Source organism: Lentilactobacillus kisonensis DSM 19906 = JCM 15041, assembly GCF_001434135.1.
Lineage (GTDB): Bacteria > Bacillota > Bacilli > Lactobacillales > Lactobacillaceae > Lentilactobacillus > Lentilactobacillus kisonensis.
On record NZ_AZEB01000001.1, the window covers coordinates 57,672 to 173,014 of the forward strand.

Annotated in this window: 104 protein-coding genes, 1 other RNA gene and 2 riboswitches (2 of these 107 cut by a window edge); of the genes, 80 read left to right on the top strand and 25 right to left on the bottom strand. The window is 40.6% G+C overall.

The annotated features are described in order from the left end of the window. The 5 genes from FC98_RS00295 to FC98_RS00315 all read left to right on the top strand — a co-directional run. Positions 1-207, top strand: partial view of a YitT family protein gene (locus FC98_RS00295; RefSeq protein WP_008857881.1) — the 3' portion only. It extends 669 nt beyond the left edge of the window; 207 of the gene's 876 nt are visible here — the last part of the coding sequence; the start codon falls outside the window, past its left edge; it ends in the stop codon at positions 205-207. A 109-nt stretch (positions 208-316) separates the two neighbouring features. Further along, complete coding sequence (locus FC98_RS00300; protein ID WP_040471911.1) at positions 317-1,477, top strand: CDP-glycerol glycerophosphotransferase family protein; 1,161 nt, start codon at positions 317-319, stop codon at positions 1,475-1,477. 13 nt (positions 1,478-1,490) lie between these two features. Next, a complete protein-coding gene (locus FC98_RS00305) occupies positions 1,491-2,300 on the top strand; it encodes an ABC transporter permease (RefSeq protein WP_008857879.1) in 810 nt (269 codons plus the stop codon). Positions 2,301-2,316: 16 nt separating this feature from the next. Then, positions 2,317-3,531, top strand: a complete 1,215-nt coding sequence (locus FC98_RS00310) for a CDP-glycerol glycerophosphotransferase family protein (RefSeq protein ID WP_040471910.1) — start codon at positions 2,317-2,319, stop codon at positions 3,529-3,531. Further along, complete coding sequence (locus tag FC98_RS00315) at positions 3,532-4,452, top strand: deoxyribonuclease IV (RefSeq protein WP_082602687.1); 921 nt, start codon at positions 3,532-3,534, stop codon at positions 4,450-4,452. A gap of 315 nt (positions 4,453-4,767) precedes the next feature. Here the strand turns inward: FC98_RS00315 and FC98_RS00320 are convergent, their stop codons facing one another. Next, complete coding sequence (locus tag FC98_RS00320) at positions 4,768-5,589, bottom strand: pyruvate, water dikinase regulatory protein (RefSeq protein WP_008857875.1); 822 nt, start codon at positions 5,587-5,589, stop codon at positions 4,768-4,770. Positions 5,590-5,767: 178 nt separating this feature from the next. Between FC98_RS00320 and rpsU the strand changes: the two genes are divergently transcribed. The 16 genes from rpsU (at position 5,768) to FC98_RS00400 (ending at position 24,011) form a co-directional block, all read left to right on the top strand. Next, positions 5,768-5,959, top strand: coding sequence for a 30S ribosomal protein S21 (rpsU, locus tag FC98_RS00325; RefSeq protein WP_003553874.1), 192 nt, complete (start codon positions 5,768-5,770; stop codon positions 5,957-5,959). Positions 5,960-6,050: 91 nt separating this feature from the next. Then, the gene (locus tag FC98_RS00330; protein WP_008857874.1) at positions 6,051-6,500 is read left to right on the top strand and encodes a GatB/YqeY domain-containing protein; all 450 of its coding nucleotides are present in this window, start codon (positions 6,051-6,053) and stop codon (positions 6,498-6,500) included. Between the two features lie 83 nt (positions 6,501-6,583). Continuing rightward, positions 6,584-7,549: a PhoH family protein gene (locus tag FC98_RS00335; protein ID WP_056948984.1), complete on the top strand. Its 966-nt coding sequence runs from the start codon at positions 6,584-6,586 to the stop codon at positions 7,547-7,549. Between the two features lie 20 nt (positions 7,550-7,569). Continuing rightward, a complete protein-coding gene (gene ybeY / locus FC98_RS00340) occupies positions 7,570-8,052 on the top strand; it encodes an rRNA maturation RNase YbeY (RefSeq protein WP_008857872.1) in 483 nt (160 codons plus the stop codon). Further along, complete coding sequence (locus tag FC98_RS00345; protein WP_054654220.1) at positions 8,036-8,437, top strand: diacylglycerol kinase family protein; 402 nt, start codon at positions 8,036-8,038, stop codon at positions 8,435-8,437. The genes ybeY and FC98_RS00345 overlap by 17 nt, the downstream gene beginning before the upstream one ends. A gap of 12 nt (positions 8,438-8,449) precedes the next feature. Continuing rightward, on the top strand, positions 8,450-9,346 hold the full coding sequence (gene era, locus FC98_RS00350) for a GTPase Era (protein WP_008857869.1): 897 nt from the start codon (positions 8,450-8,452) through the stop codon (positions 9,344-9,346). A gap of 397 nt (positions 9,347-9,743) precedes the next feature. Continuing rightward, entirely contained in the window at positions 9,744-10,505 is a 762-nt protein-coding gene (recO, locus tag FC98_RS00355; protein ID WP_008857868.1) for a DNA repair protein RecO, read from the top strand. A gap of 456 nt (positions 10,506-10,961) precedes the next feature. After that, positions 10,962-11,888: a glycine--tRNA ligase subunit alpha gene (gene glyQ / locus FC98_RS00360; RefSeq protein ID WP_056948986.1), complete on the top strand. Its 927-nt coding sequence runs from the start codon at positions 10,962-10,964 to the stop codon at positions 11,886-11,888. After that, positions 11,888-13,969, top strand: coding sequence for a glycine--tRNA ligase subunit beta (glyS, locus tag FC98_RS00365; protein WP_056948988.1), 2,082 nt, complete (start codon positions 11,888-11,890; stop codon positions 13,967-13,969). Before glyQ ends, glyS begins: the two co-directional genes overlap by 1 nt. Before the next feature lie 135 nt (positions 13,970-14,104). After that, on the top strand, positions 14,105-15,937 hold the full coding sequence (gene dnaG / locus FC98_RS00370; RefSeq protein ID WP_056948990.1) for a DNA primase: 1,833 nt from the start codon (positions 14,105-14,107) through the stop codon (positions 15,935-15,937). A gap of 17 nt (positions 15,938-15,954) precedes the next feature. After that, positions 15,955-17,130: an RNA polymerase sigma factor RpoD gene (rpoD, locus tag FC98_RS00375; protein WP_008857864.1), complete on the top strand. Its 1,176-nt coding sequence runs from the start codon at positions 15,955-15,957 to the stop codon at positions 17,128-17,130. Between the two features lie 109 nt (positions 17,131-17,239). Next, positions 17,240-17,944, top strand: a complete 705-nt coding sequence (locus tag FC98_RS00380; protein ID WP_056948991.1) for a tRNA (adenine(22)-N(1))-methyltransferase — start codon at positions 17,240-17,242, stop codon at positions 17,942-17,944. Continuing rightward, positions 17,934-19,049 carry a Nif3-like dinuclear metal center hexameric protein gene (locus FC98_RS00385; RefSeq protein WP_008857861.1) on the top strand — a complete coding sequence of 372 codons (1,116 nt, stop codon included), beginning with the start codon at positions 17,934-17,936 and terminating at the stop codon, positions 19,047-19,049. The genes FC98_RS00380 and FC98_RS00385 overlap by 11 nt, the downstream gene beginning before the upstream one ends. Before the next feature lie 18 nt (positions 19,050-19,067). Continuing rightward, entirely contained in the window at positions 19,068-20,306 is a 1,239-nt protein-coding gene (pepT, locus tag FC98_RS00390; protein WP_056948993.1) for a peptidase T, read from the top strand. Between the two features lie 146 nt (positions 20,307-20,452). Continuing rightward, complete coding sequence (gene clpB, locus FC98_RS00395; protein WP_056948995.1) at positions 20,453-23,050, top strand: ATP-dependent chaperone ClpB; 2,598 nt, start codon at positions 20,453-20,455, stop codon at positions 23,048-23,050. A 76-nt stretch (positions 23,051-23,126) separates the two neighbouring features. Beyond that, entirely contained in the window at positions 23,127-24,011 is an 885-nt protein-coding gene (locus FC98_RS00400) for an alpha/beta hydrolase (RefSeq protein WP_008857858.1), read from the top strand. A 146-nt stretch (positions 24,012-24,157) separates the two neighbouring features. Here FC98_RS00400 and FC98_RS00405 read toward each other — a convergent pair whose 3' ends face one another. Next, positions 24,158-24,340, bottom strand: coding sequence for a DUF2929 family protein (locus FC98_RS00405; RefSeq protein WP_008857857.1), 183 nt, complete (start codon positions 24,338-24,340; stop codon positions 24,158-24,160). A gap of 232 nt (positions 24,341-24,572) precedes the next feature. Here FC98_RS00405 and dnaE point away from each other — a divergent pair, with 232 nt between their 5' ends. From dnaE to FC98_RS00495, 17 genes are all read left to right on the top strand, one after another. Next, positions 24,573-27,920 (top strand): DNA polymerase III subunit alpha, encoded by a 3,348-nt coding sequence (dnaE, locus tag FC98_RS00410; RefSeq protein ID WP_056948997.1) that lies wholly within the window; start codon positions 24,573-24,575, stop codon positions 27,918-27,920. Positions 27,921-28,153: 233 nt separating this feature from the next. Beyond that, entirely contained in the window at positions 28,154-29,911 is a 1,758-nt protein-coding gene (gene pyk / locus FC98_RS00415) for a pyruvate kinase (protein ID WP_040471906.1), read from the top strand. Between the two features lie 151 nt (positions 29,912-30,062). After that, a complete protein-coding gene (locus tag FC98_RS00420) occupies positions 30,063-30,923 on the top strand; it encodes a CvfB family protein (protein ID WP_040471904.1) in 861 nt (286 codons plus the stop codon). A gap of 7 nt (positions 30,924-30,930) precedes the next feature. Beyond that, positions 30,931-31,818, top strand: coding sequence for a site-specific tyrosine recombinase XerD (gene xerD, locus FC98_RS00425; RefSeq protein ID WP_008857853.1), 888 nt, complete (start codon positions 30,931-30,933; stop codon positions 31,816-31,818). A 17-nt stretch (positions 31,819-31,835) separates the two neighbouring features. Further along, on the top strand, positions 31,836-32,198 hold the full coding sequence (locus tag FC98_RS00430) for a hypothetical protein (protein ID WP_008857852.1): 363 nt from the start codon (positions 31,836-31,838) through the stop codon (positions 32,196-32,198). Next, positions 32,191-32,937, top strand: a complete 747-nt coding sequence (locus tag FC98_RS00435) for a segregation and condensation protein A (protein WP_008857851.1) — start codon at positions 32,191-32,193, stop codon at positions 32,935-32,937. Before FC98_RS00430 ends, FC98_RS00435 begins: the two co-directional genes overlap by 8 nt. Continuing rightward, positions 32,924-33,523: an SMC-Scp complex subunit ScpB gene (gene scpB, locus FC98_RS00440; protein WP_008857850.1), complete on the top strand. Its 600-nt coding sequence runs from the start codon at positions 32,924-32,926 to the stop codon at positions 33,521-33,523. Before FC98_RS00435 ends, scpB begins: the two co-directional genes overlap by 14 nt. Further along, positions 33,520-34,245, top strand: coding sequence for a pseudouridine synthase (locus tag FC98_RS00445; protein ID WP_008857849.1), 726 nt, complete (start codon positions 33,520-33,522; stop codon positions 34,243-34,245). Before scpB ends, FC98_RS00445 begins: the two co-directional genes overlap by 4 nt. Before the next feature lie 47 nt (positions 34,246-34,292). After that, positions 34,293-34,413, top strand: a riboswitch (FMN riboswitch). Between the two features lie 83 nt (positions 34,414-34,496). Continuing rightward, the gene (locus FC98_RS00450; RefSeq protein ID WP_008857848.1) at positions 34,497-35,081 is read left to right on the top strand and encodes an ECF transporter S component; all 585 of its coding nucleotides are present in this window, start codon (positions 34,497-34,499) and stop codon (positions 35,079-35,081) included. Between the two features lie 605 nt (positions 35,082-35,686). After that, a complete protein-coding gene (locus FC98_RS00460) occupies positions 35,687-36,742 on the top strand; it encodes a helix-turn-helix domain-containing protein (protein ID WP_008856739.1) in 1,056 nt (351 codons plus the stop codon). Beyond that, complete coding sequence (locus FC98_RS00465; protein ID WP_056948998.1) at positions 36,735-38,183, top strand: RecQ family ATP-dependent DNA helicase; 1,449 nt, start codon at positions 36,735-36,737, stop codon at positions 38,181-38,183. Before FC98_RS00460 ends, FC98_RS00465 begins: the two co-directional genes overlap by 8 nt. Positions 38,184-38,247: 64 nt before the next feature. Then, positions 38,248-38,910, top strand: a complete 663-nt coding sequence (locus tag FC98_RS00470; RefSeq protein WP_056949000.1) for a LysM peptidoglycan-binding domain-containing protein — start codon at positions 38,248-38,250, stop codon at positions 38,908-38,910. Positions 38,911-38,992: 82 nt separating this feature from the next. Beyond that, positions 38,993-39,676, top strand: coding sequence for a (d)CMP kinase (cmk, locus tag FC98_RS00475; protein WP_054654232.1), 684 nt, complete (start codon positions 38,993-38,995; stop codon positions 39,674-39,676). A gap of 76 nt (positions 39,677-39,752) precedes the next feature. Beyond that, on the top strand, positions 39,753-40,982 hold the full coding sequence (rpsA, locus tag FC98_RS00480; RefSeq protein WP_054654234.1) for a 30S ribosomal protein S1: 1,230 nt from the start codon (positions 39,753-39,755) through the stop codon (positions 40,980-40,982). Between the two features lie 119 nt (positions 40,983-41,101). After that, positions 41,102-42,409 (top strand): ribosome biogenesis GTPase Der, encoded by a 1,308-nt coding sequence (gene der, locus FC98_RS00485; RefSeq protein ID WP_008856744.1) that lies wholly within the window; start codon positions 41,102-41,104, stop codon positions 42,407-42,409. A gap of 203 nt (positions 42,410-42,612) precedes the next feature. Next, a complete protein-coding gene (locus FC98_RS00490; protein WP_008856745.1) occupies positions 42,613-42,888 on the top strand; it encodes an HU family DNA-binding protein in 276 nt (91 codons plus the stop codon). Between the two features lie 68 nt (positions 42,889-42,956). Continuing rightward, positions 42,957-44,219 (top strand): tetratricopeptide repeat protein, encoded by a 1,263-nt coding sequence (locus FC98_RS00495; protein ID WP_008856746.1) that lies wholly within the window; start codon positions 42,957-42,959, stop codon positions 44,217-44,219. A gap of 300 nt (positions 44,220-44,519) precedes the next feature. On the opposite strand, the gene FC98_RS00500 is transcribed toward FC98_RS00495, so the two are convergent. Continuing rightward, positions 44,520-45,404: a YitT family protein gene (locus FC98_RS00500; protein WP_008856747.1), complete on the bottom strand. Its 885-nt coding sequence runs from the start codon at positions 45,402-45,404 to the stop codon at positions 44,520-44,522. 130 nt (positions 45,405-45,534) lie between these two features. Here FC98_RS00500 and FC98_RS00505 point away from each other — a divergent pair, with 130 nt between their 5' ends. From FC98_RS00505 to FC98_RS00565, 13 genes are all read left to right on the top strand, one after another. After that, on the top strand, positions 45,535-46,755 hold the full coding sequence (locus FC98_RS00505) for a CCA tRNA nucleotidyltransferase (protein WP_054654236.1): 1,221 nt from the start codon (positions 45,535-45,537) through the stop codon (positions 46,753-46,755). 3 nt (positions 46,756-46,758) lie between these two features. Then, on the top strand, positions 46,759-48,666 hold the full coding sequence (locus tag FC98_RS00510; protein WP_008856749.1) for an ABC-F family ATP-binding cassette domain-containing protein: 1,908 nt from the start codon (positions 46,759-46,761) through the stop codon (positions 48,664-48,666). Positions 48,667-48,683: 17 nt separating this feature from the next. Beyond that, a complete protein-coding gene (locus tag FC98_RS00515) occupies positions 48,684-49,634 on the top strand; it encodes a thymidylate synthase (protein ID WP_008856750.1) in 951 nt (316 codons plus the stop codon). Positions 49,635-49,646: 12 nt separating this feature from the next. Then, positions 49,647-50,147, top strand: a complete 501-nt coding sequence (locus tag FC98_RS00520; RefSeq protein ID WP_008856751.1) for a dihydrofolate reductase — start codon at positions 49,647-49,649, stop codon at positions 50,145-50,147. Positions 50,148-50,232: 85 nt separating this feature from the next. Continuing rightward, positions 50,233-51,081: a DegV family protein gene (locus FC98_RS00525; RefSeq protein WP_040471490.1), complete on the top strand. Its 849-nt coding sequence runs from the start codon at positions 50,233-50,235 to the stop codon at positions 51,079-51,081. A gap of 92 nt (positions 51,082-51,173) precedes the next feature. Further along, positions 51,174-52,067: a GDSL-type esterase/lipase family protein gene (locus FC98_RS00530; protein WP_008856753.1), complete on the top strand. Its 894-nt coding sequence runs from the start codon at positions 51,174-51,176 to the stop codon at positions 52,065-52,067. A 9-nt stretch (positions 52,068-52,076) separates the two neighbouring features. Beyond that, a complete protein-coding gene (locus tag FC98_RS00535; RefSeq protein ID WP_008856754.1) occupies positions 52,077-52,685 on the top strand; it encodes a YpmS family protein in 609 nt (202 codons plus the stop codon). A gap of 16 nt (positions 52,686-52,701) precedes the next feature. Beyond that, positions 52,702-52,920, top strand: a complete 219-nt coding sequence (locus tag FC98_RS00540) for a YozE family protein (RefSeq protein WP_008856755.1) — start codon at positions 52,702-52,704, stop codon at positions 52,918-52,920. Between the two features lie 11 nt (positions 52,921-52,931). Then, positions 52,932-53,810: a ribosome biogenesis GTPase YlqF gene (gene ylqF / locus FC98_RS00545; protein ID WP_008856756.1), complete on the top strand. Its 879-nt coding sequence runs from the start codon at positions 52,932-52,934 to the stop codon at positions 53,808-53,810. After that, entirely contained in the window at positions 53,791-54,555 is a 765-nt protein-coding gene (locus FC98_RS00550; protein WP_056949003.1) for a ribonuclease HII, read from the top strand. Before ylqF ends, FC98_RS00550 begins: the two co-directional genes overlap by 20 nt. 40 nt (positions 54,556-54,595) lie before the next feature. Further along, positions 54,596-55,471 (top strand): DNA-processing protein DprA, encoded by an 876-nt coding sequence (gene dprA, locus FC98_RS00555; RefSeq protein ID WP_040471492.1) that lies wholly within the window; start codon positions 54,596-54,598, stop codon positions 55,469-55,471. 96 nt (positions 55,472-55,567) lie between these two features. Further along, positions 55,568-57,691 (top strand): type I DNA topoisomerase, encoded by a 2,124-nt coding sequence (topA, locus tag FC98_RS00560; RefSeq protein ID WP_056949005.1) that lies wholly within the window; start codon positions 55,568-55,570, stop codon positions 57,689-57,691. A gap of 176 nt (positions 57,692-57,867) precedes the next feature. Beyond that, positions 57,868-59,295, top strand: coding sequence for a C69 family dipeptidase (locus tag FC98_RS00565; protein WP_056949006.1), 1,428 nt, complete (start codon positions 57,868-57,870; stop codon positions 59,293-59,295). A gap of 223 nt (positions 59,296-59,518) precedes the next feature. On the opposite strand, the gene FC98_RS00570 is transcribed toward FC98_RS00565, so the two are convergent. Then, positions 59,519-60,952, bottom strand: a complete 1,434-nt coding sequence (locus tag FC98_RS00570) for a C69 family dipeptidase (RefSeq protein WP_040471496.1) — start codon at positions 60,950-60,952, stop codon at positions 59,519-59,521. Between the two features lie 196 nt (positions 60,953-61,148). Here FC98_RS00570 and FC98_RS00575 point away from each other — a divergent pair, with 196 nt between their 5' ends. Then, positions 61,149-61,337, top strand: coding sequence for a 2-hydroxymuconate tautomerase (locus FC98_RS00575; protein ID WP_040471498.1), 189 nt, complete (start codon positions 61,149-61,151; stop codon positions 61,335-61,337). Between the two features lie 256 nt (positions 61,338-61,593). After that, positions 61,594-63,102, top strand: a complete 1,509-nt coding sequence (gene glpK, locus FC98_RS00580; protein WP_054654238.1) for a glycerol kinase GlpK — start codon at positions 61,594-61,596, stop codon at positions 63,100-63,102. Between the two features lie 236 nt (positions 63,103-63,338). Here the strand turns inward: glpK and FC98_RS00585 are convergent, their stop codons facing one another. Both FC98_RS00585 and FC98_RS00590 read right to left on the bottom strand, forming a co-directional pair. Further along, positions 63,339-63,743, bottom strand: a complete 405-nt coding sequence (locus FC98_RS00585) for a flavodoxin family protein (protein ID WP_008856765.1) — start codon at positions 63,741-63,743, stop codon at positions 63,339-63,341. 388 nt (positions 63,744-64,131) lie between these two features. Continuing rightward, positions 64,132-64,959: a Cof-type HAD-IIB family hydrolase gene (locus tag FC98_RS00590; protein WP_156637171.1), complete on the bottom strand. Its 828-nt coding sequence runs from the start codon at positions 64,957-64,959 to the stop codon at positions 64,132-64,134. A 79-nt stretch (positions 64,960-65,038) separates the two neighbouring features. Here FC98_RS00590 and FC98_RS00595 point away from each other — a divergent pair, with 79 nt between their 5' ends. Then, positions 65,039-66,397 (top strand): RsmF rRNA methyltransferase first C-terminal domain-containing protein, encoded by a 1,359-nt coding sequence (locus tag FC98_RS00595; protein ID WP_008856769.1) that lies wholly within the window; start codon positions 65,039-65,041, stop codon positions 66,395-66,397. A 61-nt stretch (positions 66,398-66,458) separates the two neighbouring features. Here FC98_RS00595 and fni read toward each other — a convergent pair whose 3' ends face one another. From fni to mvk, 4 genes are read right to left on the bottom strand one after another with little or no spacing between them, the layout of a single operon-like run. Continuing rightward, positions 66,459-67,493, bottom strand: a complete 1,035-nt coding sequence (fni, locus tag FC98_RS00600) for a type 2 isopentenyl-diphosphate Delta-isomerase (RefSeq protein ID WP_008856770.1) — start codon at positions 67,491-67,493, stop codon at positions 66,459-66,461. 3 nt (positions 67,494-67,496) lie between these two features. Next, a complete protein-coding gene (locus tag FC98_RS00605; RefSeq protein ID WP_040471503.1) occupies positions 67,497-68,582 on the bottom strand; it encodes a phosphomevalonate kinase in 1,086 nt (361 codons plus the stop codon). 19 nt (positions 68,583-68,601) lie between these two features. Next, positions 68,602-69,588, bottom strand: coding sequence for a diphosphomevalonate decarboxylase (gene mvaD / locus FC98_RS00610; protein WP_008856772.1), 987 nt, complete (start codon positions 69,586-69,588; stop codon positions 68,602-68,604). Continuing rightward, positions 69,569-70,546, bottom strand: a complete 978-nt coding sequence (gene mvk / locus FC98_RS00615; RefSeq protein WP_008856773.1) for a mevalonate kinase — start codon at positions 70,544-70,546, stop codon at positions 69,569-69,571. The genes mvaD and mvk overlap by 20 nt, the downstream gene beginning before the upstream one ends. 195 nt (positions 70,547-70,741) lie before the next feature. Between mvk and FC98_RS00620 the strand changes: the two genes are divergently transcribed. The 5 genes from FC98_RS00620 (at position 70,742) to FC98_RS00640 (ending at position 77,539) form a co-directional block, all read left to right on the top strand. Beyond that, the gene (locus FC98_RS00620; protein WP_056949008.1) at positions 70,742-73,579 is read left to right on the top strand and encodes a helicase C-terminal domain-containing protein; all 2,838 of its coding nucleotides are present in this window, start codon (positions 70,742-70,744) and stop codon (positions 73,577-73,579) included. Between the two features lie 64 nt (positions 73,580-73,643). Beyond that, positions 73,644-74,150: a cell wall elongation regulator TseB-like domain-containing protein gene (locus FC98_RS00625; protein WP_008856775.1), complete on the top strand. Its 507-nt coding sequence runs from the start codon at positions 73,644-73,646 to the stop codon at positions 74,148-74,150. Positions 74,151-74,286: 136 nt separating this feature from the next. Beyond that, complete coding sequence (locus FC98_RS00630; RefSeq protein ID WP_054654241.1) at positions 74,287-75,507, top strand: pyridoxal phosphate-dependent aminotransferase; 1,221 nt, start codon at positions 74,287-74,289, stop codon at positions 75,505-75,507. Beyond that, a complete protein-coding gene (gene asnS / locus FC98_RS00635; protein WP_054654243.1) occupies positions 75,494-76,789 on the top strand; it encodes an asparagine--tRNA ligase in 1,296 nt (431 codons plus the stop codon). The genes FC98_RS00630 and asnS overlap by 14 nt, the downstream gene beginning before the upstream one ends. Before the next feature lie 39 nt (positions 76,790-76,828). Then, positions 76,829-77,539, top strand: a complete 711-nt coding sequence (locus FC98_RS00640; protein ID WP_040471537.1) for a DnaD domain-containing protein — start codon at positions 76,829-76,831, stop codon at positions 77,537-77,539. A 122-nt stretch (positions 77,540-77,661) separates the two neighbouring features. Here FC98_RS00640 and FC98_RS00645 read toward each other — a convergent pair whose 3' ends face one another. Continuing rightward, a complete protein-coding gene (locus FC98_RS00645; protein ID WP_008856779.1) occupies positions 77,662-79,995 on the bottom strand; it encodes a PBP1A family penicillin-binding protein in 2,334 nt (777 codons plus the stop codon). Positions 79,996-80,013: 18 nt separating this feature from the next. Continuing rightward, entirely contained in the window at positions 80,014-80,622 is a 609-nt protein-coding gene (gene recU, locus FC98_RS00650; protein ID WP_008856780.1) for a Holliday junction resolvase RecU, read from the bottom strand. 129 nt (positions 80,623-80,751) lie between these two features. On the opposite strand from recU, the gene FC98_RS00655 reads away from it, so the two are divergent. The 5 genes from FC98_RS00655 (at position 80,752) to FC98_RS00670 (ending at position 84,565) form a co-directional block, all read left to right on the top strand. After that, positions 80,752-81,324, top strand: coding sequence for an SLOG family protein (locus tag FC98_RS00655; protein ID WP_056949010.1), 573 nt, complete (start codon positions 80,752-80,754; stop codon positions 81,322-81,324). Positions 81,325-81,380: 56 nt separating this feature from the next. Beyond that, positions 81,381-81,761, top strand: a complete 381-nt coding sequence (gpsB, locus tag FC98_RS00660) for a cell division regulator GpsB (RefSeq protein WP_054654245.1) — start codon at positions 81,381-81,383, stop codon at positions 81,759-81,761. Positions 81,762-81,790: 29 nt separating this feature from the next. Next, an RNA gene (gene rnpB, locus FC98_RS13980) (RNase P RNA component class B) lies at positions 81,791-82,163 on the top strand. 75 nt (positions 82,164-82,238) lie between these two features. Continuing rightward, on the top strand, positions 82,239-83,399 hold the full coding sequence (locus FC98_RS00665; RefSeq protein ID WP_056949012.1) for a THUMP domain-containing class I SAM-dependent RNA methyltransferase: 1,161 nt from the start codon (positions 82,239-82,241) through the stop codon (positions 83,397-83,399). A gap of 53 nt (positions 83,400-83,452) precedes the next feature. Beyond that, positions 83,453-84,565: an NAD(P)/FAD-dependent oxidoreductase gene (locus FC98_RS00670; protein WP_040471510.1), complete on the top strand. Its 1,113-nt coding sequence runs from the start codon at positions 83,453-83,455 to the stop codon at positions 84,563-84,565. Here the strand turns inward: FC98_RS00670 and FC98_RS00675 are convergent. Beyond that, on the bottom strand, positions 84,562-84,957 hold the full coding sequence (locus tag FC98_RS00675) for a ribonuclease HI family protein (RefSeq protein ID WP_008856785.1): 396 nt from the start codon (positions 84,955-84,957) through the stop codon (positions 84,562-84,564). The two genes, FC98_RS00670 and FC98_RS00675, sit on opposite strands and share 4 nt — an antisense overlap. A gap of 31 nt (positions 84,958-84,988) precedes the next feature. Between FC98_RS00675 and FC98_RS00680 the strand changes: the two genes are divergently transcribed. The 7 genes from FC98_RS00680 (at position 84,989) to FC98_RS00710 (ending at position 92,697) form a co-directional block, all read left to right on the top strand. After that, positions 84,989-85,375 carry an EbsA family protein gene (locus FC98_RS00680; RefSeq protein ID WP_008856786.1) on the top strand — a complete coding sequence of 129 codons (387 nt, stop codon included), beginning with the start codon at positions 84,989-84,991 and terminating at the stop codon, positions 85,373-85,375. Positions 85,376-85,431: 56 nt separating this feature from the next. Further along, entirely contained in the window at positions 85,432-87,093 is a 1,662-nt protein-coding gene (locus FC98_RS00685) for a formate--tetrahydrofolate ligase (RefSeq protein WP_008856787.1), read from the top strand. A 14-nt stretch (positions 87,094-87,107) separates the two neighbouring features. Next, entirely contained in the window at positions 87,108-87,548 is a 441-nt protein-coding gene (gene lspA, locus FC98_RS00690; protein WP_056949014.1) for a signal peptidase II, read from the top strand. Between the two features lie 22 nt (positions 87,549-87,570). After that, positions 87,571-88,479 carry an RluA family pseudouridine synthase gene (locus FC98_RS00695; RefSeq protein ID WP_056949016.1) on the top strand — a complete coding sequence of 303 codons (909 nt, stop codon included), beginning with the start codon at positions 87,571-87,573 and terminating at the stop codon, positions 88,477-88,479. Between the two features lie 85 nt (positions 88,480-88,564). Then, positions 88,565-89,098 (top strand): bifunctional pyr operon transcriptional regulator/uracil phosphoribosyltransferase PyrR, encoded by a 534-nt coding sequence (pyrR, locus tag FC98_RS00700; protein ID WP_040471538.1) that lies wholly within the window; start codon positions 88,565-88,567, stop codon positions 89,096-89,098. A 22-nt stretch (positions 89,099-89,120) separates the two neighbouring features. Then, positions 89,121-90,212, top strand: coding sequence for a carbamoyl phosphate synthase small subunit (locus FC98_RS00705; RefSeq protein WP_040471511.1), 1,092 nt, complete (start codon positions 89,121-89,123; stop codon positions 90,210-90,212). Then, positions 90,196-92,697: a carbamoyl phosphate synthase preATP-grasp domain-containing protein gene (locus tag FC98_RS00710; RefSeq protein ID WP_056949018.1), complete on the top strand. Its 2,502-nt coding sequence runs from the start codon at positions 90,196-90,198 to the stop codon at positions 92,695-92,697. Before FC98_RS00705 ends, FC98_RS00710 begins: the two co-directional genes overlap by 17 nt. A gap of 95 nt (positions 92,698-92,792) precedes the next feature. On the opposite strand, the gene FC98_RS00715 is transcribed toward FC98_RS00710, so the two are convergent. Further along, on the bottom strand, positions 92,793-94,502 hold the full coding sequence (locus FC98_RS00715) for an NFACT RNA binding domain-containing protein (protein ID WP_056949089.1): 1,710 nt from the start codon (positions 94,500-94,502) through the stop codon (positions 92,793-92,795). Between the two features lie 129 nt (positions 94,503-94,631). Here FC98_RS00715 and FC98_RS00720 point away from each other — a divergent pair, with 129 nt between their 5' ends. The 7 genes from FC98_RS00720 to folP all read left to right on the top strand — a co-directional run bounded on the left by FC98_RS00720 (position 94,632) and on the right by folP (position 100,416). Beyond that, positions 94,632-95,045, top strand: a complete 414-nt coding sequence (locus tag FC98_RS00720) for a MarR family winged helix-turn-helix transcriptional regulator (RefSeq protein ID WP_008856794.1) — start codon at positions 94,632-94,634, stop codon at positions 95,043-95,045. A 19-nt stretch (positions 95,046-95,064) separates the two neighbouring features. After that, the gene (locus FC98_RS00725; protein WP_056949020.1) at positions 95,065-95,937 is read left to right on the top strand and encodes a DegV family protein; all 873 of its coding nucleotides are present in this window, start codon (positions 95,065-95,067) and stop codon (positions 95,935-95,937) included. Positions 95,938-96,042: 105 nt separating this feature from the next. Then, a riboswitch (THF riboswitch) is annotated at positions 96,043-96,157 on the top strand. Positions 96,158-96,210: 53 nt separating this feature from the next. Beyond that, the gene (locus FC98_RS00730; protein WP_008856796.1) at positions 96,211-96,741 is read left to right on the top strand and encodes a folate family ECF transporter S component; all 531 of its coding nucleotides are present in this window, start codon (positions 96,211-96,213) and stop codon (positions 96,739-96,741) included. Between the two features lie 108 nt (positions 96,742-96,849). Then, on the top strand, positions 96,850-97,197 hold the full coding sequence (folB, locus tag FC98_RS00735) for a dihydroneopterin aldolase (RefSeq protein WP_040471512.1): 348 nt from the start codon (positions 96,850-96,852) through the stop codon (positions 97,195-97,197). Positions 97,198-97,200: 3 nt separating this feature from the next. Further along, positions 97,201-98,265 (top strand): GTP cyclohydrolase I FolE, encoded by a 1,065-nt coding sequence (gene folE / locus FC98_RS00740; protein ID WP_008856798.1) that lies wholly within the window; start codon positions 97,201-97,203, stop codon positions 98,263-98,265. Beyond that, positions 98,262-99,584, top strand: a complete 1,323-nt coding sequence (locus FC98_RS00745; RefSeq protein ID WP_008856799.1) for a bifunctional folylpolyglutamate synthase/dihydrofolate synthase — start codon at positions 98,262-98,264, stop codon at positions 99,582-99,584. The genes folE and FC98_RS00745 overlap by 4 nt, the downstream gene beginning before the upstream one ends. Further along, positions 99,568-100,416 (top strand): dihydropteroate synthase, encoded by an 849-nt coding sequence (folP, locus tag FC98_RS00750; protein ID WP_008856800.1) that lies wholly within the window; start codon positions 99,568-99,570, stop codon positions 100,414-100,416. Before FC98_RS00745 ends, folP begins: the two co-directional genes overlap by 17 nt. Positions 100,417-100,703: 287 nt before the next feature. Here the strand turns inward: folP and FC98_RS00755 are convergent, their stop codons facing one another. After that, positions 100,704-101,564 carry a LicD family protein gene (locus FC98_RS00755; RefSeq protein WP_008856801.1) on the bottom strand — a complete coding sequence of 287 codons (861 nt, stop codon included), beginning with the start codon at positions 101,562-101,564 and terminating at the stop codon, positions 100,704-100,706. 263 nt (positions 101,565-101,827) lie between these two features. On the opposite strand from FC98_RS00755, the gene xerS reads away from it, so the two are divergent. After that, positions 101,828-102,919, top strand: coding sequence for a tyrosine recombinase XerS (xerS, locus tag FC98_RS00760; protein ID WP_054654247.1), 1,092 nt, complete (start codon positions 101,828-101,830; stop codon positions 102,917-102,919). A gap of 28 nt (positions 102,920-102,947) precedes the next feature. Here the strand turns inward: xerS and mutY are convergent, their stop codons facing one another. From mutY to parE, 7 genes are all read right to left on the bottom strand, one after another. After that, positions 102,948-104,066, bottom strand: coding sequence for an A/G-specific adenine glycosylase (gene mutY, locus FC98_RS00765; RefSeq protein ID WP_008856803.1), 1,119 nt, complete (start codon positions 104,064-104,066; stop codon positions 102,948-102,950). A gap of 106 nt (positions 104,067-104,172) precedes the next feature. After that, positions 104,173-104,691, bottom strand: a complete 519-nt coding sequence (gene msrA, locus FC98_RS00770; protein WP_008856804.1) for a peptide-methionine (S)-S-oxide reductase MsrA — start codon at positions 104,689-104,691, stop codon at positions 104,173-104,175. 10 nt (positions 104,692-104,701) lie between these two features. Continuing rightward, on the bottom strand, positions 104,702-105,130 hold the full coding sequence (gene msrB / locus FC98_RS00775) for a peptide-methionine (R)-S-oxide reductase MsrB (RefSeq protein WP_054654249.1): 429 nt from the start codon (positions 105,128-105,130) through the stop codon (positions 104,702-104,704). A 145-nt stretch (positions 105,131-105,275) separates the two neighbouring features. Beyond that, positions 105,276-106,205, bottom strand: coding sequence for a manganese-dependent inorganic pyrophosphatase (locus FC98_RS00780; RefSeq protein ID WP_008856806.1), 930 nt, complete (start codon positions 106,203-106,205; stop codon positions 105,276-105,278). Between the two features lie 29 nt (positions 106,206-106,234). Further along, positions 106,235-107,194: a LysR family transcriptional regulator gene (locus FC98_RS00785; protein WP_008856807.1), complete on the bottom strand. Its 960-nt coding sequence runs from the start codon at positions 107,192-107,194 to the stop codon at positions 106,235-106,237. Positions 107,195-107,316: 122 nt separating this feature from the next. Continuing rightward, complete coding sequence (gene parC, locus FC98_RS00790; protein WP_056949022.1) at positions 107,317-109,755, bottom strand: DNA topoisomerase IV subunit A; 2,439 nt, start codon at positions 109,753-109,755, stop codon at positions 107,317-107,319. A gap of 12 nt (positions 109,756-109,767) precedes the next feature. Continuing rightward, positions 109,768-111,723 carry a DNA topoisomerase IV subunit B gene (gene parE / locus FC98_RS00795; RefSeq protein WP_040471513.1) on the bottom strand — a complete coding sequence of 652 codons (1,956 nt, stop codon included), beginning with the start codon at positions 111,721-111,723 and terminating at the stop codon, positions 109,768-109,770. A 148-nt stretch (positions 111,724-111,871) separates the two neighbouring features. Between parE and plsY the strand changes: the two genes are divergently transcribed. Beyond that, positions 111,872-112,507, top strand: a complete 636-nt coding sequence (gene plsY / locus FC98_RS00800) for a glycerol-3-phosphate 1-O-acyltransferase PlsY (RefSeq protein WP_008856811.1) — start codon at positions 111,872-111,874, stop codon at positions 112,505-112,507. Between the two features lie 80 nt (positions 112,508-112,587). Here the strand turns inward: plsY and FC98_RS00805 are convergent, their stop codons facing one another. The 3 genes in view from FC98_RS00805 to hslV are tightly spaced (at most 18 nt apart) and all read right to left on the bottom strand, a layout consistent with a single transcriptional unit that may run on beyond the window. Next, positions 112,588-113,469: an aldose 1-epimerase family protein gene (locus FC98_RS00805; RefSeq protein WP_008856812.1), complete on the bottom strand. Its 882-nt coding sequence runs from the start codon at positions 113,467-113,469 to the stop codon at positions 112,588-112,590. A gap of 18 nt (positions 113,470-113,487) precedes the next feature. Next, entirely contained in the window at positions 113,488-114,900 is a 1,413-nt protein-coding gene (gene hslU, locus FC98_RS00810; RefSeq protein ID WP_275452773.1) for an ATP-dependent protease ATPase subunit HslU, read from the bottom strand. Positions 114,901-114,913: 13 nt separating this feature from the next. Beyond that, positions 114,914-115,343, bottom strand: partial view of an ATP-dependent protease subunit HslV gene (gene hslV, locus FC98_RS00815; protein ID WP_008856814.1) — the 3' portion only. The gene runs 113 nt beyond the window's last position; only the last 430 of its 543 coding nucleotides appear in the window; its start codon lies off the right edge, out of view — the gene reads right to left on this strand; its stop codon occupies positions 114,914-114,916.

Genomic DNA, 115,343 nt, shown 5'->3' on the forward strand with positions numbered 1-115,343 from the left:
CAAAACCATCTTCGCAGGGGAATTACGATTGTTCATAATGCGGAGGGCGCCTACCACCACGATGCCAAAACCATCTTGTTTACAGTGATTTCGCGTTATGAAATGAATGAGCTAGAAGAGGCCTTGCTTGAGTCAGATCCAGATGCCTTTGCTAGCATCGCTGATTCTGTTAAGATATTGGGACGCTTTTATGAACCGAAGCCATAATGGTGAGTGGTGAGTTTGGGTTGCAGTTTCTAAAGATTATTTAAGAAAATCGTTCTGAGAAATGTTTATGTTATAATATTTCAGTGTGATTATTAAATACTGAAAAACGGTGAAGATATTGAAAGTCTTATATTTATGGCTGATCAAGCTAGTTTCTGGGTTGAATCTTTTTCGATCAAGGAATAAAGTCATTTACTTGATGAGCTTTGATGATAACGTGGATTTTATCAAGGAGTTGGCCCAAAAAATTCCGAGTAAAATGACATTAATCGTTCTGTATCGACCAGATACTGAAGCGGCGGCAACTGATTTGGCAGCGTTTGGACTCATCACTCGGCCATTTCGAGATGGGGTAAAGTTTGTTTTTGACCTAGTGCCGCTTTTAATGAGCGCCAAGTTAATCATTTGTGATAACTATTATGCTTTTTTGGGTGGCCTCCATCGGCGACGGGATACTAAAATTGTTCAAATCTGGCATGCTGCCGGGGCAATCAAAAAGTTTGGTTGGGAAGATCGGACGACTGCTAACCGCAGCAAGTCCGATAAGCAGCGGTTTCAAGCGGTCTATGACCATTTTGACGAGTATATTGTTGCTTCAAAAGCGATGGGAAATGTTTTTGTAACCAGTTACCATGAAAACTTCGATAAAATGAAGCTTTTAGGGTATCCAAGATCTGATCAATATTTAGATAGGAATTGGCAGCGGGTTGCTCGCCAAAGAATTTATCGGGCCGCCCCAGAATTGAAGGATAAACGGGTTATTTTGTATGCACCTACATATCGACCTCATCAAAGCTTTAAGTTGCCGGTTGGGTTGAGTGACGCCCTTGCGGCTGATGCTAGCGCAATCGTTGTGGTTAAGCTACACCCGGTCCTTCGGGATCGTGAAAATGCAGTCAGAGAAATTGGTAATCCACGCATTAAATTTTATCATGAGCTGGCAACAAGCGACTTATTGGCAGTTGCGGATACACTCGTAACTGATTACTCTTCGGTTGCTTTTGACTTTAGTTTGTTACCCAATGCGAAGTCACTTATCTTTTTCATGTTTGATAATGAACAGTATCAAAAGGATCCGGGGATTCAAGATGATTACTTGGATTGGCTGCCAACCAAACCAATTACAACGGTTCACGAACTAAAACAAGCAATCGTTGCCGCAAAACCAACTAATTTTGATGATTTTAATAACTGGTGGAATACATTTAATGATGGTCACGCGACTCAGCGGGTTGTTAAACGTTATGTTCAGTTTTTAAAGTCACATTAAGGGGTGCCTGAAAGTGAAAGAAGTTTTTACACTATTAAAAGAGCAATTTGAAAGCATTGGCATTATTTTCAGAATTTCTAAGTATGAGGATAAGGCGGAGTATCAAAGTCATTATTTAGGGTTAGTTTGGGAATACTTGTATCCACTGATTCAGATTGGGATTTACTGGCTTGTCTTCGGGATTGGGTTAAAGCATGGGAGTACGACACATGGTGTTGATTACCTACCATGGATGGTTATTGGAATTACTCCGTGGTTCTTCATGAACCGGGCCAGCTTGGATGCTTCGAAGAGTATCTATCAGCGGGTTGGGATGGTTTCAAAAATGAAGTTCCCGGTAAGTATTTTACCGACTATCAAGATTGTTAGTAACCTAAGCGCTTTTTGGACAATGTTAGTATTTTCAATTGTTGTCGGCGGCTTGTATGGTGTTCGGCCATCTATTTACTGGATTCAATGGCTTTATTACTTTGTTTGTATGATTGCCTGGTTAATTGCCTTTGGGATTTTTAATTCCACAATTTCTGTGTTAGTCCGTGATTACCGAATTTTACTTCAATCACTGATGCGGATGTTATTTTATATGTCCGGGGTGCTGTTTAACTTTGAAACCAATTCATTTCCAGCACCATTTGTTCATATTCTTCAATTAAATCCATTTTTCTATGTCGTTTCAGGATTTCGGGACTCAATGTTATCAACTAACTGGTTCTGGCAAAAGCCGACCTTAACAATTGTATTTTGGGGAATGATCTTATTCTTCCTGTTGGTTGGTTCTCATCTCCATTATAAATTCCGGTCACGATTTGTTGATTTGATTTAGTTTGGAGGGTGAGCTATTGAAAAAAATAATTGTTAAGTTGATTAAATTAATAGCCCGCTACGTACTCATCGTGATAAACGGTGGGTTTCTTTGTATGCGGGTAAAATCGCGGTTGATTATTTTTGAAAGTTTTAATGGCAGAGATATCAGTGACAATCCACTTGCTATCTACAAACAATTGATTCAAGTCGATCCAACCATTCAGGGGAGTTGTTACTTTAGCGTTAAACCGTCTGAATATAGCCGGTTAAGCCAACAATTTCCGAATATTCAATTGATTAAACGATTTACTCCCGGCTGGGTTAAATATATGGCTCGGGCGGACTTTTGGATAATGAATTCCCGAATGCCAAAGTGGTGGCAAAAGAACCGGCAGACGACTTACATCCAAACTTGGCATGGAACGCCGTTGAAGAAGTTAGGCGTGGATATTCAACACGTTGAAATTCCTGGTAGTACAACCGCGAAGTATCATGAGGGATTTGTAGCTGAAGCAGCTCGTTGGGATTACTTAATTGCCCCTAATCAATATTCTGAAACAATTTTTAAATCGGCATTCAAATTTAATAACCACTTTCTTGAAATCGGCTATCCGCGCAATGATACTTTGTACAATGACAATAATCATCATTATATTGCCCAAGTTAAACAGGCACTGTTTGGTTATCAACCGAAAACCGTCATGATGTATGCACCCACGTGGCGGGATGATGATTTTCAGCAGCAGGGCCAGTACAAGTTTACGTTACCCTTTAACTTAGCTGAGTTTTTTCAAACCGTTTCGAAAGGTACGGTTTTAATTATTAGACCGCATTATCTGGTGAAGGATAAAATTGATATTACAGGGTTTGAAGACCGGGTTAAAATTTTTGCTGACGAAGACATTAATGAGCTGTATTTAATCACTGATCTTTTAATTACTGATTATTCATCGGTGATGTTTGACTATGCCAACCTTAAGCGGCCAATGCTGTTTTTCCCATATGATTTGGCACATTATCGTGATGAGCTTCGCGGGTTTTATTTTGACTATCGACAAGAAAACTTGCCAGGCCCAGTAGTGACTACTAGCAGTGAGTTCATGAGTGCCTTGAAGAATTATCGACAAGCAAATGGATTCCCTGACTATCAAAGTAATTTACATGACTTTAACCAAAAATTTTGTGCTTGGGAAAATGGTCAAGCTGCCCAAAAAATTTGTCAGCTGATTTTGCAAGGAGGAAAAAAATAGATGAGTGATGATACGTTTCTAATTGGTTCGCACGTTAGCATGAATGGCAAGGATATGTTTCTTGGTTCAGCTAAGGAAGCGGCTGGTTATGGTGAGAATGTTTTTATGGTCTATACTGGGGCACCTCAGAATACGGTGAGAAAACCGATTGAAAAGTTGAACGCCGATGCTGGCAAAGCCTACATGAAGGCTCATGATGAAAAAGCAGTGGTGGTTCATGCACCGTACATCATCAATTTAGGAAATACGCTAAAACCACAGAACTTTACCTTTGGTATCCAGTTTCTACAACAGGAAATTAAGCGAGCTGAAGCAATTGGCGCTGACCAAATTGTACTTCATCCGGGTGCCCATGTCGGTGCCGGTCCTAAAAAGGCAATTGATCAAATTGCAAAGGGACTAAATGAAGTCATCACTGATGATCAACATGTTCAAATTGCATTGGAAACAATGGCTGGCAAAGGAACTGAAGTGGGAACAACGTTCGAGCAATTAGCTGAGATTATTAGCCAGGTAACTCATAACGAACAACTTTCTGTCACTTTTGATACTTGTCATACAAGCGATGCTGGTTACAATATTAAAGACGATTTTGATGGTGTTTTAAATGAATTTGATCACATTATTGGAATTGACCGGCTAAAGGTGATTCATCTCAATGATTCTAAAAATGAACAGGGAAGCCATAAGGACAGGCATGAAATGATTGGACTTGGAACGATTGGTTTTGAAACGTTAAACTATATTGCGCATCATGATCAGTTAACAATGGTCCCTAAAATTATGGAAACGCCGATATTAAAAGATGAAAATGATAAAAAGGTTAAATATAATCCCCATGGCTACGAAGTCGCAATGTTGAAAAAGCAAAAGTTTAATTCCAACATTGTTGCCGATATGAAGGCGGGCAAACCGTTTTAATTAGTGGTTCTCTTTTGATGAGAGGCTGGCCTGTGACCGCTTAGTTAGGTTGAGGTAGCAGAATGTTTTTTCTGCTTATCCGAGATTGTGAATAGCCGGTTAGATCCCAAAATTTAACGGCAGCAGGCCATCATTCCTAATTATTAAGAATGATGGCCTGCCGTCGTTAAATGACACGAATCCGCTGTTTGCTGTCAATGTGATTAGTATAAGCGTAATGCTTAAAGTAGCTGCAAATGAAAAAGTCATTAATGAACTTACTACTGTGAGATTATCTTGCTAATACTTTGGTAATGAGCTGGTTTGGGATTCATATTAATCTTCAAACGTCGTTGTATCCAGATTTAAACTCTCTAAAATAATTGTTGCTGTTTCTTCAATTGATTTATTTGCGACGTTAATCGTTAAGCAACCGAGTTTTTTGTACAGTTGCTTGGCATACTGCAGTTCCTTCTTGATATTTTCAGTATCTGAGTAAGGAGTATCTGCGTCCAATCCGTAAGATAGCATTCGTTGTCGGCGAATTTTATGGAGCTTTTCTGGGGTATTTAATAAGCCAAATACCTTTGTCGGATCAACCTCATCTAATTCATCAGGAATCTTTAGACTTGGGCCAATTGGTAAGTTGGCCACTTTTTGGTTTTGGTTAGCTAGGTATAGGGATAAAGGGGTCTTTGAGGTTCTTGAAACACCTAAAAGCACAATGTCGGCTTCTAGCAAACCTTTCGCATTTTTACCATCGTCATTTTCAACGGCAAACTCAATGGCAGAGATTCGCTCAAAGTAATTTTGATTCAAATCGTGAATTAACCCAGGGACATGGGCGGGCTGCTCCCCAGTTAAATTGGCGAGCATTTCCATGGGTTGTTGAATACAATCAAAATTATAAATCTGATTTTTCCTGCAGAAGTCAGCTACCATTTGACTGAGTTGGGTACTAACTAAGGTGTGAAAGATGATTGCGTGATTGGTTCTGGCTAATTTCAAAATACCGTTCAAGATTGAATCGGTTTGGATAAATGGAAACCGGCGCATTTCTGCTTTTAAATTTGGAAATTGGGATACCGCTGTTTGGGCGATTGTTTGAGCGGTTGCACCACTTGAGTCAGATATGATAAATACGTTTTGAGTTTTCATAGTAAATTAGCTCCCCTAAAAAGATTTCTTAAATAAATAATAACATGTGACAGCGTTTTTATTTTAAATCATTGACGGCAATGAGAATGATATGTATAATTTATTTCGAACCGTTTTAGGATGCACTTGGAGTGCTTTTTAAACAGTTACATTCAAGCTCGGAGGGAGGGAATTTCACATGGCAAAGACAGTCGTTCGCAAAAACGAGTCTCTTGATGATGCTCTTCGACGCTTCAAACGTACAGTTTCAAAAAGCGGTACATTACAGGAATATCGTAAACGTGAGTTTTATGAAAAACCAAGTGTAAAGCGTAAATTAAAGTCAGAAGCAGCACGTAAGCGTAATAACAAGAAGAAGCGTCGTTTCTAAGACATGCTTGAGAGGTCGGAGCCTAATTTTATTAGTCTCTGATCTTTTTTAATGGTAAAATTTACTTATAAATTGAAAAGAGGATACTTTAATGAGTGTTTATGATCAATTAAATTCAGATTTAAAAACGGCAATGAAGGCCCATGACAAGCTGCGATTGGGTGTTATTCGGGGCATTAAGGCCCAAATAATGAATGCTGAAGTTGAAAGTGCCGATCATAAGTTAACCGATGATCAGGTTAATACAATCGTCATGAAAGAAATTAAGCAGCAAAAGGAATCCTTAGAAGAATTTCAAAAGGCTAATCGTGAAGACTTAGTGACCGATCAACAGGCTAAGTTGAAGATTGCTGAAGAATACGCCCCTAAGCAACTATCCGCTGATGAGGTTAAGGCGATTGTTGAGCAAACAATTGAACAAGTTGGGGCTGAGTCGATGGCTGATTTTGGTAAGGTGATGGGTGCCGTAATGCCTAAAGTTAAAGGTAAGGCGGATGGTAGCCTCATCAATCAACTAGTTAAAAAGCACTTGCAAGGCTAATTTATAATTGACAATGCTTTGGAAAGGGCTGTTTTTATGCTAGTATCACACTAATAATACTAAATAAAAAGGAGTTCGTGTATTTGGCTGATACTGAACAAATTACAAAGGAATTTATCGTATCTGATCCAAACGAATTATTACAAATCGTTGGCACCCAGGATGAGTTTGTGACCATCCTTGAAGAGGGAATGAGTGTCTCAATTAACGTCTTTGGTAACTCGATGCGAATCACAGGCCAAGAAGATACGGTCAAAACAACGACTCATATTCTTGAAAACATTCTTTCCCTGATTCAGAAGGGAATTAATATTAATAGCAGTGATTTCATTAGTGCGATGAATATGGCTAAGAATGGGACGTTGGAATATTTCCAAGATCTTTATAATCAAGTCTTGATTAAAGATGCTAAGGGAAAGGCCGTGAGAGTTAAAACGTTTGGTCAGCGGCAGTATGTACAAGCCATTCGACACCATGACGTGGCGTTTGGAATTGGCCCTGCTGGAACTGGGAAGACATACTTAGCGGTTGTCATGGCGCTTGCTGCGTTAAAGCAGGGAACGGTTGATAAGATTGTTCTCACTCGACCGGCTGTTGAGGCTGGAGAAAGTCTTGGCTTTCTTCCGGGAGATTTGAAGGAAAAGGTTGACCCCTATTTACGGCCAATCTATGATGCACTTCATTCAATATTAGGGGCTGAGCACACAGAACGGCTGATGGATCGCGGTGTGATTGAAATTGCACCGTTAGCTTATATGCGTGGTCGAACCTTGGATAATGCATTTGTTATTTTGGATGAAGCCCAGAATACAACTAACATGCAAATGAAGATGTTTCTAACGCGGTTAGGATTTGGTTCAAAGATGATCGTTAATGGCGATATTTCGCAAATCGATTTACCCAAGCGAACGGCTAGCGGGCTAGTTGCCGCTCAGAAGATCTTAAAAAATATTGATCAAATTGAATTTGTAACCTTTACTGCGGAAGATGTTGTTCGACATCCAGTGGTTGCAAAGATCATTACCGCTTATGAAGACAGCGGTCATTAAATTAATTGAGGAAGATTTGAATGGATTTAGAGATATACGATAAAACACAAGACGGTGTTAGTGAATCCGACCGCAAGCTGATTCACGATGTTTTGGATTTTGCCGGCAACTACATTCACTTGGCTGACAATACGGAAATGTCGGTGACCCTCGTCAATAACGATGAAATTCATCAAATTAATAAAAAATACCGGGGAGTTGACCGGGCAACGGATGTCATTAGTTTTGCGATTGAAGATTCTGCCGACGACGACTTTCCAATTATTATGGACGAATCACTTAAAGAAAGTATTCCTGAAAATATTGGTGATATTTTTGTATCCGTTGATAAGGTGGTTGAACAAGCTGACTATTTGGGCCATTCTTTCCAGAGAGAACTTGGCTTCCTAGTTGTTCATGGATTCTTACACCTTAATGGCTATGATCATATGAAAAAAGCTGACGCTGATGTGATGTTCCCACTGCAAAAAGAGATTTTAAATAAATATGGCCTTAAAAGATAAAGACAGTAGACAATTAGATAAAAATAAGACCTTTTTCCAGTCGCTTGGACATGCTCTTGATGGCATTAAACGGTTAGTTTTTGAGGAGCGTAATTTTCGGTTTGACTTAATTATTGCATTTCTAGCGGTATGTTTAGGAATTGCCTGTCAAATCAAGATTAATGAGTGGCTCTGGTTATTTGCTGCGTTCTTTTCAGTCATTGGTTCCGAAGTTTTAAATTCAATTATTGAGAACGTCGTTGATTTAATTGTTGGGCATCATTTTGATTTATTAGCGAAGCGGGCTAAGGATATTGCGGCTGGCGGCGTATTGATGTCAGCTCTTTTTGCGGTCATTATTGGTTCGCTGATATTTATTCCACGGTTTATTGAATTACTAAATTAAGTGAGGTATAAAATGGATAATCCAAATTACCATTCAGGGTTTGTCGCAATTGTTGGGCGGCCTAACGTTGGCAAGTCAACATTTTTGAACAGAGTCGTTGGTCAGAAGATTGCAATTATGAGTGACAAGGCTCAAACAACCAGAAATAAAATTCAGGGTGTTTACACAACAAAGGAAGCTCAAATTGTTTTTATTGACACTCCTGGAATTCATAAGCCTAAGGATAAATTAGGTGATTTTATGATGGAATCGGCTCTTTCAGCGCTTAAAGAAGTAGATGCAGTCCTTTTTATGGTCAACGCGACTGAGCGCCGCGGTGCTGGTGATAATTTCATCATTGATCAGCTAAAAAAGGTTGATCAGCCCATTTATCTATTGATTAATAAGATTGATGAAATCTCTCCAGATGACATCATGGCAATTATTGACCAATATAAGAGTGCGTTGAAATTTAAGGATGTCTACCCAATTTCTGCATTGCAAGGAAATAACGTCCCAGAACTCATTGAGGCACTGGTTAAGGAGTTGCCTGAGGGTCCTCAGTATTATCCAGAGGATCAGGTTACTGATCATCCAGAGCGATTTGTAATTTCTGAGTTAATTCGAGAAAAAGTAATGCAACTGACTCGTCAAGAAATTCCAACCTCAACGGCGGTTTATATTGAAAAAATTAAGAATGACGATGGGTTGCTGAGAATTCAAGCAACGATTATCGTTGAACGAGATGGTCAAAAGGGGATCGTCATTGGTAAAGGTGGTTTGATGCTCAAAAAGATCGGTACCCTCGCCAGAAAGGATATTGAAAATATGATGGGTAACAAAGTATTTTTGGAACTCTGGGTCAAGGTGCAACCCCGCTGGCGAGATAAGCAGAGTTTGTTGGATTCGTATGGGTATCGGAAAGACTAGATAGTGAGCGTAGCAAAGCGGTTAGAAGCTGGAGCCTAAGCCGTCTCGACCGGAAATCCCGGTTTTGGATTTTTGGTCGAGACGGCTTAGGTGCAAGCTTCTGCTTTGCGGAGCGTTCCTAATCTATGTGGCAATAAAGATTTAGTTAAGGTAACTTAGGTGTAGATTCCTGCTTGGTGTGTTCCATGCTCTAAGTTGCCAAAAATCATAGAAATCCTTGGTCCTTGGACTCCTCCACGACTTCTGTATGAAAGTCTCTGGTTTATGGGGCGGTCATAACAATGACCTTTATCAGATGAACAACGTGGTTTGAAATGACTCATCAAGTTTTTTTGATTTTCAATAATAGATTTTGGTTGGCCACTACCAATTTGACATTTTGACGAGGTGATAAATTTTGGCAAAGGGTCAAATCACAGAATTTAATGGAATTTTGCTTTATACCAAGCCGTACCGTGAACATGACCTTTTGGTAAAGTTTTTGACCAGGGAATTTGGTAAGAAAATGTTCTTAGTCCGCGGTGCCAAGCGGCCTCGGTTTAAAATGCGAGCCGCAATTCTGCCATTCACGTACGGTTTGTACGGTGGTGACATCAAAGCGGACGGCCTTTCGTATATTAACGATGGCAAACACGTTGATCATTTTAACGAAATTGCTGATGACATTACTAAGAATGCTTATGCAACCTATACCATGTCACTAATTGATTTGGCCTTCCATGATAGTGACCCTATTGTGGACTGGTATGACAAGCTGTTGATTGGCTTAAAGCTGATTAACGAAGGCTTTGATGCTGAAATTATTACCAACATTTTTGAGGTTCAATTACTTCAGGCGTTTGGTGTTGCCCCCAACTGGGTAGACTGTGTTGTTTGCCATCGGCGTGATTTGCCGTTTGATTATTCTGAAGCATATGGTGGGTTGTTATGCCGGAATCATTGGAATAAGGACCCCTACCGAATGCATTTGGACGCGCGAACGATCTACTACTTAAGATTGTTTTCCGTGGTTGATTTGTCGAAATTAACCCACATTTCGGTTAACGACCGTACTAAAAAGTCGCTCCGGCAAGTTTTAGATCAAATTTATCAACGAAGTGTGGGTGTCATTCCTAAGAGTAAGCGATTCATCGATCAACTTGGCAAATTTAAAATTTGATTACAAGCTGCGTTGACATTTATTTTAATGTCAACTATGATTATTTATTGAAATGAATAATTCAGTGATGAGAAAAGAAATTGATTAATGGCTTTATACAACGAAACCAGGTAAGTGAGAGCTGGTTTAGGGTAATTATTCAAATGGCGCTTTTTGAGCTGAACAATTGAGTGCTGGTATCAACATACCAGAAGTAGGGTGGAACCGCGATTTAGTCGTCCCTATGCTTAAGTGGCTAGTTATAGCCTTTTAAGCATAGGGGCTTTTTTGTGATTGTTGATCACTTTATTCATTTTGATTAGGACAGCTGCGTCAGGCAGAAACCTGCGGATAAGCAGAAGCTTCCACATAAGCACCCCTAACAAAAATCCCCAAAAACCAGGGATTTCTGTTAGGGGAGACTTATGTTCCAGTTTCTAACCGCTTTGCTCCACTCACTTTATTAGGAGGAATATAATGACTGAAAAATTATCAGTTCAAGAAATTATTTTGCGACTGCAGAAGTATTGGGCAGCTCAGGGTTGTATGCTGATGCAAGCGTATGACACTGAAAAGGGTGCGGGGACCATGAGTCCCTATACCTTTTTGAGGGCAATTGGTCCTGAGCCTTGGAATGCGGCATACGTTGAACCATCAAGGCGACCAGCTGATGGCCGTTACGGTGAGAACCCTAACCGGTTGTACCAACATCATCAGTTCCAGGTAATTATGAAACCATCTCCCGAAAATATTCAGGAATTGTATTTAAATAGTTTGAAGGAATTGGGAATCAATCCTTTAGAACATGATATTCGGTTCGTCGAGGATAACTGGGAAAACCCTTCGATGGGGTGTGCCGGTGTTGGTTGGGAAGTTTGGCTGGACGGAATGGAAATTACGCAGTTTACTTACTTCCAAATCGTCGGCGGTTTAGAAATGGATCCAGTTGCTTCCGAAATTACTTACGGATTGGAACGGTTGTCTTCTTATATCCAAAACGTGAATTCTGTATTTGATTTAGAGTGGTCAGATGACGTATTATACGGAGATATTTTCAAAGAACCTGAATATGAACATTCAAAGTATAGTTTTGAAGTCAGCGATCAGGAAATGTTATTAAAGCATTTTAACGAGTATGAACATGAAGCCCAGCGCTTACTTAAGCAAAACTTAGTTCATCCCGCTTATGATTATATTTTAAAGTGCAGTCATACTTTTAACCTCCTTGACGCTCGTGGTGCCGTTTCAGTTACTGAACGAGCCGGTTATCTATCTAGAATTCGGAACTTAGCCCGTTGGGTTGCTAAAGAGTTTGTGGCCGCTCGAAAACGCCGAGGCTTCCCACTAATCAAAGATGAAAAGAAACGGCAAGAATTGCTTAAAGATGAAACGGAGGAAAAATAATGGCTAACAATTTCTTACTTGAAATCGGATTGGAAGAAATCCCCGCTCACGTTGTTACGCCAAGTATTAATCAACTGAAGAAACGCGCCAGTGATTTCTTGTCTGAGCAGCGGATTACATTTGAAAATATCAAAACGTTTAGCACGCCAAGACGGCTTGCATTATTTATTACCGGGTTAGCTGATAAGCAACCTGATATTGATAAGTCCGTTAAGGGTCCCGCTAAAAAGATTGCTCAAGATGCCGATGGTAATTGGACGAAGGCAGCCATTGGCTTTTCTAAGGGCCAGGGTGCTTCTACTGATGACATTACGTTTAAAGACGTTAAGGGCACGCAATATGTATTTGTTGAAAAGCACATCGCTGGTAAACCCGTTGACGAAATCTTAGCCGGTATGAAGGGTGTTATTACTGCAATGACTTTCCCAACCATGATGAAATGGGGAACCTATTCTTTTGAATACGTTCGACCGATCAAGTGGCTAGTGGCTTTGCTTAACGCTAAAGTAATTCCAATTAAGATCTTGAACGTTACTGCTGATCGGATTACCTCAGGGCACCGTTTCCTTGGCAAAGACGTTGAGTTAGCAAATGCGGACGAATATGAAGAAAAACTAACTGAACAATTTGTGGTAGCTGATGCTAAGAAACGTAAAGAACTCATTTCCAAGCAAATTCATAAAATTGCCCAAGATAATAATTGGAAGATTAATCTTGACCCGGACTTACTGGAAGAAGTTAATAATTTGGTCGAATGGCCAACGGCGTTTGCTGGTAATTTTGCCGATAAATATTTAACAATTCCAGATGAAGTCTTAATCACGTCAATGAAAGATCATCAACGCTTCTTTTACGTAACGGATCAAGACGGTAAGTTGTTGCCACACTTTGTTTCTGTTCGAAATGGTAACGACTATGACTTGCAAAATGTGATCCAGGGAAATGAAAAGGTTTTGACGGCCCGTCTAGAAGATGCCATGTTCTTCTATCAAGAGGATCAGAAAAAATCAATTGCTGACTACGTTGAACGGTTGAAAAAGGTTAGTTTCCATGACAAAATTTCGACAATGTATGAGAAGATGCAACGGGTACAGGTGATTTCTCGTTACCTTGGGAAATTAGTTGGTCTTTCAGATGATGAATTAAAAGATCTCAGCCGAGCTGCTGAAATTTATAAGTTTGACTTGATTACTGGAATGGTTGGTGAATTCGCTGAACTCCAAGGAATCATGGGTGAAAAATATGCCCTGTTAAATGGCGAATCACCCGCCGTTGCGAAAGCAATTTCAGAACATTATATGCCAATTTCAGCCAATGGTGCGTTACCAAAATCCAATGTTGGGGCTGTTTTGGCGGTCGCCGATAAATTGGATAGTATTTTGACATTCTTTGCTGCTGGGATGATTCCAAGTGGCTCAAACGATCCATATGCACTTCGCCGACAAGCAAGCGGGATTGTCCGGATCGCTGCTGATAAGAAGTGGAACTTTGATTTAATCGCAACCCTTAAGAATGTTATTGATGACGAAGAGAAGCAAGCGGTTGCTCCTAAGCTTGATATGAAGGGCCAGATCAATGCCGTTAGTAATTTCATGAAGGACCGTATTAAACAATTCTTGGATGATTTAGGAATTCGTTATGATATTGCTGATGCCGTTACATCTGGATCACAAACAAATATTGTCTTTAACATTGCAAGTGGTAAGATGCTGCAGGACCATAAAGATGATAATGACTTTAAAGCCGTCATTGAATCCTTGACCCGGGTCCAACGTATTGCCAAGAAGGGTTCTTTTGCCAAGGATGATTTAACAGTTAACCCTGACCTCTTTGAAAATGAGTCTGAAAAGGTTCTCTTCGAAGCCGTCAAGAAGGCTGATGATGGCTTTACTGGTTTAGGTGCAGAAGAAGATTTTCAACGGTTAGCGCAGTTGAAGGATGACATTAATACTTATTTTGATGCAACCATGATTATGGCTAAAGATGATCAATTAAAGAATAATCGTCTTCGCCAGCTCACACTTATTGCAAACATGATTATGTTTGTGGGTGATTTAGACAAATTAGTTGTTAAGGGGTAATGAGTGCTTTTGATTGTACTAATTGACATTATATGATAGTATTTAAATACGTATCGCTAGGACAATAAGTCGCACTTTCTGGTGCGGCTTTTTGCCGGTATTTATACAGGCTTTTAAAGATGGGAGGCGAAAACTATCAAGATCCCAGAAGATGTGATTGAACAAGTCAGATCTCAGGTCAACATAGTCGATGTTGTTTCTCAATATGTTCAATTGAAACAATCAGGAAAGAATTTATTTGGCCTCTGTCCGTTTCACGAAGAACGGACCCCGTCTTTTTCTGTTTCGGAAGATAAGCAGATTTTTCATTGCTTTAGTTGTGGCCGTGGTGGCAATGTTTTTAAGTTTCTAATGGAGTTACAAAACATTTCATTTCCAGAAGCCGTCAAAAAAGTTGCCGAGCTTGAAAATGTTCCACTTGATAAGAAATATCTTGTGAACCATGAAGGCGCTGGTAACACAGCAGCTGATTCCAAGCAAAAGCAATTAATTGACCTTCATGAACAGACGGTGAAGCTGTATAACCATATTTTAACAAATACCAAAATGGGTCAACCAGCACTAGATTATTTACACAAGCGTGGTGTTACGGATGATACAATTGCCACTTATAAGCTTGGATATGCGCCTTCTCAAAGATTATTAAAACCATTCTTTGATGAACGAAAAGTTGATTACCAATTACTTCGTAAATCTGGCCTATTTTCTGAAGATCAAGATGGTAATTTACGTGACCGCTTTGTTGATCGAGTGATGTATCCAATTCGAAATGGTGGTGGTCAGACAGTTGGCTTTTCTGGTAGAATTTTGACGGCAAATCCGGATATGCCTAAGTATCTGAATAGTCCTGAGACCGAGACGTTTAATAAACGAAAGATCTTGTTTAACCTCGACTTAGCACGAATGAATATCCGTAACAAACAACCGGCAATTTTATTTGAAGGCTTTATGGATGTCATCACTGCTTATCAGGCTGGGATTAAGTCCGGAATTGCTTCGATGGGAACCAGCTTGACTGAGCAGCAAATTTACGATATTAAGCGGATTACGCATGATGTGGTTGTTTGTTACGATGGGGATACACCAGGCCAAAAGGCCATTAAACGCGCGATTGATGAATTTGGTGAGCACGATACAACGATTGATCTTAAAGTTGTTACGGTTCCAGATGGAATGGACCCAGACGAGTTTATTCGTAACAAAGGAGCAGACGACTTTAACAAGTTGATTGATCACGCCCAAGCTCCGATTGAGTTTGAACTCACTTATTTAAAAAAACAGTATAATTTACATTCTGAAGTTGATCAGGGAAATTATATCGCTGAAGCAATCAAATTAATCAGCCATATTGATTCAAGCATTTCGCGTGATCTTTATTTGAATCGATTGGCAGATGAATTTTCGGTTGAAAAGAAACTTCTACAGCAACAATTGATGCCACTATTAAAGCGGACACCAGCAATGCCAAAATCAACAGATCATTATCAACGGCCTAATCCACCCGTGCAACAACAGCGGGCCAAGCACCTTTCTAAGGTTCAAGTCGCTGAGATGCAGTTGCTTAACCGGATGCTTCATTATCACGATGTTTGGCTAAAGGTTAGCAATATTCCAGGGTTTGCATTTGTTGATGAACAGTTTCAGATGCTATATCTCTTAGCTGAAGGCTATTTCACTAAGTTTAGTGAGTATAGCGTTGCAGCATTTAGTAATTTAATTACCGAAAATTCGTTGCAAAGTCTGTTGATTAATATTGAAATGTTAGAACTGCCCGATGAACCAAGTGATCAAGAAATTGATAATTGTGTCAATGTATTGATGTACCAAGCGCCTGTTGATTCGAAATTAAAGAAAAAACGATCTGAATTGACACAGGCGACCAAGATTGGTGATGTTGAGAAACAAAAGGAATTGATGATTGAGATCATAAAGCTTGAGCAACAAAAGAGAACGAAGCAACAAGTCTAACTTCAGGAGGCATTTTGATGGCTAACAAAAAAGCAAGTAAGGTAAAGGTAACAAAGGCAACTCAAAGCAAGAAGACAACATCAAGTAAGACTGCTAAGAAAGCCGATAAGCCGTATAAGAAGGTATTTGATGCCATTGTTAAAGAAAATAAACAAATTGGCCACATTACCTATGATGAACTCCAGAAGAAGATCCAAGAACCATATTCTTTGAATGAGAAGGATATGGAGGGATTACTTGAAGAAATTGAAGATTCCGGAATCAGTGTCGTTGATGAAAACGGTGAACCAGATCCCCGGGCTATTGGTGCCGCTAAGAAGGTCACTAAAAAGGAACTTTCTGATGTGTCGGCTCCAACTGGCGTTAAGATCAATGATCCAGTTAGAATGTACCTTAAGGAAATTGGTCGGGTATCACTATTAAGTGCTGACGAGGAAATCTCACTTGCCAAGCGAATTGAGGATGGCGATGAAGAAGCTAAGCAGGAATTAGCTGAAGCCAATCTTCGTTTAGTTGTCTCGATTGCTAAACGTTATGTTGGTCGGGGAATGCAATTCCTTGATTTAATTCAAGAAGGAAACATGGGGTTGATGAAGGCCGTTGAGAAGTTTGATTACCGCAAAGGGTTCAAATTCTCAACCTACGCAACTTGGTGGATCAGACAAGCAATTACTCGGGCAATTGCGGACCAGGCACGAACGATTCGAATCCCGGTTCACATGGTTGAAACAATTAACAAGTTAATCCGAATTCAACGTCAATTACTCCAAGACCTTGGCCGAGAGCCATTGCCCGAAGAAATTGGGGCTGAAATGGATATGCCGACTGAAAAAGTTCGGGAAATCTTGAAGATTGCGCAAGAGCCAGTTTCACTGGAAACACCAATTGGTGAAGAGGATGACTCACACCTTGGTGATTTCATCGAAGATCAAGATGCAACGTCACCAGCTGATCATGCGGCTTATGAACTATTGAAGGAACAATTGGAAAGCGTTTTGGATACGCTGACCGACCGAGAAGAAAACGTTCTGCGATTAAGATTTGGTCTTGATGATGGGCGGACACGAACGCTGGAGGAAGTTGGTAAGGTGTTTGGCGTTACTCGTGAACGAATTCGTCAAATTGAGGCTAAAGCGCTTCGAAAACTTCGCCACCCTTCTCGTAGTAAACAACTAAAAGACTTTTTAGAGTAATTTAATTTAACAGGAACCCCAGGCAAGATGTAAATTTTGTTTGGGGGCTCCTGTTTTTTTGATTGGTTATAATTTATAATGAAATTATCAATTAACATGGGAGTTATTTATGAATAGCACGCATTTATCAAAACGATTACAAGCGGTTAGTGACCACGTGGAATCTGGGAGCCGTTTAGCAGATATTGGCTCTGATCACGCATACTTACCCATTTATTTAGCAAAGAACCACATTATTTCTTACGGGGTTGTCGGCGAGGTTGCCAAGGGACCACTTTCAAACGCAATTTCTGAAATTAAAAAGGCAGCTTTATTGGCTATCTTGCAGCCCAGGCTGGCTGATGGGCTCGCTGCCATTCAGCCTAATGATAATATCAACGTCATCACGATTGCTGGAATGGGTGGGAACCTGATTCGTCACATATTGGAAGCTGGCAGGGCTAAATTGACTGGTACTGAAAAGCTAATTTTACAGCCTAACGTTGGCGAGGATACGGTCCGACGCTGGTTGATGACCAACGCTTATCAAATTAAGGCTGAACAGATTCTGGCTGAAGATGGCCATATTTACGAGATTATTACGGCAGTTAAAGTACCCCAAAAGGTCTCGTATACCGAGAAGGAATTGAAATTTGGCCCATTTTTGATTCGGGAAAAATCTCCCGTCTTTATCGAAAAATGGCAGGAAGAAGTCCGATTACTTGAGAGGGTTATTAGTAATATGCAAAAGGCGTCACATAAAAATACTCAGAAAATTAACTTAATCAGCGATGAGATTCAAATAATTAAGGGAGTGATTAGTCGTGAAAGTTAAGGATTTAGTTGACCGGTTTGAGCAGTTTGCTCCCAAAAAGTTAGCAATGGATCATGATCCAGTTGGGCTTCAAATTGGCTCCTTAAATAATGAGCTTCATAAGGTGATGACGACTCTGGACGTACGCCCAGAAGTCGTTGATGAAGCAATTGCTAACAGTGTTGACTTTATTTTTGCGCATCATCCAGTGATGTTTCACCCGGCCAAGAACCTGAACCTGGATGTTCCTCAAAATGCGATGTATGCAAAGCTACTTACCCACGGGATAACGGTTTACGCTGCTCACACCAATCTTGATTCTGCCGACGGGGGGATGAATGATTGGTTAGCTCAACAGCTTGGATTATTGCATATTGGCGGGCTTGTTCCTGGATATGAAAGTTCAGTCTTTAGATTAACCGTTCAGGTTCCTAAGGTCTATGCTACGGCGGTTCGGATGTCTTTAGTAGATGCCGGCGGTGAGGTTAGCAGTGATCAGTTTGCGGGTTATACGTATGAGATCGATGGCACCGTTTATTATGTTCCCAAGGCGGGGGCTGACCCAACGATTGGCGTTGCGGGGGAGCCGAGGGAAGTTGAGGATTCGAGGCTTGAATTTGAGGTCCCTGAAAGAAAGCTTAGCACAGTTTTGAAGACGTTAAGGGATGTTCACCCCTTAAACAATCCACTCTATAATCTCATCAAGCTTGCCGATAAGCGTTATCGATTTACAATGGGGCGAATTGGTGAGTTGCCAACCCAAATGTCGTTAGAAGACTTCGCTAAAAAATGTAAGCAGGTTTTCAATATTTCGGGACTACGAGTGATTGCAAATGATCTGAGTCGGCCAGTAAAAAAAGTGGCTATTTTAGGTGGTGACGGTGGCAAATTCTTCAACCTCGCGCAACAAAAGGGGGCCGATGTCTATGTCACTGGTGATGTTTACTATCATACTGGGCATGATATGTTAGCCGCAGATTTGCCGGTTATCGACCCTGGCCACCATATTGAAAGCATTTGTATCCCTCGATTAGCCAGTCTGTTCCAAAAGTGGGCAACTGAAAACAATTGGCCATTGCAAGTGATTCAATCAAAGATTAATACAGATCCATTTACATTTTTATGATTTAAAGGAGTGTTTATGATGTCAAAATACCCAGAATTAATAACCAATTTTTTGAACTTTGTTAAAATTAATACCCGCTCTGATCCAAATTCGACAACGATCCCATCAGCCGCCCGGGAAGCGAAGTTCCTAAACACCCTAGCAGAAATGCTTGAGAAAATGGAATTGAGCGATGTGCATACCAATGAGCAAAGTGCCTATGTTTTTGCGACGTTACCAGGAAATGTGGATCAAAAAGTACCAACCATTGGCTTCATTTCTCATATTGATACAGCTGACTTTAATGCTGAAAATATCAAGCCACAAATTGTTAAAAACTATGATGGTCAATCAGTGATTCAACTGGACAAAGAAGGAAAGTATACACTGGATCCAGCAATCTTTTCCAGCTTGAAAAGGTATAAAGGCGATACCTTGATTACGACTGATGGGTCTACTTTACTGGGGGCGGATGATAAATCGGGGGTTGCGGAAATTATTGCAGCACTCACATATTTACGCGCTCATCCAGATATTAAACACGGTGATATTAAGGTTGGCTTTGGTCCTGATGAAGAAATCGGAACCGGCGCTGATCATTTTGACGTGACAGATTTTTGGGCTGATTTTGCTTACACGGTTGATGGTGGTCCATTAGGTGATTTAAATTATGAAACCTTTAATGCAGCTGACGCCAAGGTGACGATTCAGGGGACCGATGTCCATCCAGCCGAAGCTAAGGGCGTTATGGTAAATGCCATTCAGCTGGGAATGGACTTTCACCAAGCCTTACCAGATTTTGATCGGCCAGAGCGCACTGATGGACGCCAAGGCTTCTTTCACATCTATGATTTTGAAGGAACAGTTGATCACACAAGTCTGGCTTACATTATTCGTGACCATGATCGTGATCGTTTTGAAGCACGGAAACGATTATTCAAGGGAATTGCCGACCAAATGAACAACGAATTGGGATCTGAACGGATTAAGGTGACCCTCAAGGACCAATATTATAATATGGGTGAAATCATTCAAAAAGATCCAACTGTTGTCCAAATTGCTGAACAGGCGATGAAAAACGTTGGCGTAAAACCAAATGTTTTCCCAGTCCGGGGTGGTACCGATGGTTCAAAAATCTCATTTATGGGGTTGCCGACGCCAAATTTATTTGCTGGCGGCGAAAATATGCACGGCCGGTTTGAGTATGTATCCGAGCAGACAATGGAAAAAGCAGTCGATGTGATCGTTGAAATGATCAAATTATACACCGAAAAATAAATTGGTCAAAAAAGGTCAAATAATTGTTTTTAGTTCCTTAAATTTGATAACATAATAACAGACAGTTTGAAATGAAAATGATCTATTTTTGTTTCGAACTTTTTTATTAGAGATATTAAAATACAGACAGGTAAGGTGGTCATTTAATGAATCCTGATAATTTAACCGAAGCAGTCACCCAAGCAATTTCTCAGGCACAACAGATCGCAACGACTCGCAAGCAACAAAATATCACGGTCGCTCACTTGTTCAAATTCTTAGTTCAGCCAGGGGAATTAGCCCGGGAAATTTATTCTCAATTAGGGTTGAATCTGGCTAACGTTAATTCTGAATTAGACAATGAAATTGATGAAATTGCAACCGTCGAGGGTAGCAATATTAATTATGGACAATCACTGTCATCAAACCTTTACGAACTGCTACAGGATGCTGAGCAGATTAAGAATGAGTTTGGTGACTCATTCATTGCGGTTGATACACTGACAATTGCCGTCATGCAACTTCACGGTGATAAGTTTGCTGATTATTTAACTAGCCAGGGCGTTACTGAGCAGAAGGTTAGAAACGTCGTTGAAAAAATCCGTGGTGGCCAAAAAGTAACGACGAAGAACCAAGAAGATAGTTATCAATCATTGGAAAAGTACGGCACTGATTTAGTCCAGGCAGCTCGTGACAATAAATTAGGGCCAATCATTGGTCGTGATGAAGAAATTCTTGATGTTATCAGAATTTTGTCTCGGAAAACTAAAAATAATCCTGTCTTGATTGGGGCTCCTGGAGTTGGTAAAACAGCCGTTGTTGAAGGGCTGGCTTTGCGAATCGCTTCCGGGGATGTTCCCGAAAACTTGAAAAATAAAACAATTTTCCAACTCGATATGGGCTCATTAATCGCTGGCGCTAAATACCGGGGTGAGTTTGAAGAACGGCTGCAGGCGGTCTTAAAAGAGGTCAAAAAAGCTGAAGGCCAAATCATCATGTTTATTGATGAAATCCATAATATCGTTGGCGCGGGTAAAGCTGAGGGCAGCATGGATGCTGGCAATATTTTAAAGCCAATGTTGGCTCGTGGTGAACTTCATTTAATCGGTGCAACTACGATTGATGAGTATCGAAAGTACATGGAAAAGGATAAGGCCCTCGAACGGCGGTTCCAACGCGTCATGGTTCATGAACCATCTGTTGAAGATACGATCACAATTTTGCGCGGCCTATCGGAAGGCTTGGAAATTCATCACGGTGTTCGGATCCATGATAATGCGCTGGTAGCGGCTGCTAAATTATCTGATCGCTACATCACGGACCGAAACCTGCCTGACAAGGCAATTGATTTGGTTGACGAGGCTTCTGCCGAAATCCGGGTTGAAATGAATTCTAGTCCAACTCAATTAGACCAAGCCCGGCGGCAATTAATGCGCCAAGAGGTTGAACAGACCGCCTTAAAAGAGGAAACGGATGACGCCTCGAAGAAGCGATTAAAAGAGCTTCAAGCAGAATTGGCTAATACGCAAGAAAAGGTTAATGCGTTAAACGCCCGCTGGAAGCAGGAAAAAGACGCCATTCAAAAAATTAGTGACAAGAAAAAGCAGTTAGATCAGGCGAAAAATGACTTGAAACAGGCTGAAAACACCTATGATCTCAATAAAGCTGCTGTGTTGCAACACGGGACAATTCCTCAATTAGAGGCTGAATTATCAAAGTTGGAACAAAATGATCAACATGCTGATTGGCTAGTTTCTGAATCAGTAACTGCTAACGAAATTGCGAGCGTTGTAAGTCGCGAAACGGGGATTCCGGTTACTAAGTTAGTTGAAGGTGAACGAAAAAAATTGCTTCGTCTCGCTGATAACTTGCATCAACGGGTGATTGGGCAAGACGCTGCCGTAACGGCCGTTTCAGACGCCGTTATTAGGTCGCGTGCAGGGTTACAGGATCCAAGTCGGCCATTAGGGTCATTCTTGTTTCTAGGTCCTACTGGCGTTGGTAAGACCGAATTAGCCAAGGCATTAGCTGAAGATCTATTTGATTCAGAGAACCATATGGTTAGAATCGACATGTCAGAATATATGGAAAAGGAATCGGTTTCGAGGTTAGTGGGTGCTGCGCCTGGTTATGTTGGTTATGAAGAGGGTGGTCAACTAACGGAAGCCGTTCGACGTAATCCATATACAATTGTCTTGTTTGATGAAATTGAAAAGGCCCATCCGGATGTTTTCAATATTTTACTTCAAGTACTCGATGACGGCCGTTTAACTGATAGTCAGGGTCGAACGATTGACTTTAAAAATACCATTTTAATTATGACTTCTAATCTTGGATCGGACATTTTATTAGCCGGTACAGATGACAATGGTGACATTTCTGATCAAGCTAAGCAGCGGGTTAATCAGTTGTTGAAGACCTCGTTTAAGCCCGAATTTTTGAACCGAATTGATGACGTGATTATGTTCACGCCACTTTCGCGGGCGGATATTAAGATGATCGTCCAAAAACTGATTGATCAGTTATCAGAACGTACCAAGGCCCAAGATATCACATTGTCAATTGCAGACGATGCTAAGGAATGGATTGCCAAGAACGGGTATGAGCCACAATATGGCGCACGGCCGTTGCAACGGTATGTTACTAATGTTGTCGAAACACCATTGGCTAAGATGATTGTGGCCGATCAAGTTAAGCCCCACAGTGTTGTCCACATTAACTTAGACGGTGACCATTTAAAGTTTGTCGCTGAAAAGTTAGCCTAAGTACTGTTAACGATAAGTAATAGTCGGGGCATGATTCAGTTAATCAGGAAGTTATTTTAATGAAAGTGAGGCGGCTATGATACCACGACTTGTTGATTTGCCGACTAACAACCAAACGAAACTATCGCTGGCATTATTTGATGCGCCTAATCCACGGGGAATTGTTCAAATTATCCATGGCGCACTGGAACACAAAGAACGCTACTTTAGATTTGCTGAATTCTTGCGAGCAAATGGTTATCACGTGATTGTATCTGATAATCGGGGGCATGGTGCTTCTGTTTCATCGGCAGACCCTTTGGGCATCATGATGAGTTTACCGCAGTTGATTGCCGATCAAAGTCAAATCACACAATATGCCAAACACCGATGGGGTGGGCTTAAGGTAAGCCTGTTTGGCCATTCGTTTGGCTCTATCTTAGCCAGGATATATTTACAAAAGCATGATGATGAACTTAACGGCCTAGTTTTGACTGGAACGGTAAATTATATTCCGGTTGTCCCCATTGGGTTGATGCTGGCAAATTTATTTTTGAAATTTCGTTCTCGGAATAGTCGGTGTCGTCTGCTTTCAAACATGTCCGGCCTTAATCCCAATAATCATCAATGGCTAAGTTATAATCAACATAACATCTATCGGGTGGCTGGTGATCCATTGATGATTCATGAGTACCCGGTCAAAAGCCTCCAAACTTTATGGCGAGGTGACTATGAACTAAAACAGATTAAGCATTTTAAGTGTTTGACGCCAGCTTTGCCAATTTTAACGATTGTTGGTGACCACGATAAGTTTAGTGGTGGCAAACGCGGGATTGCTGATACGATTTCGACGCTCCATAAGATTGGGTATCAAAATGTTTCGAGCATAATCATGCCACATATGAAACATGAAGTATTGAATGAAAAGGACCATGAAAAGGTTGATAATTTGATTTTAAAGTTTCTGAACAGGCTGAGGTGACCGTTTGAAGTTAAGATTGAATCCAAAAGCAGGGTTATTCTAACGGTGCTGAATCTTTTGGTTAAAAACACCAAAAAAGAAGCTGTGACAAACATCATGTTTGTCACAGCTTCTTTTATTAGGTAATTAATAGTTATCTTAATGAATCAAGCATCTTTACTAATTAAGTAAATTCCGTTAACCGCAACGAATGCAACTACTGCGGCAGCAATTCCCACTTGCCACATGTTATAAGGCATTACTTCAAGCTTGGAGCCTATGTAACCGACAATTTCGCCAAAGATAAATGCCCAAAAAATTGCAACAAGGTTTGAACTGATGAGTTTCATGACAACGGCCACCTCTCTACATTAACAATCAAAAATATTCTAGCACAATCGCCGGCAAAAATCACGTGAACTTTTTGGGGCAGTTGTTATTTTGGTGGCGCTGGCGTATACGCGCACATTGATGTCTAGTAGAGCTGACTTAAAAATCATAATCGTTAAAACTTTACCTTGCATTGCTAGTCCTTAGTTAGATAATTTTGGTATAATTTCTCATAGAAAGTGGGGTAATAAAGTGAATTATGTTCCATTACAGGTAATTAGTTCATATAGTTTGCTTCAAAGCCCAATCCGAATTGCTGATTTGGTCACGGTAGCTAAGGAACGCGGCTATAATGCCTTGGCACTCACGGACATTAATGTGATGTACGGGGCAGTTGAATTTTACGATGCATGTTTACAAGCTAATGTGAAGCCAATTATTGGCCTTACGTTACAAATTCCCGGAATTATTATGGATGAGAAGGATTACCCAATCGTCTTGATCGCAAAGGATCAGGTTGGGTATGCAAATTTGATGCAGATTTCAACTATTCGATTGACGACTTCTGAACTAACGTTGGCCAATTTAAAGCAATATTTAACCCATCTATTCATTATTTTGCCGCCACTTGCTGAAGTGAACGACCTGTTATTGCAAGGAAGGCAGGCAGAAATTAATCAATTGCTGACCCATATTAGGCAGTTAGGGGTAGCCAGTGATTCACTTAAAATTGGGGTTGATTATCATTCATCTGCTCCTTTAATTGATATGTTGAGTAAATTGGCTGCCGATAATCAAATCGCGTTAATTGCTGATAGCCCAGTCGACTATATCGATGGATCCGACTATTTTCCAATGCAAGTTTTAAAGGCGATCGGTGCAGGGGATAAAATTAATAACGTTGGTACGCTTAGTAAGCAAGTCGGTCCATACTGGCTACGACCGGCGGCTCAAATGGATGAAGCCTATCAGAAGGCCCATTTACAAGCAACCGTTGAGCAGATCGACTCTTTGGTCAAAAAATGCAACGTAGAAATTAAGAAACATCAGCCTAAGTTACCTGCCTTTGATACGCCAAATGGGATTGAATCAGGGGTGTATTTGCGCCAGCTCTGTGAGAAGGGATTGCAGTTTCGACTTAAGCATAATCAGATTACGGATACCAAGCCTTATGAGGAGAGACTAGAACGAGAATTAGCCGTTATTCATTCGATGGGGTTTGATAATTATTTTTTAATTGTTTGGGATGTCATTAATTTTGCCCACCAAACGAATATCATTACTGGGCCGGGGCGAGGCTCTGCTGCTGGCTCATTGGTTGCATATGTGTTATTCATTACTGATGTGGACCCCATTAAATATGATTTACTGTTTGAACGTTTCTTAAATCCGGAGCGAGTTCAAATGCCGGATATTGACTTAGATATTCCTGATAACAAGCGCGATGAGGTTATTCAATACGTTCATCACAAGTATGGCCATGAACGGGTTGCCCAAATCATTACTTTTGGGACATTAGCTGCTAAACAATCAATTCGAGATGTTGGCCGGGTGTTTGGATTAACCACCAGCCAACAAGATCAATGGAGTAAAGCAATCCCGAGTGCGTTTCATGTTTCGTTAAAGGATGCGTTGGCGAATTCTCAAAAATTAAAAAATCTAATTGCTGATAGTCCACTGAATCAGGCTCTGTTTAATACGGCAGCCGCCCTTGAAGGATTGCCGCGGCACTATTCAACCCATGCGGCTGGTTTAGTGTTGAGTGACAATCCGTTGGTTAAACTAGTTCCCCTTCAAGATGGCAACGATGGTTTATTGATGACTCAATATTCTAAAGACTATGTTGAGTCCGTTGGTCTGCTAAAGATGGACTTCTTAGGACTTAGGAACCTCTCGATCTTGGCTGATGCGCTTAGTGAAATTAAACAGGTAACTGGAAAATCCCTGGATATTTCTGCGGTTCCTTTGGATGATGCCAAAACAATTCAGTTATTTGCTAGGGGTGATACAACGGGGATTTTCCAATTTGAGTCAACGGGTATTCGTAACGTGTTACGTAGATTACATCCTGAACACTTTGAAGATATTGCCCTAGTTAATGCACTCTATCGGCCTGGCCCAATGCAAAATATTGATGAGGTGGTTAAGCGAAAAACGAATCACGAGAAGCTGACTTACCCGGATGATTCACTGATAGAAATTTTGAAACCAACTTATGGTGTCATTGTTTATCAGGAACAAGTAATGCTTGTTGCTTCCAAGCTTGCAGGCTTTTCACTTGGACAGGCGGATATTTTACGACGGGCAATGAGTAAGAAGAAACTGAAAGTAATGGACCAAATGAAATCATTGTTTTTATCTGGCGCGAAAAACCGGGGCCATTCACAGACAGTGGCCACTAAGGTATTCAATTATATTGAGCGTTTTGCTAATTACGGGTTCAATAAATCTCATGCAGTTGCCTATAGCAAGATGGCGTATGAACTTGCTTATCTAAAAGTTTACTATCCTGGTGAATTCCACGTTGCCCTCTTAAATTCCGTACAGGGTAATCCGGTAAAGATCAAAGAATATCTACTTGATGCTAAATCAATGGATGTTGCAATTAATGGACCTGATATTAATCAAAGCCCGGCAACATTTTCATTTCAAAATGACCGAATTATGTTTGGCTTAGCATCCATCAAAGGGATTCGTCATGATATGGTAAGTGACTTATTAGCTGAACGTACCCAAACTGGTGAATTTAAAAGCTTTGCGGATTTTTTAAACAGACTGCAGCCAAAATATCGAAAGGTTGATTTGATCAATGCGCTAATTTATTCAGGTGCACTAGATACGTTTTCCTTTAATCGATCTGAACTAATTGCTGCGGCACCAGAGTTTATCAGCTCCGTGGAACTTAGCGGTAATTCAATGAGCTTGTTTAAAGCCCTTGAACCTAAGATGCCTCATAAACCCGAAATGCCACTGATGCAGCGGCTTGATAAAGAGAACGAATACCTGGGAGCTTACCTTTCAGGCCACCCGACGGAACGTTTTGCGACTTTGGCCAAACAACTTAATGCGAAATCGACAAATGAATTGGTGGTAGGAATGACTAATATTTTTGTCATTCTTTACGTGACGAAGGTCAAAATTATTCGAACCAAGACTGGGAAACAAATGGCGTTTGTGGATGGTAATGATCAAGCTGGTGAAATTTCGGTAACCGTTTTCCCCAACATCTTCATTAACAATCAATCTTGGCTTCACAAGGATATGGTCATTTTGGTTCAGGGGAAGGTTGAAAAAACAACCGATATTCAGATTGTTGCGAATAGAATTGAGCCTGCAGATAATGCAATGCGTAATAGTCAACCAGTCAATCCTGCTTCTAAATGGTATTTGAGAATTGATCAGGCCCATGATCGAAATGATGCTTTTCATAAGTTAACTCAACTGACTAGTAATTTTCACGGAAACGTTCCTGTAGTGATATATGAATCGGAGACCAAGCGTACCTGGCGGCTTGATACCCAGTTTAATTTACAAAGCGGTACGCTAATTTCTGAGAAATTGATGGCAATTTTTGGTACAAAGAACGTTGTGTATAAGTAATTTGGAAATTAAGTGAAATGTTCAGTAAAGGCTTACATTTCTGTTAGGTTAACTTTTAACTATGTAAAATACTTACAGAACGGTATTTGAACGGCAAAATATGGGCGACAAGCGGTTTGAAAAGTGATAAAATACGATTGAAATCTAAAAGGATACCGATAGTTTATTTGTAACGTTTTATGGCGTTATTAAAAAGTGTTTGGTGCCCAAAAACCGAAGGAGAGATTTTACTTATGAAGAAAACTAAGATCGTAAGTACATTAGGACCAGCAAGTACTGATGTTGAAACAATTACTAAGCTTATTGAAGCTGGTGCTAATGTTTTCCGATTTAACTTTTCACATGGTGACCACCCTGAACATCTTGATCGTATGAACAAGGTTCACGAAGCTGAAAAGAAAACTGGCAAGACCGTTGGAATTATGCTTGATACTAAAGGTGCTGAAATTCGGACGACCGTTCAAAAGGGCGGTAAGCTTGAATATCACACTGGTGATAAGTTTAGAATTTCAATGGATGACAGCCTTGAAGGTACAAAAGACAAGATTGCTGTTACTTACCCAGGCCTTTTCGATGATGTTCATGTTGGCGGCCACGTCCTTTTTGATGATGGTTTGTTGGACACCGTAATCGATGAAAAAGATGATGCTAACAAAGAACTTGTTGTAACGGTTCAAAATGATAGTGTTCTTGGATCACGTAAAGGAGTTAACGCTCCTGGTGTTTCAATCAACTTACCTGGTATCACTGAAAAAGATTCAGACGATATTCGCTTTGGATTGGATCATGAAATCGACTTTATTTCTGCTTCATTCGTTCGTAAGGCACAAGATGTTTTGGACATCCGTGAATTACTTGAAGAAAAGCACATGGAACATGTTCAAATCTTCCCAAAGATCGAATCTCAAGAAGGAATTAATAACTTCGAAGATATCATCAAGGTTTCTGATGGCTTAATGGTTGCTCGTGGTGACATGGGTGTTGAAATTCCAGCAGAAAACGTTCCGTTGGTACAAAAGACTTTGATCAAGCGTTGTAATCAATTAGGTAAGCCAGTTATTACGGCTACTCAAATGCTTGACTCAATGCAAGAAAACCCTCGTCCAACACGTGCCGAAGCTTCTGATGTTGCCAATGCCGTCTTTGATGGTACTGATGCAACGATGCTTTCTGGTGAAAGTGCTAACGGTGACTATCCTGTTCAATCAGTTCAAACAATGGCCCGGATTGATGTTAAGGCTGAAAATGCCTTTAACGATTTCGGTACACCTCGTCCTAAGTTTGACTCAAGTGATGTTACTGAATCAATTGGTGAATCAGTTGCTCGAGTTGCTAAAGAGTTAGGTGTTCATACCATTGTTGCTGCTACTCGTTCAGGTTACACTGCTAAGATGATTTCTAAGTATCATCCAGATGCTGACATTCTTGCCATTACATTTGACGAACGTACACGTCGTGGCCTAATGATCAATTGGGGTGTTCACCCAATCTTAGTTGACGAAGTTAAGAGTACTGATGAAATCTTTGAATTAGCTTCAAAGAAGGCACTTGAAACTGGCTTGGCTAAGGAAGGCGATTTAATTATCGTTACTGCCGGTGTTCCAGTTGGTGAAAGTGGCACAACTAACTTGATGAGAGTTCAATTAATTGGCTCAAAGCTAGTTCAAGGCCAAGGTGTTGGTGATAAGACGGTTATTGGTAAAGCTGTTATCGCAAAGAACGCAGCCGATGCTAAGAGCAAAGTGACTGAAGGTAGTATTTTAGTTACTAAGTCAACTGACAAAGAATATCTACCAGCTATTGAAAAGGCGAGTGCCGTTGTTGTAGAAAACGGTGGCTTGACTTCACATGCAGCTGTTGTGGGTATTTCAATGGGAATTCCTGTTGTTGTTGGTGCTCAAAATGCCACAACCAAGATTTCTGATGGTGAATTAATTACTGTTGATTCACATCGTGGTGTTATTTATCATGGTGCTTCATCATCAATCTAAACTGAGCGTTATGATGTTCAGTTATCGTTAATCATAAACAGGTCCGGGCGGTTAAATCCGTTCGGACCTGTTTGTGATTATTAGGGGATGGTCGAAATCCGGACCAAAAACGTGTAAAATAAGGATATGATGGATGAGATCGGAGATAAACATGAATAATATAGTTGCACAAGTTATAACTGGAAAAGTAATCGACGAGAATGATAAGGATTATTACGTTCAAATCGAAGGTGAAACTTTTCTGTTAGATAAAGCTGAGGTTAAAAAGCCGCTTAAAATTGGGGCAAACTTTACCGGCTTTACGTATGAAAATGAACAACACAAAATGCAAATCACGCGTAACATCCCTAAAATTCGCCGGGACCACTACGGATTTGCAACCGTTGTGAAGGAAAAGTTTGGCCTAGGTGTTTTTGTTGACATCGGCTTACCGAATAAGGATATGGTTGTTTCAATCGATGAATTACCGACGATTCGGTCACTTTGGCCACAAGCAGGCGATAAATTACTAATCTGTTTAACGGTTGATAATAAAAGCCGGATTTGGGGGCACTTAGCCGATGAGGAAATTTTTGCGGCAATTGCCCGACCAGTTACCAGTGATATCAAAAATAAGGATTTAAAGGCCCGGGTATATCGCTTGAAGATGGCTGGAACGCGCCTTCTAACTGAGGATTATCACCTAGCATTTTTGCATCCTGATGAACGCCAGCTTGAACCGCGATTGGGTGAGGAAGTTAGTGCTAGAGTAATCGGAACGCTTCGAGACGGCTCAATTAATATCTCAACCAAACCTCGGGCATACCAGGAAATTGGTGAGGATGCCCAAATGATTCTAGCCGCAATTGAACATACGGACGAAAAGGAACTCGCTTTTAGTGATAAAAGCACGCCAGAGTCAATAAAAGATTATTTTGGGATTAGTAAGGGTGCTTTTAAAAGGGCATTGGGGCATTTACTCAAAGATCGATTAATTGTTCAAGAGGATGGCCATATTAGATTGACGAAGTAGGGATGACATGATTGATCAGGTTGAAGATTATTTACATTATCTACGGGTTGAACGGGGATTATCTGAAAATACGATCGTGAGCTATCGCCAAGATTTACTGGAAGCCGTTGCTTATTTCAAAAAGTCAGTGTTAAACATCACACAAGTTGATCAGTTCCTTATCTTAGATTATTTAGAAACACTTCAAAATGAAGGTCGGGCGCGAAATACGGTCATTCGAATGGTTTCAAGTTTAAGGCGCTTCTTTCAGTATTTAGTTCAATTTGGTGAGATAAAGGAAGATCCGATGCTAAAAGTCGATTCACCCAAAAAGGCTCAGGGGCTACCCGATGTATTAACAGAAGCCCAGGTTAACCTGTTGCTTAGCATGCCCAATGTTAGTAAAAAGTTGGGGGTTCGGGACCGGGCAATTTTAGAAACGCTTTATGCAACCGGGCTGCGGGTAAGCGAATTAGTAAACCTCAAACTAGTTGATCTCCATTTATCGATGAATTTAATTCAAACGATTGGTAAAGGGGATCGAGAGCGGATTATTCCAATTAGTGATGTGGCAATCGATTGGTTGAATCAGTATTTAAAGACCACTCGCGTTGCGTTACTGCGGAAGCGGGCGAATACGGCCTTCGTTTTCCTAAATGCCCATGGCCGCCAGTTAACCCGGCAGGCAATTTGGCAAATGATCAAAAAATACGTCAACCAGGCGGGAATCAAAACGCACGTTACCCCCCATACCCTGCGACATTCTTTTGCAACCCATCTATTAGAGAATGGGGCTGATTTGCGGATTGTTCAGGAATTGTTGGGCCACGCTGATATTTCAACGACGCAAATTTATACGCATATTTCGCACAAGCATTTAAGAGAGGTCTACGATAAATTTCATCCCAGAGCTTAATTTAACGAGGTGATAACATGTTGTATCAGTATCGAAAAGACTACGAAAAAATTACAATGGGATTATTTTCTCTCATATCGGAATTACAGAATATGAACTTAGTTACTCAAGAGATGAATTGGTATGCTGGCAGTGATAATCGGGTTATTTATCTTTGGCGTGATGAAAACAATAATTGGTCTGGACTGGTCGGCATCGAGCTAAATGGTAAACAGCTCTTGATTCATCAACTCGTGTTGACGCCTCAAAGCGTGGATCAGCATCATTACAATCAGCTTCTTGATGAATTGCAGGCACTTTATCCAGATGATACGATCATTGGTGGCTTTGATAACAAGGATGTTTGTGCAAAATGGGAGCAGTCGAAGCGCCATGCCTAATAGTCAATTGGAATTACATTTAAATGATTTTGATGGGCCCTTGGAAGTATTACTCCATCTAATCCAGCAATCTAAAATGGATATTTACGATATCCAAATTTCAAAAATCACCGAGCAATATATGGCGTATATCTATGACGCCCAGCAGCTTAACCTGGAAATTGTCGGTGAATACTTTGTAATGGCCGCGAAACTGATGGTCATTAAATCTAAAATGTTGTTGCCAATTGAGACGGTGGCTGACGATGAGCAGGAACCTGAGGACCCCCGGGAACAACTGGTAACTCAATTATTGAATTATAAACGTTATAAATCAGTTGCGAGCCAGCTCAAGCAATTGGAAATAAAGCGACGAAAGAGCTTTACCCGTTCTGAATTGACGGTTTTGCCTTCTAAAGCAGAATTAGTCATACCCTCACCATTTAATGGGTTAGACTTAATGGCGAGTTACGTTGACGCATTAAAGCACTTTCAGTATAATCAGCCAATGTCTACGGTCATTCACGAATGGGAATTCACAATTGAAAGTCAAACTAAACAGGTTCGAAAATTACTAAACAGCACCCAGCAGCCCATTTCATTTGCTACCTTAGTCAATCATACAGATAAGGCTGAAGAGGTTGTGACTGACTTTTTAACAATTCTGGAAATGGCAAAATATAATGAAGTGATGCTAGATCAGAAAAATGCAGATAGCAATATTCAAATTGAGAGGGGGCCCGCTTATGGCAGTGAGTAATTTAGCAAAAATCAAAGCATTGTTGTATGCTGCTGGCGATCAGGGAATTACGCTCAGACAAATTGCCCAGCGAGCTTCTCTTTCGGTCGCTGCGTGCCGACAGTTAATTGAAAAGATTGCAGAATCGTTTGTTTCAGACAATGACTGTGGGTTACAGGTTCTTATCAGCAATGATGTTTATCGGTTAGGAACGAAGTCTGAACTGGCTGATTTAGTAGACGATTATATTAACGACGCTAAGCCAAGGGTACTGTCACAGGCAGCATTAGAAACGATTTCAATTATTATGTATAATCAGCCAATCACACGTATTGAGATTGATGAAATCCGGGGCGTTAATAGTGCTGCAATTATCCATCGATTAATCAATCAAGGGCTAGTTGAGATGGTGGGTGTTAAGCAGGAAGTTGGTAATCCTAAGCAGTATGGTGCGACAAATTTTTGCTTGGACTATTTTGGCTTAACGTCACTAGCTGACTTGCCAGAGTTGCCGAAGGATGAGCCATTGGATGATAATACGAGTGATAAATTGTTAACCCGATTTAATAAAGAAATTGATCGTCATGATCAGGAGATGAACAAATGAGTGAACGTTTACAGAAAGTAATTGCCCATGCCGGAGTTGCCTCAAGACGGAAGGCTGAAACACTAATTGCAACTGGTCACGTTAAAGTCAATGGCAAAGTTGTCACTGAGCTTGGTACTAAAGTTAATGTCAGTGACGAAGTTAAAGTTGATGAAGTGCCAATTTCAAAGGAGCCACCCGTTTACTATTTATTGTATAAACCACGAGGTGTCATCACTGCGGTTAGTGATGATAAGCACCGAAAAACGGTGGTTGATATTTTGAAGGAAGTTCCTGAACGAATATATCCAGTAGGCCGGTTGGATTACGATACGTCTGGCTTGTTGCTGTTAACAAACGACGGTGACTTGGATAATAAATTGACGCATCCTAAGTATGAAGTCGAAAAGACATATGTTGCCAAGGTTAAAGGGATTGTGACTAATGATGATTTAAAGCAGTTAAGGACAGGGGTGGTCATTGATCATCGAAAGACTGCTAAGGCGAAGACAAAGCTCATTCGCACCAATAAAGAATCGTCAATCGTCTCGTTAACCATTCACGAAGGCCGCAATCACCAGGTTAAGAATATGTTTGAACGAATCGGCCATCCAGTTGAAAAGCTGAGTCGGGAGACATATGGCTTCTTAGACTTACATGGTTTGCAAGCTGGTGAGTATAGACGACTACGGCCCCACGAAGTCGAAGAATTAAAGGAACTTTCTGAGAATGTAAAGCGTTGACAATTTGTAAGTTTCTGATATATTTGTAGTTGAAATTAAATAAATTGGTTTATCTTCAGGGCAGGGTGTAATTCCCGACCGGCGGTAAAAGTCCGCGACCGTGATTTATCACGTTGAACTGGTGTGATCCCAGTACCGACAGTAAAGTCTGGTATGTAGAAGATTAATTTTACTACGCTAATAATGTCCTGACATATCATTTGTCAGGACATTATTTTTGAAGATTGACCATTGAAGAGAGGGTTTTTTCAATGGAAAATAGTGGTAACAATCGTCAGTTTTTGACGACCCGTTTGGTAGAGATGTCGGTGTTGGCAGGATGCTCATTTGTTTTGATGTTTATCTCGTTTCCAATCATTCCGATTGTCCCGTATATGAAAATTGATTTTAGTGATATGCCAATCTTAATTGGGACCGTATTATTTGGCCCGGTTGGTGGAATGACCGTTGCTGGATTAAAGTCCATTTTGTACTGGTTGACGACGGGTGCGTCAATACCAGGGCTTATCGGGGTTGGTTCTTCATTCATCTCGTCGTTAGTACTGATTTGGGCATACTATCTTGCAAATAGGCTGTTCTCCTTTACAAACGGCATTAAGAAAGCCATGATGGTCACTCTTGTTATGGCAATTAGTCTGGCTATTGTGATGTCTTCTCTTAACTGGGTGGCTGTTATTCCGCTTTACATGAAGATAATTGGATTGAAATTAGGTCTGCCATTGGCAACCATTATCTTGGCTGGCGCGGTGCCGTTTAATTTGATTAAGGGAGTCGTGGTTGGTGGTTTGTTCTATGCGATTAAGGATAAGTTTTTACCACGGTTAAAACTTAAATAACTGACATAACTACGACGTTAGCTTTCGTATATAATAATTAGTGATGAATAAATAATAAGCTGTTTCAAAACCAATCGTTTTGTTTCAGCTTCTTTTTTAGGACAGCTCCTCCAGGCAGAAGTCTGCGCGTAAGCACCTCAGGAACAAATTCCAGAACCGGGAATTTGTTCCTGAGGAGACTTACACTCCGACTTCTAATCGCCTGGATCCGCTCACTTTTTAGGACAGCTGTGCAAAGCAGAGTCCTGCACATAAGCACCACCAGCAAAGATCCCAAGCCCAGGAATTTTCGCTGGTGGAGACTTATGCTCCGGACTCTAAACGCTTTGTTCCGCTCACTTTATTAGGACAGCTATGCAAAGCAGAAATCTGCGCGTAAGCACCTATCGAATAAATTCCAAAACCAGGAATTTCCTCGATAGGAGACTTACACTCTGATTTCTAAGCGCTTTGTACCGCTCACTTTTTAGGACAGCTACACAAAGCAGAAATTTCCACATAAGCACCTCTGCCAAAAATCCCAAAACCAGGGATTTCTGTCAGAGGAGACTTATGTTCCAGTTTCTAGGCGCTTTGTTTCGCTCACTTTACCTTAGGAGAAAGCAATGAAGTTATCAACATTATATTTATTATGTGGAGATCCGGATCAATTTCGGAGGGCGAAAGCAATCAAAAATGTCTTGATTGGTCGAAGAACCGTTTCGAATTTATACTGGGGGTTAGAATACGACTTATTATCTTATTTTGGCGTATTACGAAACTTTTCGCTTGGTGACGAACAAGCGACAATTGATGCTTTAGTTCGGGCTAAAATGGTCATTGTCGATGAGGGGCTCTTGTATAAATTAACCCCTGAAGGCCAGGATAAGAAGCAAGAACTTTCGAACTCACTTGGGGCTACCAAAGAACTGACAACGGTGGTTAAATACGATATTGTTAGATTCTCAAGACGATTTATTTTCGCGGCACAGGTAATTTCTGAATATAGTTATGCGAACAGTCAGTATTACCCACAAACAATTGGCTTCTTTGACGATCAGCTCATTAAACGTTGGTTTATCCAGAACAAAGAACGGCAATTGCCCCAGTATTTCCATGATTTGTTAGAAAATTTTCTAACAAGTTTAAACAGTGATTTACTTGCCAACATTTTCGTTCAGAGCTTGTCTGGCCATAAATTTTCTGGTGAGACGGAAGAGCAAATAGCTACTGAGACCGGCTTGGACCCAACAATTGTTCAACTTCAGTGGTTAAAATTGTATGCGAAATTATTTTTGCAACTACACGATGATAGACTAACCCCTTTGAAATTATTGCTTTCCGACCTTGAGCGACCAGTTATGTCTAAAAGTGCTCAGCAAACATTTGACCTATTTATTTCGCAAAATAAGTTTAATCCTGCAAAAATTGCTCAAGTTCGAGGAATAAAGTTGACCACTGTTTTGGAGCATTTACTCGAAGCAGCGATTATTCAACCACGTGGTCAATTTCCATTTGATCGGTTACTGACCTCTTCCTTGAAAACAAAACTACGCGACAATCAGTCAAAAGTTGACGGCGAATGGCAATTTCAAGATGCTAAAGCACATATTCCAGAATTACAATTTTTTCAGTTTCGCTTGTTTCAAATATTAGAACGAAAGCTGGGTCAAAATGATTGATCTTAATAAAGAATTGCATAAACACTCAGCTTTCAAATCGTTTCGGCCTGGTCAAGAAGAAGTTTTATTGAACCTTTTTGCAGGACAAAACACGTTAGCTGTTTTGCCAACTGGTGGCGGTAAAACGTTACTATACCAGCTATATGGGGCAATTACTCATCAGCGGGTCCTCATTGTCTCCCCGTTAATTTCATTGATGCAAGACCAAGTAGGCCGGCTGCAGTACTTAGGTTCTAAACGAGTTGTCGCAATTACTTCAGCAATGGATTTTAAAGAGCGAACTGCGATATTACGAAACCTCAGCCATTATCAATATATTTATGTATCACCAGAAATGCTTGTAAATCAGAGTGTTTTTCCCTTTGTAGCTCAGCAGAACATTGGGTTATTTGTTATCGATGAAGCTCACTGTATTACCGAATGGGGCCCAGATTTTCGTCCGGATTATTTGCGATTGGGGGCAGTCCGAAAACAGTTAGGTAATCCGCTAACGTTGATGATGACAGCAACGGCTACTCAACCAACCAGAACCGATATTTTACAACGGATGGGATTTTCCGTTGGTGAAGCTAGGCAAGTTGTGATGCCAACAAATCGTCGTAATATTTTTTTAAGCGCGAAGGTTTGTGCAAATCAAAAAGAAAAAAACGATCAGCTAGAAAGTTTGGTTAGTCATTTAGACGGATCAGGAATTATTTATTTTTCCAGTAAGAGTCAGGCGGAACAAATTGCGGCTATGTTAACGCAGAAAACACACAAGCGGGTAATGGCTTACCATGGTGGCATGGATAATCAGCAACGGTTTCGAATTCAGCAGCAGTTTATGAACGATGATATTGATATTGTTTGTGCAACCAGTGCGTTTGGAATGGGAATTGATAAAGAAAATGTTCGTTTTGTGATTCATTACCATCTTCCTAATAATATTCAAAGTTACGTTCAAGAAATTGGTCGGTGTGGCCGAGATCAACAGCCTAGCCTTGCCATCTTACTTTATGAACCCAATGATCAATATTTACAGTTAGGATTAATCGAAAATACAATTCCAGAAGAACAGCTATTAAGCTATCTTTATCAGCATCCCAATGAGCTTGAAAAAAATGATGCGTTTCGGGTTATCAAGTATTATTATGATACGGGCAAATCCTTTGAAGAGGCGGTTAGTATATTTGACCAAGCCAAAAAACATCGGATTCAGGAGTTAGAAGCGATAATCGCCTATATTTATACAACAGGATGCCGACGAAAACTACTATTACAACATTTTGATGAAGTCGTTAATAATGAAAATTCAGAATTCTGTTGCGACTTTCACAGTGATTTTTGGGGGCACTGGCGAGAGTTTAACGATCATTATCTCAAAGGGGTTAAGCAAGTTAAACGCCAGCGATCCACTGATTGGCATCAAATCCTTAACAATTTATTTTTATTAAAAAATTAAGGGCTCTTCAGTAAAATTAATGATAAAATAAATACGTCTATATCCATATGAGGGAGGGGTTAATATGAATACAAATAACCCACAAAAAAAGACGGACGATGATCAACCATGGAACCAAACATTCTCTGAGGATCGTGATGAAAACGGGAATTTATCACGGGTTAAATTACGAAAAGAAAGCCAGAATCATCATCTGATTACGATTGTTTTGGCAGCAATCATTATTATTGTTGCCTTAGTTGCGTTGGCTTATGGGCTGATTCGGCAAAGTGCAATGGGAAAGCAAGATTCAAAGCAATCGGCTTCTGCTGTTAGGGTTGTCAGGCAGGATAATGCAAAAAAAAAATCTTCCAAAGTATTTTCTGATACAGCAAAAAAGAGTGATCGTGCGCAATCTGAAAAAGCAAAAACAACAAGTTCAAGTAAGCCTATAAAAAAGGTAAAGAAGACCACTCAAAAGGCACCTCAAGTGTCTTCTCAAAAGCCTGTGGCAGCTGCCAATACCAGTGTGAAGCAGCCAACTGCGACTTCAAAGCCCACGAATCCTTCTACGGGGTCAAGTACCGGTGCGTCAAACGTTGGCAGTAAGTACGCAACGGTAGAAGCTGGTCAAGGCTTGTATCGCGTTGCCGTCAACCATGGCATTACCCTTGCACAATTAATGCAGTTGAATGGTTTAAGTACGAATTCGGCTATTCATCCAGGACAACGATTACGAATTAAATAATAATTGCTAGAAATGGTGTTTTCTTCAAGGTGTTATGAGTGATGCCAATTTAAAAAAATAATGTTAGGAATGTTAAATTAAAATGCATAAAAATGGATTACAAGTGGCAATCGACGGCCCAGCGTCTGCTGGTAAAAGTACGGTTGCCAAGTTAGTTGCGAAGCAATTTGGTTACGTTTATTGTGATACCGGGGCGATGTACCGCGCAATTACGTTAAAAACGATTGAGGCTGGAATTTCATTAGATAGTGATACTAAAATTTCAAAACTTGCCATGACTACCAAGATTTCTTTTGAGCCTGATGAAAATGGTCAACGGGTATTTGTTGATGGCAAGGAAGTGACCGAAGATATTCGTCAGGAGGATGTTACTAATTCCGTATCAGCTGTTGCGGCAATTGCAAATGTTCGCCAGGAACTGAGTGCTAGACAAGCCGAAATTGCCAAAGATGGTGGGATTGTGATGGACGGTAGAGATATCGGAACCACGGTTTTACCAAATGCAGAGGTAAAAATCTTTTTGATTGCCAGTGTGGCTGAACGGGCACAGCGCCGATACAAAGAAAATATTCAAAAGGGAATTAATACGCCACTCGATGAATTACAACTTGAGATTGAGGCTCGGGACTATAAAGATTCACACCGAAAGATTTCACCGCTTACTAAGGCTAAGGATGCAGTCGAAATTGATACCACCTCACTTTCAATCAAAGAAGTGGTCTCAGCCATTGCAAAAGTGATTAATAATCAATTGAATGTTAACTAATTGTTCAATTAACTGGTAATCTAAGTGAATTTAAGATAAAATTATGAATAGAGTTGTTTCAAGGAGGAATTGTTTGATGAGTGAAAATGCAAATAACGATAAAAATGATTTATTAAACGCTTTAAATAGCGTCAATGAAGTAAAAGTAGGTGACGTTGTCACCGGTGAAGTTTTGGCAACAGATGATAACCGTCAGTTGATTGTTGGAATTGAAGGTTCTGGTGTTGAAGGTGTTGTTCCAGAACGTGAACTTGATTCTTCACAAAAGTTTGATGATATTAAGCAAGGTGACAAGCTTAAGTTAGTTGTTACGTCAAGAATTGGCAGCGATAAAGAGGGCGGTAGTTTTGTGCTTTCTTCTCGTCAATTGGAAACTCGTAAAGTTTGGGATGAATTGGCTGAAAAATCCAAGAATGACGAAACGATCACCGCAAAGGTTTCTCAAGCTGTCAAAGGCGGCTTAGTTGTTGATGCTGGTGTTCGTGGGTTTATCCCAGCTTCAATGATTTCGGATCACTTTGTTGATAATCTTAATCAATTCAAGGGTCAAGAACTTGAACTTAAGATTATTGAGATTGATCCTGTTGAGAATCGTTTAATTCTTTCACATAAGGCCATTGTTCAAGCTGAAAAAGCTGAAGAACGTGAAAAATTAATGCAAACTCTTCACGAAGGTGATGTCGTCGAAGGCACAGTTGCGCGCTTAACAAGTTTTGGTGCCTTTGTTGACCTTGGTGGCATGGACGGGTTAGTTCATGTTTCTCAAATTGCATATGAACGAGTTGATAAGCCTTCTGATGTGCTTAAGGTTGGTCAACAGGTTAAAGTTAAAGTTTTGTCTGTTGATTTTGACCGTAATCGTATTTCACTTTCAATTAAACAAACTCTTCCAGAACCTTGGGACGGAATCGAAGAAAAAGCACCGGTTGGTAGTGTCCTCGAAGGAACTGTTAAACGCTTAGTTGATTTTGGTGCCTTTGTTGAAGTATTCCCAGGTGTTGAGGGATTAGTTCATATTTCTCAAATTTCACATGAGCATATTGCAACTCCTGGAGATGTTTTAAAAGTCGGTGAGACTATTCAGGTGAAGGTTTTGGATGTTGATCCTGAAAGAAAGCGATTAGCACTTTCAATTAAAGCATTGACGGACGCACCTGAAGAAGACAAGCCTAAGCACGACACGCCAAAGCGTTCTCCACGAAAGCCTCGTCAGAGTTCAAATAATAACAACGCTCCTGAAGAAGAAACTGGTTTCACTTTGGGTGATATTATTGGTAATGAACTTAAGAATCATGAAGATAAGTAATTTGAAGGTTTGATGATCAATCAAGCTTTATAACAGGGAACAACAAAGTGGGTGGTGACAAAACCAAGTTTTGTCCCAGCCATTTTTGTTTCGAATTAAACATATAAGGAGGTTATTTTATGGCAATGCCGACAGTCGCATTTATTGGCCGTCCTAATGTTGGTAAGTCAACGATTTTTAATCGAATTGCTGGGGATCGGATTTCGATTGTTGAAGATACCCCTGGGGTTACTCGTGATCGAATTTATTCTCATGGCGAATGGCTGACTACTAAGTTTGCGATGATTGATACTGGTGGTATTGAAATCAGTGACGCTCCTTTCAGTACCCAAATTAAGAACCAGGCAGAAATTGCTATCGATGAAGCGGATGTTATCGTCTTTATTGTGAGTGGTAAGGAAGGTTTGACCGCTGACGATGAGCAGGTTGCTAAAATCCTTTATCGAAGTGATAAGCCGGTTGTGCTTGCTGTGAATAAGGTCGATAATCCGGAGGGTCGAGAGGACATATACGACTTCTATTCTTTAGGGTTTGGGGATCCAATGCCAATTTCAGGTGTCCATGGGCTTGGACTGGGAGACTTACTCGACAAGGTAGTTGAAAAGTTTCCAAAAACTGATGAAAAGGCACCAAATGATGATATTCGGTTTAGTATTATCGGTCGCCCTAACGTTGGTAAGTCCTCGCTGGTGAATGCCATTCTTGGTGAGGATCGGGTAATTGTCTCTGATATTGCCGGTACCACTAGGGATGCAATCGATACTCGATTTGAAGCGGATGGTATTAAGTTCACTATGGTTGATACGGCCGGTATTCGTAAGCGTGGCAAGGTTTATGAAAATACTGAGCGTTATAGTGTCATGCGGGCAATGAAAGCAATTGATCAAAGTGATGTGATTTTGTTCGTCATGAACGCTGAAGAAGGAATTCGCGAACAGGATAAGAAAGTGGCCGGCTATGCCCACGAAGCGGGTAAGGCGATTATTACTGTTGTCAATAAGTGGGATACGTTAAAAAAGACTAACCATACGCAACAGGACTTCGAAACGTTAATTCGCAATGAATTTCAATACATGGCCTACTCACCGATAATCTTTGTTTCAGCAGTTACCAAACAGCGGATTGAAAAACTCCCTCAACTAATCAAGCAAGTCTATGATAACCATGAGAAGCGCGTTCAATCATCTGCTCTCAATGATGTCATTATGGCCGCGGTTGCTGTGCATCCGACACCTACGGTAAATGGGAAACGATTGCGAATTTATTATGCAACGCAAGTTAAATCTGGTCCACCAACCTTTGTTGTGTTTGTGAACAATCCAGATTTGATGCATTTTTCATACGTGAGGTTTTTAGAAAATCAGATTCGGGAGAACTTTGATTTTACCGGAACCCCTATTAGAATCATCAAGAGGAGCCGAAAGTAGGCCGTTTTGATGAAATTATTACAATATTGTACAAATTAAGGCCATTTGGCCGCTAAATTCTAATAAAACATTGCAATGACGGCATTCTTATGCTATCTTGGAACAAGAAATGATACAAAAAGTATTGTTTTAGCAATTCTGATTCCAACGAATCAAGTTTGTGATGTTTTACATACCTATCTTCGAGGGAGGTGAATACACTCATGGCAAATAAAGCAGAATTAGTAAGTAACGTTGCATCAGCAACCGGCTTAACTAAAAAAGATGCTACAGCAGCTGTGGATGCCGTATTTGATTCAATCCAAAGCAGTTTAGCAAAGGGCGAAAAGGTTCAATTGATTGGCTTCGGTAACTTCGAAGTCCGTCAACGTGCCGCTCGTAAGGGTCGTAACCCACAAACAGGTCAAGAAATTCAAATTCCTGCAAGCAAAGTACCAGCTTTCAAACCTGGTAAGGCGCTTAAGGATGCTGTTAAATAGTATTCATCTGTTAAGCCAGAACGGCATTTGTCGGGCTGGCTTTTTTGGTACTTTATGGAGGAACGCATATGACTTATTCACAAACTGCCCTTGACCAACTTGAAGGCGGTCAATTGGATGACTTTAAAACATCATTTCAACTAGCACTGGATAACGATTCAGATGACATGCTGTATTCGTTGGCAGAAGAACTATATTCATTAGGTTTTTCAACCTATTCAAATACTATTTACGAGAAATTACTTAAAAAGTTTCCTAATGATGATAACTTAAAAATTAATCTCGCCGAATTAGCCATTGATAACGACGATGATGATAAGGCGTTAAATTATTTATCTCAAGTATCGACCAAGTCTCCTGAATACGTCCGTTCTTTGATGGTTTCAGCCGATCTCTACCAAACACAGGGAATGTTCGAGATTAGTGAGCAGAAGCTCTTAGAAGCTCAGAAATTGGCTCCTAGTGAACCTGTAATCGAGTTTGCGCTAGCAGAATTTTACTTTACGACTCGAAATTATCGAAAAGCGGTTAATCTGTACCTTGATTTGATTAAATCAGGGACCCTTGAAATGTCTCAGGTAGATTTGGTTGAGCGATTGGGCGTTTCATATGCTGAAATTGGTAAGTTTGAGCAAGCAGTTGGTTACTTAGAGCAAATCAAACCCATTCAAATGAATAGTGACGTTAAGTTTGAACTCGCATTTACCTATTTTAATCTTAAGGATTATGAAAAGGCGATTAAAGCATTCACTGACTTACGGGATTCTGAGCCACAATACAGTTCACTATATCCTTACCTTGCCGATTCTTATGTTAATCTCAAACAAGTTGATAATGCATTAAAGGCGATTCAAGAAGGCATTGCGATCGATCAATATAATGAAAAAATTTGGCAGAAGGCGGGTCAAATTGCTTTAATGGCTGGTGAAGACGACCTAGCATTGAAATACTTGCTAAAGGGTCGAGAAATTGCCCCTGACGATATGGAAATCCTGACGTTAATATCTGATTGGTATATTTCCAACGGACGTTACAGCGACAATTTAGCGCTTTTAGAACCAGTTGTTGAAGACCACGTATTTGATGCGCACTTGGCTTACAATTTAGCATTATCTTACCAAGATGCTGGCAAAAATAAATTAGCTGCTAATAACTATGAAATTGCGGCTAATGAATTAGGTGATAATCCGGATTATCTGAAACACGCAGCCTTGTTTTATCGAGAGATCGGAAACGTTGATAAAGAAAAACAAACCCTCAAAAAATACTTGGATTTGGTGCCGGATGATTTGGAAATGGCGTCAATGTATGATGAAGATATTAATCTATGAGATTAGGATCAATAAGCTTTTAGATCCCAGAATTTAACCAAAAAAATGCAACTATTCCAGTTTTGGAATGGTTGCATTTTTTTGGTTAAACGATAGGGAATTTATCGCTTATTGCCAGAACACGTGCTCAAACGATTCGTAATTGCGGTCTGTTTTGATGAATATAAAATCGGTGGTCCAGGCGGCCGCTACAAATGAAGCAATGACTAATGCCTGAGCATCCTTATTGTTTAGGTAATTATTTAAAACGGCAACTCACTAATTAGAAGGTTGCTTAGTCCACGATTGGATTGGTTAACGCTACAAAATTTTAAACTTCTTTGGCCGTTTATACGTAAAGCCCTCACCAATTGCCTCATTAACGTCAATTATTGAAATAAAGGCTTCCTTATCGATTGACTCAACGAGTTGTTTTAAGCTGTGCAGTTCGCTGGGTGACACAACGCAGTAAATAACCTGCTTAGTGTTATGTGAATAGCCACCCTCGGCATTCAAAAAAGTAACGCCCCGGCTGAGCTCATCTTGAATTGCTGTAGAAATTGTATTTGACTCATTACTGATAATTAAGATTCCCCGAGCGGTATAAGCTCCTTGTTGGGTGAAATTAACGATTACCGAAAAAATCCAGACATAAATTAACGTATAAGCCATTTGCCGAATATCTAGGTAAACGAGAGACGATAATAAGACGATGACATCAATTGTCAGTAACGTTTGCCCCATCTGAATCCCCTTAAAGCGTTCAAATAAACGGGCAACGATATCTACCCCGCCAGTTGTACCACCAAATCGGTAAACAATTCCACAACCAAAACCACCAAATAATCCGGCGCCAATTGCTGAGAGCAAGAGATCATGATCAATGTTGATCACGATCGGTACCCGCTGCCAGATCCAAAGAAAAATTGCTAAGACGATGGTGCCATAAAGGGTGTAAAACATATCCTTCTTACCAAGGAACCGGTAGCCAATAATAAATAATGGGATGTTGACTAGGATTGTTGAATAAGCGGGGTCAATATGAAATAATGCTCTTAAAATCAAAGTGATACCAGTTACCCCGCCATCAGCAAGGTGATTATAAATGTTAAAGAAGACGATTCCAAATGAATAGATAGCTGTTCCAAGGGCGATTACAAGTAAATCAATCATCGAAATATTTAAATGGGTTTGTTTTTCTGCCATGGGTTACCTCCGTAATTTGTCCGCTAATTCATCATATCAAGTTTACGTCGAAATTAGCAATCTTTGCGACATTCTTTTTCTTCTTGCCAATAATTCTGTTAAAATTGTTTGAGAGACAAATACAAAATGGATGGCGATTATCGTGAAAATGGGCAAGGTTCCTACCGAATTTAAAGAAGCGTTACCAATCCTCCAAAGGATTGAGAAAGCGGGGTACGAGGCTTATTTTGTTGGCGGTTCCGTTAGAGATACTTTATTGAACCGGCCAATTCATGATGTAGACATTGCAACCAGTGCTTATCCTAGTGAAGTGAAGGAACTATTTAAGCGAACCGTGGATACTGGTATTGAACATGGGACGGTTATGATTCTAGACCACGGCACCGGCTATGAGGTGACAACCTTTCGGACAGAATCTGGTTACCAGGATTATCGCCGGCCTGATAAGGTTAAGTTTGTTCGGTCATTAAAAGAGGACTTGAAGCGTCGAGATTTCACCATTAACGCACTCGCAATGAGTGAAAGCGGGCAAATCACTGACTTGTTTGGTGGGTTAGCCGATATGAAGGCCAAAATTATCCGGGCAGTCGGCGATCCTGATGAACGGTTTAACGAAGATGCGCTGCGAATGATGAGAGCAATTCGGTTTGCTAGTCAGCTGGATTTTCAAATTGAGGCCAAAACACTTGTTGGAATCAAGCGTCACAGCCAGTTGTTGGAAAAGATTGCCGTTGAGCGGACCCATACTGAATTCGTTAAGATGATGACGGGTCGGGATGCTGAAAATGGTTTGGATCTCATGGTGGCAACAGATTTATATCAGCACATGCCCGGGCTGACCAGTCGTCAATCTCAGCTTCAACGAATGATTCAAAGCCACTTTAAACTGATCAATGAGGTTCAGGTATGGTCGCTACTGGCGTTTTACTTTAATTTTTCTAGCCAGGAGATTAGTCAATTTCTAAAGAGTTGGAAGACGGCTAATAAAATCATTGATGATGTTATCCTTACGACTGAATTACTCTTTAGGATGACTGCAGATCAGGTGGCTAATTGGGATCTGTACCGAGCAGGTAGACAGAATGTTACCAATGCAGTTGCTATTTTGAATACGATTTCACCTGCTTCGTTTTCGGCATATTTGACAGATTATCAAAAATTACCAATTACCGATAAGAAACAACTCAAAATTACCGGGGGTCAATTAATTAAAGCTGGTATTTTAAAGCCAAGCCCGGAATTGGGGAAGGTTTTGAATTATTTAGAAAAAGCTGTGGTACAAGCAACAGTCAGAAATGATGAACAGGCACTGATTAACGCGACAACAAGTTTTATAAACGAGGATGATTAACTAATGGAAACAATGCGGGTTGAAGGCTTAACGAAGACGTATGGTGAAAAGACCCTCTTCGATAAATTGGACTTTATCATAAATGAACACGACCGAATTGGTCTTATCGGTACAAATGGGAGCGGAAAAACATCGTTACTGAATGCAATTTCTGGCATGGATCACGATTCTACTGGTAACATTATTACTTCCAAATCCTATACGATTGGGTACTTAACTCAGGATCCTGAACTGGATGATCAATTATCAATTATGGACGCCGTTTTTTCGGGATCACAAAAGGTGTATCAGACAATTCGCAATTATGAAGCAGCCTTAAAACAATACTCTGCTCACCCAGAAGATGAAGCAGCCTTAAAGCGATATACCAAAGCTGAATCCCGGATGAACGAAGACGATGCTTGGAATGCCCAAAGTGACGTTAAGACGATTCTTACGCAACTTAAAATTAACGATGATACCCAAAAGGTCGGTGAGTTATCTGGTGGTCAAAGAAGGCGGGTTGGTCTAGCTCAAGTCCTCATTCAATCCCCTGATTTGCTTTTATTGGATGAGCCGACCAATCACTTGGATTTTGATTCCATTGATTGGCTACAAAATTACTTAGCAAGTTATAAGGGATCTTTGATCGTCGTTACCCATGATCGGTACTTCTTGGATCAGGTAGCCAATAAAATTTGGGAACTCTCATTTGGCAAGTTATATGAGTATGAAGGTAATTACCAAGACTACGTTGCCCAAAAAGCAACCCGGGTCCAGGGTGAAATTGACGCGCAACATAAAACGCAGCAATTATATAAATCCGAATTGGCCTGGATGAAGACTGGTGCCAAGGCGCGATCGACTAAGCAACAGGCCCGGATTAATCGCTTTAATGATCTAAAAGAAAATGTTAATACCTTGAAGCTTGATCAAGACGTTGATATCTCGTTGGGCCAAACACGGCTTGGCAAAGAAGTTATCAAGATGAAGGATGCAACCTTAAGCATTGAAGGGCAAACCATTCTAAAGGATTTTAACATTTTGGTTCAGCCAAACGAGCGAATTGGCATTAGTGGTGAAAATGGTGCTGGTAAGACCAGCTTGCTGAACGTCATTGCTGGCCGCTTGAAGTTAGATTCAGGCATCATAAAGATTGGTGAAACCGTCAAAATGGCGTATTATACACAATTGACAGAACCGATTCCAGAGGATAAACGGGTTATTAGCTATCTAAGTGAAATTGGGCAGCAGGTTACTGATAAGGATGGCCAAAAAATCAGTGTCGCCGACCTATTAGAGCAATTCCTATTTCCCCGATTTATGCATGGAACTTTGATTCGGAAGCTCTCTGGTGGTGAAAAAAGGAGATTGTACCTCCTTAAACTGTTGATGCAGCAGCCAAATGTTTTACTGCTTGATGAACCGACTAATGATTTAGATATTGCAACGTTAACGGTTCTTGAAGACTATATTTCTAAGTTTCAGGGAACCGTTATCACGGTTTCTCATGACCGGTACTTTTTGGATAAGGTTGCTGATCGATTATTAATCTTTGATGGCAATGGTGTCATTGAGGAACATCGGGGCCGGTTTACCGACTATCTTGCAAATAAGCGCCAGGCTGCCAAGAAGAAAGTTACTACTTCAAAGGCTACTGCGACAAACAAGAAAGCTGAAACAACCAGGGAGGCAAGTAATCAGCCAAAGCAAAAGAAAAAGCTAACTTATGCTGAACAACTTGAATATGGCCATATTGAATCGGATATCGATCAATTAGAAAGCCAACAGAGTGAGATTACAAAGCAGATGCAATCAAATGGTAGTGATTATGACAAGCTGGCTGATCTACAGGAACAAAAAGATAAATTAGAAGCTGAAATTGATAATAAAATTAAGCGCTGGGAATACTTGAGTGAATATGCTGAATAGCAAAAAGGAGAATTGTCATGTTAGAAGATGCCTATTTAAACCTTGAAAAATACGTTTTAGAACATGGTCACAAAAAATCAGATCGGACACACACCGGCACCTTGAGTACGTTTGGTTATCAGGCGCGCTATGATCTTTCAAAAGGGTTTCCGTTACTCACCACGAAGAAGGTCCCGTTTGGGTTGATAAAAAGTGAGCTGCTTTGGTTTCTTAAGGGAGATACCAATATTCGCTTTTTGCTTCAGCATAAGAACCATATTTGGGATGAGTGGGCATTTGAGAAATACGTGAATTCAAGTGATTACAAGGGTCCGGACATGAATGATTTTTCTCATCGCGCATTAAAGGATCCAGCCTTTAATAAGGTCTATCAAGAGCAAAAGAAGCTGTTTTGTCAAAAGATTTTAGATGATGCTGACTTTGCAAAAACGTATGGTGACCTAGGATTAGTATATGGAAGCCAATGGCGGGCATGGAAAACATCCACGGGAGAAACCATTGATCAAATTCAAAATGTCATCGATTTAATTAAGACCCATCCAGATTCTCGTCGAATGATTGTGTCAGCCTGGAACCCTGAGGATGTGCCAACGATGGCCCTACCACCATGCCATACCTTATTTCAATTCTATGTGGTCGATGGTAAGTTAAGCTGTCAACTCTATCAACGCTCGGCTGATATCTTTATTGGGGTTCCATTTAACATTGCGAGTTATGCACTTTTGACGTCCCTAATTGCGCGTGAGTGTGGGCTGCAGGTTGGCGACTTTGTTCACACGATGGGGGATGCTCATATCTATTCTAACCATCTTGAACAAGTTAAAGAGCAGTTAACCCGCAAACCTCATGACGCACCGCAACTGTGGTTAAACCCCGAAAAAACCCACTTAGAAGATTTCTCGATGAGTGATATTAAGGTTAAAAACTACGATCCATATCCAGTTATTAAAGCACCTGTGGCTGTGTAAGGGGGTACGCAGATGATTTCTTATATTTGGGCAGAGGATGCAAATGGTATTATCGGTGCAAATGGTAGCTTGCCGTGGCATTTACCAGATGACATGGCCTATTTCAAATCGACAACTATGGGCAATCCAATTATTTCTGGCGCCAACACGTTTAGAAGCTATAATCGGCCATTACCAGGCAGACAGAATATTGTTGTTTCTCGTCAAAACAACTTTCCAGATGGGATTATTGCTGTCTCATCAATTGAAAGTTTATGTGACTTGATCAATCAGGCTCCTGACAAGAATTACTTTGTCACGGGTGGGGCAACGATCTTTACCCAATTACTAGATAAAGTCGATTATCTATATCGAACTAAAATTAATCACTCTTTTAACGGGGACACCTATATGCCGAAAATTGATTACAATAAGTTTAGGTTAATTCGATCACAGCCTGGCGTCGTTGATGAAAAGAATAAGTATCAGCACACATTTGAAGTATACGAACGAATCGGACAATCGCCAAAATGATGATGTAAGTTAACCATAAATTTTGATATAATTGTATTTGGTTAACAAAAAGATTATTAATTTTGTAAAGAAACGAGTGGCGCAGATGGCAAAAGTAAAAGTTGTGACGGATTCATCAGCTCAACTTTCAGATGAAGAAGTTAAACAATATGATATAACCGTTGTTCCATTAACGGTTATGATTGATGGAACGGTATATGTTGAGCGCGATACAATCAACAATGAGCAATTCGTCCCTAAAATGTTAGAAGCAAAGGATCTTCCTAAGACGAGCCAACCACCAGTTGGTAAGTTTATCGAGGCATTTGATGAAGCTGGTAAGGATGGTAGCCAAGTACTGTGCATTAACATGTTAGAAGCAATCAGCGGCACGGTTCATGCTGCTGAACAAGCTGCGACGCTAAGTAAAAGTAACGTGACAGTGATTGATAGTACCTTTACGGATCGGGGATTAAGTTTTCAAGTTTTAGCGGCTGCCAAGCTTGCCCAGGAAGGCGCTGATCTTGAAACAATTTTGGCTCAGATTCAAAAAATCCGCCAAAACACCAAGCTTTACCTTTGTGTGATGACTTTAGATAACATTGTTAAGGGTGGCCGGCTTCATCCGATTGCTGGTGCCATCACAAATTTTCTTAACTTGAAGTTAGGATTACAGGTTGCTGACGGTAAGTTAAAGGTCATTTCAAAGGGCCGTGGTGATAAATCATTGCGCAAATTCTTTGGTAAAATTATTGATGATATGAAAAATACGAAGGCTCTTAAGATGATTGGAATTTCATACGTTACTGAAACCGATGTTTTAAAAGAAACCGTTCAGCAATTGAAAGAGGCCTTCCCAGATGTTCCACTACTATACCGGACAACATCGCCAATTATTGCGACGCATGTTGGTAAGGGTGGATTCGCATTGATTTATTATGATGATCCAGATTAATTAGTTGTTAATAAGGGCTGAGACAATTGGTTATGTCGATGCCCTCTTTTTGAGTTACAATTTGCTTAAAGGTTTTTACAAGGAGTTTTCACGTGAGGAAAAAGAGTCACAAGTTAAGCTATTTACTTGGTATCATTGCTGTTTTGATTGTGATTGGCGCCGGATTTGTTGGTTATCGTCAATATCAAAACCGCCCACCGAAGGCTGTTAAGCTGGTCGCTGTTGGTGATTCACTGACGCAGGGAGTAGGTGATCCTAAGGGGCGTGGTGGATACACTTATTTGATTAGGGAAAAAGTTAATCAAAAGAATTCCCACGTTAAAATGGCGACTGCTAATTTTGGCATTTCTGGTGAAACAACTGATCAGATTGATCATAGGGTACTGACGTCAACCAAGTTGCAACGTAACCTGCGTCACGCTGACGTTATCACTATGACGACTGGTGGTAATGATTTACTTCACTTTTTAAAACAGAACGTTATGGATTCAAACGGCCGTAATCTTGACGATAAGCTTGGTCAGTATCATCAAGATTATCAGAAACGGGTTAATCGGCTGTTTGGTAATATTCGCCAGTTAAATCATCAAGCACCTATTTTCGTGTTCGGAATTTATAATCCGGTTTATGTTTATTTTCCCCAAGTGTCGTTTATTAGTCAGGCAGTGGCGGAAAATAATTCGGTAACGCAAGCAGTCGTTCGTCGTCAGTCGCATATGTATTTTATTCCGATCAATAAACGGATGTCGGATGGTCAATTTACGACCACAAGATCTCGGCAGCAGCTTCGTAAGCGGTCAACCGTTATTGGCAATAAAAATTATAACGCTGGTGAGATTGAAGCACTCTTAAACGGTCAGACCACCCAAACGAATAAATATCTATCAACTGCTGACCATTTCCATCCTAATGAAATTGGCTATCAAATTATGACTAATTTATTATACAAGCAACTTGTAAAGCACACTAACTGGGCGAAAGGATGATTCAGCACAATGACTCATGAATCTCGACAAAAAAATAAACAACGAAACCTTTGGAAGCGTGCATTTTTGACGTTAGTGGGAATAATTGTGCTGGCGGCGATCGCCCTCGCAATAATGATTCAGTTGCCTTCAAAGAGTGACAGTACTTTTGGCGAAAAGCCTAACGATAGTGGGACAACGCCGATTTCAGCTGAATTAAATAAACGGCAACTCAATACATTATCAGATTATTATCTTGACAAGCTCCAAAATGGTCGCAATAATGCCAAGTATCACTTTGAAGTGGCTGATCAAGGGATCGTCTATGGGTCCATGAAGTTATTAGGGACTAACGTCGACTACAGTGTCTTTTTTGATCCCAAGGTAATGGCAAACGGAAACGTTGAATTGCATGCGACTAAGTTATCACTGGGAAGGTTCCCCGTTCCAATTAGCTTTGTTTTGACATACGTTGAAAAAAGTTACAAGCTGCCTAAGTGGGTCCAATTAGTTCCCAAAAAGAAGTTAATTAAGCTAGATATTAATCACATGACTAAGCATGGCCTTAATTATCGGGCAAAGACCATTGATATGTCTGGTAAAGGAAAATTTGCTTTCGACATTATCCTGCCGCAATAGTAAGGAGTATTGCATTATGAACAAAACCTTTTATCAATTTTTGATGACCCAGCGAAATCCGGGTAGTACGAACCCAATTGCAGAATTTGCGAATAATGCCTTTTATGACCAATCCTTTCCTAAGCAATTAGATGCATTTGAACCACTTTCAAAATATTTGGAAGAAAATGCTTCGTATTTGCCCAATATGGAAATATTTGATGACGTATGGAAAATGTATGAAGAAAGCATGTAGGAAGTGAAAAAATGGCAGTTACGATACAGTGGTTTCCTGGACATATGGCAAAAGCAATTCGTCAATTTGAAGAAAATCTTTCATTAGTAGACATTGTTTTTGAAGTGATTGATGCCCGGATTCCTTATTCGTCACAAAATCCAGAGATTAAGCGGATTAGTGCCGACAAACCGCATCTTTTTATTATGACTAAGCGTGATTTAGCTGACCCTAAGATGACGGCAAGTTGGTTGCGGTATTTTAAAGAAATTAAACAACCAGCCATTGCAATTGATGCGAAGACCCAGTTTGGGATTAATAACGTCATATCGGTTATTTCACCAATTCTAAAGGCTAAATTGCAACGCGAAGAAGATAAGGGCATGAAAAAACGGCCAATTAGGGCAATCAGTGTTGGGGTGCCTAATGTTGGGAAGTCAACGGTACTTAACCGGCTCGTTAACCGTCGAGCAGCTCAAGTTGGCAACCGTCCTGGCGTTACCAAGGGTCAGCAATGGTTAAAGTCTGGCAGTAAGTTGGAGCTCTTGGATACGCCAGGAATTCTTTGGCCTAAATTTGCAAATCAAGAAATTGCCAATAAGCTGGCGTTAACTGGGGCGATCAAAGACAGTGTTTTCCATAGTGACGACATTGCCCTATTTGCCTTAAACCTGCTGCGACAATCTCAGCCGCAACAATTGCAACAACGTTATCATCTTGCAGAGGACGACTTTGATCTCTCAGACGTTGATTTGTTACTAAAGATCACGGCTAAAATTGGCATGCATGACGACTATGAACGGGCTTCTAATCGAATTATTCAAGATGTTCGTTCCGGTAAGGTTGGCCCTTATACCCTAGACAATCCCGAAACAGTGGTGGCCCATCAAGATGACAATCGCAGAAGTTAAAAGGTTGTTAGCCAAAGTAACTGATGTGGCTGACCCAGCTATCAAAGAGCTGGCAGATGATCCCAGAAAGGGCGTTCAATTAGCCCTCAAGGCAACCCAAAACCGTCTAAAACGCCAACAGAAGCAGCTTTCTGAATTTCACCACAGATTTAAGTATGAAAGTAAGTTTTGGCAACAGGGGTGTCAATTTATTGCCGGTGTTGATGAGGTCGGCCGCGGGCCACTTGCTGGACCGGTCGTTGCTTGTGCCGTCATTGTCCCTCAAGATTTTGATCTGGTTGATGTGAATGATTCCAAGCAGGTCTCAAAAGAGATGCGGCAGCGGCTTTTTCCGCTTATCAAAAAAGAGGCAATTAGCATTGGTATCGGGGTTGTTGATAATCATGATATTGATCGGTTGAATATTTACGAAGCAACCAGAGTCGCAATGAAAAAGGCAGTTGGTGAATTAGACCCCAAACCAACAGAAATCATTGTGGATGCCATGCAAATACCAGTTCCGATTCATCAAACACGGTTAATTAAGGGAGACGCGAAAAGCATTAGTGTATCAGCTGCAAGCATTGTTGCCAAAGTTTATCGGGATCATTTAATGACTCAGTTTTCACAGAAATATCCCCAATATGATTTTGAACATAATGCGGGTTACGGCACTGCCAAACATTTAGCTGCTCTCAAAAAGTTTGGGCCAACCCCAATTCATCGTATGAGTTTTGCACCGGTTCAAAAAAATTCTAAAAAATAGCTTACGTTTTACGTAATTACTCTTAAAAGGAAGAATGAATATGCTTTTAAGAGATTTTTTATTACGGCTCCATTTATGTAAGGGAATTGGGATTGTTGGCAAAACCAAGGTTTATGATTGGCTGACAACCAAGCCATGGTATGAGGAAAGCCTGCCAAGTAGTGATGCCTTAGTGGCTATTGGCGGGGTTAGTTCACATCACCAGGCCGCCTTTATAGCTAGCTATACCCAACTCATTCAGGACGATCAACTGGTCAATCAACTCGTTGACGGCGAGAAATGGCTTTGCATTTCTGATCCGGGTTACCCAGAGAGTCTCCGAGAATCATATGCGTGTCCAATTATTTTATTTTATCGGGGTAATCTGAACTTGATAAACGGCCGTTTATTGGGAATTGTTGGTGCTAGGGAAGCCACTAGTTATTCGACAGCAATATTAAAACATTTGATTCCTGGAAAAATTTCTCATAGAATGACAATTGTGTCTGGTCTGGCCAAGGGCGTCGATAAATTAGCTCATCAGTGCGCAATGGCTAACAACGGTAAAACGATTGCAGTGATTGGAACCGGATTAGATATTGCTTATCCGAGCGCCAACCGTTTTTTACAGGAGCAAATTGCTAGAGAACACCTCTTGATTACTGAATATCCAAACCACACTAAGGGATATCGCAGCCATTTTCCAGAACGAAATCGAATTATTGCTGGGCTAGTTCAAAGCGTTTTAGTGACGGAAGCAAAGCATCATTCAGGCAGCTTAATTACTGCGAACTTGGCGTTACAAAATAATCGCAATGTTTTAGCTGTTCCTGGACCAATTACTAGCAAGTTATCGGTTGGCACGAACGAATTAATTGCTGCTGGGGCTAAGCCAATTCTTCAGCCAGAAGACATTCTCGAAGAATTCATTAGTTGACACTTAAAAACACTTGCAATATGATATGGTAGATTTGTGCCAATAATTTAAATGACTAATTAAAATAATTAAGGAGTAATATCGAAAGGAGAAACCATGGCTACTACAACAAAGCCTAGAGCTAAAGCAAAGGGCAAGACGAAGCGAAGGGCGTCACCTAAGAAGACGTTGGTGATTGTTGAATCGCCAGCCAAAGCCAAGACCATTGAGAAGTACCTTGGCCGTTCATACAAAGTTGTCGCCAGTAAGGGACATGTTCGCGACTTACCGAAAAGTAAGATGGGCGTCGATATTGATCACGACTATGAGCCTCATTATATTTCAATCCGTGGCAAGGGGGACACAATTAAAGAATTGCGTTCCGCAGCAAAAAAGGCTAAAAAAGTTTATTTAGCAGCCGATCCGGATCGTGAAGGGGAGTCAATTGCTTGGCATCTGTCTCACATTCTCGACCTTGACCCCAAGGCTGATAACCGAGTGGTGTTTAATGAAATCACGAAGGATGCCGTTAAGGAATCGTTTAAACATCCCAGAAATATCGACATGAATTTGGTTGATGCCCAACAGGCTCGCCGGGTTCTTGACCGGTTGGTGGGATATTCAATTTCACCACTGTTATGGCAAAAGGTTAAGAAAGGCTTGAGTGCTGGTCGAGTGCAGTCGATTGCCCTTTGGTTGATCATTCAACGAGAAAATGAAATTAAAGATTTCACGCCGGAAGAGTATTGGTCAATTGATTCGGAATTTAAAAAGGGTCGAAGTAAGTTTAAAGCCAGCTTCTATGGTTTAAACGGCAAAAAAAAGGCGTTGCCAAATAATGCCGCTGTTCAAGAAGTTTTAAAGCGGCTTGATCCGAAGGGTGACTTTGATATCACTAAGGTTACTCGGAAGGAACGTAAACGGCAGCCACAACCACCATTTACTACAAGTACAATGCAACAAGAGGCTAACCGAAAGCTTAACTATCGAACTCGGAAAACAATGATGGCTGCCCAACAGTTGTATGAAGGTATTAACATCGGCAAAGAGGGCAGTCAAGGACTCATTACCTATATGCGGACTGATTCTACAAGAATCTCTGTGATTGCAAAACATGAAGCATCAACTTTTCTGCATGAAAAATATGGTGCTGAGTATGCGGCTACTAAACCCATTAAAGGAAAATTGCCAGAAGGGGCGCAAGATGCCCATGAAGCAATCCGGCCAACTTCGGTATATCAGACACCGGCAAGCTTAAAGAAATACTTAACAAAGGATCAATTTAGACTCTATCAATTAGTTTGGTCACGGTTTGTTGCGAGCCAGATGACGCCAGCAATTATGGATACGATGGCCGTCACCATCGAACAGAATAAAGTGATTTTTAAAGCAAACGGGTCTAAGTTAAAGTTTGCTGGGTTTTTGAAGGTGTATGGTGACAGTAAGGAAAAGGACAACTTGCTGCCTGATCTTGAAGATGGTGATACCGTGAAGTTAGTTAAGAACAATCCGGATCAACACTTTACCCAACCACCGGCTCGATATAGTGAAGCAAACTTGATTAAGGCGCTTGAAGAAAAGGGCGTTGGTCGACCATCGACTTATTCACCCACCATTGATACAATTCAACGCCGGTATTACGTTAAGGAAGTTGGTAGAAGATTTGAACCAACTGAGCTTGGTGAAATTGTTAATAAGATTATCGTGGAATATTTCCCAGATATCGTTAATATCGATTTTACGGCGAACCTTGAAGGCAAACTGGATCAGGTTGAAGAAGGTAAGGAAAACTGGATTAAGCTTGTAGATAAGTTCTATCGGCCGTTTTCTACCGAGGTTGAATCAGCAACCAAAAATATGGAAAAAGTTCAGATTAAAGATGAACCCGCCGGTTTTAACTGCGACATTTGTGGCGCCCCAATGGTCATCAAAATGGGCCGTTACGGCAAGTTCTATGCTTGTTCGCGGTTCCCTGACTGTCGAAATACGAAGGCAATTGTCAAAGAAATCGGGGTTATTTGTCCTAAGTGTCACGAAGGTCAGGTCATTGAGCGAAAATCAAAACGTAACCGAATCTTTTATGGTTGCTCACGATTTCCAGACTGTGATTTTGTTTCTTGGGATAAACCGATTGGCCGCAATTGTCCAAAAGATGGTCATTTCTTAGTTGAAAAGAAAGTCAAAGGCGGCACCCAAGTTGTTTGCCCGAATGGCGACTACGAAGAACCTGCTCAGAAATAATTAAATTACCTTATAAATTGATTGCTACAAGTATATTTTGTAGACAATCTTTTTTTATTTCGTAAAGCAATCTAGTTGTAACTGGTTCTATAAAGGTGGTAGTGAAATGATTGTTCGCAATATCACAGAATGGGTGTAGAATCAAAGCTAGAATCATTATTGAGGAGGTTTTAATCATGTTTCCGTCAAAGCATAGTAGCTGCACAACAATTTTAGTTGGTAAAAACGCAACTTATGATGGGTCAACGATCATTGCCAGAAATGAAGATGCTGGGGAGGCCGTTCACCCCAAAAAATTTGTGGTCCTTCATCACGAAGATCAGCCTCGTCATTATCAATCAAAATTAAGTAAGTTTTCACTCGACTTACCTGACAATCCCGTCCGTTATACATCGGTACCTGACGTCGCTGTCGATGAAGGCGTCTGGGGTGAAGCTGGGATCAACATTAATAACATAGCGATGAGTGCTACGGAAACAATCACCACCAATTCACGAGTATTAGGAGCTGATCCATTCGTCAAAAATGGGTTTGGCGAAGAGGATCTATTAACAATTACGCTTCCATACATTAAATCAGCAAGAGAAGGGGTCAAACGCGTTGGCCAACTTCTTAAAAAGTACGGCACTTACGAACCCAATGGCATTATCTTTTCCGATGTTAATGAAATTTGGTACATGGAAACGGCTGGCGGTCATCACTGGGTTGCACAGCGAATACCAGATGATGCCTATGTTATTGCACCTAATCAAACCGGCATTCAAGAAGTTAAATTTGATGATCCTGATAACTTTATGTTTCCAAAGGATTTGTTAAAATTTGTGCAGCAGAATCATCTAAACCTCACTGAGAATTTTAATTTTAGAAAAATTTTTGGATCAGATACTCAGTCAGATCATCATTACAACACCCCACGAGCATGGTACGGTCAGCGCTATCTCAGCCCCAGTGCCGTGAAAGACAAAACGCCTATGAGCAACGATTTGTCATTTATTAACTATGCAGATCATAAAATAACGATTGAGGATATTAAGTATATTTTAAGTTCCCATTATCAAGACACACCATATGACCCATTTACGCCGGGGGCTAACTCTCAGACCAGCCCATATCGACCAATTGGCTTTAATCGTAACCAAGAATTATCCCTTTTACAGATTAGGCCTTACGTTCAAGCTAACCACGCTGCAATTCAGTGGCTTGCTTTTGCTGAGAATCCGTTTAACACGTTAACGCCGTTCTACACGAACGTTTTGGACACGCCTGATTGCTATCGGGATACAACTAAAATACTGGACAGCCACAATGCTTATTGGGCAAATCGATTGATCTCATTGATCGTTGCTGATCATTATCAGGAATTAATAGCCGATGTCGAAACCTATCAGCAGGCAACCTTAGCATATGGGCATCAACGAATTGCCAAGGTTGATAAGGCGGTTGAAAATAAACAGGATAGCGCGCTTATGCAGGCGTTGAGTCAAGCAAACGAGCGAACGGCTGACCGAATTATGAAAGATACTGAGGAATTATTGACTAAGTTGGTTATAAAAGCCAGTGAAAATAGCCGAGGCGCCTTTACTAACGGTCATTCACATTATTAATCTTTTTAACAACAAAGACTGGGACATAGGCGTTTAGATCCCAGAATTTAACGGAAAAATGCGGTCATTCCCGGTTTGGAATGATCGCATTTTTATGTTAAATGGCAGGGATCTGCCGTTTGTCGCAGCTTTCGACAATATAAATGTGGTGATCAAAGTTGCCATTACAAACGGAAAAATGACTAAGGTCCCGGCCTCTTTATTGATAGGACGCATTATTACCCTAAAGGTTGACATCCTGTTCAAAATTAAGTGGTGATAAATCAGTTGAAGTTGTAATTAAATTTGAGATGAGCTTATTGTAAGCATCGAGTCCCCGTTGAGCGTTTTCAAAGTTAATCTTGGTAAGAAAATTAGCGAGTTCAATGTTTGAAAGGCCGGCAAGGGATCTATCAGCTGCCTGGATTGATTGCTGAAATTGAACTCGTAATTGTTTCTGGGTGTCACTTAACTTTGGCCCCAGCGCTACATAGTGTGGGTCAACCAAGATGCCGGCGAGCTTATACGTCCAGTACGCTTGGTTAGGCGAATAGGTGCCAGTGGCATGTTGATATTGCTTGGGAGTGTCAGTTGCGCCTGCATAAAACGGCACAAACGTACTTTGGGCTGCGACTCCCATTGCTAGCCATTGAATGCCGGCTGCTTGGGTTGGCATAGAAGGCCGTATTTGTAGGATATGGGCCTCTTGAGTCTTAGCAAGACTGATTGGTCGAAAGCGGTGCTTATCGGCGTCTGAGCCTTCACCAATTGGATCGTAAGGGGTTCCTTGATAGTGTGAGCCTAAGAAATTTTGAACGTCAAAAATGGTTAGCTTCCGATTACTTCTGTTAATTAACGGCATATCCTGGTCAATTGGGGTATGTTGTTGATCAGGTGAAAATTGTTTGAGGCCGTACCAGACCCGAGGAGTGTTGTAATAAGTATCAGAAAGGCTGGCGGTTCCAAAAATTTTTCGGAAGTTAAATGTGTGACCTGACAAATCCGGATTCAGTTGGTTTTCTTTAACAAAACTTCTGATGTTGGGTGCCCACATATAGTTATCGGGATCAGAAAAGTTAATTTCTTGAATGGCGGTTTGGTTCGCAATTACTGCGTAAGCGTCATCTGGAATTTTGATTGCAACCCATTGATGGCCGCCGCCAGTTTCCATATACCAAGCTTCATCTTTGTCAGCGAACAGGATGCCGTTTGACTCAGATGTCCCAAAATGCTCAATAATCCGTCCAAGTCGACTGACGCCCTGACGTGCAGTTTTGACATAGGGTAGGACAACGGTAATCATGGCTTCTTCACCAATCCCGTCTTTTTCTAAAGGATCAGCTCCCAATGCGTATTCGTTCGTATAAGTACTTTCGGTTGCACTCATTGCGACCCCATATTCATTGATCCCATCTTCTTCAAACAAGCCGTATTGATCAGTCCATTCAGGAGTAGCTGAATATTTTGCGCGAACCTTTGGAAGTGAAATCTTAAAGCCATTATCATTGGATGAAAATGACTGTTCTTCGTCAAACTCTTTGTGGTTATGAATAACATAGTTTTTTGGCCATGCGGCTTTACTATCTTCGTTTCGGGCAATCATAATTGATCCATCGACACTGGCGTTTTTGCCAACGATCATACTGGTACATGCGGAATAAGCTTTTATTGGCATCATTTCAAATTCTCCCATCACTTGTTGAAATAGTGAGCAGACCGTTACGCTGCTCTGCTGTTTTTTAATTCTATCTGATTAATTGTATCACTTTTTACCTAGCTGGTGGGGCATCACGACTTAGACCCTTTAGATTAATATTGCAGCCCAAAATAAAATGGCGTATACTTTTTTAAACTAAAAAATGGAGGAATTTATTATGCCAATTGTAGATATTCATTTAATTGCTGGTAGATCTCAGGCTCAGTTGAAAGGCCTAGTTGAAGACGTCACCGCCGCCGTTGTTAAAAATACAGGGGCCCCAGCGGAACATGTTCACGTTATCTTAAGTGAAATGCAAAAAGATCGTTATAGTGTTGGCGGCGTTTTAAAGAGTGATGAAAAATAGTTTAATAACTACATCATGGGCATTCCCGGTTAAAGTTCGAGCTTAAGCAGGGGATGCTTTATTTAGTTAGGTCATTTATTTTGTTGAGAATAAAGTCGTCAAATCATAATTACCAGTCAGGAATTGAATACACGGCATATTCCTTGTACTTTTCTAAAGTTTTCTAACGGGTTGGTTTGTTAATAAAGAATATTGTATACTTATGGAGATATATGGAAGCGACAAATGCACTAATAATAAGAATGGAGACCTTTACATGAATGATCAACAATACATAATGTCAATTGATGAAGGGACAACTAGTACCCGGGCAATCCTTTTCAATCATGATGGCGATATCGTTGGTAAGTCACAGCGTGAATTTCATCAGTACTTTCCCAAGTCAGGCTGGGTGGAACACGATGCAAATGAGATTTGGAATGCCGTTCAGTCAGTTATCTCTGAAGCGCTCATTGATGCTGATGTTCCCCCATATAAGGTGCGGGGAATTGGTGTTACCAATCAGCGGGAAACAACGGTCATTTGGGATCGGAATACTGGTGAACCAATTTATCATGCGATCGTTTGGCAGTCTAAACAGACATCGGGGTTAGCTGATCAGCTCAAAAATGATGGTTACGGTGATATGATTCATGATAAAACGGGATTGATTATCGATTCTTATTTTTCTGCTACTAAGATTAAATGGATCTTAGACAACGTAGATGGTGCCCGTAAAAAGGCTGAAAACGGTGATCTTCTTTTTGGGACGATTGATACTTGGGTACTGTGGAAGCTAACCGGTGGCAAGGTTCACGCGACCGACTACACAAATGCCAGTCGAACAATGTTGTTTAATATTCACACATTGAAATGGGATCAAGACATTCTTAAATTATTGGATATTCCAGAAAGCATGCTACCAGAAGTTCATTCCTCATCTGAAATCTATGGGTATACGTCGGGTTATTCATTTGCCGGGGTTCAAGTACCAATTGCTGGTATTGCGGGTGACCAACAAGCTGCTTTGTTTGGTCAAATGGCACTTCAGCGGGGAATGATCAAGAATACTTATGGTACAGGTGCCTTTATCGTGATGAATACTGGCGAGGAACCAACGCTTTCTAAGCGCGGTTTATTAACGACGATTGCTTACGGAATTGATGGTAAAGTTAATTATGCTTTAGAAGGTAGTATTTTTGTCGCCGGTTCTGCGATTCAGTGGCTGCGCGATGCAATGGAAATGATTAAGACTTCTCCAGAGTCCGAACAAATGGCAGTTGATGCTAAAAGCAGTGATGGTGTTTATGTTGTGCCTGCTTTTACCGGCTTAGGTGCGCCATACTGGGATCAAGATGCCCGGGGTGCCGTATTTGGCTTAACTCGGGGAACAACTAAGAACCAGTTTATTAGGGCAACCCTAGAGTCTTTGGCATACCAAACCAGAGACGTTGTTGATACCATGGTTAGCGAAACTGGAATTGATTTGAAGGAATTAGCGGTTGATGGTGGAGCAGCGAATAATAATTATTTGATGCAGTTTCAGGCCGATATTTTAGGGACACCGATTCAACGGGCATCAATTGCCGAGACAACTGCTTTAGGAGCAGCGTACCTTGCTGGCTTGGCCGTTGGTTTTTGGGAGTCGGTTGATGAAATTAAGCAGACGATTAAAGCTCGTGATGAATTCAAGCCAAATATGGCTGAAAAGGCCCGCAAACAGTTATATTCGGGTTGGAAACGCGCTGTTAATGCCACAATTCAATTCCATCCAGAAGAAGATTAAGGGTCACCAAATTGAGTTATTTGCATCAAGCAGTCCTGGTAGTCTCGTCTGTGGACATCTAGGATTAGGCCTTTTGAAGTTATAAAATAATCCCCCCAATGTTAAGATTTTAACGCTGGGGGGATTTTTACTGTCGTGGCCTTCTTCACTATCTCTAATCAAATTTGAGTCAAAAACAATTTGATAGCAACAATACACACTTAACGTTCATCTCGCTACTATCGAATTCACTGCTATTATTCAATAACAGTTTCCTTAACAAATGCTTTGACCTCTTCTTGCTGATGCTTATTAATGTTTCCCAATTTTGGCATGAGACCATGGAGGAAAAGATGATCACTGGATACCTTAATACCCTTTTCGTCTAAAATCTTGCCAAGTTGTTTGCCAACCGTAAATAAACTGCCAGACGTTCCAAATAGAAAAACTTCGGTTACTTTATGGGGATCTAAACGACTGGTAAACGTTTTCAAATGTTCATCGACGTTCATGTTGTAGATGCCGCCACCCAAGTAAAGCCGATTGACGGGCTCATCGATGGGTACCTCAATCGATTTCGATTCTATTTTTAATAGGTCGCCTAACATGTTTGCAAGTTTCTTAGTATTCCCGGTTCGTGAATAGTATCTAATTGCATCCATATATTGTCTCTCCCTTCGCAAATAGATAAGTACCCTGACTAATTTTGATTATAGTTCTGAATCCGCTTTCTTTCAATTAATGTGCGCTTATTTTGTTAATTTAGTGTATAGAAAAACGGACAGTAAATGGCTGACTAAAGCGTTTACATTCTTTGAATTACACACTATACTTGAGTAAGTAGAGCATCAAGTTGCCCTAATAGTTCATAGGGAGATGTTAATTTATGGTTGAAAAGATTAGTGGTAGATAGATAAAATAATGTTTTAACAAGCAATTTATCTAAATTTATGTAAAAAAATAGTGAACCCAAAAACGGTACACCGCTTTGGTCCACTATATTAAATTGTTGATTTTATGATAAATATCAACATTCTTGTATTGAATGATTTACTGACTAACTGCTAGGTCCAAATGCGCTTGCAAGTAACGGGCAACGCCATCCTCTTCATTCGTATAGGTGGTAACGTCGTTGGCCAGTGCCTTGATACTTGGGATTGCATTTTTCATTGCAACGCTCTTACCAGCATAAGACATCATCGTTCGGTCATTATCCTCATCCCCAAATGCGATGATGTCTTGTTGCAAGATGCCATAATAATCTGCTAGGAATTTTAAGCCAGTTGATTTGTGAACACCCTTCGTCGCAATTTCAACGATTGGGTGGGGGCCGCCCCATGGGGAAACTTCCACTTGATCACCAAATTGTTTCTCAACGAAATCGATCAAGCCTGCTTTTAGCTCTGGCTTCACCTCCACCGTGATACTAATGGGGTTATCTTGCAAACTTTTTTGACTAAGAATTTGATTAGTTTTAAGCGTACTAGGAAAGAACCCAAATCCACTTTTAATTCCTTTGTTCGCTAAAAATAAGTCACGGCCTTCCACGGCAATGAGTGACAGTCCAAGTTGCTTGCTTTTCCCAAGTAATTCCATCACAATTTCCTTATCAATTGTGTATTGATATTCGCGAGGCCAATTTTGGTGTGGTAAAATACCAAGATTACCGTTAAAATTAATCATTGGTGAATTTAAATGAAGTTCATCATAGAAATTTTCAGAAATTCGGTTAGGACGGCCAGTAACCAAACTGACCACACAACCTGCTTTAATTGCTTGATTAAGGGTTGCTTTGGTCCGGGCACTGATCTGACCATCGTTGTTTAACGTAGTCCCATCTAGGTCAAGCGCGATTAGTTTTTTTGTAATTGTACTCACTCCTTTAACCAGCATATTGCTTTATGTTAGCTGATAAATAATATTTCGTCAATCATTGACAACAAAAAGGAAGTTAAGAATGGATTTACCAACGACGTTTATTGAAAAATATGAAAAATTACTGGGTGAAAAAGAAGCAGCTGCGTTTATCAAAAGCTTTTCAGCGCCGGCTGACCACGGGTTTAGAATTAATCCGTTAAAGCCCAAACCCAAGGAATTAGATTATCGACAACCAACTCCTCACTGCCAATTTGGCTACCATGGGCAAGTAAGCGGTAAAAGCATTGTCCATCAAGCCGGTGCTGTATACAGCCAGGAACCCAGTGCGATGTATGTGGGGGAAGTTGCCAAGCCCCATTTAAATGAAAAGGTACTGGACCTTTGCGCCGCGCCGGGTGGAAAAACGACCCACCTTGGGAGTTACCTTCAAAATACAGGGTTACTGATGGCCAACGAAATTGATTCGAAGCGAGCAAAGGCTTTGGTGGAAAACGTTGAGCGATTTTCATTTACGAATACAATTGTTACCAATACCAATCCCGATGTTTTAGCGCAAAAATTACCTGGTTTTTTTGACCGGTTATTAGTCGATGCACCGTGTTCAGGAGAAGGGATGTTCCGAAAGGATCCAGCTGCAGTTGGGTATTGGAACATTGATTACCCAGCAGAATGTGCGAAGCGCCAGAGAACTATCCTTGCAGCTGCTGTGAACAATTTGCGGCCAGGTGGGGAACTGATTTATTCAACCTGTACATTCGCGCCAGAAGAAGATGAACAGATCATTGCATGGCTGGTTTCGGAATATCACTTTGAAATTTTACCAATTAAAAAATTCCCTGGGATGGATGCTGGAAAACCCAATTGGGCAGATGGTAATCCTGATTTGCAAAAGTGTGTCCGGATATTCCCACATCATTTTCAGGGCGAGGGTCACTTTATTGCGAAGTTAAAAAAGCCTGGCGATAATCTGGGTGACTCAAATAAGCGACCAGAAGCAATTAGTCGGAACATTTCCTCGCTTACCAGGGATCAGCAACAGCTTTGGAACGCATTTGCTAAGGAGACTTTAAACCAACCACGGCTACAAAAATTAGTTAACTTTAAAGATGATCTGTATTCAGTCCCTGAGCAGACACCCAATCTAGATGGCATTAAGGTTGTTCGTCTGGGCCTTAAACTGGGAACGTTTAAGAAAAAGCGGTTTGAACCAAGTTACGCCGCTGGGTTAGCTCTGCAACCAAACCAAGTGAAAAATACGCTTAAGATTGATCAGGCCAAATGGGCAAAGTATGTTCACGGGGACACATTTTCAGTTGACCCAGGAATTAAGAAGGGGTGGTACCAGATTATCTGTGAAGACCTGCCAATTGGGTTTGTGAAGGTAGTGAACGGGACGGCCAAGAATTTCTTTCCAAAGGGACTTCGGTTTAATTTGTAAAACACAAAAAGCGGATTTAGTTAACTTCAATTTGAAAGTTACTAAGTCCGCTTTTTGAGTGTTAATATTTAATGTTTCGCTGTTCAAGGTAAGAAATTAACCTTGGTGAAAGAATGAGTCTTTGTCGTTTTAACTCATCGACTGTTGAACACCCTAACATGAGCATAATGGCTTTTAAACCATATTTCCAGTTATTAATTGTGTCAATAACATGCTGGTCGTCATATTTGATAACTTGGTTTAAGAAATACCCAGCAACCCCAACCGCCGAGCTCCCAAGCGCTAGACATTTTGCAACGGCTAATGGTGATTTGACACCGCCAGAAGCGACAAAGGTTGCCTGTTGCTGAAATTGGCGACTTTCCAGGAGTGATTCAATGGTTGTGAGTCCCCAATCCTTAAGATAATCCATATCCTTTGAATGCCGGCGGAAATTTTCGATCATCGCAAAATTAGTGCCCCCGCGACCACTTACGTTGATAGCGGTCACGCCAAGCTGAAGGAGCTCGCTAATCGTTTCTTGACTGATGCCAAAGCCAACTTCTTTAATGATGATCGGGATCTTTACTTTAGTCACAATTTCGGAGATGTTTTGTTTGAAATTAAACGTTCGATCACCCTCCGGCATGATTAATTCCTGAGCCGCATTGATGTGGATTTCCAGTGCATCAGCATGAATCATATCGATAGCAGCCAAGGCATCGTTAACGGTTTTATTTGCACCAAGATTGGCAAAAATAAGACCATCTGGGTTATTTTGACGCACAATTTCAAATGTATCTCGAAGCGAAGGGTCACTGAGGGCCACGCTTTGAGAACCTACGGCCATTGCGAGCCCCGTTTGATTTGCGATAGTCGCCAGGCGGGCGTTGAGCTTCTTCGTTCGTTCACTGCCACCAGAAATCGCTTCAAGGTAAAAAGGAGCGGATAGCTGCAACGGGCCTAGTTGACTAGCAATATTAATGTCACGTAGAGAGCTAGTTGCAAGTCCCTGATTAATGAATCGAACCTCATCAAAAAGATCCTTATCAGGCTGATAGAACTTTTCCGCTAATGAAACGTGTTCATCTTTTCGATGTGAATGATTTGAAATCATTGGTTACTCCTTGTTGATGTCAATGACGGGGTGAACACTTAGTGATAGGCGGGTAATCCCGTTTTCCTGCCATCGTTGAATCATTGAATCGACGTCCGTGTGCTTATCAATGACGACAATCCCACAATCACCACCGCCAGCTCCTGATGACTTAGCTGCGGCCGAGTTTTCCACAGCAATATCGCACATTTTCTTCAGGGTCGGTGTTTCAATTGCAACCTTAGTGAACGCCGCCAGATGTTGTAAAATTTCTCGGTTTCGTTTAATGCCGGTTTTGATTGTCTCCAAGCTGCCATCTTTGAATCCCTGGATCAATTCTTCTAGACACTTTTTACTTTCCATGAGAAATTGATCATATACTTGATGTTGGCGACTTTTTTGAATGGCGACCTTATCAACCAAATGAGAGGTTGAGGCCGGCGTTCCGGTCCAACCAATGATGAGCCGAAGATCCCTTGGCGGGGTTAACTGAGTAATTTGTAAGTGTGGCCACGGTTGGTTAACTAATTCAGTTAAGCTTTGTTCAGAGCGGGCAGCAATTAACCAGTTGCGGTCAAAAGAACGATAGGCAATCCAGCCACCATAAACACTAGCAGCAATGTCACCCAGAGAGCCGTTTCCCTGAACATCTAAATGCGCTATGGCTGACAGTTTAAACAATTGGCTTTTGGTAAGGGGAAGCTGATAAAACTGACATAATGCCTTAACGGTTGCAACCGTCACGGCAGCTGAAGATCCTAACCCATACTTTTTACCATTGGGACTGTCTAAATCACTATTGATTCGTAAATCATAAAGATCCATAGGCCGGTTAAGTGCCTGGGCATATGCCTCAGTGAGTCTAATAGCTGAAATTATGTAATTAAAGGTATTGTCCCGATTATCCAAGATCATTTGGTCGCCTTGACGACGCCAAAAAACGGAATCATCACGATATTGTTTAGAAACGATACTTCCATATGATTTGCTTCGGGAGATTTCGACGGTTACGAATTGATTTAACGCAACAATGATTGATGGGTAGCCAGTTTCGACGACCGCATATTCTCCGGCAATGTATAGTTTTCCTGGCGCTTTCACCGTAATCAACGGATCATTTCCTTTCTGCTTATAAATAATGCACACCTGGTCCTGCGTGAACAACTGCCACCCGTTCTTGTCCAAGTAACTTCGTAAACCTACTAACAATGGCATCCAGGTTGGCTTGTTGACAGAGCACTTTAACGTTTGGCCCAGCGTCAATCGTATAGTAGCACTCAATACCATCATGTCTGAGGCGTTTAACCTCGTTCATTGCGGTTAAAGTCTCCCCGTTAAAGTACATGAAATCAGGGGCAGCGCTTAAAGTCAATGCGTGCATCCGCATGGCGTTTAATTCACTAATATTGCCAAACTTTGTAAAATCGTTGGCATTAATAGCCACTTTGAGGTCGCTTAAATCATTTTGCGCAACTTTAACCCATGTGGGGTAATAGGGAGAAGTGGTCACCGAGCGGTTCATGCCTTCACGACTTGAAACTGCTTTGTGCTTTTTTTCGACGGTTAGGGCGACGATGGCAACATCATTAAGGGCGCTTTGCTTAAGCGGGACAGCGTAAGAATCCAAATCATTTGTTCCCCGACGCCATTCTACAAAGCCACCAAAAATTGACCGACAGGCTGAGCCAGAGCCTCTCCGTGCTAGTCTAGACAGATCTTTGCTAGAGAGTGTTAACCCGGCTGCTTTGCTGGCAGCTGCCGCCAATGCTGCGAATGCGGATGCTGAAGATGCCAATCCAGCGGCAATTGGGACCTGATTATGCGATATTACTTCCGCGTGGTCCTTCATTCCTGCAAGGTTACGGACAATGGTTAGGAAGTCATGGACTCGTTGCCAGCTTTTGCCCGCGACCTCCTGATGATCAATTTTGACGATATCATCAGGAAGTGTTGGATCAAATCGCACAGACGTTTCTGTATAAAACTTATCTAGCGTTAATGATAAACTGCTGGTATATGGCACAATGAGTTGGCTATCCTTTTTACCCCAGTACTTGATTAAGGCGATATTGGTGTGAGCTACTGCTTTGGCCGAACTAGTTGACGAGGTTGTCATGAGCTTCTCCTGTGGAATATTCGTAATTTTCAAATGATTGAATCCAAGTTTGGGTTGCCCCAGCTTGTCTTAGTTTAGTTGAAATTATCTGGGCGTCTCGCTGATTATCGGTTAAACTGATCATACAGCCGCCAAGGCCACTACCGGTCAGCTTGGCCCCTAAGGCATTATTGGCAACAGCAATTCGACAAAAGTCATCTAGCGTATCGGTACTGACACCTAATTTAGAAAGATGATGTTGGCTTTGATTCATAAGCATCCCAAGCTGTTTCTTATCAGCACTTGCAAGGGCGTCTTTAGCCGAGTCGGCAATTGTGCCCAGTTGGTCAATCAAGGGAACCGCTACATCAGAATTCGTAACCACATTATTGTGAACCAGCGACACAGCCTCGCTGGTTTTTCCCTTAATGCCACTATCAGCAATCACCAAAAATAAATCAGAACTATGGAATTCAATTTGTTCGTTGATTTGGTTCTTAACAAACCAAATTGGAGCCTCCGAGCTGGCAGTTGCTGCGTCTAAACCACTGGGATTGCCATGGGTAATTTGCTCTTCAACGTCTGCAAGTGCGAGTAACCTGGACCGGGTCAGTGGCTTTTCGAACAAATTAAAGAAGCCTCTAACCAAGGCAACAGCTGTTGCAGCTGACGAACCCATTCCTCGTTCGGAAGGGACTTTGCTTTGAATTGTTAACTCAAATGGCAAATCAGGTGAATTAAATGACTTAAGAAGCTGTCTGATTAGAACGCCGATTCCTTTTAAGTTGTCGGCCATCTCAGAAATTGGCCCATCAAAGTAACGACAGTGGATCGTTTGACCGACCGATATTAACTTGATAGCGACTGTAACGTTTACTGAATAAACGGGAATGGCGATTGCGGGCTTACCGTAGACGACGCTGTGCTCCCCGAAAAATATAATTTTAGCGTAACTTGTTCCCGTTGCTTTTTTTTTCAATTCTTTATCCGCTCACTTTCAAACATTCCAATTTTATCATAATTCATAAGTGGAAGAAGCTTTTCGCAATATTTTTAAAAATTTATAAAAAATAGAAGTCCCTTAGATGGTAGATTATCATAACCAGCTTGTAGTATTATAAAAGTTAATGAACCTTTAAGAAAAATCATGATATACATTAGATTGGTGAACAATATGAATTCAAAAACAACCTTTGCAGTTGTTGACATTGAAACAACTGGAACTGATTTAGCAGCTGATGACCGGACAATTCAGTTCAGCTGCTGTCTGGTTTCTGATAATAAAATAACTGATACTTTCGTTACGGATATTAATCCACAACGTGAGGTGCCTAACCGCATCGTTCAATTGACGGGAATTACAAACGACCGCTTAACACATGCACCAACGTTTGATCAAGTTGCTGCCAAATTGTATGGTCTATTGAATGAAACGGTATTTGTTGCCCATAACGTCAATTTTGATTTTCCATTTCTCAATGCGGAATTTCAACGAGTAGGTTATCCGGAGCTCCAAATTGAAGCAATTGATACGGTAACGATGAGCCAAATCCTCCTACCAACGCTCTCAAGCTATCGGCTCCAAGATCTGAGTGCGTATTTTAACATTGAACATGATCATCCCCATACGGCTGATAGTGATGCTTTAGCAACCGCTAAGTTGTTATTAATTCTTTTGCGCCAAATTGAAGAATTACCAAGTACCACCTTACAACAGATTCTCAACGTAAGCCCATCATTGCCACAGGATACCCTTAAAGTGTTCCTTAACGCAAATGAAGTGAATCAAAAGCAGGCACACGTTAAAAAACTACCAGGGCATTTGAAATTGTCGTCTGGATTGGTGATTAGGAGACGTGAATTAGGCAATGATAAGCAGCAGTTGCGAAGTGCTAATGATCGTTATCCAAAGACTAAAAAAGCCAAGGCCAAAATTTTGCCCGACCAGTTAGAATCCCGACTGGAACAAAATAAAATGATGAACCTCATCTATAACAATTATGCAGATCCACAGCACCATGACGCTAAAACAATGGTAATCGAAGCACCGACTGGAATCGGTAAGAGTCTCGGTTATTGTTTACCGTTTTCTTACTTAGTGAGTCAGCAAAAGCCAGTTGTGATTAGCACATCAACCACTTATTTACAATTTCAGCTCCAGAATCAAACAATTCCGATGTTAAACCAGGAGCTGCCGTTTGAAATTAGTAGCATTATTTTAAAGGGGGCCAGGCACTATATTGATCTATATAAATTCAAAAACCTCTTATTTGTGCCAGATAATTCTCATCAAACACCGTTTGTTAAGGCCCAGATTCTAGTTTGGCTAACGATGACAACCACCGGTGATCTGGATGAATTGCATTTAAACGTTGACCAAACGCCCTTTGTGTGGAAAATTCAACATACTGGTGTTCGTTGGCTTGATCCAAGTGAACCGTTCTATGAGGATGATTTTCTCCGTTATAATTTGAAGCGAGCTAAACTTGCTGATTTTATTATTGTTAACCACACGTATTTAATCAAAAATTGGCAATATTTTAAAGAACTACCAGTTAAACCATATTTATTAATTGATGAAACTCAGCAGTTTGCCGAAACGGCAATTAAGAATAACCAGGAAAAAATTAATCCGCTATCGTTAATTACGATCATTAATAAAATTCTTGCAAGTATCAATCAAAATCATGAGGACAACATTGGCAGTATTATTGCCAATAATGCGATTTTAGGTCGGCTGACCGATGAATTAGCGGATAAACTAACGACGACAAAGAATCTTATTCACCAGATTATGACGACTATTTTTAGTCAGGTGGTTGCTCACAAGAAGCTTCATCGAAACGTTGACTTTTTCGAACGATTAATTCCAATCACTGAAATGAAGGATTCGACCAAGGCTAACCAGGGAATGATTCAGCAGTTACGTCATGTAAAGGATCAAATTGATGATTTGTTAGTCGAACTAAACCGTGAAGTTGATAACAACGCAAATTCCTTTACAAATCAGGACTTCTTGGGAATTTATTCTTTTTTTGAAAACTATAATCATTTCAATGACCGCCTTCGCCAGCTGCTCGGAATCATTGACGTTGACGACCAATCAATTGAACAGCACGTGACCTGGGTGACGATTAATCACGTTAAAGACGTTAATAGTTTAACGCTCAACCGGGGGATCTTGAAGACTGAAGATTACTTAACTGAACACATTTATTCTTCATTTGAACCGACGACTTTTACTGGTGCGACGATCTTTTCATCTCGACGGTCCCAATTCATCTATGATTTACTAGGAATTGATAGGCAGAAGACGGCAGTCAAGCGGTTAAAAAGCGATTTTAACCCGGCTAATCAAGCTCGACTTTATCTTGTTACCGACGAAAGTGATGCAAAATTTGCGACGAATTCCGATGCATATCTACAACAGGTCGCAACTAATATTGAAGCCATTTATGGTCAGGTTCCTAGGCAAACCCTGGTTTTATTTAATTCACTGAATGCAATTGAGCGGACCTATCGACTACTTCAAGAGAGCGGCTTTACGGCCAATCACTTCGTCCTTGCCCAAGGTGTTCATGGTACGGCAACCAAAATTAGCAAACAATTTATCCATCACGAACCAGCAATCTTGCTAGGCGCAAATACTTTTTGGCAGGGAGTTGACTTTCCACATCACCTGCTAGAAAACTTAATAGTAGCGCAGTTACCCTTTGATACGCCTGCAGATCCATACAACCATGCCCGCTATTCAATCGAACGAAGTAAGGGCAAAAATCCGTTTTATAGTATTACCTTACCAAAAGCAACTTTAAGGCTTCGTCAAGGAATGGGGCGACTGCTTAGAACCAGGGATGATTATGGGACCATCTTTATTTTGGACCCTAGATTATTAACAAAACGATATGGCAGTATCGTTTTAGCAAACTTACGAAATGAAATTCCGATTGTTCAAGGTGATATTAACCATTGTATTGCCGACATGGTTAAATTTTTTGAAAGCAAAGCATAGACCGCATCGGTATGGACTATAATTTGCTATAATAAAGGGCATGACAATGTGAAAGGACAATATTATGCAAAGGCAACGGCGAATTAAGAAACAATCGACAATTAAAATTTCATGGATCATAACGGCCATCATCTTGGTACTTTTCTTCACGGTGTTCATCACCTTTCATCAGGCTGAGAAGCCGATGAACACGGCTCGAAGCCAGACAGTATCAATGGCTAAGAAATATGCCGGACTCACTACGGTAAGTTCATTTTATTCATCCAATCTAAATAAAACCTATTATTCGGTGGCTGGTAAGGATAATAAGGGACGCAAAATCTACGTTATCATTGCTAAAAAGGGTGGTAACATCACCGTTATCAATCAGAACAGTGGTTTATCTGAAACGGAAATCAGGAATGTGATTACTGAAAAGAAGTCGCCCCAAAAAATTAACAGTATCAGCTTGACGCTCATTAATAGCAAGCCATACTGGGTGGTCAGTTATCTGAATTCCGACGACAACCTCTGTTTTGCAACGTTAAATTTCAAAACTGGGAATGTTTATAAGTCAATTGAAAACATCTAGGACAGCTGCACAAAGCAGAAATCTGCGTATAAGCACCTCTAACGAAAATCCCAAAATCAGGGATTCCCGTTAGAGGAGACTTATACTCCGATTTCTAATCGCTCTGTTCCGCTCACTTTATTGAAGGGAAATGATTATGAAATTTTCAAACCGGACAGCGCAAATTACACCATCAGCAACAATTAAAGTTTCAAGTAAAGCAAAACAAATGATCCGAAACGGTATTGATGTGATCAACTTGGGAATTGGTGAACCAGATTTCGCAACACCGACAGCAATTGCTGACGCTGCGATTGATGCAATTCATTCTGGTAAAACCAGTTTTTATACACCTGCAAGTGGTTTGCTAACGCTGAAGCAAGCAATTGTTGAGCGGACACAACGCGACTATGGTGTCGTATACACAACCGACCAGATTAGTGTGACCAATGGTGCTAAGACGGCTTTATATGTGTTAATGCAGGTGTTAATTAACCCAGGTGATGAGGTACTTCTGCCGAAGCCAAGTTGGGTAAGCTATCAACAACAAGTCTACTTAGCTGACGGGCAACCAGTTATGGTTGACACTGATCGTAATTTTAAAATTACCCCTGATTTACTAGAGCAGGCGTATACATCACGGTCAAAGGTGCTAGTCATTAATTCACCGCAAAATCCTACCGGCACGCTTTACTCGAAAAATGAGTTACGTGCGATTGGAAACTGGGCGGTTGATCATAATCTGGTCATAGTTACGGATGATATTTACGGTAAATTAATCTATAATAATAATCGGTTTTATTCACCGGTTCAGTTTGAAGGCAGAATTAGTGAAGCGACGATTATGGTGAATGGCATTTCTAAAGCATATTCGATGACTGGTTGGCGGATTGGTTACATTGCTGGGCCCCAGGAGCTGATTCAGCGGGTAAATTCACTGTTGTCACACATGACCGGTAACCCCGCAGCGGTCAGTCAGTATGCTGCCATTGCGGCGCTTCAATCTGATCAGCAAGCCGTTAGTCGAATGCGGCAAGCGTTTGAGAAGCGCTTGAATACCATTTATCCACTTCTTCAAAAGGTTCCTGGCTTTGAAATTACGCAGAAACCCCAAGGGGCTCTTTATTTATTTCCCAAGGTGGCCGTCGCCATGAAGATGGTTGGGGTGACATCGTCGGCTCAGCTAGTTGAGCGGTTGCTAAATGAGGCCCATGTTGCAGTTGTGGATGGAGCCGCGTTTGGATTGCCTGGTTACATACGGTTAAGCTATGCAGCTAGTCTGACAGACTTGAAAACCGCTGTTACTAGAATCAATGGATTTATGAATCATTATTTAGAGAAAGAGTTGTCTGGAGGAATTGGTAGTGAAACAAATTAGTATGATTGATGCACCCAAGTACGTAAACGAGAAAGTAAAGATGGGTGTTTGGCTTACAAATAAGCGCTCAAGTGGTAAGATTGCGTTTCTGCAACTAAGGGATGGAACGGCTTTCTTTCAAGGCGTTGTTGTCAAAAATAACGTTTCACCAGAAACGTTTGAGTTGGCTAAAGAAGTCAAACAGGAAACCAGTATGTGGATCACTGGGATCATTCATGAGGATAGCCGATCTAAGTTTGGATATGAGATTGAAGTAGAAACAATTGAAGTGGTGGCAGAATCTCATGATTACCCAATTACCCCTAAAGAACATGGGGTCGATTTTTTGATGGATCATCGTCATTTGTGGTTGCGGTCTAGCCGGCCAAATGCTGTGATGCGAATTAGAAACGAAGTTATTAAAGCTAGTTATGATTTCTTCTATGATGATGGCTTTGTTAAAATTGATGCGCCGATTCTAACTGGTAGTGCGCCTGAAGGAACAACCACGTTATTTCACACGGAGTACTTCGATCAAGACGCCTATCTTTCCCAAAGTGGCCAGTTATATGAAGAAGCCGGCGCTGAAGCGTTTGGTAAGGTGTTTTCCTTTGGGCCAACTTTTAGGGCTGAAAAGTCCAAGACCCGGCGTCATTTGATTGAGTTTTGGATGATTGAACCTGAAATGGCCTTTATGCATCAGGAAGAAAGCTTAGCAATTCAGGAACGGTATATCGCTTATTTGGTATCCCGGGTAATTGAAAACTGTCCACATGAGCTAGAAACACTCGGTCGAGATATTGATGTGTTGAAAAAATACACCGTGTTGCCTTATCCCCGAATTAGCTATGACGAAGCAATTGATATGTTGAAAAAGGGCGGTTTCGACTTAGAATGGGGCATCGATTTTGGTTCGCCCGAAGAGACATTCTTAGCTGATCAGTTTAATCAGCCTGTCTTTATTTTGAATTATCCAAAGGCAATTAAGCCGTTTTATATGAAGCCACATCCAACTCGCGATGACGTTGTTATTTGCGCAGATTTGCTGGCTCCAGAAGGCTATGGTGAAATTATCGGTGGATCAGAACGGGCTACAGATTATGATTACCTTTACGATCAAATTGTTAAACATGGGCTTGATCCAAAAGATTACTCATGGTATTTGGACTTAAGAAAATACGGAAGTGTCCCGCATTCAGGATTCGGTCTGGGGCTTGAACGGGCCTTAACGTGGATTACTGGTGAGGATCACGTTCGAGAAGCGATTCCATTCCCAAGATTGTTAAATAGAATTTACCCATAATGTTTGGTGAGTCCTGGAATTGGGAGGGAGGTAATGTTATTGGATAATTATGCGCTGAAACTTCTTAACCAAGGCCAAACAACTGTTAACAATTATCTATTACAAAATTACCACCAAATTGGGGTTAGCAATGAAGCATTATTGGTGTATTTGCTGATAAAGGGCAACCATGACTTAATTGTCCCAATGCCAGAGATAGGTGACTTGCAGCAGCAAACCGGCTTTAGTGAGCAAAAATTGTTTAACCTATTCCACCAAATGATTGAAAAAAAGTTGGCGGCAATAACCCAAATTGATGTTGAAGGTCAAAAAGTTGATGCTTATGATTTTAGTCAGATGTATGAAAAATTAGGATTACTAAAATCACAGGAGCAAGACACCCAGCAGCAAGATGACAAACCGATTGGGGTCAATCAGCGTCAAGCTGTATTTGAAAGCATCGAAAAGGAATTTGGCAGAACACTATCGCCGATTGAGATGGAAACGATCAGTCAGTGGTTAGATATTGATCACTACACACCAGAAATTATTCAAATGGCGTTAAAAGAAGCGGTATTAAGTCAAGTTTACAATCTGAAGTATATGGACCGAATCCTCAGCAATTGGGAAAAGAAAAACCTTAAATCGTCCCAGCAAGTTGAGGCATATCGGCGGAAACGAAAGGCTTCAGAGAGTGAGCCACCTGCACGATATAGTGGGCCTAAAATTCCATTCATCAACCTATCTGGTAAGCCTGAAGATAACCAGTAAAGGATGCGCATTCGCGTATATTCTGAAGCAATTTTCTTAACAAAATAGAGCAGCTATTCCAATTGGAGTAGCTGCTCTATTTTTGAACTGATTTTGTTAACAAAGACCCGTACATCTATTGATCAGGGTGTCGTGGTTGTATCGTTATTACTGCCTGATCCTGCATTACTGTCTGGTGAATTATTGGTGCTATCACCATTGTTATTGGTCGTATTGCCGCCGGTATCTGGTGAACTAGATGAAGCAGATGATGAACTTGCGTCACTACTGTCACCACCATCGCCATTTGGCTCTTGGGTGGTAGGGGTTTGTGACGATTCAGTTGTTCGATCACTTCGATCAGAACTTTCATTACTTCGAGGTTGAGTGATCGTTGTATTATCCGAACTTGAGCCACTATCGACAGTATAACCACTGTCAGTTTGATTAGAACTGTTATCAGCAACTGTGCCAGGATAACCGGCAACGTAATACTCAGTTTGGCCGCCACGATCAGTTGCCACCACGTCATCTGGTTTTGTCCAATCAACATTTGGCTTATTGGTTGAGATATAGCCCATTACCGATTTATAAATTTGCTGGGCAATGGTTGTCTGAGTTGGGGTAATGTAAGAATTTGCTTTAAATTGATGGTCATAACCAGTCCAAATTGCCAGTGAATAGTTCTTGGTAAAACCGGAGAACCACGAGTCCATCGAAGAATCTGCGGGAACTTGGTTAATATAATCGTCTGGATATTGGGTGGTCCCGGTCTTACCAGCTTCGAACAAACCAGAAACTTTCGCGGCCGTTCCAGAACCGTTGGCGTCAGCCATGACGCCTTTAAGCATATTGGTAATCATAAATGCGGTTGCTGGTGACATTGCCCGTTTCCCTTTTTGATGATAGGCATGTGAAACCCCGTTTGGTTGAACTACTTTTCTGATTAAATAGGGCTTGTAGTATGTGCCGCCATTTGAAAAGGCAGCATACGATGCAGCTAATTGTTCTGAAGAAATATATAGCCCAATCCCGTTTTGCAGCTCGAGTGGCTTACTAAAGGACATCCCAAGATTCTTTAAGAACTTAGTGGCATCAGGAACACCGACGTTTTCCAAGGTTCTGATCGCAGGAATATTTCGTGATTCAACTAGCGCCTTTCTCATTGTAATGGTTCCTTGGTACTTATTATCAAAGTCCATGACGGATTTGTCAGATCCAGCATAGGTGTATGGGGTATCTTTTACTGGTTGGTAGGTTGGATATTTTAGGTACTGAATTGCTGGGCCATAATCCATAATGGGTTTAGCAGTTGATCCTGATGATCTACCAGTTTGAACGGCTCGGTTAAGGCCAAACGCAACCTTAATTTTGCGGCCGCCCTGCATTGCGAGTACCTTACCATTATTCGGATTAACAAGAGTTGCCCCAATTTGGAACCGATTACTTGGATAAACAATCCCAGAGGAGGTGCCATTAGCAACGTTATATAATTTCTTTTGGGCGCTTAAGTCAAGGTTTGTATAAACTTTTAAGCCACTATTTTGCTTGTAGCCTTTATTGTGAAGCTCTTCTAATGATTGTTTCAGGTAAGAATCGATATATTTAGATGTTCGCTGGGCAGTCTGGGCTTTGCTGTGTGTATATGACAGATGCCGTTTGACACTGATACTTTTAGCGTTTTGAGCCTGCTGCTGAGTGATAACTTTATTTTTAACCATCGCGTTAAGGACTTCATCCCGTCGTTCAGTCGCATATTTAGGGTACTTATACGGATTATAAAGAGTCGGTGATTGCGGCATTCCAGCCAACAATGCAAATTCAGGTAAGGTGAGGTGTTTAAGTGTTTTATTATAATAGAATTCGGATGCTGTTTGCATCCCATAGACACCGTTACCCATATAAACTTTGTTGATGTAGAATTCTAAGATTTGGCTCTTAGAATAGTGGCGTTCCACTTTCAACGCTAGCCAAGCTTCTTGGGCTTTTCGTTTTAACGTTCGATCACTTGCAGCTGTTGAGAATACCGATAATTTAACAAGTTGTTGGGTAAGCGTACTTCCTCCTTGAAGACCAAGTGAAGACCCAGTGATGTTTGAAATGGTTGCACCAATGATTCTGATTGGATCAACCCCATGATGCTTGTAAAAACGACGATCTTCAATCGAAACAACGGCTTGCTTAAGTGTTCTTGGAATATTTTTGGCTTTAACGTAATCTCGGTTTTGGCTGCCAAGTCTTGAGATTACCTGGCCATTTGCATCGTAAAACTTAGTTGAATTATCGCTTGAAAGTGCAGAACGGGTAATTTGTGGGGCACTGGCAGCATAAAATGTAAATAACCCTGCACCAAATAAAATGATAAGGCCGAATAAGATTAATAGGTACTTAATAATTCTTCTAAACGGTCCCTTTTTCTTAGTGAATTGCCGTCCTCTTCGGATTTCGGCACGAGACTTAGGACTATTCTGTGACATAGAGTTCTCCTTCGCAACTTACTTAGTCTGATCAATGATTGAATCAACCGCACTTAAATAGGGCAATAGTGGATTAATTCGATAGGGAATCAAAAAACCAGCTTGTTCAATGACTTTTCTTGGAATGGACTTTCTACCACCAGTCGCCTGGTTATCCCAATAATCAATGAGATCGGTGGCCCTTAACAAAAAGACAGATTGGTCATCAATAAATTTGATGATCGCAAAACAAATACCTTGTTGCTTTAAACATTGTCTCATATGTTCAACTTGATGTTTATGAAAATTTTTTAAAGGAAACGATGTTTTGTTCTTAGTTTCCTTTGCATCAAAGTCGATATAGTGCCCTTTGTATACACCATTATAATCTGTTGTTGATGAGCGACGAAAATAGGCTTCCTTGATTCTGGCAGCACTCCGTTTGGGATAATCGACAGAGACAATTTGAATTGGAGTAGGCTTTTTATGAATGACGGCAATCCCATTATTCAGATAATAGGTATTGCTTTTATTAAGCTCATCTTCTAATGCCATTCCTCGATTAGAAAAATCAACGGCGTTATTGTGTTCATTCGAAGAGGCTGGTTGTTCGTAAAAATGATTGCCATTAGGGTATCTGATAGTCATGAACTGAAAGCTTCCTTTTTTGAATATGAATAGTTACATTGTACTGCATTTCTGTATAAATTAACCATAATAATGTTATTATATCAAGAGTAGAGACTATTGAAAATCTTTTATCGGTAAGGTGATATTTTGAGCCGTTTATGGATAACTGGCTATCGAAGCTATGAACTAGGGATCTTTAAGGATGACAATCCCAAACGAAAAGTAATTGATTCGGTTTTAAAAACTGAGTTGATTCAAGCAATCATTGACGGCACGGACTGGATAATTTCGGGTGGCCAACTAGGGGTTGAACAGTGGGCGCTAAGTGCTGCAACAGCTTTAAAAAATGATTATCCTGGTGAATTTAAAACCGCAATGATGCTGCCCTTTATGGAATTTGGGAATAATTGGAATGCGGAGAACCAGCAGCGATTCAGCAAGGTTAAAGGAGCCGCTGATTTTTCCGCAGCAGTTAGCCAAAAAACGTATACGTCGCCAGAACAATTAAGAAATTATCAAGAATTCATGTTAACACACACGGATCAGGCAATATTGATATATGATTTAGATAATCCAGGAAAAACGCAATACGATTTTGATAAAATTAAACGGTTTGCCGAGAATCATCCTTATCCATATCGCTTAATAACGTTTGATGATTTGCAGGCAGCCGCAGATGAATATCAAGAAAACTTAAATAATAGTTCCCAAGACAACTAATCTATGATATTATTTTATTGGTTTGTTGCAAATTAAAGATGAGGTGTACCCAATAAATGGAAAACATTAATTATACTCCGAAGGATATTCTACAAAAAGAATTTCGACAAAAGATGAGGGGTTATGACCCTAACAATGTCGATAGCTTTTTGGATAATATAATCAAAGACTACGAGACCTTTAATAAGCAATTGCAAGAGTTAAGTGACGAAAACGAGCGGCTTAAAGTTCAAGTAGATGAATTGAACAAGCAAGTTGCCGTTTCTAGCACCCAGCCACTTCCAACTGCTGGTGTTAGCCCAAGTAGAACAACGACGGCCAGCCAACCAATGTCTAGTGCAACTAACATGGACATTTTAAAACGTTTATCAAATTTGGAACGACGGGTGTTTGGATCACAACTGGATAATAATTCAAATGATTCTCACAGACTGTAGTCCCAATTAATTTTATACTATCTGGTGTAAATCCTGAGTAATTGCGGTCGTATTATTACGGCTGAGGAAAGTCCATTCTCGCACAGGCTGCGATGCCTGTAGTGTTCGTGCTCGGTGAAAAAATAAGCCGGGGGACTCTTTTAGAGTTACGGCGGAATAAGTGGCTAAGGCTTTGCTATGCTGATTATTCCCTAAGGTGCCACAGTGACGAACAGTATGGGAAACCATGCTGATGGAACGCGGTAAACCCCTCGAGCGGGAAACCCAAACTTTGGTAGGGGAGCTTCACACACGGTAAATGAACCAAGTGTGGGGGAGAAGTACATGGTACTTCTCAGATAGATGATTACTACTTACTTTACCGTCCTGGGATAAAGTAAGCACAAAACATGGCTTATAGGGATTTACACCAAACAGGTTGGGTGGGAGCTTGCTCCCACTTTTTTGTTATCCAAAACTGGAAATGAGAGGAATCTTATGGAATTTAATTTAATCGCAACTTGTGCTGCTGGAATTGAAGCATTAGTTGGAAAAGAACTCAGAGATTTAGGCTACAATGTTCAAGTTGAAAATGGTCGGGCCCGCTTTAAGGGATCTGAAGAAGACATTATTAAAACTAATTTATGGTTAAGAACCGCTGATAAAATCAAAATTGTGATTGATGAATTTGATGCCGTGACGTTTGACGAGTTATTTGAACAAACAACTGCGATTGCTTGGGATAAAATGCTGCCAATGGATGCTGCTTTCCCCGTTGAAGGCCGGTCTAAGAATTCTAAACTGCATAGTGTTCCCGATTCACAAGCGATTGTCAAAAAAGCGATTGTAAATGAATTGAGCACCGCCTATCACCGTCATACTAGGTTGCCAGAAACCGGGGCTGAGTTCCCACTAGAGGTTGCTATTAGCAAAGATCATGTCATGATAACCCTTAACACAACGGGTGCTAGCCTGTTCAAACGGGGATACCGGGTCGAAAAGGGGGAAGCCCCGTTAAAGGAAAATATGGCAGCCGCCTTAGTTATGCTGACTAACTGGTACCCAGATGTCCCGTTCTTAGATCCATTTTGTGGTTCTGGAACGATTCCGATCGAAGCTGCATTAATTGGTCGCAACATTGCTCCAGGCTTTAATCGGGACTTTATTTGCGAAAAATGGCCTTGGATTGATGCTAACATGGTCCAACGAGTTCGTGACGAGGCGGATGCCCAAGCTGACTATGATACTGAATTAGATATTTCTGCCAGTGATATTGATGGTAACATGATTGACATTTCTAAGCGCAATGCTGAAGAGGTTGGTTTACTGGATGATATTCATTTTAAGCAGTTAGCAGTTGCCGACTTTAAAACGGATAAAGTAAATGGTGTGGTTGTTGGGAATCCCCCTTATGGGCAACGAATGAGTGATGCCCAACGTGCGCACGAACTTTATCGACAAATGGGAAAAGCTTTTAAACCGTTGACAAGCTGGTCAAAGTATTTCCTGACTTCTGATTTGGAATTTGAAAAATATTATGGTCAAAAGGCTACTAAGCGAAGAAAATTATATAACGGATCAATAAGAACGGACTATTTCCAATTTTGGGGTAAAAAAGTTCGTGATTTGAGTAGTTTGAGCAGTTTTAAACAAAAATAATTCAACTTATATGTTAAAATAAGAATTGGTTGAATAAAGGGAGTGATTACTTTTTGAGACAAGTCGCAATTATTGGTGGTGGCATTATTGGCGCGACAGCTGCTTTTTACCTAAGCTTTCTGAAGGGCAGTGAGTCTGTTCACGTGACGTTATATGATGACGGTACTGGTCAAGCAACTAAGGCGGCCTCTGGCATCATTTCGCCTTGGCTGTCTAAACGGCGGAACAAACGGTGGTATGCGTTAGCAAAGCGAGGGGCAGAATTATTACCTCAATTGGTCATGGATGCCAATCTTGGCGCTGATGTTTATCAACAAACCGGAACGATTGTAACCCGGAAAGATCATGCTGATTTATTGCGTCTATACACTGAAGCACAGCGAAGAGCTGCTGATACACCGGCGATGGGAGATATTGTACTTCTCACTGCTGACCAGGTTGGTCAACGGATGCCCTTTATTACTAATCCGCCGGAAGGGGTATTTGTAAGCGGTGGGGCTAAAATTGATGGCAGTGCTTTTGTTACTCAATTACTGAGAAACGCCGAGAGTCGAAATTTAACCATCGTTAAGCAACGGGTAAAATTAGATCGACATGGCCGAGTGATTGATCACACTGGTCAGCGTCAATTTGATAATATGATTATTGCAACCGGTGCTTGGATGAAAGACACTTTAGCACCACTTGGAGTGAAAGCTGCCATTCGGCCACAGAAGGGGCAATTAATTGATTTATCGCTTGCCGCTGACCATTCATGGATGAAGTTACCAGTACTAATGCCAGAAGGAAGTAGCGATATTATCCCATTCGCAAACGGGAAGTTAGTTATCGGGGCTACCCATGAAGATGACGGTCAATTTGATTTGACACCAACGCAGTCGGCACAAAGTGAGCTTTTAGGTAATGCAAAGGTCTTTATTAATACGCTGTCAAGAAACCAAATTGTTAATGTCCGAGTTGGCACAAGAGCCTATACACCAGACTTTGGCCCGTTTTTTGGCAGTTTAACAACTATCTCTGATTCAATCCTTGTGGGTGGTGGTTTGGGATCATCTGGTTTAACTACCGGGCCAATCATCGGTTATTTGCTTGCAAAAAGTATTTTACAGCGAGGTTTAGAAAGCTTTGAAGCCTACACGAAGCCGGTAAGTGCCTACATTCACTAATCCTGAACTGAATGAAGCGCCTGTAATGCAAGGTAGTGAGCACCATGGTTTTTGTGATCTGGAATCCAGGTATTGATGACGGTTGCAAATTTGGACTGCAATGCTAACAGCTGATTAACTTCAGGCTGAAAATGTTTGGCATACTCTTTATTTAAACTATCAATCACGATTTTACTATCCGTGTGATAAAAGATGATTTCGGCTGGATCTGCCTTAAGCTGGATTAACTTCTGAAATGCTTCAATTGCAGCGATAAATTCTGCCTCATGGTTGTTAGTAGCAGTAATTGTATTTTTAAACTGCATTTGTTTGCCATCATGGACAAGCAAAACACCAATTGCTGAACGATGATTTTGCTGATTAACCGCTGCGTCACTATAAACTTTATACATTTTTAACGACACTTTCTAAGGAGTTTTATTAATGATATCCCAAAAACGACACTTTTTTTATCAACCAAGTCCATTGGGGAGTATTATTTGTTGGAGTTGGACGTTTATCATCTTTTTTGTCGGCGTTATTTTTTGGCTGGAAATAACACATTTTCAATGGATCACACTGTTTTTCTTTATCTTTTTTGCCATTGTTGCTTGGGCAGAAATTCATTTTCGAAACATTAAAATCTATCATAATCAATTAGTGGTAAGCCGAATTACAAATCCCCATTGGTTAGTGATCGATTTGGATAAAATTTCTCACGTTCAAGTTTCCAAGTATCAGCTAGGGTTTGTCGCCAACACAAGGATATATAGTTTTATTTTACCAGCTAATTCGGTTATTGAAATTAAAGAATTAATTACTAACCGGTAAGTGTTAATGACGTTGTGAATTTTGGATGGAGTCGTAATTAGGAGGCCATTATCAATATGAAAAGCGATGTTGAAATTTCTCAAGAATCATCTATGGAACCGATTGTTAAAATTGCTGATAAACTCGGGATTAGTGAAGATCAAATTGAACAATACGGCCATTACAAGGCGAAGGTTCAATTTGATCCTAAAACGGAACGTAATGATGGCAAATTAATTCTAGTTACGTCAATCAATCCAACCACAGCTGGTGAAGGTAAGACGACTGTCACAATTGGTCTAGGAGATGCCTTTACTGAATTACATAAAAAAATTGCTTTAGCCCTTCGTGAGCCATCCCTGGGCCCAGTGATGGGAATGAAGGGTGGCGCTACTGGTGGTGGCTATGCACAAGTAGTGCCAATGGATGATATTAATTTGCATTTTACTGGCGATTTTGATGCGTTAACCGAAGCCCACAATACACTTGCGGCTTTAATTGACAATCATATTCAGCATGGTAATCAACTAAATATTGATCCCAGACAAATTGTCTGGAAGCGGGTTTTAGATGTCAATGACCGTGAATTACGCCAAGTCGTTGTTGGGTTGGGAGGTAGAACCTCGGGTGTTCCTCGCCAAGACGGATTTGATATCACGGTTGCCAGCGAATTAATGGCAATCCTATGTCTGGCAACTGACCTGACTGATCTCAAAAAGCGGATTGGTCAAATGCTTATTGGGTATACATACGACCGTCAGCCAGTTTTAGTATCTGATCTTCATGTTCAGGGTGCGTTGACGCTACTTCTCAAAGATGCCATTAAGCCAAATCTGGTTCAGACGATTGAGCACACGCCTGCATTTATCCACGGTGGGCCGTTTGCTAACATTGCTCATGGTTGTAACAGTATTTTAGCAACGCAAGCAGCGCTACATTTTGGTGATTATACAATCACTGAAGCAGGCTTTGGTTCAGACCTTGGTGGCGAAAAGTTCATGGATATCGTTGCCCCAAAGCTCAAAAAGTCGCCCGATTGTGTTGTTGTCGTTGCCACGGTTCGAGCTTTAAAATTGAATGGTGGGGCTGATAAAAACAATTTGAATACAGAAGATTTAAACGCCCTTGAAACTGGCATTGTTAATTTGAAACGACACGTCGAAAATATGCAACAATATGGCAAACCGGTGGTCGTTGCTATTAATAAATTTGTTAGTGATAGTGACGCTGAAATTAACTTTTTAAAGGACTATGTTCACAATGAGTTAGGTGTAAAAGGAGCGGTCATTAACAGCTGGGCCGAAGGTGGAAAAGGCGCCGTTGATCTCGCAAAAGAAGTTATTGCTGCTTGTGATCAGCCAGCAACCTTTAAACCATTGTACTCGTCGGACAATTCATTGTTGGAAAAAATCAATGCAATTGTAACAAAGGTTTACGGTGGGACAAACGTTGAATTATCTAATAAGGCCAAAAATGCCCTCAAGCGGATTGAAAAAATGGGATATGGTCATTTACCCGTATGTATGGCTAAAACCCAGTATTCGTTAACTGATAATGCTAAGCAACTGGGGGCACCCACGAACTTTACAATCCATGTTTCTGATCTTCAACTAAAATTAGGGGCTGGCTTTATTGTTGCCCTTACTGGTAAAATACTAACAATGCCCGGATTGCCAAGCCATCCAGCGGCACTTGATATGGACATAGATGAAAACGGCCGAATTACTGGGTTGTTTTAAAAGGAGTTTTAAAGGTGCCTGTTATTTATATAATTGGAATTGCTTTATTAATCATAATAGACCAACTAGTAAAGCACTGGGTGGTTGCTAGTTTGGCAATGGGCCAGTCAATGACATTGATTCCGGGAGTGATTTCACTTACAAGGATTAATAATACAGGTGCTGCATGGAGCATTTTGGCCGGCCATCAAGAGATCTTTGTGATTATTGCTTTATTAGCTTTAGTTGCCATTGGCTATTTTTTAATTCGCTATTGGAAAAACATTTCTTATCGTCTTGGCCTCAGTTTATTGATTGCTGGTACGGCTGGAAACGTTATTGACCGAATCTTTAGTGGCCATGTTGTTGATATGTTTCAACTAGATTTTATTAATTTCCCGATCTTTAACTGTGCTGATACATTCTTAACGATTGGAATCATTGTTTTAGGGATTGCAGTTTTAAGGGAACAATAAGTAAAGGATTGTACAAATTAACGTGAAAACAATTGAAGTAAGCACACATACTGGTCGATTGGATAAAGTTGTTTCAGAAATTGAGCCAACCATTAGCCGATCGCGAGCTAAAAAACTAATTGATGATGGTGATATCACTGTCAATGGCGAAGTCAAGAAGCCCAAATACCCAGTTGAAATTGGTGATAAGATTTCAATTAGTAATCCAGAACCCCAGGCGATCAATTTAGAACCCGAAAACATTCCGCTTGATATTGTTTACGAAGATGATGATGTTATTGTTGTAAACAAACCACAGGGAATGGTTGTTCATCCATCAGCAGGCCACCCTAACCATACATTGGTTAACGCATTACTATTTCATAGCCCACTTTCAACAATTAATGGGGAATATCGGCCAGGGATTGTTCACCGGATTGATAAGGATACTTCTGGGTTATTGATGGTGGCTAAAAACGATGCGGCTCACAAGTTCCTCTCGGCTCAACTAAAAAAGCAAAAGAATTTAAGAAGGTACGTGGCTCTTGTCCACGGACGCATTACAGAAAATTCTGGCGTTGTAAACGCACCAATTGGTCGATCTTTAAATGACCGAAAAAAGCAAGCTGTGATCATAGATGGCCGGCCGGCAGTTACCCATTTCGAAGTCTTAGAGCGGTTTCAACAATATACGCTGGTTTCTTGCCGTCTTGAAACGGGAAGAACTCACCAAATTCGGGTTCACATGAAGTATATTGAGCATCCAATCGTAGGAGATCCCCTCTATGGGCCACGGAAAACCATTAAGGGAAATGGCCAATTTTTGCACGCCCAAGAGTTGGGATTTGAACATCCCACAACTCATGAACTAATGACCTTTTCGGCGCCAATTCCGCCTATTTTTGAGAAGGTGCTGACAAACTTAAGGCTAACTCAGCCATTGAAATCTTGACAAGCCGGCTAAGCTCTCATATCCTGAACTTAACACGGCTTTTTGGTTTATAAAACCTGATACTAATTTAAGGAGCACTTTGATGATGGGAAAGATAATTTTAGACAAAATGGCAATGCAGCGGGCATTGACTCGAATAACTTATGAAATTGTTGAAAAAAATAAGGGTGTTGAGGATTTAGTCCTTATCGGGATTAAAACTCGAGGGATTTTCCTTGCTAACCGGATTGCTAATCGCCTGCAGCAACTTGAGAACGTTACGATTCCCGTTGGTGAACTTGATATCACAAATTATCGTGACGACATTGAGCATGATTCAATGAGTTCAGACGTCAAAATGTCCAACAATAAGATTGATTTTTCAATTGAGGGCAAGCGCGTCATCCTCGTCGATGACGTTCTCTATACCGGCCGAACCGTCCGCGCTGCCCTTTCTGCTGTTATGGATCTAGGAAGGCCTAAAAGTATTAACTTAGCAGTTTTAGTTGATCGGGGCCATCGTGAATTGCCAATTCGAGCTGATTTTGTTGGCAAGAATATTCCAAGTTCACAAAAAGAAAAGATCAAAGTATACGTATCTGAAATTGATGATAAGGATGCTGTTGAACTCATCAAATGATACTTAAAAATGGGGAGTCAGCATGACGCAAAGATATTTGATATTAGAAGATGGATCTGCGTACCCTGGCAAGGCGTTTGGTTCATTAGCAACAACGACCGGGGAATTAGTTGCAAATTCAACTATGAACGGTTATCAGGAAATTATTTCTAACCAGATTTATCATAACCAAATTATCGTTTTTACCCAGTCATCGATTGGAAATACCGGACTCGACCAGAATGCGTACGAGTCTATTTTGCCGTCCGCAAAGGGGGTCATTGTCAGAGAGTATGAGAACTTGGCAACCGATCACTTTAAGCGGATCTCTTTGGATAAATATCTGAAACAGCATCGGATTCCTGGGATTTATGATGTTGACACAAGGGAAATTCGGCATCGCTTACAGAAGTATGGCAATATGAAAGCTAGTATCGTTGATGTTGCAGATGATCATGCGTTTGACCAACTCCACGCAACCGTTCTAACCAATCAACAGGTTGCTCAGGTAGCAACTCCGAAACCATATCCAAATCCAGATGAAGGCGACAATGTTGTTGTGGTCGATTTTGGGCTTAAAAGCGGTATTCTGCGAGAACTTTCTCGTAGAAATTGTAATGTAACAGTTGTTCCTTGGAATTCAACTAGTGAAATGATCCTTGATTTGGATCCGGATGGCATTGTCTTATCTACGGGTCCAGGGGCGCCTTCCAATCTGCCAAGTTCTGTTCTCAAAATGATTACGGAGGTCCAAAGCCAAGCACCAATGTTTGCAATTGGATTAGGGCATGAGTTGTTTGCTCTAGCTAATGGCGCGCGGGTATCTAAATTGCGGGTAGAGCATCATGGTGCCAATCACCCAATTAGAGAAATCATTACCAACGAAATCTTTTTCTCTGGTCAAGAGCAGGGTTATGCTGTGGATCCTAAATCCATTGACCATGCTAAATTATTTATTACTCATGTTGACTTAGTGAATGGGACGGTTCAAGGGCTTCGACACCGTGATTTTCCGGCGTTTTCAGTTCAGTTTTCACCTGACGGGGCTCCAGGGCCAAAAGATAGCGTCGGGTTATTTGACGACTTTATGGAAATTATGGAAAGAAGAAGGGGCTACAATGGCAATGGATATTAATAAGGTCTTATTACTGGGTGGCGGCCCTACAAATATTGGTCATGAAAATGAACTTGATGCTGCCGCGTTTGAACGGCTAATTGCGTTAAAAAAAACTGGTGCGCAAATAATTTACGTTGACGACAACCCATTTTCCGTTACGAGTGAGGAAATCCAACCAGCAAATGTTTACGTTCAGCAGGTGAACTTTAAAAACGTTGTCAATATCGTTGAAAAAGAACATCCTGATGCAATTATGGCAACGACGGGGGGCTTAAACGCCATGCAGATTGCCTGGCAGCTCTCCGAAAGTGGTGTTTTAAGTTCTAATAATGTGACGCTATTAGGCATTAAACCCGCTGATTTACGGAAGGTGATTGATAATCAAAAACTGCGTGAATTACTCACGGAAATTAACGAGCGGGTGATTGCATCAAGGATTGTTGCTGATGATAACGAGGCAATGGATTTTGTCAGGGAAGTTGGGTTTCCCGTTATTGTAAAACCAATTTCTGCTAGTCATGACACGAGTCGTTTTATTTGTAACAATACTGATGAACTTGAAGATGCATTAGACGTTAGTTTTAAACGGACGTATATCAAGCGCTGTTCGATTGAACAAAGTATCGTCGGCTACAAAGAAATTGAAATGGTCGGCGTTCGTGACGTGAATGGTAATAAGATGCTGGTTTCTGGATTAGAAGATATGGACCCTATTGGGATTCATTCCGGTGATTCAATTATTTTTGCACCGACTCAAACACTCATTAACGAAGAATATCAAGCGTTAAGAACGGCCACCTTCAGAATTATGGATTCCCTTAATGTGACGGGAACTTGTCATGTACAATTTGCTCAGAGCCGTACTGATTCTAATTACTTTGTCACCAAAGTTAGTCCATTTTTCACGCGAAATACAATGCTTGCAGCAAAGGCGACTGGTTATCCAGTGACATATGTTTCTAGTTTCTTAGAGTTGGGTTATTCACTCACAGAGGTCAAGTTGCCGGCTAAGTACAGTAAATACCTCGCATTTATGGAACCAACGATGGATCACGTTCTTGTTCGAATTCCACTTTGGCCATTTAGGGATATTAACGATGTTGATCAACACCTCAATACATTAATGAAATCTGTTGGGTCAACAATTGGGATTGGCCGAACGGTTGAAGAAGCGATCATTAAATCAATGCATAGTTCCCAGTTTTCACCTCGAGATATTCTGCCCAGTGTCTCAAAGGTTGATGACGATGATGTGATCAATCAATTGATTCATCCTTTAGCAAGCCGAATTCTGATCTTGATGGAGGCTTTACGGCGAGGCTTTTCGATTGATGAACTATCTGAGCTTACTCAAATTGACCGTTTTTATTTTTATAAATTAAATCAGTTACTGCGAGCTCAGAGTTTTGTGGTTAATAATCCCATGTCACCTGAATCAATCCAGGTAGGACATAAGTACGGCTTTGGCGATGGTATGCTAGCAGAACTTTGGAACGTAAACATTTCGGAAATTAGTAAAATGAACCAAGACGTTAAGTACCAGGTAACATATAAAGAGATTGAACCCAGTGCTGGAGAGTTCTTGGAGAATACAAGTATTTTTTATAGTAGTTACGAATTAGAAAATGAAAGTCATCCTTTTGAAGGAAAAACAGCATTGGTAATTGGCCGAGGTGGTAATCAGCTTGGCCCTAATTCAGCCGCGGATTATTATACAACTCAGATTTTGATTTCATTGAAAAAAACCGGTTATAAAACAATTATTATGAATACGAACCCAAACGCTGTGTCACTAACACCGCAACTAAGCGATAAACAGTATATTGAACCGATTCAACTTGGTAATATTTTAAACATCATTGATATCGATCAACCGGACGTTGTTTTCCTACCAGGAAACCGCCATTATTTGGCTAATCAATTACAACAGTTTACTAATTTGAATGTCATTGTTTTGCCGCCAGATCAAAAAGTTGCCAGTTACAAGGAAAATCAAGCGACAACGGCCGTTGACTTATTTGTTCAAAAAGGAGAAATCTTGCCAGTAACAACAATCTCTTTTTTCAAGCATGACAATCGAACAGATATTCATCATATTAACGATTATCAAGAACCAATGACGAATTGGGAAAGTGATGAGGTATCATTAATAGCCCAAGCAATTGACGTCGTTAATGTGGGCGAATGGCAAGGATTGGTCCAAGTATTATTTGATAAAACGGCTACTGGTAAATATAGTTGTACTGGGATTAGGCCGGTTAGAATCACGGAGACGGCGTTTCTCACTAAAACAACTGGAATTAACTGGATAAATGTGCTTGTTAGAAAATATTTGGGACTCTTGGATATGAATTCTCTTAGAAACCAAATTGTACCAACGGAACACAAACGATATTCAATTATGGCCGCTCATTTTCCATTCAAGGAATTACAATCTAACCGTAATGAGGGGACGACTAAGCAAGAAGTAGGGTCATCGCTTTCATTCGAGAACTTTAGTTAAATTATTAGAAACATAAATAGTGGCTAGACCCAAAGGATATCTCCTTGATCTAACCACTATCATTTTATATTATTGATGGAAGCGCACTTATAGCACTAGTTTTTGAGCTTCTCTACAGCTTCTTCAGTTGGCGTAATAAAGAGCGTTTGCTGACTATCATAAATTACAAATCCAGGCTTTGCCCCATTAGGCTTTCTAATGTGCTTTACCTTGGTATAATCGACCGGCACTTTTGAGGAATCCCGTGCCTTAGAGAAATAGGCGGCTAAAGTTGCTGCCTCAGTGAGCGTTTGTTCTGAAGGGGCAAAGCTGCGGATAATCACATGCGATCCTGGAATGTTTTTAGTATGCAGCCAGGTTTCCCGTTTGTCGGCGGTATGCATTGTCAGACGCTCATTTTGGAGGTTATTCTTACCGACAAGAATTTCTGTACCATCGCTTGAAGTAAAGGCCTCAGGTTTGTTGATTTTTCGGCGCTTTGCTTTTTTCTTTTTATTTCGCTGTTCATGATCCTTTAAATAATGACCTTGTTCTAATTCAAACCGAATATCAACCAAATCTTCTGGTTTAGCAAGTTCAATTTGTGATTGAATGTTTTCAAAATAGTCAATTTCTTGCTTAGTTAATTCAATTTGTTCAGCCAGATATTTAACCGCATTCTTTAGTTTTTGATATTTTTTAAAATAACGTTGGGCATTTTCAGAGGGTGATAGCTGATTTGATAATTTGATAGCAAGGGACGAATTATTATCGTAGTAATTAGGAAGTTCAATCGAATTCATGCCCCGGGTGATTTTATGCAGATACGTTGTCAGAATTTCACCTTTAATTTTAAACTCATCAGCATTTTCAGTTTCCGCCAAATCGCGGTTTAATCGTTTGAGTTTTGTTCTATTTTTCTTCAATTGCTTTTTAACAACTTGAATCAAGACCGCTCCTTGTTCTCGAACACGGTCATGTTGGGCTCGTTCAGCATAATAACTATCAAGAAGTTCACTCAAAGTTGAATAAACTTTATTTTTTATTGTACCAGGATAAGGAAATGCGGTAAAATTAATCTTGTTATTAGCAATATTGCTTAAAGTTGGCGTTGGATGATCAAATTGATCAAAGAACTTCTTAAAATTGGTTTCCGTTTTGTTATCGTCATGCAAATAACTTGCTAATGCCAAGGATGTGTCTTTACCGAGTCCTTGAATGTTCTTTCGGACATTAGCAGCGAGAACCTGGACATTTGGAAAATCAATGATTAGCTTGTTGATATCATCAAACGAAGCTTTTTTGAATGGATTCTGAACGTCTTGCTTTGGTGGGTTGATATAGGTCGCTCCTGGGAGCAGGATTCGATACCGGTTCACGTCTGAACCAACGTGTTTAATCGCATCAATGATCTTGTTGGTTTTCTGGTCTACTAGGATGATATTGCTATGTCGGGCCATAATTTCAACAACTAAGCAAAGCTCAGTTTGATCACCAAGTTCATTTCTAGATGTAAACAAAAATCTGAGAACACGGTCATTATCCAACTGCTCAATATTGGTTAGAATTGCGCCGCTAAGATGTTTGCGCATAATCATTGTAAAGTTACTTGGGACGCTCGGATTAACATATGGAATTTTGGTTAGCTGAACCCGGGCATATGTTGGGTTAGCAGATAAAAGTAATTGTTGATTTTTACTTTTTGCTCGAATTGTTAATATCAATTCATTGGGATAGGGTTGATTTATTTTGCTTACCCTTCCAGTTTTTAGAATAGAAGCTAATTCATTTCTCATGGAATGGGTAAAAGAACCATCAAATGACATCTTATCACTCACTTTCATATAGGTAGCATCTACTAGTATAGCGCACTTCTGGCACTCATGCGAAGCTCACGGTTCATTTGTAAGTCATAATTTTTAAGCGTATACTAACTTTTCGGAGGTCTTTTCAGAATGAAGGATATTCTTCCAGCACTTAATTCTGCTGCTAAAAATCATAAGGCTCAATTATTTGCAATAACAAAGGAAACAGGACTTACTATTTCAGAATGGAAGTTGCTTTGCCAGGTAATTGACGGTAACACAACTCAGGAGACGCTTTCGTCACGAACCAAATTAGATATCTCAACACTTTCTAGACAGCTGAAAAAGCTGGTCGAAAAGGAAATGATTGAAAAGACGGCGGTTGGCAAAGACAAACGACAATTGATCTACAACGTCACGCCAAAGGGAATCAATTCGAGTACATACGTGAAAACGAAGCTTGATGAATTAACTGAACGGATTTTTAATCACTGGACTGATGAAGAAAAAAATTTATTAAAGATTTTAATGAACCGATTAGAACAGAGCCTAGGCAGAATATAATTATGAGCAGGTGGATTTAATGAAGATTGCCATTGTAACAGATAGCACTGCATATTTAACAAAGGAAGAACAACAAAAATATCATATTAAAGTCGTGGTCATTCCCGTTATTATTGATGGTAAAGAGTATCAAGAAGGCGTTGACCTCACAACTGAAGCATTTTATCAGAAATTGAAAACGTCAAACTCGTTTCCAAGCACCTCACAGCCGCCGGTTGGTGAAATGATTGAATTATATGAGTCACTGGCACATGAGGGGTATGATACGGTTATCAGCATTCATTTGGCAAGTACAATTTCCGGCTTTTATAGTTCGTTGGAACAGATTGCACCGTCTATTGAAAATATCAAAGTTATTCCGTACGACTCTAAAATTACGGTTAAACTAATGGGTTATTTAGCAATTCAGGCTAGCAAAATGGCTAAACTTGGTCGAACGCCTGAGCAGATCATCAAATACCTTGACAATCTACGATCAACGATTGATGAATTATTTGTTGTTGATGACCTTCAAAACCTCGTTCGTGGCGGTCGTTTATCCAATGCTTCAGCGTTTATTGGCGGTATTTTGAAAATAAAGCCCTTGTTAACCTTTGATGATAATAGTAATGAAATTGTGGCCTTTGAAAAAATTCGGTCTCGCAAAAAAGCACTTAAACGGGTAGAAGAATTATTTGCAAAAGCGCAGCAACGAGCAACGTACCCATTACGAGCCTTGGTGATCAATGGAAATGATCCTAAAGCTGGTAATGAGTGGGCAAACAAAATTCACGAACTTTATCCAGAAATGATAATTGAGCAAAGTTATTTTGGCCCAACCATTGGAACCCACTTAGGAGACAAGGCTTTGGCACTTGCTTGGCTTCGTGATTTTGACCAAGATCAATTATAAAATAAAAACAATTCTGTGTAGTAACCATTTAATGTTCGGCAAACGCCGGTTAAATGATTGCTTTTTTTGTTTAATGTGATAAACTTTAATAGTTACATAATTAAATCTGGGGTAGGATTCAACGCGTTAAGTGTCGAAGGAACGGAATGTGAACTTCGAACGAAAAATAAAAAGCTTCGACTTGCTTTTTATTTGCGGTGTTGTTTCCGCATTCACCGTCTTATTTAGAACCTCTAAATATTGGTGAGCTCCTTCTTAGGAGATGTCAGCATTATGAAGTCATTATCATTAGGGTTTAGAAAGTTACGGACGTTAGATGTCGTTGTTTTAGGTGTTTTAATGGCATTAACGCTAATTTTAGGAAGATTTACTGTTGGCACTGAGTTTTTGAGGTTAAGCTTTGGTTTTGTGATCACTGCCATTGCCGGCTACCTTTATGGTCCCTTATGGACTTCTGTGATGGCTGCGGTTGGTGACGTTATTGGAACTTTGATTTCTGGTAGTCCATATTTCCCCGGCTTCACGGTTTCTGCAATTTTGGGAGCAGCTATCTATGGCTTCTTCTTTTACAATCAAGCCATTAGCTGGAAGCGGGTCATTTTCTCTCAGTTGATTATTGCGATTTTTGTTAACGCTGCGTTGAATACCTTCTGGTTAACGGTCTTGTATAAGACACCGTTTTTTGCGTTGCTGCCAATTAGGACACTAAAAGAAGCTATTATGACACCAATTCAAATTGCAATTATTTATTTTGTGTTGAATTCAAAGAGTTTTACAACAATCAAAAATCGACTATTAAATTAGTCTATCTGCGACACGCAGTACACGTTTAACGTTGTACTTGTGGGCCGCTTTTTTGTATAGACTTTGTTTAGATAGTGATTTAGATAGTGTATGAAAGGAATGCGTTTTATGTATACAATCAAGTTAAATAATATGCAGTTTCATGCTCATATAGGGGTCTTGCCAGAGGAAAAGGTTGTTGGTCAGGCACTTCAAATTGATTTGGTTACGGAGATCGATGCCGAACCAAAAGATGACCAATTGTCAACGACTGTTTCTTATGGTGATTTTTATCAACATGTTCAGCAAATTGTCACCAACAGCAGGGTTAATCTGATTGAAACACTGGCTCAGTCAATTATTTCGACAATCAAGTCTTTAGACAACCGGATTGGTAAAACGACCGTTAAAATTAGAAAAGTCGGATTACCAATCGATGGGATTATGGATAACGTGGAAATAGAAATGGAGCGATAGCGGATGGAAGATGTCTATTTAAGCTTAGGAAGTAACATTGGCAACCGGCAGCAGTATCTAAATGCGGCGATCACGCTTCTTGGAAATAATCGTCAAATAATAATTGAACGAGTGGCTAATTTTTACGAAACATCACCGGTCGGTAACGTCTCCCAACGACCCTTTGTCAATACGGCGGTTAAAATAGCGACAACCCTTGAACCGGATGATCTCTTGCTGGTAATTCATCAAATTGAAAAGCGACTGCATAGGTCGCGAAAGATTCATTGGGGGCCGCGAACATTAGACATTGATATTATTTTTTACGGCCAACGGGTTGTTCATTCAGATGATCTAGAAATTCCGCACCCTGAAGCCTTCAACCGTCGATTTGTTTTGATCCCAATCAAGGAATTAGTCGATCACTCATTTCCGTATTACGAACAAATAACCAGGGCAATTACCCACATTAATTCCAAAGATCAGGAGCTCAAGCCCGTATCAGCAAAGGATAATCGTGGTAATATCATTGAACGGGCAACTACAAGTATCCTAACGGCCATCGGTGAGGATCCCAGCCGAGCGGGCCTGCTAGAAACCCCTAATCGCGTAAGTCGAATGGATGCCGAAATCTTTTCATCAGTGGGATTAACCGACTTTACAGATTATAAATTATTTCATTCAGAGGATTCTGACCAATCCAAAATGATTATGATGAATAATTTGCCATTTTATTCAATGTGCGAACACCACATGATGCCATTTTGGGGAAGTGTTAACGTCGCCTACATGCCAGCCAATGGCACAATCATTGGGTTAAGTAAGATTCCACGATTGATTGATTTTGTTTCTCACAAATTAACGTTGCAGGAACGATTAACGGATGAAATCATTGATCAGATGACTCGAATCCTGGCGCCAAAGGGAGTTGCGGTCGTTGTTGACGCGCGTCATATGTGTGTTGAAATGCGAGGGGTCAAAAGTAGAGGCGCAATTACAAGAACTATTCGCTTTAGCGGTGACTTCGAAAGAAATCAAGCACTACAAAATGAATTCCTATCAGCAATTAAGGTGACGGGCAAACAATGACTAAGAAAAACTTTTCATCATTTTTATATAACCATGGTGATCGGATAACTTTACTAAAGCGCGTATTAGCTTATTTAGGGCATCCTGATCAGAACTTTTCAATTATTCATATTTGTGGAACGAATGGAAAGGGTTCAACATCTATGATGATTGCTGCTTGCTTAGAGAATTTGGATCAGCGGGTTGGCCTGTTTACGAGCCCTGCGATTGGTCAGCAAACTAACTGTATTCAGGTAAACGGTGTTGAAATCAGTAAAGGCCATCTAAATGATCTGTTTATGAAACTGAAGCAAGTGATGGCAATATCCGAGTTTCATGATGCTGAATTATCTGATTTTGAGGCATTGTTTCTCGCCTCAATGCTTTACTTTTCCGAAGAAGGGGCCGATTATGTTGTTTTAGAATGTGGTTTAGGTGGCGAATTGGACGCTACCAACGCTGTTACAACAACGCTATATTCTATTTTCACCGAAATTGGACTGGATCATTTGGGTGTTTTGGGTAACTCTTTGGAAGAGATTGTCACAACCAAGTCGAAAATTATTAGACCGGCTAACACAACGATTATTGCGCCTCAACATTCGCAAATCATTAATGGCATTATTAAGCGAGAAGCAACGATAAAGGGTGCCAGACTAATTGATGCCGCAAAAACCGTTATAATTCACTCTCAAAATATTGGTCAGCAACTAATGGTTGATTACCAGACTAGTCAACAACATGGTCAATTTCAATTCGGGCTATTAGCAAATTACCAGTTAGAAAATGTTCGAACCGTTATTGCTTGGCTAATTGATTTTTGTCAAAGCAAGCATCTCACTAACCAAATTAGTGACTTGTTAAATCATGCATTAGCAACGATCAACGTACCAGGGCGTTTTGAGACCGTGAACAAAAAACCAATGATTATTGTTGACGGCGGGCATAATCTTGATGGTATTACGGCATTTGCCAACACAGTCAATACCATTTTTCCACACTACAATAAACTGATTGTGACTGGTTTTTTGAAGGATAAAGATTACCAGGACTCGGTACACAAATTATTAGGAATCAAGCAGGCCCATTTTATTATCACGGAACCAGACAATGTTGATCGAAGATTAGCAGCAAGACAGCTGCAGCAAGCATTCATAGATGCTTCTGGGATAACCTACCCAGTGTTTAAGCGGCCCATTACAGCGATTAAAGCTGCGATTAACGCTGCAAACCGCCAATCCAAATTACTAATCTTTGTGGTCGGATCGTTTTATCTATTAAATCCAATTCGAACGTATTTAATAAACAAGGAGGATAAATACAATGGTGACACTAAATAAGCAACGTTTTTCAGGTAGTAACTTTGACTTTAATCTCAGTAAGTCACCCATCATATATGCCATCTTGAACCTTACCCCGGATTCCTTCTTTGATGGCGGTGTTAACGCTGGAATAGATAATGTCTTTCAACGAATTGAGCAAGAAATGGGTTATGGTGCTGCGATTTTTGAACTTGGCGGAAAATCTTCAAAGCCTCATTTCGACGACATTAGTGCAGATGAAGAATGGGGAAGGGTTGAACCATATTTAAAAGCAATTCAAAAGCGGTTTCCCAATATTATTCTTGGTCTCGATTCGAATACAAATGAAGTTATTGAACGCGGTTTAAAATCAGGCATTCAAATTATCAATGACATTGATGGCTTTAATTCTGACGCAAAGCTTCAATTGGTTCAGCAATATCATCCATCGGTGGTCACAATGTTTAACGGCAGAAACTTTGACGAACAACCAGATACATTACTTAAGACAATGACTGATTTTTTTGAAAAAGCAATCGGAAATTTACAGTCAGCGGGACTTTCCAAATCAGAAATTATCGTTGACCCAGGAGTTGGTTTTTCAAACCATAATACATTAGAATTTGATATCATCAAGATGAAAGCCATTAAGGAGCTTACCAAGCTTAATACGCCAGTAATGACGGCGATTTCGCGAAAAAGTTTTGCCAAACGATTATTTGGCTTTGAATTAGAAGATCGTTTGATTCCGACGTTACTTTTTGAAGCCTATATGATTTCGCTTGGGGGTGGCATACTTCGGGTTCATGACGTTAAAGAAACCAGAGAATTGATTGAGACGTTTAATATTTTTAAGGATGAATTGATGTAGGAACTATGTTGAAATTAAGCGACGACTGGCTAACATGTATTTTAAATACTAAAAAAGTATTATGACCATCCTTGAAACAATTAACAAAGGATGGTCATTTTTTGCTAGCGAATGATGGAGTAGGTGGGACTGCTATACAGTGTTTTTGGAATTACAAATTCTACTTTACATAATATATATTATACGAAGTAGAGAATTGATAAAAAAGAAATGCCAGTTTAAGATACTAACCAGTATCAGCAACTTGCATTTCTAAATTACTAATCATCTTAAACCGACAACTTTAGTTAGCCAGCTTCTGCCTTAAAACCATTTGCTGATGTTCGTGTGTTTTGAACGTCATCCTCTTGCAGCGGTTGTCGATTATCAACCTTAGCACGTAAAATATGGCGCTGAATGCGTTTCTCAACCGGTGGTAGTTTCATATAATCACCATACAAACGTTTTAGATATGAATCATACGCAGCTAGTATCGGTACGCGTAAATTTTCAAATGGTACTTGAATCAAATGCTGCATTTCATCAGGGAAAATGATTTCCTTACCATATGCATATGGTGAAGATAAATTAACATATGGTAAGTCTGGCTGGTCGTCGTACTGAGTCATTGTTCGTAAACGAAGATTATAAAGTTGCGGCAGCGTTAGTTGACTATATGGATGATTCGTAAGTCCTTGCTCGTCCGCAGAATAAAAGCGCCGTCTAACTTCCATTAAGATGTTTTGTAGAACCATCTTTTGATCGGATTGTTGCTGCTTGATTAACGGCATTTTATCGAATGGAAAAACATCAATAAAAATGCCATTGTGCGCTTTGGCGGCTTCTCGTCCACGTTCTAGAATTTGAGAATCACGCGTCATAACTTTAGCAAAATCATATTCATAACGTGGATTTAACCGGTTTTCTTCGATAACGTAATCCGTTGATTCTAGCTCAATTGGTGCGACCGTAAGAAATTTTTCAAAGTCTTGACGGGTCAACCCAATATCAATATCATCGTCCCAAGGAATAAAACCATGGTGACGAACCGCACCAATTGCGGAGCCTCCAGTCATAAAATAGTTGATATGGTACTTAGAAATTAGCTTGGCCACTTTCCTTAGAATATCCAACTGGATTACGTGAATTTGCTTCATATCAATCATCATATTGGAAGCCCCCTTAACTTATTAGTACGATATCATGCCAAAACCTCTTTTACTAATTTTTATTTATCAAAAACTATTTTAGACAGTGTACCACGAACGGTCAACTATTTAGTCTTTATTTATACAAATTTATCGTGATTTTATGATATAATATAACTTGATAAAACCGATATTTTATTAAGTTATATTAAAAAATAATCACTATCCCCATCAGATTTTTGATTATCATAATGATATTATTTGAATTTTAAGGTGATTTTAAAATGAAAAAAGAAAATTATATTGCTAACAACGAGCAGCTTGTGAATCAAATGCCGCCCTACATTCAAGATTATTACTTAGAAAAATCCACAATTCCACTATCGCCCGCCACATTATACCAGTATCTCAGTGAATTCAAACGCTTTTTCAACTGGCTTGTGGCTACTAATATTACTACTGCAACTTCAATTAACCAGATATCACTTACTGATTTGGAGCACCTTTCAAAACAGGACATGGAGCTTTATAAGGCCTTTCTTTTAAATCGGGGTAAGCAAAGTGCTAAAAATCCCCAGGGGACGCTTTCTCACCAAACAATCAACCGATCATTAAACGCGCTGGGCGCTCTTTTTCGCTATCTAACTGAAGAATCCGAAAACCAAGATGGTGAACCCTATTTTTACCGAAACGTCATGAAAAAAATTACGTTGGTACCAGATAGTGAAACTTATCAGACACGTGCTCACAATATTAAAGATAAGCTTATGTTGGGTCACGCAGACGTCGATTATCTCAACTTTATTTTGAATAATTATCCAACCCAAATCCGTGGTAAACGCTTATTAAAAATGTACGAACGAGACCGGGAACGTGACGTTGCGATTAACGCTTTGATGCTTGGAACTGGCATCCGAGTTTCGGAATTAGCAAACGCTAATGTAACTGATTTAAATTTGAAGAAAGCAATTATTTCGGTTATTCGCAAAGGTGGTAAACGCGATGCAGTTCCAATTGCTGATTGGGTTTTACCTTATATCAAGCCCTATCTAGTAATTCGCAACAAGCGTTACCTTGCAGACAAAACCACCCCTGCCCTCTTTCTCACAAAAGGGGCCCACCAGCCGCGGCGAATTTCTACCGCAACCGTTGAATTATTGGTGGCTAAATATTCTCAGGCTTTCAACCATGTTCGAATTACTCCACACAAATTGCGGCATACGCTAGCATCCAAACTTTACCTAGAAACTAATAATGAGCACCTTGTCGCAACACAACTGGGACAAACATCGACAAAGGCAACCGGCCTATATACCCATATTATTGATACCAAACAAAAAGAAGCCCTTGATGGCCTGCACGAAACTGACCACTAAGCGCCTAGAATCAGAAAGCAATTTTGTTTTAAGCCTCACTTATCAAAGAATCCTGATAGGCTATCCACATTTTGGACTGAACCTTAGAAAACGTGACGTTTGTGAAATTAGTTGCTTGAACCCAATTTCCAGGAAAGTAACTAAGATCACAATTCGCATTAAGTTGGCCAGTAAGCATCGTAATGTGCCATTTTTGATGCGTAAACGTATGGTTAACTGGCTTTCCAGAAATTTTCCTCAAATGAATTGGTAATTGAAAGTCGCTTAATAGTTGACTTTCTAGTTGTTGGATTAACTTCGGCTCAGTTAATTGCTTACCGTCAGTCAGCGATTGCTTATTGAACAACGGAAACATCCAAAAGTGGCTCAGAACACCTGTTGCTGGTCGTTGTTCAAGTAAGTAACCCTTCTTAGACTGAATCACCAAGCCAAAATAGTCAATTGGAACCGGCCGCTTTTTCTTGGTCTTAACCGGGAAATGATCTTCAATCCCATCCAAATAAGATTGGTTGAACGCTTTTACCGGTGATTGATCAGTATCATAGTTTGTTGCTGTCATGAAGCTTGCTCCCAAATCCATAATGGCTTGATTAAAGTCACCGGGGCGTTCTTGAGAAATCAGGTGATTAATCACGTTCTCAAATACCTTACGTGTTTGTGGCTTAGCTATATCATCGTCAATTTCTAGTAACCTGGCAAATACCCGAAACGCATTGCCGTCTACGGCAGCCGTTGGTTGGTTAAAGGCAATACTGGCAATTGCACCAGCAGTGTAAGGGCCAATGCCACTTAACTCTTGAAGCCCCAAAGTGGTTTGGGGCCATTTGCCATGATAATCAGTTACAATTTGCCGAGCAGCTTTTTGTAAATTTCGTGCTCGGGAATAATAACCCAATCCTTCCCAAGCCTTCATTAAATTGTCTTCGTTAGCCTCCGCCAATGATTGAACCGTTGGAAACTGCTGCATAAAACGCTGGTAGTAAGGAATAACCGTTTGGACTTGGGTTTGTTGAAGCATAATTTCAGATGCCCAAACGTGATATGGATTTTTATCTTGTCGCCAAGGAAGATCCCGTTTGTTTTGATCATACCAGTCAAGAAGCGTTTTTTGAAATGCTTGAATTTTATTTTCCGACCACCTAATCATTTGAGAACCCCCTTTCGAATTAAATAATTACTTAACAGATATGTAAAAAGTAGCAACCATTCAAATACCTAACGATTGAGAATGGTTTGCTACTCCGGATAAGTTATTAACCTTGCCAATGTTGCTTAATAAAGGTTTCTCTGCCGCCCATTTCTTCCATCTGGTAGCGAAGTGGATTTTTCTTGTAGAAAGCTTGATGCTCATCTTCTGCTGGATAAAACGGCTTGGCATCCTCAATTTGAGTCACAATTGGATCGTCAAATTGTTCACTGTCGGCAAGGGCTTTTTTCGAGGCTTCAGCAATTTTTCGTTGTTGTTCATCTTTAACAAAGATCACCGGGCGATAATTATCGCCACGATCTTGGAATTGCCCCATAGCATCGGTTGGGTCAGTCTGATGCCAATAGATTTCTACTAATTGCTGGTAACTGATAACTTTTGGATCAAAAATAATCTTAACCGCCTCAGTATGCCCAGTAGTATGGCTGGCAACCTGTTCATAAGTTGGGTTAGGGACATGACCACCCGTATAACCAGAAATCACTTTTTTAATGCCTGGTATGGTATCAAATGGTTTAACCATGCACCAAAAACAACCACCGGCAAATATCGCTGTATCTTCCATTTAGTTCACCTCATTTAAATAATTCACTGTACTTACCATATCCTGATGCGGCTAATTTATCAACCGGAATAAACTTTAAAGCAGCTGAATTAATACAATACCGTTGGCCACCAGCTTCGGTTGGCCCGTCTGGGAAAACATGACCTAAGTGAGATTGAGCTTCCTTACTAGTTACCTCTTCTCTGATCATGCCGTGTGAGGTATCTAACTTTCGATTAATCGTCGCATTGTCAATCGGTTTCGTAAATGATGGCCAACCACAACCAGCATCGTATTTATCCTTTGACGAAAATAATGGTTCTCCACTTACAACATCGACATAGATACCCGCTTTATAGAAATCATCATATTTTCCAGTAAAGGGTGCCTCAGTGCCCTTTTCTTGAGTAACTGCAAATTGTTCTGGGGTTAATTTTGACTGAAGATCTTGCTTATCCATAGGTTACATCCTCCTATTCAGCTCATGCCAAATCATAATAGGGTTTAAATTGTGCACAATTTAATTTTAATTATAGGATGAATGACCCGCATTGTAAACAAAAAAAGCCACGGTCAAAGTTTATACCGTGGCTGATACGATTAAATTAACTTAATGCGTCATTCAATGGTGGCACAACCTGCTTCTTACGGGAAACAACTCCTGGTAATGACATCGTTGCATCTTTGCTGAGCTTATTGTTAAAGGCCTTTTCAACGGCAGCCACTGGGTCACCAATCACAATCATTCTTGAATCACTATTCAAGACGTTTGTCACTAGGACTAAGAACAAATCGTAGCCCTTATCAGCAGCTTCTGCGGTCATCGCTTTCTTAATGTCATCTTGACGTTTGTCGATATCACTAAATTCAACCACGTTAATTTGATCAATCCGAACACTCTTACCGCCCATCGTAAATGATTTAGCATCAGAGTCGATTAACTCTTGGTCACTCTTAGCAGCAACGTTAGTACCAGCTTTTAACATTTCGATACCGTATTTTTCGTAGTCAATATCAGCAATCTCAGCCAATGTCTTAATGGCGATTCGATCCTCATCAGTCGTTGTAGGTGACTTCAATAATAATGTATCAGAAATGATCGCGGATAACATGAGACCGGCTAGTTGAACAGGAATATCAATCTTGTTTTCATCATACATCTTAGTAATAATCGTACTGCAACAACCAACCGGCTCTGCTCGATAGTATAAGGGCTGGTCAGTTTGGAAGTTTGAAATTCGATGATGGTCAACAACATGGGTGATTGTTAAGTCCTTGATGTCACTCACACTTTGCTGGAATTCATTGTGATCAACTAACATAACCGAATCCACTTCATTTTTAGCGGTTTTGATGATCCGTGGGGTTGGTTCATCAAAGTAGTTTAAAACAAATGCTGTTTCAGCATTGGGTTCGCCCAAAGCAACAGCTTCAGTATCATAACCTAATTGATTTTGTAAATACGAATATGCTTTAGCAGCAACAATCGCATCAGTATCAGGACTTTGATGACCAAAAACTAATTCTTTACTCATTAATATGATCTCCTTTTAACTAGTTAATTTTATTTTGCCAAACGAGATAAATAATCTTTTTTGGCTAAATAATCATCGAATTTACTTAAGAATCTACCAATCCGGGGAATTTCATTCTTATTCTTACGGTAAACAAATTTCAAATCAAACCGAATTTTTGGATCAAATTCAGTTACCCAAATATCATCGTCAGTCATTTTGTTTAAATCAAGATTAAGCAAAAATGATTTTGGTAATGCTGTATTGGTATGGGTATTAATCGCAAATTTTAAAATTTGTTCAGGCATCGTATATCTGGCAGCGGTTTGTGGAAAATCAACCATTTGATTCTTGAAAGTTTCCCTTAACGTTTGATTCAAGTAGTAATCCTCTGGATACATTACCCATGGCCGATCACCAACGTATTTTAGCCTAATTTTCTTCTTATCCGCAAACTTGGGGTTATGATGAATAAACAATAGATCATCTGAAATGATTTTTTTGGAACTATAAGGTTTCCAATTCTTAATTGACTCATCAGGCAAATACATAATTGCCAGATCAATCCGGTTATTTTCAAGACTTTCCCAGATTTCTTTTCTCGTTAACATGTGAAAGTTAACTTCAAGATCAGGATTATCCTTGTATAGATCTAACGCAAAGTCCTCAAATACTTTTGTTTCAATCGAAGCCAAAATTCCTAAATTAATCTGGCCAGTGGTTGAACTCGTTGCCTGTTGAATCTCATCAGTTGCGTCGTTTAACAGATCATATATTTGATGGGTGGTTTTGAGCATGATATAGCCGGCATCCGTTAACCGCAACTTTTTACCTACCGAATAAAACAATGCGGTCCCAACGGTTCGTTCAAGCTTTTTGATTTGTTGAGTTAAGGCTGGTTGGGTAATTCCCAGGATTTGGGCTGCCTGGGTATAATTCATTGTATCGGTTAACTGGAGGAAGTACGTCAAAGTTTTTGATGAAAAAATATTCTCCTGCGTGGTTTTCATTCAGTCTCTCCTTAATGGGCCAATCTTGACCATTAGATAATTGATTCTTGACTATTAATATTAATAATAATTTGAAACCAAAATATATTCAATTATTATTACTCAACATCAGATAAATTTAATTAATTAATCGTAATTTCTGATGGTTTTTGCCGGATGACCGCTGGAATTCCCTCTGAGTCAATATCAATGACAAATGATCCATTTGAATAGCGGCCACCAACTGAAAATTCACTTGGTAAAATATCATGAACCCGTTTCCGGTCGGTTAAGACTTCAAGTGGCGTATGTCCATCCACAATGGTTTCGAAATCAATTACCCGGTGAGGATTATTCTTGAGTTCCCGAAGAATCATAACCCCTTTTCGGGCTCTGGAGGTTGCGGGAATTTCCTTGACTGCCAATTTTTTAAATGCGCCTCGTTGAGTCACGATGGCGACAACGCTCGTCTCATCAACCAGTTGTAAATCAACGACCTTATCGTCGTTACGAAGTGCCATTGATTTAACACCCGTTGTTCGGGCACCATTAATGGAAACTTCCTGTACATTATACCTAAGGGCTAACCCATCTCTAGACATTAATAAAAGCTGCCCAGCCTGTTGATCAGCGGTAAGATACTTGACAGCAACTACTTTAGCATTACTATCTTTTAACTTTTCATACGTGTAAGCATGCTTCTTATATGTCCGCCCAGGGGTCAGGTCGGTAAATGCAGTTTGCTTAATGTGGCCCTCATCAGTCGCAATTAAGAAGTTCCCTGGTTCCTTGAGCGAGTTGAACGCAAAAGTGCCAATGATGTCTTCATCTGCATCTAAACCAATTGTTTGTGAAATGTGTTCGCCGGTATCTTTCCATTTTGCATCGGTAATCTCGTAGACCGGCCGATAGATCAGGTTCCCCTTGCTAGTGAACATAAACAGGTGATCCCTCGCATTTAATTCCTTCATGAAGATTGAATAATCGTCGTCTTTTAAGCCGTTATCAGCGCCAGAAGCTTTATATGAACGAATACTACTGCGCTTAATATAGCCATCGTGACTGACCATGACAATGACGTCTTCGTCTGGGATCAAAACATCTGTACTAATTTTGATGTCAGAAACCTGACTTTGGATCTCAGTTCGACGAGGGTTACGATAAGTCTTAGCAAGCTCTCGCAGCTCCCTTGATAAGACCCGGTTAAGTTCTACTGGGTTATTTAGGATCTTTTCAAAGCTGGCAATTTGGTCGGCTAAATGCTTATTTTCTGTTTCAAGTTGCGTAACATCGGTATTAGTTAATCGATAAAGTTGTAAAGCAACAATCGCGTCGGCTTGCTTCTCAGAGAAATCGTATGTTTTAACCAAATTATCCCTTGCATCCTTACGATTCTTGCTTGCACGGATAGTCTTAATGACTTTATCAAGAATGGAAAGAGCTTTAATTAACCCCTCAACGATGTGTTGACGTTCTTGCGCTTTTTTGAGATTGAATTTTGTCCGTTTCTCAATAACCCGTCGTTGAAATTCAAGATAAGCAACCAGAATTTTCTTAAGTGACAGGCGCTCTGGCCGCATGTGATCAATGGCAACCATGTTAAAGTTGTAGGAAACTTGTAAATCAGTATTTTTGAATAAATAATTCAAAATGCCGGTTGAGTCAACATCCCGTTTTAGTTCAACAACAATACTTAATCCATTTCGATCACTTTGATCTCGGACTTCAGCGATGCCTTCAACTTTTTTGTTCAAGCGGATTTCATCAATTCGTTTCACGAGTTGGGCTTTATTAACCTCGTAAGGGATCTCAGTAATAACAATCTGCGATTTATTGCCCTTTAATGGTTCGATCGATGTTTTCGATCGAACCATGATTTTGCCGTGGCCAGTTTCGTATGCCTTTTTAATGCCATCAATTCCCTGAACAATGGCGCCAGTGGGAAAATCTGGGCCCTTCACAAATTGCATCAGATCATCAAGCGTTGCGTCTGGATGCTTTTGTAGGTATAAAATGGCATCGATTACCTCACCCAAATTATGCGGCGGAATATCGGTGGCATATCCGGCTGAGATGCCAGTTGAGCCATTTACTAGTAAATTAGGGAACCGAGAAGGTAAAACAGTTGGTTCATACTCGGTATCGTCAAAATTTAAGACCCAGTCGACAGTATCCTTATCAATATCTCGAAGCATTTCACTAGAGATTTTGCTTAAGCGGGCTTCAGTGTACCGCATCGCAGCAGGCGGATCACCATCCATTGAACCATTATTACCGTGCATTTCAATCAGTGGTTCTCGGACTTTCCAATCTTGGCTCATTCGAACCAATGCTTCATAAATTGAACTATCGCCATGGGGATGAAAATTACCCATCACGTTTCCGACTGACTTGGCGGATTTTCTAAACGCCTTATCGTAGGTATTGCCGTCCTTATTCATTGCATATAGGATTCGCCGTTGAACCGGTTTTAAGCCATCGCGAATGTCAGGTAAGGCCCGTTCTTGAATAATTGACCGTGAATAACGGCTAAACCGTTCACCCATAACATCCTCGAGGGTTAAACTCTCAATTTTACTCAAAGCCGCTCCCCCTTAATTAGTTGTGTTGTCTAAAATACTGCCCTCTTCTTCGAGGTTAAACTTAACGTTACTTTCAATCCATTTCCGCCGGGGTTCAACTTTATCACCCATCAACGTTGTAACACGACGCTCAGCCAGTGCAGCATCATCGATTCGAACCCGGATTAAGGTTCTAGTATCGGGATTCATTGTCGTTTCCCACAGCTGATCGGCGTTCATTTCACCAAGTCCTTTGAATCGCTGAAGACTATAGCCCTTACCAAATTTTTTAGACACGCGGTTAAGTTCATCATTAGTCCAGGCGTATTGAATTTTCAGTTTTTTGCCGGCGCCTTTTTGAAGTTTATATAGTGGTGGCAAAGCAATAAATACCTTACCGTTATCAATCATTGGCCGCATATACTTATAGAAAAATGTCAGCAAGAGAATTTGGATATGGGCACCGTCGTCATCGGCATCCGTCATAATAATGATTTTGTCATAATTGGCGTCTTCAATATTAAAATCAGCACCGACCCCGGCACCGATGGTATAAATCATAGTATTGATTTCTTCGTTTTTCATAATTTCTGGTAATTTTGCTCGTTCGGTGTTCAAAACTTTACCTCTAAGCGGCAAGATTGCCTGATAACGCCGATCACGCCCTTGTTTAGCGGAACCACCAGCGGAATCACCTTCGACCAGGAATAATTCATTTTTACTATAATCCTTAGACTGAGCGGGAGTTAGCTTCCCAGAAAGCAACCGTTCTTGTTTCTTGTGGCGTTTACCATGACGCGTTTCATCCCGGGCCTTTCTGGCGGCCTGGCGAGCTTGGCGGGCACGTAATCCTTTATGTACTAACGTTTGAGCAAACTCACCGTTTTCCATTAAGTAGTAACCCAGCTTCTCGCTAACAACGCTGTCCACAATTGCGCGAGCTTCCGGCGTCCCTAATTTTTCCTTTGTTTGCCCTTCAAACTGAAGAATTTCTTCTGGGATACGCAGTGATAAGACCACGGAAAGCCCCTCGCGGACGTCACTGCCCTCAAGGTTTTTATCCTTCTCCTTCAGCAAGCCAACTTTTCTAGCATAATCGTTAAAGGCCTTGGTCCAGGCATTTCTAAAGCCGGCTTCGTGGGTGCCACCATCCTTTGTTCGGACGTTATTAACAAATGAAAGCATGGTTTCTGAATAGCCATCGTTGTATTGTGCAGCAACCTCGACTTCTACGCCAGATTTGATGCCATCAAAAAACATGACATCGCCAAGTGTATGTTTATCTTCGTTTAAATACTGAACAAATTCTTTAATTCCCTCTTCGTAATGGAAGGCTTCCTCTTGTTCTTGCCCTGGCCGCTCATCGGTTAACGTAATCTTAGTTCCTCTTAATAGGAACGCCGATTCGCGTAGCCGTTCAGACAGGGTGGAAAAGTTGTAAACCGTACTGGTAAAGATCTTAGCATCCGGCTTGAAAGTGACGGTCGTGCCACTATGATCACGGGTTTTGCCAATCTTCTTCAAAGTGCCAACAGGATGGCCGCCGTTAGCAAACTTTTCTTCGTACTTAAAGCCATCTCTAACAATGATGACTTTAAGAGCGGAAGAAAGTGCGTTAACAACACTGGCACCAACCCCGTGCAAGCCCCCGGAAGTCTTATAGCCCCCTTGACCAAACTTCCCACCGGCATGCAACATCGTCAAAATAACTTCTGGCGTCGGTTTCCCAGACGCATGCATTCCAACGGGCATTCCCCGGCCATGATCTTTTACAGTGATACTATTATCCTGGTGAATTGTGACATTGATCTCATCACCATATCCAGCCAAGACCTCATCAACAGCGTTATCAACAATTTCATAAACCAGATGATGAAGGCCACGGGAATCAGTGGAACCAATGTACATCCCAGGACGTTTTCTAACAGCGTCGAGTCCCTCAAGTATTTGAATCGAGGAATCATCGTATTTTTCCTTTTGTTTTACCATATTCGTTGTGACTCCTTTTTTGCAATCTACTTCATAATAACCTAAATCAGCGGCTTTGAAAATAAATTTTGTTGGCGCCAACCCATTATCATGCTAAAATTAAAGGCGCTACAAAAGGCAATAGCCATTAATAATAAAGAGGTTTAATATGAATTCTGAAATGTTCCAAGTTATCTTAATGTTAGTTCTTGCTTATCTGTTAGGGGCCATTCCAAGCGGTGTGTGGATTGGGAAGGGCTTCTTCCATATTGATATTCGCCGTCATGGATCAGGAAACATTGGGACTACTAATACCTATCGGGTGCTAGGACCAATCGCCGGCACAATTGTCATGGCAATGGATATTTCAAAGGGAGCGGTTGCAACCTTGTTACCGGTGTTCTTTGGTAATTTCACCGTCAATGCATTAGTCTTTGGGCTGGCGGCAATTTTAGGGCATACCTACTCTATCTTTGACCACTTTAAGGGTGGTAAGGCTGTCGCAACTAGTGCTGGGATGATTTTGGCTTATCGACCAACGTTTTTCTTTATCGCTGCCGGAATTTGGATCTTAATCATCTTACTAACAAGTATGGTAAGTTTGGCAAGTATGGTTGCTTTTACAATCACGACGATCGCAACGTTTTTTATTAACGACCTGTTCTTAAGCATCTTAGCAATTATCTTGACAGTGTTTATATTCTACCGACATCGAACCAATATTCACCGCATTTTAAACGGTACCGAAAGCATGGTTCCCTTTGGATTGGGAAATTACCTGCGAAAGCGGCGCCCATCTAATTAACGTCATTTCTAAATTCAAAACCCAATAAAAGCGAGCAATTCGTTAATTGAATCACTCGCTTTTATAATATTTAGCCTTTCTTAGAAGAAACTGATTTCGTACTTGGCATCAAACTGATGACCGCTTGCCAATTTGTTAATGGCAAATTTATCTTCAAGCTTACCATTAGCGTGAACAGTATCAGCTAATCCCCACCAAGGCTCAATACAAGCGAATGGTGCCTTCTTAGGGTATGGTGACCAAATCCCCACATAAGGGGCATTGAAGACGGTGACGGCAACGCCATGGTCATTGGCAGTACTTGATAACATCACGGTCGTCTCCTGCTGATTCAGATCAAGAACAAGCGCATCACTATCAAATAACTTATGCTTTAATGGCATTGGTTTGGTAAAATCTAACGTCTGTTGATCATCTGGATTACTGTACGGCGGTTTTAAAGGAATTCGCCGATAGTCTTTTTTGGGAGCAACCCGGACAAAAGCGTCCTTAAAGGTTCCCTGACCAGCAATTAACGGAACGTTAAACCCGGGATGGGCCCCAATCGAGAACAATAACTCATCCGTATTCGGATTAAAGACGCTCAAGCTAACTTTTAACGCGTGGCCCGTCAATTTGTAAGAAATAACCAAGCGAAATTTAAATGGATACTTCTTCAACGTTTCCGGACTATCGGTTAGTTCCAAATCTACTGATGATTCATCTTGATTTTTAACTTCAAAGAAATTGTCCCGGGCAAATCCGTGCTGAGTCATTTCGTAAGTCTGGTTGTTATATTGGTATTGGTTATCCTTTAGTCGGCCAACGATCGGGAAAAGGACTGGTGCATGACGCTTCCAGTAATTAGGATCAGCTTGCCAAATATATTCGATGTGGTCAGCATCATTTTCTTGAACACTTGTCAATTCAGCGCCAAATTCGTTAATCGTTACCGTTAGATACTGATTTTTCAATGTAATCATGATTTGTCTCCCAATCCCCTACAGAATGTAACGTGACAGATCCTTATTTTGAGCCAATTTACCGACTTTATCGTCAACGTACTTCTCGGTGATTGTAATGTCACCCATTTGCATGTCAGGGCCTTCATAAAGAATATCCTCAAGAAGCTTTTCAAGAATGGTATGCAACCGACGAGCACCAATGTTATCTGTATTATGATTAACATCGGTTGCAATTTCGGCAATTCGATTAACAGCTTCAATTGTGAACGTTACTTTGATATTATCAGTTCCAATTAACGCAATGTATTGTTTGGTCAACGAGTTGGTGGGTTCAGTTAAAATTCTGACAAAATCATCTTTGGTCAAATCGTTCAATTCGACTCGAATGGGGAAACGGCCCTGAAGTTCTGGAATTAGATCTGAAGGCTTGCTTTCCGCAAATGCGCCAGAACCAATAAATAACATATGATCAGTATTCACTGGGCCATACTTCGTATTAACTTGAGAACCTTCAACAATTGGTAAAATATCTCTTTGAACACCCTCACGAGAAACTTGACCGCTATTTTTGGAACTCCCGGGAGCAATCTTATCAATTTCATCGATGAAGATAATCCCAGTGTTTTCAGCTCGGGTAATCGCGTTATGGTATAGGTCTGCCTTGTTAATGAGTTCCTCTGATGCTTGGCGAGTTAAAATTGACCGAGCTTCGCTTACCGGAACAGTTCGTTTAATTGTTTTCTTTGGCATCAAACCAGAAAGCGTGTCATTTAAGTCAATGCCCATTTGATTCAACATGGTGTTTTGACCAGAAAGTTGTTGGGTTGGATCGGCCATTTCAATTTCAACCTGATCATTTTCAAGCAAACCAGCCCGAAGCTTTTCAGCAACGGACATCCGCTTTTCCCGAACGTCATCAGTGACGTTTTCTTGATCGTCATTATTTTGAGATGGGGTTTGTCCCTGTTGCATCTGATTAAACATATTCATCAGATTTTGCATCTCGTTTTGATTTTTCTTTTTCTTTTCTGCCGGTACCAACAATTTAACTAATTTGTTATTAGCCTGCTTCTCAGCTTCAGTTCGGACCTGCTTATATTCATCTTCACGTTCAAGTTGGATCGCGTTTTCAACTAAATCACGGACCATCGATTCAACGTCACCGCCAACGTAGCCAACCTCAGTAAATTTAGTTGCTTCTACCTTTACAAAGGGCGCGTTAACAATTTTAGCTAATCGACGAGCAATTTCGGTTTTACCAACACCTGTGGGGCCGATCATCAGCAAGTTTTTGGGTGATATTTCATCTTGCATGTCTTTAGATAATTGCATTCGGCGATAACGATTCCGCAATGCAACGGCAACGGCTTTTTTAGCTTCGCCCTGGCCAACAATGTATTGATCTAAAACTTCAACAATTTCTTTTGGGGTTTGTGTGGTTTCTGTCAATTTAATTACCTCTCTATATTTCTTCGGAGATGACATTCTGATTTGTGAAGATATCAATGTTACCAGCAATGTGAATGGCAGCTTCAGCAATTTCTCTCGCACTCATATCAGGGGCATGGTGTTTCATTGCCGTAGCGGCTGCAAGGGCAAAATTACCGCCTGACCCAATTGCAAGGATATCGTCATCAGGTTCAATAACCTCACCCTGGCCGGAAACGAGTAAGAGGTCGTGATCATTCATGACAATCAACAGGGCTTCAAGCTTTTGTAGTTGTTGGTCACCACGCCATTCTTGAGCTAGTTCAACTGAAGAACGCTTGAGATCACCGTCAAATTGATTAAGCTTCTTTTCAAATCGTTCTTCAAGGTTAAACGCATCGGCAACACTACCGGCGAATCCAACGACAACTTTATCGTTGTAAATGCGACGAACCTTATGCGCG

Coding starts and splice junctions, on each gene's coding strand:
- FC98_RS00315 (WP_082602687.1), top strand. CDS start 3,532: ATGAGTGATGATACGTTTCTAATTGGTTCGCACGTTAGCATGAATGGC.
- FC98_RS00320 (WP_008857875.1), bottom strand. CDS start 5,589: ATGAAAACTCAAAACGTATTTATCATATCTGACTCAAGTGGTGCAACC.
- rpsU (WP_003553874.1), top strand. CDS start 5,768: ATGGCAAAGACAGTCGTTCGCAAAAACGAGTCTCTTGATGATGCTCTT.
- FC98_RS00330 (WP_008857874.1), top strand. CDS start 6,051: ATGAGTGTTTATGATCAATTAAATTCAGATTTAAAAACGGCAATGAAG.
- ybeY (WP_008857872.1), top strand. CDS start 7,570: ATGGATTTAGAGATATACGATAAAACACAAGACGGTGTTAGTGAATCC.
- FC98_RS00345 (WP_054654220.1), top strand. CDS start 8,036: ATGGCCTTAAAAGATAAAGACAGTAGACAATTAGATAAAAATAAGACC.
- era (WP_008857869.1), top strand. CDS start 8,450: ATGGATAATCCAAATTACCATTCAGGGTTTGTCGCAATTGTTGGGCGG.
- glyQ (WP_056948986.1), top strand. CDS start 10,962: ATGACTGAAAAATTATCAGTTCAAGAAATTATTTTGCGACTGCAGAAG.
- glyS (WP_056948988.1), top strand. CDS start 11,888: ATGGCTAACAATTTCTTACTTGAAATCGGATTGGAAGAAATCCCCGCT.
- rpoD (WP_008857864.1), top strand. CDS start 15,955: ATGGCTAACAAAAAAGCAAGTAAGGTAAAGGTAACAAAGGCAACTCAA.
- FC98_RS00380 (WP_056948991.1), top strand. CDS start 17,240: ATGAATAGCACGCATTTATCAAAACGATTACAAGCGGTTAGTGACCAC.
- pepT (WP_056948993.1), top strand. CDS start 19,068: ATGTCAAAATACCCAGAATTAATAACCAATTTTTTGAACTTTGTTAAA.
- clpB (WP_056948995.1), top strand. CDS start 20,453: ATGAATCCTGATAATTTAACCGAAGCAGTCACCCAAGCAATTTCTCAG.
- FC98_RS00400 (WP_008857858.1), top strand. CDS start 23,127: ATGATACCACGACTTGTTGATTTGCCGACTAACAACCAAACGAAACTA.
- FC98_RS00405 (WP_008857857.1), bottom strand. CDS start 24,340: ATGAAACTCATCAGTTCAAACCTTGTTGCAATTTTTTGGGCATTTATC.
- pyk (WP_040471906.1), top strand. CDS start 28,154: ATGAAGAAAACTAAGATCGTAAGTACATTAGGACCAGCAAGTACTGAT.
- FC98_RS00420 (WP_040471904.1), top strand. CDS start 30,063: ATGAATAATATAGTTGCACAAGTTATAACTGGAAAAGTAATCGACGAG.
- xerD (WP_008857853.1), top strand. CDS start 30,931: ATGATTGATCAGGTTGAAGATTATTTACATTATCTACGGGTTGAACGG.
- FC98_RS00430 (WP_008857852.1), top strand. CDS start 31,836: ATGTTGTATCAGTATCGAAAAGACTACGAAAAAATTACAATGGGATTA.
- FC98_RS00435 (WP_008857851.1), top strand. CDS start 32,191: ATGCCTAATAGTCAATTGGAATTACATTTAAATGATTTTGATGGGCCC.
- scpB (WP_008857850.1), top strand. CDS start 32,924: ATGGCAGTGAGTAATTTAGCAAAAATCAAAGCATTGTTGTATGCTGCT.
- FC98_RS00445 (WP_008857849.1), top strand. CDS start 33,520: ATGAGTGAACGTTTACAGAAAGTAATTGCCCATGCCGGAGTTGCCTCA.
- FC98_RS00450 (WP_008857848.1), top strand. CDS start 34,497: ATGGAAAATAGTGGTAACAATCGTCAGTTTTTGACGACCCGTTTGGTA.
- FC98_RS00460 (WP_008856739.1), top strand. CDS start 35,687: ATGAAGTTATCAACATTATATTTATTATGTGGAGATCCGGATCAATTT.
- FC98_RS00465 (WP_056948998.1), top strand. CDS start 36,735: ATGATTGATCTTAATAAAGAATTGCATAAACACTCAGCTTTCAAATCG.
- FC98_RS00470 (WP_056949000.1), top strand. CDS start 38,248: ATGAATACAAATAACCCACAAAAAAAGACGGACGATGATCAACCATGG.
- cmk (WP_054654232.1), top strand. CDS start 38,993: ATGCATAAAAATGGATTACAAGTGGCAATCGACGGCCCAGCGTCTGCT.
- rpsA (WP_054654234.1), top strand. CDS start 39,753: ATGAGTGAAAATGCAAATAACGATAAAAATGATTTATTAAACGCTTTA.
- der (WP_008856744.1), top strand. CDS start 41,102: ATGGCAATGCCGACAGTCGCATTTATTGGCCGTCCTAATGTTGGTAAG.
- FC98_RS00490 (WP_008856745.1), top strand. CDS start 42,613: ATGGCAAATAAAGCAGAATTAGTAAGTAACGTTGCATCAGCAACCGGC.
- FC98_RS00495 (WP_008856746.1), top strand. CDS start 42,957: ATGACTTATTCACAAACTGCCCTTGACCAACTTGAAGGCGGTCAATTG.
- FC98_RS00500 (WP_008856747.1), bottom strand. CDS start 45,404: ATGGCAGAAAAACAAACCCATTTAAATATTTCGATGATTGATTTACTT.
- FC98_RS00505 (WP_054654236.1), top strand. CDS start 45,535: ATGGCGATTATCGTGAAAATGGGCAAGGTTCCTACCGAATTTAAAGAA.
- FC98_RS00510 (WP_008856749.1), top strand. CDS start 46,759: ATGGAAACAATGCGGGTTGAAGGCTTAACGAAGACGTATGGTGAAAAG.
- FC98_RS00515 (WP_008856750.1), top strand. CDS start 48,684: ATGTTAGAAGATGCCTATTTAAACCTTGAAAAATACGTTTTAGAACAT.
- FC98_RS00520 (WP_008856751.1), top strand. CDS start 49,647: ATGATTTCTTATATTTGGGCAGAGGATGCAAATGGTATTATCGGTGCA.
- FC98_RS00525 (WP_040471490.1), top strand. CDS start 50,233: ATGGCAAAAGTAAAAGTTGTGACGGATTCATCAGCTCAACTTTCAGAT.
- FC98_RS00535 (WP_008856754.1), top strand. CDS start 52,077: ATGACTCATGAATCTCGACAAAAAAATAAACAACGAAACCTTTGGAAG.
- FC98_RS00540 (WP_008856755.1), top strand. CDS start 52,702: ATGAACAAAACCTTTTATCAATTTTTGATGACCCAGCGAAATCCGGGT.
- ylqF (WP_008856756.1), top strand. CDS start 52,932: ATGGCAGTTACGATACAGTGGTTTCCTGGACATATGGCAAAAGCAATT.
- FC98_RS00550 (WP_056949003.1), top strand. CDS start 53,791: ATGACAATCGCAGAAGTTAAAAGGTTGTTAGCCAAAGTAACTGATGTG.
- dprA (WP_040471492.1), top strand. CDS start 54,596: ATGCTTTTAAGAGATTTTTTATTACGGCTCCATTTATGTAAGGGAATT.
- topA (WP_056949005.1), top strand. CDS start 55,568: ATGGCTACTACAACAAAGCCTAGAGCTAAAGCAAAGGGCAAGACGAAG.
- FC98_RS00565 (WP_056949006.1), top strand. CDS start 57,868: ATGTTTCCGTCAAAGCATAGTAGCTGCACAACAATTTTAGTTGGTAAA.
- FC98_RS00570 (WP_040471496.1), bottom strand. CDS start 60,952: ATGATGCCAATAAAAGCTTATTCCGCATGTACCAGTATGATCGTTGGC.
- FC98_RS00575 (WP_040471498.1), top strand. CDS start 61,149: ATGCCAATTGTAGATATTCATTTAATTGCTGGTAGATCTCAGGCTCAG.
- glpK (WP_054654238.1), top strand. CDS start 61,594: ATGAATGATCAACAATACATAATGTCAATTGATGAAGGGACAACTAGT.
- FC98_RS00585 (WP_008856765.1), bottom strand. CDS start 63,743: ATGGATGCAATTAGATACTATTCACGAACCGGGAATACTAAGAAACTT.
- FC98_RS00595 (WP_008856769.1), top strand. CDS start 65,039: ATGGATTTACCAACGACGTTTATTGAAAAATATGAAAAATTACTGGGT.
- fni (WP_008856770.1), bottom strand. CDS start 67,493: ATGATTTCAAATCATTCACATCGAAAAGATGAACACGTTTCATTAGCG.
- mvaD (WP_008856772.1), bottom strand. CDS start 69,588: ATGACAACCTCGTCAACTAGTTCGGCCAAAGCAGTAGCTCACACCAAT.
- FC98_RS00620 (WP_056949008.1), top strand. CDS start 70,742: ATGAATTCAAAAACAACCTTTGCAGTTGTTGACATTGAAACAACTGGA.
- FC98_RS00625 (WP_008856775.1), top strand. CDS start 73,644: ATGCAAAGGCAACGGCGAATTAAGAAACAATCGACAATTAAAATTTCA.
- FC98_RS00630 (WP_054654241.1), top strand. CDS start 74,287: ATGAAATTTTCAAACCGGACAGCGCAAATTACACCATCAGCAACAATT.
- FC98_RS00645 (WP_008856779.1), bottom strand. CDS start 79,995: ATGTCACAGAATAGTCCTAAGTCTCGTGCCGAAATCCGAAGAGGACGG.
- recU (WP_008856780.1), bottom strand. CDS start 80,622: ATGACTATCAGATACCCTAATGGCAATCATTTTTACGAACAACCAGCC.
- gpsB (WP_054654245.1), top strand. CDS start 81,381: ATGGAAAACATTAATTATACTCCGAAGGATATTCTACAAAAAGAATTT.
- FC98_RS00665 (WP_056949012.1), top strand. CDS start 82,239: ATGGAATTTAATTTAATCGCAACTTGTGCTGCTGGAATTGAAGCATTA.
- FC98_RS00675 (WP_008856785.1), bottom strand. CDS start 84,957: ATGTATAAAGTTTATAGTGACGCAGCGGTTAATCAGCAAAATCATCGT.
- FC98_RS00680 (WP_008856786.1), top strand. CDS start 84,989: ATGATATCCCAAAAACGACACTTTTTTTATCAACCAAGTCCATTGGGG.
- FC98_RS00685 (WP_008856787.1), top strand. CDS start 85,432: ATGAAAAGCGATGTTGAAATTTCTCAAGAATCATCTATGGAACCGATT.
- pyrR (WP_040471538.1), top strand. CDS start 88,565: ATGGGAAAGATAATTTTAGACAAAATGGCAATGCAGCGGGCATTGACT.
- FC98_RS00705 (WP_040471511.1), top strand. CDS start 89,121: ATGACGCAAAGATATTTGATATTAGAAGATGGATCTGCGTACCCTGGC.
- FC98_RS00710 (WP_056949018.1), top strand. CDS start 90,196: ATGGCAATGGATATTAATAAGGTCTTATTACTGGGTGGCGGCCCTACA.
- FC98_RS00715 (WP_056949089.1), bottom strand. CDS start 94,502: ATGTCATTTGATGGTTCTTTTACCCATTCCATGAGAAATGAATTAGCT.
- FC98_RS00720 (WP_008856794.1), top strand. CDS start 94,632: ATGAAGGATATTCTTCCAGCACTTAATTCTGCTGCTAAAAATCATAAG.
- FC98_RS00725 (WP_056949020.1), top strand. CDS start 95,065: ATGAAGATTGCCATTGTAACAGATAGCACTGCATATTTAACAAAGGAA.
- FC98_RS00730 (WP_008856796.1), top strand. CDS start 96,211: ATGAAGTCATTATCATTAGGGTTTAGAAAGTTACGGACGTTAGATGTC.
- folB (WP_040471512.1), top strand. CDS start 96,850: ATGTATACAATCAAGTTAAATAATATGCAGTTTCATGCTCATATAGGG.
- folE (WP_008856798.1), top strand. CDS start 97,201: ATGGAAGATGTCTATTTAAGCTTAGGAAGTAACATTGGCAACCGGCAG.
- FC98_RS00745 (WP_008856799.1), top strand. CDS start 98,262: ATGACTAAGAAAAACTTTTCATCATTTTTATATAACCATGGTGATCGG.
- folP (WP_008856800.1), top strand. CDS start 99,568: ATGGTGACACTAAATAAGCAACGTTTTTCAGGTAGTAACTTTGACTTT.
- FC98_RS00755 (WP_008856801.1), bottom strand. CDS start 101,564: ATGATGATTGATATGAAGCAAATTCACGTAATCCAGTTGGATATTCTA.
- xerS (WP_054654247.1), top strand. CDS start 101,828: ATGAAAAAAGAAAATTATATTGCTAACAACGAGCAGCTTGTGAATCAA.
- mutY (WP_008856803.1), bottom strand. CDS start 104,066: ATGATTAGGTGGTCGGAAAATAAAATTCAAGCATTTCAAAAAACGCTT.
- msrA (WP_008856804.1), bottom strand. CDS start 104,691: ATGGAAGATACAGCGATATTTGCCGGTGGTTGTTTTTGGTGCATGGTT.
- msrB (WP_054654249.1), bottom strand. CDS start 105,130: ATGGATAAGCAAGATCTTCAGTCAAAATTAACCCCAGAACAATTTGCA.
- FC98_RS00780 (WP_008856806.1), bottom strand. CDS start 106,205: ATGAGTAAAGAATTAGTTTTTGGTCATCAAAGTCCTGATACTGATGCG.
- FC98_RS00785 (WP_008856807.1), bottom strand. CDS start 107,194: ATGAAAACCACGCAGGAGAATATTTTTTCATCAAAAACTTTGACGTAC.
- parE (WP_040471513.1), bottom strand. CDS start 111,723: ATGGTAAAACAAAAGGAAAAATACGATGATTCCTCGATTCAAATACTT.
- plsY (WP_008856811.1), top strand. CDS start 111,872: ATGAATTCTGAAATGTTCCAAGTTATCTTAATGTTAGTTCTTGCTTAT.
- FC98_RS00805 (WP_008856812.1), bottom strand. CDS start 113,469: ATGATTACATTGAAAAATCAGTATCTAACGGTAACGATTAACGAATTT.